This window comes from Eubacterium sp. AF36-5BH, from assembly GCF_003460505.1.
Taxonomy (GTDB): Bacteria; Bacillota; Clostridia; order Lachnospirales; family Lachnospiraceae; genus Eubacterium_G.
The window spans coordinates 1-115,343 of the sequence record NZ_QTVG01000003.1 but is presented as its reverse complement, the minus strand read 5'-3'; the positions used below and the strand labels follow the sequence as shown (position 1 = coordinate 115,343).

General features: G+C 32.9%; 96 protein-coding genes, 3 tRNA genes, 1 other RNA gene and 1 other annotated feature (1 of these 101 running past the window's edge). Of the genes, 83 read left to right on the top strand and 17 right to left on the bottom strand.

From position 1 onward, the window contains the following. The 7 genes from DW006_RS03485 to DW006_RS03455 all read left to right on the top strand — a co-directional run. Positions 1–195: the final stretch of a response regulator transcription factor gene (locus DW006_RS03485; RefSeq protein ID WP_022166209.1), read on the top strand. Its footprint begins 483 nt before the window's first position; 195 of the gene's 678 nt are visible here — the last part of the coding sequence; the start codon falls outside the window, past its left edge; it ends in the stop codon at positions 193–195. Further along, complete coding sequence (locus tag DW006_RS03480) at positions 195–1,691, top strand: HAMP domain-containing sensor histidine kinase (RefSeq protein WP_117999071.1); 1,497 nt, start codon at positions 195–197, stop codon at positions 1,689–1,691. The genes DW006_RS03485 and DW006_RS03480 overlap by 1 nt, the downstream gene beginning before the upstream one ends. Beyond that, the gene (gene hisH, locus DW006_RS03475; protein ID WP_117999070.1) at positions 1,691–2,296 is read left to right on the top strand and encodes an imidazole glycerol phosphate synthase subunit HisH; all 606 of its coding nucleotides are present in this window, start codon (positions 1,691–1,693) and stop codon (positions 2,294–2,296) included. The genes DW006_RS03480 and hisH overlap by 1 nt, the downstream gene beginning before the upstream one ends. A 20-nt stretch (positions 2,297–2,316) precedes the next feature. After that, positions 2,317–3,078 (top strand): imidazole glycerol phosphate synthase subunit HisF, encoded by a 762-nt coding sequence (hisF, locus tag DW006_RS03470; protein WP_117999069.1) that lies wholly within the window; start codon positions 2,317–2,319, stop codon positions 3,076–3,078. Positions 3,079–3,185: 107 nt separating this feature from the next. Beyond that, positions 3,186–4,073 (top strand): diacylglycerol kinase family protein, encoded by an 888-nt coding sequence (locus DW006_RS03465; protein WP_117999068.1) that lies wholly within the window; start codon positions 3,186–3,188, stop codon positions 4,071–4,073. 102 nt (positions 4,074–4,175) lie between these two features. Continuing rightward, entirely contained in the window at positions 4,176–4,850 is a 675-nt protein-coding gene (gene ung / locus DW006_RS03460; protein ID WP_117999067.1) for a uracil-DNA glycosylase, read from the top strand. A 12-nt stretch (positions 4,851–4,862) separates the two neighbouring features. Continuing rightward, a complete protein-coding gene (locus DW006_RS03455; protein WP_117999066.1) occupies positions 4,863–5,153 on the top strand; it encodes a hypothetical protein in 291 nt (96 codons plus the stop codon). A 110-nt stretch (positions 5,154–5,263) separates the two neighbouring features. On the opposite strand, the gene DW006_RS03450 is transcribed toward DW006_RS03455, so the two are convergent. Next, complete coding sequence (locus DW006_RS03450) at positions 5,264–9,511, bottom strand: 2-hydroxyacyl-CoA dehydratase (protein ID WP_117999065.1); 4,248 nt, start codon at positions 9,509–9,511, stop codon at positions 5,264–5,266. A 308-nt stretch (positions 9,512–9,819) separates the two neighbouring features. On the opposite strand from DW006_RS03450, the gene DW006_RS03445 reads away from it, so the two are divergent. The 22 genes from DW006_RS03445 (at position 9,820) to DW006_RS03340 (ending at position 32,333) form a co-directional block, all read left to right on the top strand. Then, complete coding sequence (locus tag DW006_RS03445) at positions 9,820–10,689, top strand: rhomboid family intramembrane serine protease (RefSeq protein WP_117999064.1); 870 nt, start codon at positions 9,820–9,822, stop codon at positions 10,687–10,689. Positions 10,690–10,821: 132 nt separating this feature from the next. Continuing rightward, positions 10,822–12,315 (top strand): 4-alpha-glucanotransferase, encoded by a 1,494-nt coding sequence (gene malQ / locus DW006_RS03440; RefSeq protein ID WP_117999063.1) that lies wholly within the window; start codon positions 10,822–10,824, stop codon positions 12,313–12,315. A 22-nt stretch (positions 12,316–12,337) separates the two neighbouring features. Then, entirely contained in the window at positions 12,338–13,594 is a 1,257-nt protein-coding gene (locus tag DW006_RS03435; protein WP_117999062.1) for a diaminopimelate decarboxylase, read from the top strand. A 91-nt stretch (positions 13,595–13,685) separates the two neighbouring features. Continuing rightward, positions 13,686–15,071, top strand: coding sequence for a hypothetical protein (locus DW006_RS03430; RefSeq protein WP_117999061.1), 1,386 nt, complete (start codon positions 13,686–13,688; stop codon positions 15,069–15,071). 2 nt (positions 15,072–15,073) lie between these two features. Next, positions 15,074–15,391, top strand: a complete 318-nt coding sequence (locus DW006_RS03425) for a hypothetical protein (protein WP_117999060.1) — start codon at positions 15,074–15,076, stop codon at positions 15,389–15,391. Positions 15,392–15,394: 3 nt separating this feature from the next. Continuing rightward, positions 15,395–16,420 carry a DUF2953 domain-containing protein gene (locus DW006_RS03420; RefSeq protein ID WP_117999059.1) on the top strand — a complete coding sequence of 342 codons (1,026 nt, stop codon included), beginning with the start codon at positions 15,395–15,397 and terminating at the stop codon, positions 16,418–16,420. An 18-nt stretch (positions 16,421–16,438) separates the two neighbouring features. Beyond that, on the top strand, positions 16,439–16,795 hold the full coding sequence (locus DW006_RS03415; protein WP_117999058.1) for a GerW family sporulation protein: 357 nt from the start codon (positions 16,439–16,441) through the stop codon (positions 16,793–16,795). A gap of 373 nt (positions 16,796–17,168) precedes the next feature. After that, complete coding sequence (gene metF, locus DW006_RS03410) at positions 17,169–18,041, top strand: methylenetetrahydrofolate reductase [NAD(P)H] (RefSeq protein WP_117999057.1); 873 nt, start codon at positions 17,169–17,171, stop codon at positions 18,039–18,041. An 18-nt stretch (positions 18,042–18,059) separates the two neighbouring features. Next, positions 18,060–18,734, top strand: a complete 675-nt coding sequence (locus DW006_RS03405; RefSeq protein WP_117999056.1) for a methionine synthase — start codon at positions 18,060–18,062, stop codon at positions 18,732–18,734. Between the two features lie 47 nt (positions 18,735–18,781). After that, positions 18,782–21,202, top strand: a complete 2,421-nt coding sequence (locus tag DW006_RS03400) for a homocysteine S-methyltransferase family protein (protein ID WP_117999055.1) — start codon at positions 18,782–18,784, stop codon at positions 21,200–21,202. Between the two features lie 107 nt (positions 21,203–21,309). Beyond that, entirely contained in the window at positions 21,310–21,495 is a 186-nt protein-coding gene (gene rpmB, locus DW006_RS03395; protein WP_022165620.1) for a 50S ribosomal protein L28, read from the top strand. A 130-nt stretch (positions 21,496–21,625) separates the two neighbouring features. After that, positions 21,626–21,985, top strand: coding sequence for an Asp23/Gls24 family envelope stress response protein (locus DW006_RS03390; protein WP_022165619.1), 360 nt, complete (start codon positions 21,626–21,628; stop codon positions 21,983–21,985). A 28-nt stretch (positions 21,986–22,013) separates the two neighbouring features. Next, entirely contained in the window at positions 22,014–23,696 is a 1,683-nt protein-coding gene (locus tag DW006_RS03385; protein WP_117999054.1) for a DAK2 domain-containing protein, read from the top strand. Positions 23,697–23,708: 12 nt separating this feature from the next. Continuing rightward, positions 23,709–24,215 (top strand): DUF6106 family protein, encoded by a 507-nt coding sequence (locus tag DW006_RS03380; protein ID WP_117999053.1) that lies wholly within the window; start codon positions 23,709–23,711, stop codon positions 24,213–24,215. Between the two features lie 161 nt (positions 24,216–24,376). Beyond that, on the top strand, positions 24,377–25,831 hold the full coding sequence (guaB, locus tag DW006_RS03375; protein WP_117999052.1) for an IMP dehydrogenase: 1,455 nt from the start codon (positions 24,377–24,379) through the stop codon (positions 25,829–25,831). A 94-nt stretch (positions 25,832–25,925) separates the two neighbouring features. After that, complete coding sequence (locus tag DW006_RS03370) at positions 25,926–27,110, top strand: FKBP-type peptidyl-prolyl cis-trans isomerase (RefSeq protein ID WP_158561057.1); 1,185 nt, start codon at positions 25,926–25,928, stop codon at positions 27,108–27,110. Between the two features lie 244 nt (positions 27,111–27,354). Next, positions 27,355–27,553: a binding site (T-box leader), on the top strand. Between the two features lie 98 nt (positions 27,554–27,651). Continuing rightward, a complete protein-coding gene (gene thrS / locus DW006_RS03365; RefSeq protein ID WP_117999050.1) occupies positions 27,652–29,616 on the top strand; it encodes a threonine--tRNA ligase in 1,965 nt (654 codons plus the stop codon). Positions 29,617–29,741: 125 nt separating this feature from the next. Next, positions 29,742–30,068 carry a DUF1540 domain-containing protein gene (locus DW006_RS03360; protein WP_022165613.1) on the top strand — a complete coding sequence of 109 codons (327 nt, stop codon included), beginning with the start codon at positions 29,742–29,744 and terminating at the stop codon, positions 30,066–30,068. Positions 30,069–30,454: 386 nt separating this feature from the next. Then, positions 30,455–30,949: a translation initiation factor IF-3 gene (infC, locus tag DW006_RS03355; RefSeq protein WP_117999049.1), complete on the top strand. Its 495-nt coding sequence runs from the start codon at positions 30,455–30,457 to the stop codon at positions 30,947–30,949. Positions 30,950–30,979: 30 nt separating this feature from the next. After that, entirely contained in the window at positions 30,980–31,177 is a 198-nt protein-coding gene (rpmI, locus tag DW006_RS03350) for a 50S ribosomal protein L35 (protein ID WP_022165611.1), read from the top strand. 22 nt (positions 31,178–31,199) lie between these two features. Then, positions 31,200–31,556: a 50S ribosomal protein L20 gene (rplT, locus tag DW006_RS03345; protein ID WP_117999048.1), complete on the top strand. Its 357-nt coding sequence runs from the start codon at positions 31,200–31,202 to the stop codon at positions 31,554–31,556. Positions 31,557–31,754: 198 nt separating this feature from the next. Further along, entirely contained in the window at positions 31,755–32,333 is a 579-nt protein-coding gene (locus tag DW006_RS03340) for a DUF4340 domain-containing protein (RefSeq protein ID WP_117999047.1), read from the top strand. Between the two features lie 33 nt (positions 32,334–32,366). Here the strand turns inward: DW006_RS03340 and DW006_RS03335 are convergent. After that, a tRNA-Leu gene (locus tag DW006_RS03335) sits at positions 32,367–32,452 on the bottom strand. Between the two features lie 153 nt (positions 32,453–32,605). Next, positions 32,606–32,690 (bottom strand) — tRNA-Leu (locus DW006_RS03330). A 246-nt stretch (positions 32,691–32,936) separates the two neighbouring features. Here DW006_RS03330 and DW006_RS03325 point away from each other — a divergent pair. The 5 genes from DW006_RS03325 (at position 32,937) to rnpB (ending at position 38,451) form a co-directional block, all read left to right on the top strand. Next, positions 32,937–33,944: a deoxyguanosinetriphosphate triphosphohydrolase gene (locus DW006_RS03325; protein ID WP_117999046.1), complete on the top strand. Its 1,008-nt coding sequence runs from the start codon at positions 32,937–32,939 to the stop codon at positions 33,942–33,944. A gap of 20 nt (positions 33,945–33,964) precedes the next feature. Further along, positions 33,965–35,725, top strand: a complete 1,761-nt coding sequence (gene dnaG / locus DW006_RS03320) for a DNA primase (RefSeq protein ID WP_022165607.1) — start codon at positions 33,965–33,967, stop codon at positions 35,723–35,725. An 8-nt stretch (positions 35,726–35,733) separates the two neighbouring features. Continuing rightward, positions 35,734–36,414 (top strand): class I SAM-dependent methyltransferase, encoded by a 681-nt coding sequence (locus DW006_RS03315; RefSeq protein ID WP_117999045.1) that lies wholly within the window; start codon positions 35,734–35,736, stop codon positions 36,412–36,414. Next, on the top strand, positions 36,407–38,062 hold the full coding sequence (locus tag DW006_RS03310; RefSeq protein ID WP_117999044.1) for a nucleoside kinase: 1,656 nt from the start codon (positions 36,407–36,409) through the stop codon (positions 38,060–38,062). The genes DW006_RS03315 and DW006_RS03310 overlap by 8 nt, the downstream gene beginning before the upstream one ends. A gap of 45 nt (positions 38,063–38,107) precedes the next feature. Next, an RNA gene (gene rnpB / locus DW006_RS03305) (RNase P RNA component class A) lies at positions 38,108–38,451 on the top strand. 84 nt (positions 38,452–38,535) lie between these two features. On the opposite strand, the gene DW006_RS03300 is transcribed toward rnpB, so the two are convergent. Then, positions 38,536–39,360, bottom strand: coding sequence for a purine-nucleoside phosphorylase (locus DW006_RS03300; RefSeq protein ID WP_243002571.1), 825 nt, complete (start codon positions 39,358–39,360; stop codon positions 38,536–38,538). A gap of 117 nt (positions 39,361–39,477) precedes the next feature. Between DW006_RS03300 and pyrB the strand changes: the two genes are divergently transcribed. The 5 genes from pyrB (at position 39,478) to DW006_RS03275 (ending at position 43,524) form a co-directional block, all read left to right on the top strand. Then, on the top strand, positions 39,478–40,395 hold the full coding sequence (pyrB, locus tag DW006_RS03295) for an aspartate carbamoyltransferase (RefSeq protein ID WP_117999043.1): 918 nt from the start codon (positions 39,478–39,480) through the stop codon (positions 40,393–40,395). Beyond that, complete coding sequence (locus DW006_RS03290) at positions 40,388–40,840, top strand: aspartate carbamoyltransferase regulatory subunit (RefSeq protein ID WP_022165927.1); 453 nt, start codon at positions 40,388–40,390, stop codon at positions 40,838–40,840. Before pyrB ends, DW006_RS03290 begins: the two co-directional genes overlap by 8 nt. Positions 40,841–41,155: 315 nt before the next feature. Beyond that, positions 41,156–42,682 (top strand): leucine-rich repeat protein, encoded by a 1,527-nt coding sequence (locus DW006_RS03285; RefSeq protein WP_158561056.1) that lies wholly within the window; start codon positions 41,156–41,158, stop codon positions 42,680–42,682. A 175-nt stretch (positions 42,683–42,857) separates the two neighbouring features. Further along, complete coding sequence (locus DW006_RS03280; RefSeq protein WP_117999041.1) at positions 42,858–43,157, top strand: zinc ribbon domain-containing protein; 300 nt, start codon at positions 42,858–42,860, stop codon at positions 43,155–43,157. Next, entirely contained in the window at positions 43,147–43,524 is a 378-nt protein-coding gene (locus DW006_RS03275; RefSeq protein ID WP_243002570.1) for a DUF2085 domain-containing protein, read from the top strand. The genes DW006_RS03280 and DW006_RS03275 overlap by 11 nt, the downstream gene beginning before the upstream one ends. A gap of 173 nt (positions 43,525–43,697) precedes the next feature. Here the strand turns inward: DW006_RS03275 and DW006_RS03270 are convergent, their stop codons facing one another. After that, positions 43,698–44,996: a hemolysin family protein gene (locus DW006_RS03270; protein ID WP_117999039.1), complete on the bottom strand. Its 1,299-nt coding sequence runs from the start codon at positions 44,994–44,996 to the stop codon at positions 43,698–43,700. 260 nt (positions 44,997–45,256) lie between these two features. On the opposite strand from DW006_RS03270, the gene DW006_RS03265 reads away from it, so the two are divergent. From DW006_RS03265 to aspS, 11 genes are all read left to right on the top strand, one after another. Beyond that, on the top strand, positions 45,257–45,613 hold the full coding sequence (locus DW006_RS03265; RefSeq protein WP_117999038.1) for a TIGR04086 family membrane protein: 357 nt from the start codon (positions 45,257–45,259) through the stop codon (positions 45,611–45,613). Positions 45,614–45,705: 92 nt separating this feature from the next. After that, positions 45,706–45,846 carry a six-cysteine ranthipeptide SCIFF gene (gene scfA / locus DW006_RS03260; RefSeq protein WP_022165931.1) on the top strand — a complete coding sequence of 47 codons (141 nt, stop codon included), beginning with the start codon at positions 45,706–45,708 and terminating at the stop codon, positions 45,844–45,846. An 81-nt stretch (positions 45,847–45,927) separates the two neighbouring features. Continuing rightward, on the top strand, positions 45,928–47,289 hold the full coding sequence (gene scfB / locus DW006_RS03255; protein WP_117999037.1) for a thioether cross-link-forming SCIFF peptide maturase: 1,362 nt from the start codon (positions 45,928–45,930) through the stop codon (positions 47,287–47,289). A gap of 14 nt (positions 47,290–47,303) precedes the next feature. Then, a complete protein-coding gene (secD, locus tag DW006_RS03250; protein ID WP_243002569.1) occupies positions 47,304–49,535 on the top strand; it encodes a protein translocase subunit SecD in 2,232 nt (743 codons plus the stop codon). 68 nt (positions 49,536–49,603) lie between these two features. Next, positions 49,604–51,358 carry a single-stranded-DNA-specific exonuclease RecJ gene (recJ, locus tag DW006_RS03245; RefSeq protein WP_117999036.1) on the top strand — a complete coding sequence of 585 codons (1,755 nt, stop codon included), beginning with the start codon at positions 49,604–49,606 and terminating at the stop codon, positions 51,356–51,358. A gap of 26 nt (positions 51,359–51,384) precedes the next feature. Further along, positions 51,385–51,909 carry an adenine phosphoribosyltransferase gene (locus DW006_RS03240; RefSeq protein ID WP_117999035.1) on the top strand — a complete coding sequence of 175 codons (525 nt, stop codon included), beginning with the start codon at positions 51,385–51,387 and terminating at the stop codon, positions 51,907–51,909. Between the two features lie 13 nt (positions 51,910–51,922). Continuing rightward, positions 51,923–54,202: a bifunctional (p)ppGpp synthetase/guanosine-3',5'-bis(diphosphate) 3'-pyrophosphohydrolase gene (locus tag DW006_RS03235; RefSeq protein ID WP_117999034.1), complete on the top strand. Its 2,280-nt coding sequence runs from the start codon at positions 51,923–51,925 to the stop codon at positions 54,200–54,202. Positions 54,203–54,462: 260 nt separating this feature from the next. Then, positions 54,463–55,083, top strand: a complete 621-nt coding sequence (locus tag DW006_RS03230; RefSeq protein WP_022165016.1) for an MBL fold metallo-hydrolase — start codon at positions 54,463–54,465, stop codon at positions 55,081–55,083. Beyond that, on the top strand, positions 55,083–56,522 hold the full coding sequence (gene hemZ, locus DW006_RS03225; protein ID WP_117999033.1) for a coproporphyrinogen dehydrogenase HemZ: 1,440 nt from the start codon (positions 55,083–55,085) through the stop codon (positions 56,520–56,522). The genes DW006_RS03230 and hemZ overlap by 1 nt, the downstream gene beginning before the upstream one ends. Positions 56,523–56,598: 76 nt before the next feature. After that, positions 56,599–57,858 (top strand): histidine--tRNA ligase, encoded by a 1,260-nt coding sequence (hisS, locus tag DW006_RS03220; protein ID WP_117999032.1) that lies wholly within the window; start codon positions 56,599–56,601, stop codon positions 57,856–57,858. Positions 57,859–57,869: 11 nt separating this feature from the next. Next, positions 57,870–59,657, top strand: coding sequence for an aspartate--tRNA ligase (aspS, locus tag DW006_RS03215; RefSeq protein ID WP_117999031.1), 1,788 nt, complete (start codon positions 57,870–57,872; stop codon positions 59,655–59,657). Positions 59,658–59,879: 222 nt separating this feature from the next. On the opposite strand, the gene DW006_RS03210 is transcribed toward aspS, so the two are convergent. Then, entirely contained in the window at positions 59,880–60,638 is a 759-nt protein-coding gene (locus tag DW006_RS03210) for a hypothetical protein (protein ID WP_117999030.1), read from the bottom strand. A gap of 170 nt (positions 60,639–60,808) precedes the next feature. Between DW006_RS03210 and DW006_RS03205 the strand changes: the two genes are divergently transcribed. From DW006_RS03205 to DW006_RS03195, 3 genes are all read left to right on the top strand, one after another. After that, on the top strand, positions 60,809–61,723 hold the full coding sequence (locus DW006_RS03205; RefSeq protein WP_117999029.1) for a hypothetical protein: 915 nt from the start codon (positions 60,809–60,811) through the stop codon (positions 61,721–61,723). 140 nt (positions 61,724–61,863) lie between these two features. Further along, a complete protein-coding gene (gene glyA, locus DW006_RS03200; protein ID WP_022165010.1) occupies positions 61,864–63,105 on the top strand; it encodes a serine hydroxymethyltransferase in 1,242 nt (413 codons plus the stop codon). A gap of 120 nt (positions 63,106–63,225) precedes the next feature. Continuing rightward, positions 63,226–63,642: a hypothetical protein gene (locus DW006_RS03195; protein ID WP_117999028.1), complete on the top strand. Its 417-nt coding sequence runs from the start codon at positions 63,226–63,228 to the stop codon at positions 63,640–63,642. A 53-nt stretch (positions 63,643–63,695) separates the two neighbouring features. On the opposite strand, the gene aroC is transcribed toward DW006_RS03195, so the two are convergent. Then, the gene (aroC, locus tag DW006_RS03190; protein ID WP_117999027.1) at positions 63,696–64,793 is read right to left on the bottom strand and encodes a chorismate synthase; all 1,098 of its coding nucleotides are present in this window, start codon (positions 64,791–64,793) and stop codon (positions 63,696–63,698) included. Positions 64,794–64,944: 151 nt separating this feature from the next. Here aroC and tgt point away from each other — a divergent pair, with 151 nt between their 5' ends. The 12 genes from tgt to DW006_RS03130 all read left to right on the top strand — a co-directional run bounded on the left by tgt (position 64,945) and on the right by DW006_RS03130 (position 81,118). After that, positions 64,945–66,081, top strand: a complete 1,137-nt coding sequence (gene tgt, locus DW006_RS03185; RefSeq protein ID WP_117999026.1) for a tRNA guanosine(34) transglycosylase Tgt — start codon at positions 64,945–64,947, stop codon at positions 66,079–66,081. A 42-nt stretch (positions 66,082–66,123) separates the two neighbouring features. Continuing rightward, positions 66,124–66,426, top strand: a complete 303-nt coding sequence (gene yajC / locus DW006_RS03180; RefSeq protein ID WP_117999025.1) for a preprotein translocase subunit YajC — start codon at positions 66,124–66,126, stop codon at positions 66,424–66,426. Between the two features lie 195 nt (positions 66,427–66,621). After that, entirely contained in the window at positions 66,622–69,981 is a 3,360-nt protein-coding gene (locus DW006_RS03175) for a fibro-slime domain-containing protein (RefSeq protein WP_117999024.1), read from the top strand. 199 nt (positions 69,982–70,180) lie between these two features. Then, positions 70,181–71,263: a 3-isopropylmalate dehydrogenase gene (leuB, locus tag DW006_RS03170; protein WP_022165005.1), complete on the top strand. Its 1,083-nt coding sequence runs from the start codon at positions 70,181–70,183 to the stop codon at positions 71,261–71,263. 30 nt (positions 71,264–71,293) lie between these two features. Next, entirely contained in the window at positions 71,294–72,961 is a 1,668-nt protein-coding gene (gene ilvD / locus DW006_RS03165) for a dihydroxy-acid dehydratase (protein ID WP_117999023.1), read from the top strand. 18 nt (positions 72,962–72,979) lie between these two features. Continuing rightward, complete coding sequence (ilvB, locus tag DW006_RS03160; RefSeq protein ID WP_117999022.1) at positions 72,980–74,671, top strand: biosynthetic-type acetolactate synthase large subunit; 1,692 nt, start codon at positions 72,980–72,982, stop codon at positions 74,669–74,671. A gap of 104 nt (positions 74,672–74,775) precedes the next feature. Further along, entirely contained in the window at positions 74,776–75,858 is a 1,083-nt protein-coding gene (gene serC / locus DW006_RS03155) for a 3-phosphoserine/phosphohydroxythreonine transaminase (RefSeq protein WP_117999021.1), read from the top strand. Between the two features lie 85 nt (positions 75,859–75,943). Next, entirely contained in the window at positions 75,944–77,107 is a 1,164-nt protein-coding gene (locus tag DW006_RS03150) for a phosphoglycerate dehydrogenase (RefSeq protein WP_117999020.1), read from the top strand. Between the two features lie 114 nt (positions 77,108–77,221). Further along, the gene (locus DW006_RS03145) at positions 77,222–78,133 is read left to right on the top strand and encodes a mechanosensitive ion channel family protein (protein ID WP_158561055.1); all 912 of its coding nucleotides are present in this window, start codon (positions 77,222–77,224) and stop codon (positions 78,131–78,133) included. A gap of 118 nt (positions 78,134–78,251) precedes the next feature. Next, entirely contained in the window at positions 78,252–78,662 is a 411-nt protein-coding gene (locus DW006_RS03140) for a hypothetical protein (RefSeq protein WP_117999018.1), read from the top strand. Beyond that, entirely contained in the window at positions 78,634–79,806 is a 1,173-nt protein-coding gene (locus tag DW006_RS03135) for a DNA/RNA non-specific endonuclease (RefSeq protein WP_243002568.1), read from the top strand. Before DW006_RS03140 ends, DW006_RS03135 begins: the two co-directional genes overlap by 29 nt. A gap of 34 nt (positions 79,807–79,840) precedes the next feature. Continuing rightward, on the top strand, positions 79,841–81,118 hold the full coding sequence (locus tag DW006_RS03130) for a glutamate-5-semialdehyde dehydrogenase (protein WP_117999017.1): 1,278 nt from the start codon (positions 79,841–79,843) through the stop codon (positions 81,116–81,118). A gap of 316 nt (positions 81,119–81,434) precedes the next feature. Here DW006_RS03130 and argH read toward each other — a convergent pair whose 3' ends face one another. Continuing rightward, complete coding sequence (argH, locus tag DW006_RS03125; protein WP_117999016.1) at positions 81,435–82,808, bottom strand: argininosuccinate lyase; 1,374 nt, start codon at positions 82,806–82,808, stop codon at positions 81,435–81,437. Positions 82,809–83,085: 277 nt separating this feature from the next. On the opposite strand from argH, the gene DW006_RS03120 reads away from it, so the two are divergent. Then, the gene (locus DW006_RS03120; RefSeq protein ID WP_117999015.1) at positions 83,086–84,015 is read left to right on the top strand and encodes a tRNA-dihydrouridine synthase family protein; all 930 of its coding nucleotides are present in this window, start codon (positions 83,086–83,088) and stop codon (positions 84,013–84,015) included. A 288-nt stretch (positions 84,016–84,303) separates the two neighbouring features. On the opposite strand, the gene htpG is transcribed toward DW006_RS03120, so the two are convergent. Both htpG and DW006_RS03110 read right to left on the bottom strand, forming a co-directional pair. Next, complete coding sequence (htpG, locus tag DW006_RS03115; RefSeq protein ID WP_117999014.1) at positions 84,304–86,292, bottom strand: molecular chaperone HtpG; 1,989 nt, start codon at positions 86,290–86,292, stop codon at positions 84,304–84,306. A 219-nt stretch (positions 86,293–86,511) separates the two neighbouring features. Continuing rightward, a complete protein-coding gene (locus DW006_RS03110; protein WP_117999013.1) occupies positions 86,512–86,967 on the bottom strand; it encodes a DUF5721 family protein in 456 nt (151 codons plus the stop codon). 203 nt (positions 86,968–87,170) lie between these two features. Here DW006_RS03110 and DW006_RS03105 point away from each other — a divergent pair. From DW006_RS03105 to DW006_RS03075, 7 genes are all read left to right on the top strand, one after another. After that, positions 87,171–87,243, top strand: a tRNA-Thr gene (locus DW006_RS03105). A gap of 18 nt (positions 87,244–87,261) precedes the next feature. Next, positions 87,262–87,750 (top strand): hypothetical protein, encoded by a 489-nt coding sequence (locus tag DW006_RS03100; protein ID WP_117999012.1) that lies wholly within the window; start codon positions 87,262–87,264, stop codon positions 87,748–87,750. Positions 87,751–87,792: 42 nt separating this feature from the next. Beyond that, positions 87,793–88,887 carry an aspartate-semialdehyde dehydrogenase gene (gene asd, locus DW006_RS03095; RefSeq protein WP_117999011.1) on the top strand — a complete coding sequence of 365 codons (1,095 nt, stop codon included), beginning with the start codon at positions 87,793–87,795 and terminating at the stop codon, positions 88,885–88,887. Positions 88,888–89,418: 531 nt separating this feature from the next. Then, positions 89,419–90,111: an iron-sulfur cluster assembly scaffold protein gene (locus DW006_RS03090; protein ID WP_005359486.1), complete on the top strand. Its 693-nt coding sequence runs from the start codon at positions 89,419–89,421 to the stop codon at positions 90,109–90,111. A 12-nt stretch (positions 90,112–90,123) separates the two neighbouring features. Continuing rightward, positions 90,124–91,134: a GGGtGRT protein gene (locus tag DW006_RS03085; RefSeq protein WP_117999010.1), complete on the top strand. Its 1,011-nt coding sequence runs from the start codon at positions 90,124–90,126 to the stop codon at positions 91,132–91,134. A 182-nt stretch (positions 91,135–91,316) separates the two neighbouring features. Next, positions 91,317–91,508 carry a PF20097 family protein gene (locus tag DW006_RS03080; RefSeq protein WP_117999009.1) on the top strand — a complete coding sequence of 64 codons (192 nt, stop codon included), beginning with the start codon at positions 91,317–91,319 and terminating at the stop codon, positions 91,506–91,508. A 405-nt stretch (positions 91,509–91,913) separates the two neighbouring features. Beyond that, the gene (locus DW006_RS03075; protein WP_117999008.1) at positions 91,914–93,317 is read left to right on the top strand and encodes a leucine-rich repeat domain-containing protein; all 1,404 of its coding nucleotides are present in this window, start codon (positions 91,914–91,916) and stop codon (positions 93,315–93,317) included. A gap of 166 nt (positions 93,318–93,483) precedes the next feature. Here DW006_RS03075 and DW006_RS12240 read toward each other — a convergent pair whose 3' ends face one another. The 3 genes from DW006_RS12240 to DW006_RS12235 are packed head-to-tail and all read right to left on the bottom strand — an operon-like array spanning position 93,484 to position 94,795. Continuing rightward, complete coding sequence (locus DW006_RS12240) at positions 93,484–93,576, bottom strand: hypothetical protein (RefSeq protein WP_243002577.1); 93 nt, start codon at positions 93,574–93,576, stop codon at positions 93,484–93,486. A gap of 24 nt (positions 93,577–93,600) precedes the next feature. Then, positions 93,601–94,560, bottom strand: a complete 960-nt coding sequence (locus tag DW006_RS03070) for a cation:proton antiporter (protein ID WP_243002567.1) — start codon at positions 94,558–94,560, stop codon at positions 93,601–93,603. Continuing rightward, a complete protein-coding gene (locus DW006_RS12235) occupies positions 94,553–94,795 on the bottom strand; it encodes a hypothetical protein (protein ID WP_243002566.1) in 243 nt (80 codons plus the stop codon). The genes DW006_RS03070 and DW006_RS12235 overlap by 8 nt, the downstream gene beginning before the upstream one ends. Before the next feature lie 274 nt (positions 94,796–95,069). Here DW006_RS12235 and DW006_RS03065 point away from each other — a divergent pair, with 274 nt between their 5' ends. Continuing rightward, positions 95,070–97,691, top strand: coding sequence for a TetM/TetW/TetO/TetS family tetracycline resistance ribosomal protection protein (locus DW006_RS03065; RefSeq protein WP_117999007.1), 2,622 nt, complete (start codon positions 95,070–95,072; stop codon positions 97,689–97,691). Between the two features lie 169 nt (positions 97,692–97,860). Here the strand turns inward: DW006_RS03065 and asnB are convergent, their stop codons facing one another. From asnB to DW006_RS03050, 3 genes are read right to left on the bottom strand one after another with little or no spacing between them, the layout of a single operon-like run. After that, positions 97,861–99,711, bottom strand: coding sequence for an asparagine synthase (glutamine-hydrolyzing) (asnB, locus tag DW006_RS03060; RefSeq protein WP_117999006.1), 1,851 nt, complete (start codon positions 99,709–99,711; stop codon positions 97,861–97,863). A 14-nt stretch (positions 99,712–99,725) separates the two neighbouring features. Beyond that, positions 99,726–100,331: a dipicolinate synthase subunit B gene (locus tag DW006_RS03055; RefSeq protein ID WP_117999005.1), complete on the bottom strand. Its 606-nt coding sequence runs from the start codon at positions 100,329–100,331 to the stop codon at positions 99,726–99,728. Then, entirely contained in the window at positions 100,321–101,136 is an 816-nt protein-coding gene (locus DW006_RS03050; RefSeq protein ID WP_158561054.1) for an NAD(P)-dependent oxidoreductase, read from the bottom strand. The genes DW006_RS03055 and DW006_RS03050 overlap by 11 nt, the downstream gene beginning before the upstream one ends. Positions 101,137–101,238: 102 nt before the next feature. Between DW006_RS03050 and DW006_RS03045 the strand changes: the two genes are divergently transcribed. The 3 genes from DW006_RS03045 (at position 101,239) to DW006_RS03035 (ending at position 104,355) form a co-directional block, all read left to right on the top strand. After that, positions 101,239–101,526: a hypothetical protein gene (locus DW006_RS03045; protein WP_117999003.1), complete on the top strand. Its 288-nt coding sequence runs from the start codon at positions 101,239–101,241 to the stop codon at positions 101,524–101,526. Between the two features lie 163 nt (positions 101,527–101,689). After that, positions 101,690–102,400 carry a 3D domain-containing protein gene (locus DW006_RS03040; RefSeq protein WP_117999002.1) on the top strand — a complete coding sequence of 237 codons (711 nt, stop codon included), beginning with the start codon at positions 101,690–101,692 and terminating at the stop codon, positions 102,398–102,400. A gap of 260 nt (positions 102,401–102,660) precedes the next feature. Next, positions 102,661–104,355, top strand: coding sequence for a glutamine--tRNA ligase/YqeY domain fusion protein (locus DW006_RS03035; RefSeq protein WP_117999001.1), 1,695 nt, complete (start codon positions 102,661–102,663; stop codon positions 104,353–104,355). A gap of 219 nt (positions 104,356–104,574) precedes the next feature. Here the strand turns inward: DW006_RS03035 and DW006_RS03030 are convergent, their stop codons facing one another. Continuing rightward, on the bottom strand, positions 104,575–105,294 hold the full coding sequence (locus tag DW006_RS03030) for a hypothetical protein (protein ID WP_117999000.1): 720 nt from the start codon (positions 105,292–105,294) through the stop codon (positions 104,575–104,577). 211 nt (positions 105,295–105,505) lie between these two features. Between DW006_RS03030 and DW006_RS03025 the strand changes: the two genes are divergently transcribed. The 6 genes from DW006_RS03025 (at position 105,506) to DW006_RS03000 (ending at position 115,148) form a co-directional block, all read left to right on the top strand. Further along, positions 105,506–106,384, top strand: a complete 879-nt coding sequence (locus tag DW006_RS03025; protein ID WP_117998999.1) for a DNA glycosylase — start codon at positions 105,506–105,508, stop codon at positions 106,382–106,384. 159 nt (positions 106,385–106,543) lie between these two features. Next, positions 106,544–106,828 carry a co-chaperone GroES gene (locus tag DW006_RS03020; RefSeq protein WP_117998998.1) on the top strand — a complete coding sequence of 95 codons (285 nt, stop codon included), beginning with the start codon at positions 106,544–106,546 and terminating at the stop codon, positions 106,826–106,828. Between the two features lie 21 nt (positions 106,829–106,849). Continuing rightward, positions 106,850–108,472 (top strand): chaperonin GroEL, encoded by a 1,623-nt coding sequence (gene groL / locus DW006_RS03015; RefSeq protein ID WP_117998997.1) that lies wholly within the window; start codon positions 106,850–106,852, stop codon positions 108,470–108,472. 328 nt (positions 108,473–108,800) lie between these two features. Continuing rightward, positions 108,801–111,410, top strand: a complete 2,610-nt coding sequence (locus DW006_RS03010; RefSeq protein ID WP_117998996.1) for a cation-translocating P-type ATPase — start codon at positions 108,801–108,803, stop codon at positions 111,408–111,410. A gap of 134 nt (positions 111,411–111,544) precedes the next feature. Beyond that, positions 111,545–114,214, top strand: a complete 2,670-nt coding sequence (locus DW006_RS03005; RefSeq protein ID WP_117998995.1) for a hypothetical protein — start codon at positions 111,545–111,547, stop codon at positions 114,212–114,214. Positions 114,215–114,464: 250 nt separating this feature from the next. Continuing rightward, on the top strand, positions 114,465–115,148 hold the full coding sequence (locus tag DW006_RS03000; protein ID WP_022164500.1) for a FadR/GntR family transcriptional regulator: 684 nt from the start codon (positions 114,465–114,467) through the stop codon (positions 115,146–115,148). Positions 115,149–115,343: the final 195 nt, after the last annotated feature.

Genomic DNA, 115,343 nt, shown 5'->3' with positions numbered 1-115,343 from the left:
CTTACATACTTTGTTGAAAATGAAGGTATAGCCTTATCAAGAGAAAAAATCTTAAATAATGTTTGGAATTACGATTATTTTGGCGATGCTAGAACAATCGATACTCACGTAAAGAAACTTAGAAGCAAATTAGGCGACTGTGGAAAATACATTCTTACTATTTGGGGAATGGGATACAAGTTCGAGGTAAATTAATGAAAAAATCAATAAGATATAAAATGGCTGCTTTAATAGTTATTATTATGACATTGTCAATGGCATCACTTGTAATATATAGCAGTCTTTTTATGGAGAAATATTATACGAAAACAAAACAGGATTCCATAAAGGAAGTTTATTACAAAATAAAGCAGGTTGTAAAAGAAGACAGTACATTTTCTGATGATTCAAGCACTAAGTCGGTAAATAAGACCTGTGAAAAGGCAGGGGCTACATCTATTGTAGTAGATGACTCTGGTAATGTTGTTTACGACTATGGTGCCGGTAAAATGCTTGAAGACAGATGGCGTGACATTATTTTTGGTCGAAATATTATGCAAAACAAGACACCTACTCTTGTGGAAAAAGGCAATGGGTATAAAATTCATTCCACAGTAGATAAGGAGTCTTCTGATAAATATTATGAATTAACCAGCACTTTGTCTAACGGTTATACAATAATGATTCGAATGTCAGTGGAAAGCTTTAAGGAAAGTATAAGTATTTCTAATAAATTTTATTTAGGTATAGGAGTTGTTGCAATATTAGTGGCAACAATAATTATTTTAATTGTAACCAGCAGATATACTAAACCACTGTTGGAGTTGGCAGATATTTCAAAGAGAATGTCGAATTTGGATTTTGATGTTAAGTACAAGGGGCATCATAATGACGAGTTAGGTGTTCTTGGAAACAGCATGAATGATATGTCGGATAAATTGGAGAAAGCCATTACTGATTTGAAGTCTGCTAATATTGAACTTCAAAAAGATATTGAAAAGAAAAATGAAATAGATGAAATGCGAAAAGAGTTTATCTCAAACGTATCTCATGAATTAAAAACACCAATTGCTTTAATACAGGGTTATGCTGAGGGGCTTCAGGACGGAATTACAGAAGATCCGGAAGATATGAAGTATTATTGTAATGTTATTATTGATGAGGCTTCCAAAATGAATAAGATGGTTAAGAACCTTCTTACGTTAAACCAGTTAGAGTTTGGTGACACACATGTTAATCTGGAAAGATTTGATATTGTATCAGTAATTAAAGGTGTTATTGCTTCCCTTAAGATTAAGTTGGAAGAAAAGGATATTAATGTAACGTTTGATTATAATGAACCTTTATATGTATACGCAGATGAGTTCCAAATTGAGGAAGTAATTACTAATTATTTGAACAATGCAATCAATCATGTTGACGAAAACAAAATAATTAAAGTAGAAATTACTGAAAAAAATGGTATAGTAAGAGTAGCGGTTTTTAACACTGGAAAAAACATTCCGGAAAATGAACTGGAAAATATTTGGATTAAATTCTATAAAGTTGACAAAGCAAGAACAAGAGCCTACGGTGGAAACGGTATTGGACTTTCTATTGTTAAGGCAATAATGGACAGACATAATAAAGAATGTGGTGTTGTAAATAAAGAAAATGGAGTGGAATTTTGGTTCCGGTTAGACTGCAATAATTCAGAGGAGAGACTTGATTAATGATAGCAATTATTGATTATGATGCAGGAAACATTAAGAGTGTTGAAAAGGCATTTCAGTTTTTAGGTCAGGATACTATTTTATCAAGAGACAGAGATGAAATACTTTCAGCAGACAAGGTTGTATTACCGGGAGTTGGTTCTTTTGGTGATGCAATGAAAAAATTAAAAGAATACAATTTAGTGAACACAATATATGATGTTGTGGATAAGAAGATTCCTTTTTTGGGAATATGTCTTGGACTTCAGTTATTGTTTGAAAGTAGTGAGGAGACACCGGGAGTGGCAGGTCTTGGAATTTTACCGGGAGAGATTGTTAAATTCCCTGAAACACCGGGCTTTAAAATTCCACATATTGGCTGGAATTCCCTAGAACTTACAAACAATGGCCGCCTATTTAAAGATATTGACCAGCAGGCGTATGTTTATTTTGTTCATTCTTATTATTTAAAAGCAAGAGAAGAGGAAATAGTAAAGGCAAAAACAAACTACATTACTGATTTTCATTCATCAGTAGAAAAAGACAATGTTTTTGCGTGCCAGTTTCATCCTGAAAAAAGTGGTGATGTTGGCTTGAAGATACTGGACAATTTTGCAAAGATTTAAAGTAAGAATGGAGACAGAATATGCATACAAAGAGAATTATTCCATGTTTGGATATAAATAACAACAGAGTAGTTAAAGGGACTAATTTCGTCAATTTAAGGGATGCCGGAGATCCTGTTGAAGTAGCTAAGGCTTACAACAAAGCAGGGGCAGATGAGCTTGTTTTTTTGGATATAACAGCAACATCTGACCATAGAGCCACTGTTACGGAATTAGTTAGAAAGGTTGCAGAACAGGTATTTATTCCTTTTACAGTTGGTGGAGGAATTAGAACTGTTGATGACTTTAAGGCGCTTTTACGTGAGGGAGCTGACAAGATTTCAATTAATTCATCAGCTATAATGAATCCTAATTTAATAAGTGAAGCAGCGGACAAGTTTGGAAGTCAGTGCGTAGTTGTGGCAATTGATGCAAAGAGACGTGAGGATGGAAGTGGCTGGAACATTTTCAAAAACGGTGGCAGAATCGATATGGGAATTGATGCCGTTGAGTGGGCAATGAAGGCAAATGAACTTGGAGCAGGAGAGATTCTTCTTACAAGTATGGATTGTGACGGCATTAAGCAGGGTTATGACCTTGAATTAACAAGAACAATTGCAGAGAATGTTTCAATTCCTGTAATTGCATCAGGTGGCGCAGGAAAGGAAGAACATTTCTTAGAAGCATTAACAGATGGTAAAGCAGACGCAGCTCTTGCTGCATCATTGTTCCATTATAAGGAATTGGAAATAAGCGATTTAAAGAAATATCTAAACAAAAATGGGGTTTCTGTTAGATTATAACTATACTCAATTAGCTATAATTAAAAAAAAATAGTAATAGTTAAAAAAGAAAATAGTAATAGTTAATCAGACAGAAAAATAGTTAATTACAGAAGAGAGTGATACAAATGAAGTATTATTTTATAATTAATCCTATAAGTGGAAAAATTAACAAACAATTATTAGAAAAGAATATAAGAGAGGCATGTCTTAAAAGACAGGTGCCTTACAAAGTTATGTACACAAAGAAAACAGGTGATGCACAGTATCTGGCAAAAAAAATACCTGATGAGGAATGTGTAGTTTTTTCCGTTGGTGGTGACGGTAATTTAAACGAAGTACTTAACGGAATTGCAAAATCTGAAAACAAGATTCTTGGAAATATTCCAACAGGCAGTGGAAATGATTTTGATAAAACCCTAAAGCAGTATCAAAATGGAATACTGAATATTGACTTAGGAAAAATCAATAACAGATTTTTTATAAATGTGGCGTGTCTTGGACTGGATGCAGATGTGGCAAATAACATATCATTTATAAGAAAGAAAAAATGGATTCCGGTTTCTCAAAGATACAATGCAAGTCTTGTATACTCTTATTTTAAATATAAGTTTAAGGACTTAAAAATAACAATGGGAGAAACTCAGGTAGAAAATTCATGCACAATTCTTGCAGTTGGAAATGGACAGTATTATGGTGGCGGTTTTAGAATCGCACCTCATGCTTTATTGGAAGATGGTATGTTTGACATATATTTTGTTGAAAAATTGCCTAAACCTAAGATTATTCCAATTTTAATTAAACTGTTAAGAGGAAAACACGAAAATTCAGAGTACGTTACAAGATTTTCAGAAAATAAGATTATAATAGATACTGATGAGTTATGTACTTTTAATGTTGATGGAGAAAAAATGACGTCAAATCATTTTGAAATCATTAATATTCCAGGTGGCATAAAAGTATATAACGACAGAAATTTTATTGATGAAATTTTGCAGAAGGAAGAGAAAAAATAGTTTATCAGATAAATGAGTACAAATAATTTATTTTATAAATGATTCGGTTTATAAATGAGTACCAACGGATTGGTATATAAATTAGTACAAGAGGGAGTTTTTATGTCAATGATAACAAATGACTGGCTTGAGCCTTTAAGCAGTGAGTTTAGAAAAGAATATTACAGTCAGTTATACAATTTTGTAAAAGATGAATACAGTAAAACAGTTGTATATCCTCCCGCAGAGGATATTTTCAATGCATTTCATTTTACACCTTTAAAAGATGTAAAAGTTTTATTATTAGGGCAGGATCCTTACCATAATGAACACCAGGCACATGGGTTGTCTTTTTCAGTTCAGCCGGGACAGGATATTCCGCCATCTCTTGTAAATATTTACAAGGAATTACATGATGATTTAGGATGCTATATTCCAAATAACGGTTATTTGAAAAAATGGGCAGACCAGGGAGTTTTATTACTAAACACAGTTTTGACTGTTAGAGCACATCAGGCAAATTCTCATCAGGGACATGGTTGGGAACAGTTTACTGATGCGGTAATTCAGGCAGTTAATGCACAGGACAGACCAATTGTGTATATGTTGTGGGGAGCGCCTGCAAGAAGAAAAAAAGCAATGCTCACTAACCCAAAACATTTGATTTTAGAAGCACCACATCCAAGCCCTTTATCAGCTTACAGAGGTTTTTTAGGATGTAAACATTTCAGCAAGGCAAATGAGTTCTTAAAGGCAAGTGGCGTAGAGCCAATAGATTGGCAAATAGAAAATATATAAAGGAGAGAAGAAATGGCAGTAAATTCAATTGATGCGGAAGACGATCAGTTTGCATATCGTTATGACACACAGTTATTAATCGAAAGAAGAGATAAAGATTTAGATGAGGATGAAATTTCTGATTACATAACAGATAATTTTGAAGGAAACAGTTTAATTGCAGCAGGAGATGAAGATTTAGTAAAAATTCATTTCCATACAAATGAACCTTGGAAAATATTAGAATACTGTAATACTGTTGGTGAAATCTTCGACATTGTTGTGGAAGATATGATTAGACAGGCAAATGGATTGCAGGGGTAGTAATATCTAAATACAAAAAAGAATGTTAAACCTAAATAAAAACCGGTTAATAGTAGATTACAACTATTAACCGGTTTTTTGTTTTACTTTATAATTTTGAAATTATCTAATTATCTATTTTTTTCCTGATTTAGTCGTTTGTTTGCAGTTGCAAGCATTAACTTAATTCGGTTAAGCTGGTTTACTTCGCTGGCACCGGGATCATAGTCAACGGCTACAATATTTGCATCAGGATTCATGGCTCTTAATTTTTTAATTACACCTTTACCTACAATGTGGTTTGGTAAACATGCAAAAGGCTGAGTACAAATAATATTTGGAACGCCATCATGTAGCAAATGAAGCATTTCACCTGTTAAGAACCAACCTTCACCTGTCTGGTTACCTATAGAAACAACTTTTTCAGCCATTTCGCTCATTTCCCATATATCGGAAGTAGGAGTGAAGTGCTTGCTCTCAATAAGTGCCTTTTTGGCTGAATTTCTAAACCATTCAATAGCTTTGATACCTAAATTGTTAATACGAACTGATTTTTTATCAAAACCTAAATTCTCGTATTTAAAAGTAGCATTTCTAAATCCATATAGGAAGAAGTCTACCAAGTCAGGCATTACAGCTTCAGCACCTTCTGACTCTAATAATTCAACTAAGTTATTGTTAGCAGTAGGAGAGAATTTAACAAGAATTTCACCTACAATACCAACTCTAGGTTTCTTAATATCTTTTACAGGAATGACATCAAATTCTTCAACGATTTTTTTCATGTTTTTCTTAAAACGTCTGATACCAAATTTATTATCGGCAAGTTCTTTACATAATTTATATTCCCATTTTTTATGTAAAGCATCAGTTTCGCCTTCGTTTACTTCATAAGGTCTTGTTCTGTAAACAACTCTCATAAATAAGTCACCGTACATTGCAGCTTCAACAGCCTTAATAGCAAACTTTGGTGTAATCTTAAAGCCACTGTTTTTCTCTAAGCCCTGTAGTGAAAGAGAAAGAACAGGAATATGTGACATACCTGCTTTTTCAAGAGCACGTCTAATGAAACCAATGTAGTTAGTTGCACGACAACCGCCACCTGTCTGAGTAATAATAACTGCTGTTTTGTTTAAGTCATATTTACCTGAAAGCAAAGCTTCCATAATCTGACCAACAACAATTAAAGAAGGGTAGCAGGCGTCATTGTTTACATATTTTAAACCTACATCTACGCATGATGGTTTACTGTCCATTACTTCAAAGTTGTAACCACATGAGTTTAAAGCAGCCTGAAGCATTTTGAAATGAATTGGACTCATCTGTGGTGTAAGAATTGTGTATTTATCCTCATACATTTGTTTTGTAAATTCAACCTTGTTAATTGAAGAAGGCTGAATTGTTCTTTCAAAATGATTTTCTGAACGAACTCTAATTGCTGCAAGAAGTGAACGAATACGGATTCTTGCGGCACCTAAGTTATTTACTTCATCAATTTTAAGTACAGTGTAGATTTTTCCTGACTTAGTTAAAATATCACTAACGCAGTCAGTAGTTACAGCATCTAAACCACATCCAAAAGAGTTTAACTGAACAAGATCTAAATCGTCTCTTGTTTTTACATAGTTAGCTGCACGATATAATCTTGAGTGATACATCCACTGGTCAGATACAATCAACGGCCGTTCAACTTCTGCCAAATGAGAAATTGAGTCTTCAGTTAAAACAGCAAGACCGTATGAATTAATCATTTCAGGTATACCATGGTTTATTTCAGGGTCAACATGGTATGGACGGCCTGCAAGAACAATACCACGCTTTCCGTTTTCTTCCATGTATTTAAGAGTTTCTTCACCTTTTTTTGCCATATCGTTTCTTGAGTTAAGAAGTTCTTCCCAAGCTAAGTGAGCGGCTTCCTTAACCTCGCCGGCATTAATTCCAAATTCTTTTCCAAACTCTTCAACAAGTCTTGAAGTAATTGTTTCTTCATTTGTGAGAGCCATGAAAGGATTCATAAACTTCATTGAAGGATCTTCTAATTCTTCAACGTTGTTCTTTATATTTTCTGCATAAGATGTAACAATAGGACAGTTATAATGGTTGTTTGCATCAGGCGTTTCGTTTCTCTCGTATGGTATACAAGGATAGAAAATAAATTTAACACCCTGTTTAATTAACCATGTAATGTGTCCGTGTACAAGTTTTGCAGGATAACATTCCGATTCACTAGGTATTGATTCAATACCCATTTCGTAAAGTTTATGTGATGATTCTGGTGAAAGAACAACACTATAGCCAAGTTTCTTAAAGAATGTAGCCCAGAATGGAAAATTTTCATACATATTAAGAACTCTTGGAATACCTACAATTCCTCTAGGCGCATTGTCAGGTGACAATGGCTCATAATCAAACATTCTTTTAAGTTTATATTCAAAAAGGTTTGGTATGTTATCTTTGTTTTTCTGACCACCAATACCTTTTTCACATCTGTTACCACTTATAAATCTTCTGCCATCAGAGAATTTGTTGATTGTAAGTAAACATGAGTTTGTACAACCTTTGCATCTAGTCATTGAAGTTGTGTATGTAAATTCTTCTAACTGCTTAAGATTCAACATTGTTGTAGGCTCGCCTTTATATCTGTCTCTTGCAATAAGAGCAGCACCGAAAGCACCCATAATACCTGCAATGTCAGGTCTGATTGCGTGGATGTGGGCAACTTTTTCCAAACTTCTTAAAACGGCGTCATTGTAAAATGTACCACCCTGAACAACAATTTTTCTACCAAGGTCTCTGGCATCTGATATTTTAATAACTTTATATAAAGCATTTTTTATAACTGAGTATGCCAAACCGGCAGAAATGTCTGCAACGCTGGCCCCTTCCTTTTGAGCCTGTTTAACATTTGAATTCATAAATACTGTACATCTTGTACCAAGGTCAGTTGGATTAGAAGCGAATAAAGCTTCTTTGGCAAAATCTTCAACAGAATAGTTAAGAGATTTTGCGAAAGTTTCAATAAATGAACCACATCCTGAAGAGCAGGCTTCGTTTAACTGAACACTGTCAACAGAATTGTTTTTAATCTTGATACACTTCATGTCCTGACCACCGATATCAAGAATGCAGTCTACCTGTGGCTCAAAAAATGCAGCCGCATTATAATGGGCAACAGTTTCAACTTCGCCTTCATCTAAAAGAAGGGCATTTTTTATTAAAGCTTCACCATAACCTGTTGAACAGGAACGGACAATGTGAGCGTCTTTTGGAAGCTTTGCGTAAATATCTTTAATTGAATCAATAATTGTTTTTAACGGATTACCGTTGTTTCCACTATAGAAAGAGTAGAGTAATGTACCGTCTTCGCCAACTAAAGCTGCCTTAGTTGTAGTAGAACCTGAGTCAATACCAAGGTAGCAGTTACCACTGTAAGATGCCAAGTCACCTTTTTTAACTTTTGCCTTATTATGTCTTTCAGTAAACTTGTCATAAGCTTCCTGATTCTGGAATAATGGCTCCAGTCTCTTGATTTCCATTGACATTTGCACACCATGAGATAACTGTTCGTATAAGTCATCAATGTCTACTTTAATATTTTCTTTATGATTTAATGCTGCACCTGTAGCGGCAAATAAATGAGAATGTTCCGGTGCAACAACATGTTCGTCGTCTAATTTTAAAGTCCTGATAAATGCATTTTTTAATTCAGGTAAGAAGTGAAGTGGACCACCTAGGAAGGCAACTGTCCCTCTAATTGGTTTACCGCAGGCTAAACCTGAAATAGTCTGATTTACAACAGCCTGAAAAATTGAAGCTGCCAAATCTTCTTTTGTGGCACCTTCGTTAATAAGTGGCTGTATATCTGTTTTCGCAAATACACCACAACGGGCTGCAATAGGATATATTTCCTGATAGTTTTTTGCATATTCATTAAGACCTGAAGCGTCTGTCTGTAAAAGTGAAGCCATCTGGTCAATAAAAGAACCTGTACCACCAGCACAGATACCATTCATTCTTTGTTCGATACCATTTGTAAAATAAATAATTTTGGCATCTTCGCCACCTAATTCGATTGCTACATCAGTTTGTGGTGCATAATCTTCAAGAGCAGTAGATACTGCCACAACTTCCTGTACAAATGGCACTTTCAAATGTTCAGAAAGTGCTAAACCACCTGAACCTGTAATCATAGGACTTAATTCAATTGAACCTAACTGTTTACGTGCCTTATCTAAAAGTAAAGCTAAAGTTTCCTGAATATTTGCATAATGTCTTTCGTAATCTGAAAAAACAAGATTGTTATCTTGGTCAAGTATTGCAATTTTTACAGTAGTAGAACCAATATCAATACCTAAACTATAATTTGCATTCTCGTTCATATTTGCCTCCTAATTACCCTTATTAATACGAGTAACGTATATTAAATATATGTTTTATTACCTATTAAAATGCTTTTGACATAAAAATATCAAAATCGACTTATTATTATATTATAAATAGGAAAAAAAAACAACAGAAAAAGATGTGAAAAAAGTTTGTTTACAAACTAAAAGAAAACGCTGAAGTTGTTTGACAAAGTACCCTGTAGAAATTATACTGTAATATGGTTATTTAGAACAAAGAATGTGACTTATAACCCTCTAGAAATTAGATGGGATTGTTATATTAGGAAAATAAGGAGATTAGAATGTCAGAATTTAATAGAAGAAAACAGAGTTTTTCAATTCCAAATTTACCATTGTATTTAATCATTGCTTATGTAATAGGATATGTTATTCAGTTGACAACTCCTGAACTATATCAGTTTTTACAGTTTAATCCATACGAGATTTTTCAGGGACAGATATGGAGAGTGGTTACATGGATTTTAGTACCACCTGAAAGTTTAGGAATTTTTACTATTATTATGTTATTCCTATATTATTCATTGGGACGTGAACTTGAACATACATGGGGAAGTGAACGCTTCACAAAGTATATTTTTTCAGGAATTATATTTACAGTAATAGCAGGACTTATTTTATATGTAGTTCTTACAGTTATTTATGGAACAGCCATGGGCAGTATATTTGGAGTAATTATTGGTGGCTATGTAAGCACATATTACATTAACATGTCTATATTTTTAGCATACGCTTTTACTTATCCGGAACAGGAATTACTGTTATATTTCATAATTCCAATTAAGATTAAATGGTTTGGATTCCTATATGTAGCATATATTATTTATGACATTATCAGTGCGTTTAGAACAAGTATGAATTTAGGTTTAATAGTGCTTGTGTTAATTGCCGCATCATTACTTAATGTTGTTATATATGTTATTTTAGATAAAAAATCAGGAAGAAGACCTTCCTCAATAAAGAGAAAAGCACAATATAATAAGTCTATTAAAAAAGCAAAGCCTAATGTTTATGCAAATGGTGCAAGACATAAATGTGCTATATGTGGCAGAACAGAATTAGATGATCCTACATTAACATTTAGATATTGCTCAAAATGTTCAGGAAATAAGGAATATTGTCAGGAACATTTATTTACACATGAACATAAATAGGAACTATGGCTTAGAATTTGTATGAAGTGTGATTTCGAGTGTGGCAAATAGAAATTAATGCTACATTGTGTTGAAATGTAACAGAAGGAAATGCAAAAATGAAACGTAAAAAATATTAAAGGAATAAAAAATATGCAGGAACAATTTAGCAGAAGTGCAGGTGTGTTAATGCCTGTTAGTAGTTTACCGGGTCCATACGGAATTGGAACTTTTGGGAAAAAAGCTTATGAGTTTGTAGATAACTTAGTTAAAGCAAGACAGAAATATTGGCAGGTGTTACCTCTTGGACCTACAAGTTTTGGAGACAGCCCTTATGCTTCTTTTTCTGCTTTTGCAGGAAATCCATATTTTATAGATTTAGATATGTTGATAGAAGAAGGACTTTTGACTAAAGAATTTGTTGACAGTAAAAGATGGAATATTGAAGACCAGTATGTTGACTATGGCTTGGTTTATAATTCAAGATTTGAAGTTTTAAGAGTGGCTTATGAGAATAGTAATCATAAGGAATTAAATGAATATAAAGAGTTTTTTACAGAAAATGAATTCTGGCTTGAAGATTATAGTTTGTATAGAGCCTGCAAAGATAAATATGAAGGCAGACCTTGGAGTGAGTGGGATAAGAAAATAAAGTTTAGAGAAGGCGAAACAGTAGGGGCTTTTAAAGAAGAACTAAAGGATGATATGGACTTTTACAAGTTCATACAGTTTAAGTTTAATGAGCAGTGGTGCAAATTAAAAGAATATGCTAATGAAAATGGAATCCTGATTATTGGTGATATACCAATATATGTGGCAATGGATTCTGCTGATGTTTGGCAGAATACAGGCATGTTCCAATTAGATGAAGAATTAAATCCTAAAAAAGTTGCAGGTGTACCCCCTGATGCGTTTTCTGATTTAGGTCAGAGATGGGGCAATCCACTTTATGACTGGGACAAAATGGAAGCTGATGATTTTTCATGGTGGAGAAAACGAATGGAACATTCAGCTAAAATATATGATGTAATAAGAATTGACCATTTTATAGGCACTGTCAAATATTATGCAATTCCTGCAGAAGACAGTGATGCAAGAAACGGTCAGTGGCAAAAAGGACCGGGACTTAAACTTATTAATGCAATTAACGAGTCCATAGGTGACAAACACATTATTGCTGAAGATTTAGGTATAAAAATGCCTGAAGTTGTAGAGGTACTTGAAAAATCAGGTTATCCCGGCATGAAAGTTCTGGAATTTGCTTTTGATGGTAACAGACGTAATGATCATTTGCCATACAATTGGGTGCCTAATACTGTAGCTTATGGTGGTACTCATGACAATGACACATTAGTTGGGTATTTTACAAGCATTGAAAAATGGGAGCTTGGCTACATAAGAGAGTATGTTGAGTGTAGAGAAGGCTCAGTAGAAGATTTAGCTGATAAGATTTTTAAAGTGGCTTATGAAAGTGTTGCCAATTTGGTGATTTTTCAAATACAGGACATTTTAAAGATTGGATATATAGGAAGAATGAATCTTCCATCATCAATGGGGACAAACTGGAGATGGCGAATGTTAGACGGCCAGTTTGGTGCAAAAGAAATTGAAAGACTAAGATATCTTTGTGATATCTATGGTAGATAAATATTTAGGAGGACTGAAAATAATGAATAAGAAACCATTTGTAACAAAAGAACAGGTAGAAGAAATTGTAAAAAAATATCCTACACCATTTCATATTTATGATGAAAAAGGATTTATGGAAAATGCAAGAAAAGTAAATGAAGCTTTTTCATGGAATAAAGGATTTAGAGAATATTTTGCAGTAAAGGCAACTCCAAATCCATTTATTATTAAAAAATTAAAAGAAGCAGGCTGTGGAGTTGACTGCTCATCTGCAACAGAACTTATGATTGCTGATAAGTTAGGCTTTAGAAACGATGAAATCATGTTTTCTTCAAATGAAACACCAGAAGGAGAGTTCAAGTATTGTAATGAATTAGGTGGCATTATTAACTTAGATGACATTACAATGATTGATTACATGGAAAAGGAATGTGGAATACCTGAAACAGTAAGCTGCAGATTTAATCCAGGTGGAATTTTTGAAGTTTGTAACGGAATCATGGATAACCCTGGTGATTCAAAATATGGTATGACAAGAGAACAGATAACTGAAGCCTTCAAGATTTTAAAATCAAAAGGTGTTAAGAATTTTGGTATACATGCATTTTTAGCATCAAACACAGTAACAAACGAATATTATCCAATGCTTGCTAAGACAATTTTCCAGTTGGCTGTTGAACTTGAAAAAGAAACAGGAGCAGACATTAAGTTCATTAATTTATCAGGTGGAGTTGGAATCCCTTATACACCTGATCAGACACCAAATGACATTATGGTTATTGGAGAAGGAGTACACAAAGTTTATGATGAAATTTTAACTCCTGCAGGAATGGGTGATGTGGCAATTTTTACAGAAATGGGAAGATTTATGATGGGACCTTACGGTGCATTAGTAACAAAGGCTGTTCATGAAAAACATATTTACAAAGAATATATTGGGGTTGATGCCTGTGCAGTTAATTTAATGAGACCTGCAATGTACGGTGCATATCATCATATTACAGTTCTTGGCAAAGAAAATGCACCATGCACTGAAACATATGATGTTGTTGGAAGTTTATGCGAAAACAACGATAAGTTCGCTATAGACAGAAAACTTCCTAAGATTGAAATGGGTGATTATTTATATATCCATGATACAGGAGCACATGGTTTTGCAATGGGATATAACTATAACGGAAGATTAAAGTCGGCAGAATTATTGCTTAAAGAAAATGGAGAAGTTGAACTTATAAGAAGAGCAGAAACTCCAAAGGATTATTTTGCTACATTTGATTTTTCTGACATTTTAAAATAAAATATCTATATGAAAATTATAGGAATTACAAATAAAGAATAAAACATAGAGTGCTTGTATTAGGCACTCTATATGTTAAAAGAGAGTGTATATGAAGAAAATAGTTGGAGATTTATTAAAAAATAGAAACATTGAAGAAAGTTTGAAAAAGTATACCGGTGGATTTATGAAAATAAATAACAAGTATGCTTTAATTCGTCTTGCGATGAATTATTACACATATTATGTGTCTGTTTCAGAGGATGGTGGCATGGTAGCTCCCGGTTTTAATGAATATGTTAAAACTATCAATGAAACAATTGAAAAATATGCCAATGGGGCAGAAGATTTTTCAGAAAATATTGCAGAATTAGAGTCAATTAGAAATATTATTATTGAAAAGGTAGCTGATATTACATGTTATGTGGACAAATATAACGTATACGAGCACGCAGTAAACAGAGTGGAGTATAGATTCAGAGAAGAAGATTATCCTAGTGGTTACAGTGATGAAAATTTCACAAGAACAATTATGCAGTTTATTTTAGAAGATGAAGATAACATGATGATTAACAGTAAGATTAAAGATGTTATTGGACAACTTCCGGTAAGACTTACAAAAAAGAAGTTTTTCGAAATGCTCTCTAACGGCTTGTCAATTTACAACGGCGGCACAAAGGAAGCTTTAGACGACTTTTTGTACATGATTAAAACATGCTCCATGCTTGATAAGACGGATACAATGGCAACTAACTATCCCCATTTATATGAAGAATTTGACAATCTGAAAAATGTTAAGTTTAAAGAAATGGATTCTAAGGGATATGATGAGTTTAAGGACAGATTATCGGATATAACCATGTATATAGATGATGAAATGGACAACCTTATGAGAGTTCAGGAAATACTAAATGACCTTTTATTAATTTTATATACTAATGATGAAAAAGAAGAGGACAATGTTGTAAAAGGCTGTGATGAAATAATAAAAAATACCAACTTGTTATTTTTAAATAAATTTTCTTCAAAATCACTTGAGGAAATAGAGGACATGTTTGTTATGCTTGAAGGTGAACAGGAGAAAATATATCCGCATCTTTCAGCTTATGACATAACAGACCAGATAAAAGAAAGTTACGCAGATAAGATTAAACAGTTAGATTTGGTGGAAGAATATAATATTGTATTTAAGCTTCCTAAACTAAACTCTGACAGTATGTTTGTAAAACTTGATAAGGTAGAAAACAACGATGTGGTTGATGAAGCTTATTTAGAAAACCAAAAAGAACAGTTAATAAACGACTACAGAGAATTATTTAAAGATACAGATAAAATGATTACAAGGGCAGTTATGGCGCAGGCTTTAAGTGAACTTCCAATCTTCTTTAATAACATAAGCGAATTGCAGGATTATATATATAATACCTTGTCAATTTGCAACGATAAGGCAGAAAAACTGGCTTGTATAGAAATTATTAACGGAATAATGGCAGGATAATTATGATTTGGTATGAGGATTTATATGTAGGCTATAATCTTTTAGACAAAAAAAGAAAGGTTATAAGAAAAATTAAAAATAGAAAACCAATGTTTGATACATATGTAATCACTCTGCCAAGAAATGATTATGATACATTGGAAATATATCCTTCTAACGTTTTGATTCAAAAATGGTATCATAAGTCTGATATGGTTGTAATTGGAATTGCAAAAGGTAGGGAAGAGGCACTTGACATGATGACACTTATTATAATGGAATGCCTTGAAAAAACAGGAAATGTAAATGTTAAGAAATATATTATGGAGCAAATGAATTAGCCTATGTTACATATTTTTTTATTAATATTAAAAATAATTGGAATACTTTTGCTGGTGATTATTGCACTGGCTTTGTTAATCCTGTTTTATCCTATCGCATATAAGATTCAGGGAAGTAAATCTGACAAAGATTATCAATTATCCATAAAAGCTCACTGGTTACTTCGTTTTGTAAGTTACAAGGGAGTAATCAGCAATGACGGTAATGTATCAAAACTTAGAATATTTTTTGTGCCAATTGATTTTTTGAAAAAAAAGCAAAAAAAAGATAAAAAAGATAAATCTGAGAAAACTGATTTGAAGAAACAGGGTTCACAAAAACAGGATTCATTAAAAGATACTTCTGACAAAAAAGTATTAGAAAGTTGTGAGACTACAGAATTAAAACAACAAAAAACTCAGGGCAATAATAAAAATGATTCTGAAAATACAAATTCTGAAAAAACATTTGAACAGAAAATTTCAGAAGATATCGGAAAAACAGAAGAAACAAATCGCTTAATTGTGAAAAAACAAGAATCAGATAATAAAGAACGAAAAAAAACGCACATTAATATAAACTATATCTTTAATTTTCTGAAAGAAAAAATTAAAGATATAAAAGGTTTTATACTTGGTGCTAGAAAAAATATAAAGAATATTTATTCCAAATTCAAAGAAAAATGCGCGAAGGTAAGAGCCGTAAAGGCATTTATAAACAGTCCAACTACTAAAAAAGCATTTAAGTTTGGAAAAGAAATTATTATAAAAACATTAAGGCATATTTTTCCTAAAAAAATAAAAGGAAATATCGAAATTGGTTTTGAAAGTCCTGATTTAACAGGAAAGACATTAGGCTATATAGCCATGGGCTATTCGGTTTTTAATGTGAATCCTAAAAAAATAAAAATCACACCGGATTTTCAAAATGAAATATTTAATGGAAATGTTAAATTAAGTGGACATATAATGTTAGGTGTTGTTCTTTATTACGGCTTGAGATTTTATTTTAATAAAGAAATTCACCGTATAATTAAAAAAATCGGTTAGTATAAGGAGGCTTTGATTATGGCTGATAATAAGAAAAATTCAGAAGATTTGCTTAAGGCAATGGAAAATTTTATAACAACTAAGTCTGTGGTTGGAGAACCAATTGTAATTGGTGAAACTATAATTTTACCAATGGCAGATGTATCTTTTGGAATGGCACTAGGTACATTTTCAAAAGGCGATAATGGAACAGGCGGTGTTGGCGGTAAGATTACACCAAGTGCTGTTTTAGTTATAAAGGATGGCTCATCAAAACTTATAAGTGTTAAGGATCAGGATGGCTTTGCAAGAATAATTGACATGGTACCTGATATTGTAAACAAGTTTACAAACAAAGAAGATGACACTATTGATGATGAAGATGTAGTTGAATAGGGATTACACAAAATAAAAGGAATAGTAGCAAATAAAATATAATACATGCATATACTGTTAGTAAAACAGGAAGATAAAACAGGAGTTGTATGCATAGGTTATTTGGATTTGCGTTATTTTGGTTTGCAGTGGGAATGATTTTCTCTATGCTTATAGAGAGTACATTCTTTGCGGTATGCATTATTATTACGTGTTTAATAGTTGGATTTAATTTGTTTTGCAAAAATTAATGTGTTAATAAAAGTAATGTATTGAAATATATTGGTATGATATGAAAATTAATATAATTAGAACTAATACAATTGCAGGAATTAAATAAAACTAATATAAATAGATAAGTTAGAAAAATGCAAATAAGGAAAGTGAAAATAAGATGAATATAGCAGATATTTTTAAGAAAAAAACAGTGTTTTCTTTTGAGGTGTTCCCACCTAAGAAAGAAAGTGGAGTAGAAACAGTGTACAATACATTAAGAGAATTAAAGGATTTAAACCCTGATTTTATTAGTGTAACATATGGTGCCGGCGGCTCAGGAATTGCCAAGGCAACAACAGTTGATTTATGTGCAAAAATCAAAAATGAATTGAACACAGAAACAATTGCTCATTTATCATGCTTATATAATTCCAAAGGAGATATTGACAGAATTTTAAATGACTTAAATGAAAAAGGTGTTAAGAATATTTTGGCATTACGTGGTGACGCTAATCCTGATTATGAAGTAAAACATGATTTTAAATACGCATCTGATTTAACAGAATATATTATGTCAAAAAATATGGGCTTTCATGTTTCAGGTGCCTGTTATCCGGAAACACATCAGGAAGCAACAAATATTGTAGAAGATATTAAAAATTTAAAAATCAAAGTAGAAGCAGGTGCAGATCATTTGATTTCTCAGTTATTCTTTGATAACAATGTTTTCTATGATTTTATTGAAAAAGTAAGAGTTGCAGGAATTGATGTTCCTGTTGAAGCAGGAATTATGCCTGTTACAAATAAAAAACAGATTGAAAGAATGGTTTCAATGTGTGGTGCCAGCATACCAGCCAAATTATCTAAGGTTTTACAGAGGTTTGGAGATGATCCGGTTGCAATGCGTGATGCCGGTATATCATACGCTATTGACCAGATTGTTGACCTTGTTGCCAATGGTGTGGACGGTGTTCACATTTATACAATGAACGATCCTTATGTGGCAAAAAGAATTAGTGACAGTGTGACTAATCTTGTAAAGAATAAATAAAAAGGACAAGTTGGTTAAATGAATGGTCAGAGAATTATTGAAATTGACAATGTTAATTTTGGTGAAGCTTTAAGATATTTAGGATATGGAAATAACAAGCCTGATGAACAGACAGAGAAGATGCTTTCAAAATGTGCAAAAGAATTAAAAGCAAACATGGAGGGGAAATTTATATACAAGGTTTTCCCTATTGCTGATGGCATGGTAGAAGGTACTAATTTTGAATTAAAGGGCAATTCAATTAAGAAACATTTAGAAAACTGCGAAAAGGCGGTTTTTATGTGTGCAACCTTATCAGGCGGAGTGGATTCTTTAATTAGAAAAAAGCAGATTGTAAGTATGGCAGAGGCAATGGTTACAGACAGTTTGGCTTCTGCAGTAATTGAACAGGTATGTGACAAGGCAGAAGAAATTATATTAAAAGATTTTAAAGAATACGAGCATACGTGGAGATTTGGCCTGGGATATGGAGATTTTCCACTTGAATTGCAGGGACAGTTTTTGGATATATTGGATGCACCTAAAAGAATCGGTGTGTGTGTAAACAGTAGCATGATGCTTACGCCAACTAAGTCTGTTACATGTGTTATAGGTTTGGGACATAATTTAAAAGTTTCAAGCAAAAAGAATTGTGATTTCTGTAATTTTAAGGATAAATGTCAGTTTAGAAAACAGGGTACTACCTGTAGTTAAATAAAGATTAAAATAACACCCAAGTAAAAACAGGAGATAATCTATAAATGAACAATAAATTATTTGACAAAAATTATGTTGTATTAGATGGAGCAATGGGAACAATGCTTCAGCAAAAAGGAATGGAATTAGGAACTGTTCCAGAAACTTTAAATATAACAAAAAGTGATTGGATTGTAGATATTCATAAGCAATATATAGAGGCGGGAGCAGATGTTGTATATGCTAATACATTTGGTGCCAACCGTTACAAGATGAAAAATACAGGTTACACTGTTGATGAGTTAATAAATGCTGCCATTACTAATGCAAAGGAAGCAGCAAAAGGAACAGATGCAATGGTTGCCTTAGATATGGGACCTATTGGACAACTTTTAGAACCAACAGGAAATCTTTCTTTTGAAGAGGCTTATGATATTTTCAAAGAAGAAGTTGTTGCGGCAAAAGATGCAGATATTATTGTTATTGAAACAATGACTGACTTATTGGAAACAAAGGCAGCGGTTTTAGCTGCAAAAGAAAATTCTAATCTGCCTGTTATTACAACAATGACATTTGAAGAAAATAAACGTACATTTACAGGATGTTCAGTTTCAGCCATGTGTCTTACACTGGAAGGTTTGGGCGTAGATGCAATGGGTGTAAACTGCTCTTTGGGACCAAAAGATTTAATTCCTATTGTTGAGGAAATATCTAAGTGGACAAGTTTACCAATTGTGGTAAAAGCAAATGCCGGCTTGCCTGATCCTGTAACAAACACATACGATGTTGATGCAGACGAGTTCGCATTAATATATAGAGAAATGCTTAAATACGGTGTTAGAACCTTAGGTGGCTGTTGTGGTACAAAGCCTGACTATATTAAAGCAGTTAAGGCTATGCTTGTTGAAGCAGAAAAAGAAGGGGCCTTTAATGATAATAATACAAAGAAACATCTTGCAGTATGTTCTCCAACAAAAACTGTTATAGTGGACCAGCCTCGTATTGTAGGTGAAAGAATTAATCCAACAGGTAAGAAAAGATTTAAACAGGCGCTTATAGAAGATGATATGGATTACATTCTTGGGCAGGCAATAGAACAGGTAGAAGCAGGGGCAGAAATTTTAGATGTAAATGTAGGTTTACCTGAAATTGATGAAAAGAAAATGATGATAAAGACTGTAAAGGCGTTGCAGGGCATTGTTGACGTTCCTTTACAGATTGACTCCACAAAACCTGAAGTAATTGAGGCTGCACTTAGAGTTTATAATGGTAAGCCGATTATTAACTCCGTAAACGGGGAAGATGCAGTTTTAGATACGATTTTACCTGTAGTAGCAAAATACGGAGCTGCAGTTATTGGACTTGCATTGGACGAAAATGGTATACCAGACAGTGCAGAAGGAAGAGTAGCCATTGCTGAAAAAATAATGAATAGAGCAATGTCTTATGGCATCCCAAAAGAAGATATAATTATTGACTGTTTAACTTTAACGGTTTCAGCAGAGCAGAAAGCATGCTTTGAAACTCTTGAAGCCCTTAACATTGTAAAAAATAAATTAGGGTTAAGAACAGTTCTTGGAGTATCGAATATTTCCTTTGGTCTTCCAAACAGAGAAATCATAAATAAATATTTCTTAACAATGGCACTTCACAGCGGACTTGATTTGCCAATTATTAACCCTAATGTATCATCTATGGTTTGGGCTGTTAAGTCGTATAAAGTTCTTGCAAACATTGATAAAAACTCAATGGATTTTATTGAGTATTCAAATACTCATGAACCTGAAACATCTGCCGGTGCAAAGTCAGGAGCTGTTGCTCAGACAGCAACTTCACAGGGAAATAATAACTTAAAGTCTGATGAGGCAAAAGCTATTCTACACGCAATGGAAACAGGAATGAAAAGCGATGGCAGACAATTAACTAAAAAATATCTTGAAACACAGGATTCAATGATAATTATTAATGAAATGCTTATTCCTGCACTTGATGTAATTGGTGATAAGTTTGAGAAGGGAAAGATTTTCCTGCCACAGTTAATTTTAGCTGCTGATGTTGCCAAGGAATGTTTTGAGGAAATAAAAACGTTTATGGCAAATAAGGGGGCAGCATCAGAATCCAAAGGAAAGATTGTTATTGCCACTGTAAAAGGTGATATACATGATATTGGAAAAAATATCGTAAAAGTAATTTTAGAAAACTATGGATTTGATGTTCTTGATTTAGGCAGGGACGTGGATCCTGAAGCAGTTTTGAAAGCTACCGTAGAAAATGATGTTAAATTAGTTGGTCTGTCAGCTTTGATGACAACTACATTGGGTTCTATGGAAGATACTATTAAATTATTACACCACAACAATGTTGATTGTAAGATAATGGTAGGAGGAGCTGTTTTAACAGAAGATTATGCAATGAAAATTGGGGCTGATTATTATGCAAAAGATGCGAAAATGAGCGCCGATATTGCCAAAGAAGTGCTTGGCTAAAGAAAAAATATGCGAAAGTGCTTGCAATTTTTTGAATAGTCTGTTAAGATAGCCTTTGTGTCAGGTCGAAGAAGGTTCGACTTAATTTATACAAGGGAGGTGCTATTATGGCTAAATGTAGTATTTGCGGTAAGGGTGCTCATTTTGGAAACGCAGTGAGTCATTCACATAGAAAGTCTAATAAAATGTGGAAGTCAAACGTAAAGTCTGTTAAAGTTAAGACTGAAGGCGGAGCAAAGAAAATGTACGTTTGCACATCTTGTTTAAAATCAGGAAAAGTAGAAAGAGCATAGTATATGTTATTAGATAAAAAGACGCTGCATTTGGTAGTGTCTTTTTTCTTGTCTTTTTATACCAAAAAGGGTATAATATCCGTAACTGTGTAAGCAAGTATGCAAATACACTTGTAAAGGAGGATAACATATGAAGGGTAAGATGAATACTGACATGGGACAAATATTAATCAGCCAGGAAGTTATTGCAAAGTATGCCGGTGAAACAGCTTATGAATGTTTTGGCATTGTTGGTATGGCTATGGTTAGTGTAAAAGACGGAATTGTTAGATTATTAAAGAGAGACAGCTCTACAAAAGGAATTAATGTTGTTATAGATGAAAATAACGAAATAACAATAGATTTTCATATTATTGTTGCTTATGGTGTTAATATTGCAACAATAGCAGAAAATATTATTTCAAGTGTAAAATATAAAATAGAAGAATTTACAGGAATGACTGTAAAGAAAGTAAATATTTATGTTGAAGGTGTAAGAACAATTGACTAATGTGTCTTATGCTTAGGAGGATAAAGTTTTGGAAATTAATGTAATTGACGCACAGATGCTACAAAAAATGTTTATTGCAGGTGCAAAGAATCTTGAAGCAAAGAAAGAATGGATTAACGAATTAAATGTATTTCCTGTTCCTGATGGAGACACTGGAACTAATATGACACTTACAATAATGTCAGCTGCTAATGAAGTTGGTGCAATTGCTGACCCAACAATGGAAACAGTAGCAAAGGCTATTTCTACAGGTTCTCTTAGAGGAGCAAGAGGAAACTCAGGTGTAATTTTATCACAGCTTTTCAGAGGTTTTACAAGAGAAATCAAGAAATATGATGAAATTAACGTTGAGATTTTATCAAAGGCATGTGTAAGAGCGGTTGAAACAGCATATAAGGCTGTTATGAAACCAAAAGAAGGAACAATTTTAACTGTAGCAAAAGGAATGTCAGACAAAGCTTGTGAGATGCTAGGTCAAAGCGACGATTTAACAGTTGTAATTGACGAAATCATAAAACATGGTGAATATGTTTTAAGTCAGACACCTGAAATGCTACCTGTACTGAAACAGGCAGGAGTGGTTGACTCAGGCGGACAGGGACTTATGGTTGTTTTACAGGGAGCATATGATGCTTTCTTAGGAAAAGAAGTTGATTATACACTTGAGAATGTATCAAAAGCTTCATCAACTTCAGTATCTACAGACGATTTACCAATGGACGAAGCAGATATTAAGTTTGGATATTGTACTGAATTTATTATTAATTTAGACAAGCCAATGGATGATAAAGAAGAGAAATTATTTAAGGATTTCTTAGAGTCAATTGGAGATTCAATTGTTCTTGTAGCAGATGATGAGATTGTAAAGGTTCATGTTCATACAAATCAGCCGGGTGAGGCTTTCACAAGAGCTTTAACATACGGTTCATTATCAAGAATGAAGATTGATAATATGAGAGAAGAACATCATGAAAGACTCATTAAGAATGCTGAAAAGATGGCAGAAAAGCAGAAGCAGGAAGAAGCAGAAGCTAAAAAGAATGAACCTAAGAAAAAATATGGTTTTATTGCGGTATCAGTAGGTGAAGGCTTAGATGAAATATTTAAGGGATTAAATGTTGACTATATTATTTCAGGTGGTCAGACAATGAATCCAAGTACAGAAGATATTTTAAATGCGGTAAATGAAGTTAATGCAGAAAATATTTTTGTTCTTCCAAATAACAAGAACATTATTCTTGCAGCAAATCAGGCAGAAAGTTTAGTTGAAGATAAGAATTTAATTGTAATTCCATCAAAGACAATTCCTCAGGGAATTTCAGCCATGATTGGTTTTGTAGATGACTGTTCACCGGAAGAAAACAAAGAAGCCATGATTGACAGTATGTCATACGTTAAGACAGGCGAAGTAACATACGCTGTAAGAGATACAGTAATTGATGATAAAGAAATTAGAGAAGGCAATATTATGGGTATTGGCGATGAAGGAATGCTTGCAGTTGGCGAAGATATTGTGGCAACAACAGTTGACATGATTAAGGAAATGCAGGATGAGGATTCTGAAATCGTTAGCGTTTACTTTGGTGAAGGCATAACAAAAGAAGATGCTGATGTCCTTGCTTCAAAAATAACAGAAGAACTTCCTGACTTGGAAGTAGAAGTATATCCAGGTGGTCAGCCTGTATATTACTACATTGTTTCTGTAGAATAGAAAGGACAAAGTATGGACGAGATTTTTGTAGAGCAGATTGTAAAAAGAAAAACAGGTATTTCTGTTGTATTAATGCGAGTATTTTCTATTATTGTATTAATAATGGTGTTTCTTTTAATGATTATGCTTAATTTAGGAATTTTAGCTTTTACAATTGAAATACTGCTTATATACGGAGAATACATGTTATGGTGCTATACAAGCATTGAATATGAATATTCTTTGGTAAATGGAGAATTTTCTGTTGATAAGATAATGGGCCAGAGAAAAAGAAAAAATATTGCAAATTATGAAATTAAGGATGCAGAAGTAATTGCACCAATTAATTCAGAGCAGGTTATAAGAGGTTCCATGAATGCAATCGTAAAAGATTATTCAACAGGAAGAAAAAGTGAAGGTGTATATGCCATGATTATTAGTAATAACGATGGAAAAACTAAAGTTGTTATTGAACCTAATGAAAAAGTAATTGATGCACTATATCACTGCAGGCCTAATATTGTTGTAAAAAACGTATAAACATTTAATTTTTATGCGTGCAAAAAATAATAAAAAATGTCAGGAAAAAGAGATATGGTCATTGACGATGTCTCTTTTTTATGTTACTATTTTCGTTAAAATAGCGTGAAGAAATTTGCGCTTTAATTTAATTATACGATAGAATAAGGAGGAAAGAATCAGTGGGTAAAATTATTGGCGAAGGAATTACATTTGATGATGTGCTTTTGGTACCACAGTATTCAGAAGTGACACCTAATATGGTAGATTTATCTACACATTTAACAAAGAAGATCAAATTAAACATTCCTATGATGAGTGCCGGAATGGACACAGTTACAGAACACAGAATGGCAATTGCAATGGCGAGACAAGGTGGAATTGGTATCATTCATAAGAATATGACTATTGAACAGCAGGCAGACGAGGTAGATAAGGTTAAACGTTCTGAAAACGGTGTCATCACTGATCCGTTCTATTTATCTCCGGAACATACACTAAAGGATGCAAATGAATTAATGGCAAAATTCAGAATTTCAGGTGTTCCAATTGTAGTAGGAAAGAAGTTAGTAGGTATTATTACTAACCGTGATCTTAAATTTGAAACAGATGAAACAAAGCTTATTAAGGATTCAATGACAACAGAAGGTCTTATTACAGCAAAGGCCGGAGTAACTCTTGAAGAAGCAAAGGCAATTTTGGCAAAATCAAGAAAAGAAAAATTACCATTAGTAGATGATGATTTTAACTTAGTTGGTTTAATTACAATTAAAGATATTGAAAAGCAGATTAAGTATCCTTTATCAGCAAAAGATGCACAGGGAAGATTACTTTGTGGGGCTGCTGTAGGTATCACTGCAAACGTTATGGATAGAGTTAGAGCTTTAGTTGACGCTAAGGTTGACGTTGTTGTAATTGACTCAGCTCATGGTCATTCAGCAAATATTTTCAAAACATTAAAGATGATTAAATCAGAATTCCCTGATTTACAGGTAATTGCAGGAAACGTTGCAACAGGTGCTGCTACAAGAGATCTTATTGAAGCAGGAGCTGATGCAGTTAAGGTTGGTATCGGACCTGGCTCAATTTGCACAACTCGTGTAGTTGCAGGTATTGGTGTACCACAGGTTACAGCAATTATGGATTGTTATGAAGCAGCTAAGGAATATGGTGTTCCAATTATCGCTGATGGTGGTATTAAGTTCTCAGGTGACATTGTTAAGGCAATCGCTGCAGGTGGTAGCGTTTGTATGATGGGTTCAATGTTTGCAGGTTGTGATGAAGCACCTGGAGACTTTGAAATATTCCAGGGACGTAAATACAAAGTATATAGAGGAATGGGAAGTATCGCTGCTATGGAAAATGGTAGCAAAGACAGATATTTCCAGTCTAATGCAAAGAAACTTGTACCTGAAGGTGTTGAAGGCCGTGTTGCTTATAAGGGAAGTATTGAAGATACAGTATTCCAGCTTATGGGTGGACTTCGTTCAGGTATGGGATATTGTGGTGCAAAGGATGTTGAAACTTTAAAAGAAACAGGTAAGTTTGTTAAGATTTCAGCAGCTTCATTGAAAGAAAGTCATCCACATGACATTCATATTACAAAGGAAGCACCAAACTACACAACAGAAAATTAATAAAAACGTATATTATTTTTTAAATATGTGATAGAATAAAAAAGAATCTTTATAATAAAGATTCTTTTTTATTATGCATAAAGGAGAGAAGACGGTGGAAAACAAGAACGAAAAAAAAGATGAAATTGTTAATAACGAAAATACTACAACAGAAAAGAAAAAAACATTAAAAGTGAAAACAGCAGAAACTGAACAGGTAGAAAAGAAACCTATATCTAAAAGATTGTTGGTACCTGGTATAATTGTTGTTATTCTTATTGTTTTTGCAGTTGTTGTTTATTGGGCAAAGGTTATGAAACCAAAGTCAGATGTGGATAAGGACCTTGGAATAAAAACTGAAGATTACATTTCAGTTGGCGATGTTAAGGGGCTTACATATGAATTAACACAGGACATGTGGGATGAATCTGTATATGAAGATACAGATGAATATGAAGTTGTTAATAGAGCTGCAAAAGAAACTGATCAGGTAGAATATAACAGAGTAGCTTATGTTGACAACAAGAAAGTAGATGATTTGTCAGGAGAAGAGCAGGATATTAATATTTTAAGTTCAAATGAAGGACTTACAAAGACTTTTTCAGACAAACTTACAGGTCATAAGAGTGGCGAAACAGTTACTGTTGAAGTAAAAAATAATAAGGAAGTTAATGATTTTTCGTTAGCAAATAAAGATTATAGCAGTAAAACAGTTGTATTTAAGTTGAAAATTACATCAGTTAATAAGTTGACAAGAAACAAAATTACTGATAAATGGGTAAAAGACAATTATTACGAAGAACGTGGAATTTCAACTGTAAAAGAATACAACGAATGGATTTTGGAATACATCAAAGAAGAAATTATCAAGCCGGAATTATGGCAGAAGGCTTTGAAAAAAGTTAATTTGAAAGCTATTCCATCAAAATTACAGCAGGAAGTAATTGATTCAATGAATGGTGATGCAGAAGCTCAGGCTGAATATGAAAGCCTTTCTCTTGATGAATATAAGAAGAGAGAAGGTTTAGATGACAAGACTATGCAGGAGAATTATAAGACAGAATTAAAGTCTGAATTATTAATGTGGCAACTTGTAAAGGACTTAAAATTAACTGCTAGTAACGACGAAATTGAAGAACAGTACGAGAATTCATACGCAGATGCAAATTTGGATAGTGTAGAAGAGATGAAAAAGCTTTATACTAAAGAGGAAATCAAAGAAGTTGTTTTATTAGATAAAGCACAGAATTACGTTTTCAAAAATGCAAAAATTAAATATTCTTATAAAGTAAGAAAATAATTTTATGTAATATGAAAATCATCGGAAATTCTTAAAATCCAAAGGGTATTGGTAATATATATTGATTTTGGCAGGTGTAAAAGCCTGCCAAAATTAATGTAAAAAAGTCGTGGAAAGAGATTTTCCTATAAAGAAAAAACAAAGAAAAAGATTTTTGAAAATTAATAAAAACTTTTCTTGACAACCTATTAATGAATGTTATAATGAGAAAAGTAAAGGGTATCAAAGTAAGATACTTATACTAAACAAAACGTTGAAGAGGACAGTAGGTTATCCGGAGGGTTACAGAGAGAGATGTCTTGGCTGGAAACATCTTACAGAAAGATAATTGAAGACTACCTTGGAGTGGCTCTAATCAAGCCCGGTGACTCCGTTATAGTCCAAATGAGAGGCTTTTGTTTTGAAAGCAATCAGGGTGGAACCGCGTATAATACGTCCCTGTTTATGGAAACATAAACAGGGACTTTTCTTTTTGAAAAAAATGTTTATGTTTTACGTCAAAACAGAAAGGAGAAATATGGCAAGGCCATAAGTAGGAAACATGAAAATCACATTAAAAGATGGATCAGTAAGAGAATATTCAGAAGCAATGACAGTAAACGATATAGCTTTTGATATTGCAGGAGGATTAGGAAGAGCTGCATGTGCAGGAGAAGTAGATGGAGAAGTTGTAGATTTAAGAACAACTATTGATAAGGACTGTACATTAAATATTTTAACATTTAAAGATGAAGCAGGTAAGGCAGCTTATAGACATACAGCATCACATGTATTAGCAGAAGCTGTTAAAAATCTTTTCCCTGAAGCTAAATTAGCAATTGGACCTTCAATTGATGATGGTTTCTATTATGATTTTGACAGTGAACCATTTTCAAGAGAAGATTTAGATAAAATCGAAAAAGAAATGAAGAAAATTATCAAGTCAGGAGCAAGACTTGAAAGATTTACACTTCCAAGAGAAGATGCAATTAAATATATGGAAGATAGAAATGAACCATACAAGGTAGAGTTAATTAAAGATTTACCTGAAGATTCAACAATTTCATTTTATAGTCAGGGTGAGTTTGTAGACCTTTGTGCAGGACCACATCTTATGAGCACAAAGCCAATTAAAGCGTTTAAACTTACATCGTCATCAATGGCGTATTGGAGAGGTGATTCAGACAATGCAAGACTTCAGAGAATTTATGGAACAGCATTTGACAACAAAGATGCTTTAAATGAATATCTTGAAATGTTAGAAGACCAGAAAAACAGAGATCATAACAAGCTTGGTCGTGAAATGGAATTATTTACAACTGTAGATGTTATTGGTCAGGGATTACCTTTGTTACTTCCAAAGGGTGCAAAGATGATTCAGAAAATGCAGAGATGGATTGAAGACTTAGAGGACAACGAATGGGGTTACATTAGAACAAAGACTCCACTTATGGCTAAGTCAGATTTATATAAGATTTCAGGTCACTGGGATCATTACACAGACGGAATGTTTGTATTAGGTGATAAGGATAATGATAAAGAAGTATTAGCCCTTCGTCCTATGACATGTCCATTCCAGTATTATGTATATAAGGCAAGTCAGAAATCATACAGAGATTTACCATGTAGATATAGTGAAACATCTACATTGTTCAGAAATGAAGATTCAGGTGAAATGCATGGTTTGACTCGTGTACGTCAGTTTACAATTTCAGAAGGACATTTGATTGTACGTCCTGACCAGATGGTAGAAGAGTTTAAGGGATGTCTTGCACTTGCAAAATATTGTTTGGAAATATTGGGTGTTGAGGAAGATGTAACATATCATCTTTCAAAATGGGACCCTGAAAACAAAGAAAAATACATTGGTGATGCAGATGTTTGGAATGAAACAGAACAGGATATTAGAAATATCTTAGACGAACTTGGTATAAACTACACAGAAGACGTTGGAGAAGCAGCTTTCTATGGACCTAAGGTAGATATTAATGCAAAGAATGTATATGGAAAAGAAGATACAATGATTACAATTCAGTGGGATGCTTTATTAGCTGAACAGTTTGATATGTACTATGTAGATCAGAACGGTGAAAAAGTTAGACCATACATTATTCACAGAACATCTATGGGATGTTATGAAAGAACTTTAGCATGGTTAATTGAAAAATATGCAGGTAAGTTCCCAACATGGTTATGCCCTGAACAGGTAAGAGTTCTTCCTATTTCAGAAAAATATGAAGAATATGCTCAGTCAGTAGCAAAGGCATTAAAGGAAAGACATGTAGATGTAACTGTAGATTCACGTTCAGAAAAGATTGGTTACAAGATTCGTGAAGCACGTCTTGATAAACTTCCATACATGTTAGTTGTTGGACAGCATGAAGAAGAAGACGGTACTGTTTCAGTAAGAAGCAGATTTGCAGGCGATGAAGGTGTAAAACCTCTTGATGATTTCATTAATCAGATTTGCAAGGAAATTGATACAAAAGAAATCAGAAAAGAAGAGCACAAAGAAAATCAAAAATAATAAACAAAAATAGAAAAATAATATTTTTGTTAAAAAAAGTATTTAGGCTTTTTGAATAGAAGTAAAAGAAATCTCCATACTATTAATAATCGGTTTTCCGAAAATAAATAGTATGGAGGTTTTTTATGACTGTTTTAAATTGTGATGTTAAAAATTGTTATTTTAACAAAAGTTCAAAATGCTGCAAGGATGGTATACAAATTGGAGGTACAGATGCCACAATTATGGATGCCACATATTGTGAAGATTTTAGAGAAAAAACTAACAGTATGACAAATACAGTTGAGCATTGTAACTGCGGTCCGGAAACAAAAATGGACGTAAAATGCGATGCGGTACATTGCACTTATAATGATAATTGTATGTGTCACGCAAAGGAAATTACAATTGATGGAAATGGTGCAACACACCAGAGCCAGACAGAATGTTGTAGTTTTGAATGTACCTGCTAAGTTAAAAAAATATTTTAAAAAGATTATTTCTATAATGTTTTACCTATAATTTTTTGATAAATAGTGCTATAATCTAGGTCAGGTAAAATAAAAAATATAAATTTTGGAAATTGTAAATTAATTAGAAATATCTAAAAAGTTAGAATTTTCATAAAAGTTGTAATTTTTTTAAAAAGTTGTTGACAATGTTATTCATAAATGATAACATATTGTCTGTTGAGAAAAGAAAGCAGAGTTATCCACTCTCACCCAGACGCAAAGGCGAATCGAGGTTTAATATTAATTTTGAAATTATTTAGTGGATAGTCTGTGCAGATTATCCACTTTTTTGATAGTCTGCTATCATAAAGAATTATTTATGGAGGTGCAATACTATTAGCGAGTTAATGATCAACGGACAGATTAGAGACAGAGAAGTCCGCGTAATTGGAACAGATGGAGAACAGTTGGGAGTTATGTCTGCCAGGGATGCTCAGAAGTTAGCTGACGAAGCAGAACTTGATCTCATCAAAATTGCTCCAAAGGCGAAACCTCCTGTATGCAAAATCATGGACTATGGTAAGTTCAGATATGAGCAACAGAAGAGAGAAAAAGAAGCAAAAAAGAAACAGCATGTTGTTGAAACTAAGGAAATCAGACTTTCACCAAACGTTGAAATGAATGATTTAAAGACTAAGGCAAACAATGCTAGAAAATTTATCACAAAAGGTGATAAGGTCAAAGTAACTTTACGCTTTAGAGGAAGAGAAATGGCTCATATAAGTAGTAGTGCACATGTTTTAGACGACTTTGCAAAGATGCTTGAGGATATTGCTCAGGTAAGCAAGGCGGCAAAACTTGAAGGCAGAAACATGACAATGTTTTTAGAAAAAAAGCGTTAAGCTTTTAACATATTTAAGGAGGAATTAATCATGCCAAAAATTAAGACAAACAGAGCAGCTGCAAAACGTTTTAAAAAGACAGGAACAGGAAAGCTTAAAAGAAATAAAGCTTACAAATCACATATCTTAACAAAGAAGACAGCTAAGAGAAAGAGAAATCTTAGAAAAGCAACAACAACTGATGCTACAAATGTAAAGAATATGAAGAAGATTTTACCTTATTTATAATCTGAAGTAGGAGGAAGAAGAAATGGCAAGAATTAAAGGCGGAATGAACGCTAAAAAGAAACATAATAGAGTATTAAAGCTAGCTAAAGGTTATAGAGGAGCTAGATCAAAACAGTACAGAGTAGCTAAGCAGTCTGTTATGAGAGCATTAACAAGCTCATACGCAGGTAGAAAGCAGAGAAAGAGACAGTTCAGACAGTTATGGATTGCAAGAATCAATGCTGCAGCTAGAATCAATGGTCTTTCATACAGCAAGTTCATGTATGGACTTAAGCTTGCTGGAGTTGAAATGAACAGAAAAATGTTAGCTGAAATGGCTGTTAATGATGCAGAAGGATTTGCAAAATTAGTAGATGTAGCTAAAGAAAAATTAGCATAAGTTTTATTATTCTTATAAAAAGAAGACCGAAAGGTCTTCTTTTTGTGTAATAAAAAATTACTTCAGAATTTCTTATTACACAAAAAACGTTCCACTATGGATGCATGCTTGCACGAATGGAAAAATGTTGCTCCCCATATTTTGAACACAGAATATTCCAATTATTAACACAAAAGAACAATACAATAACATTATTGATTGAAACGAAACTTCAGCGGCAGCTTTATAGCAATTATAGTTGTTATTACGATTTTTGTTAATTTACTTGCCGGAGTTGTTACATCTAATGAAGCCTGGGCAAGTATTGATATGACATCAATATCTTTATATACATTATCAGATGACACAATTAAAATGGTTAAGAAAGACGAAGCAAGTATCATTAAGAAGTATTTAAATAATGGTGGAAAATGGACCATAGAAAGTGATTCATCAGTAAATGTAAGCAGAAGTACAATAAACTCTGAAATGCTATCAAAATTAGTGGAAATTGATGCTTCTGATAAAATAAGCAGTCCAAGTGATATAAAGGATTATGGCTTTATCAAAAAGAACGAAGAAATTACAGGAAGTACAAATAACATTACTGTAACAGATTCAAATGGTAAAAACTACGAAATTCATTTTGGAAGTGTCAATCCGTATGATTCAACGCTTTATTATATGATGGTTAAGGGAGACGATAATGTGTATACTGTATCTTCTGATTTAATAGAAGCATTTAGTAAAACAGTGGATGACATTGAAGAAACAACGAAAGCCACAGCTAAAAAATAGCTGTGGCTTTTTGAGTAATAACAACTCTTATTATGCAGCTAGTGGGACTTGAACCCACACCCAAGGTAATATGGACATGAACCTGAATCATGCGCGTATGCCAATTCCGCCATAGCTGCCAAGCATATTAGTGTTTGATTCATATAAATATTTACTACATTTTAGAGAAAATATCAAGAGTAAATATTTATAAAAGCAAGTACAAATATGTTAATATACTTAAAAATAAACAAAAAAAATACCTTGACAACTCAAGGTAACAAAAAATAAAATGCGGAAGATGGGACTTGAACCCACACGATCGCATTGATCACAAGATCCTTAGTCTTGCTCGTCTGCCAGTTCCGACACTTCCGCATACGTTTCAAACGCAAGACATATAATACCATGTGTTTTTAAGTGTGTCAACAATTTTTTACAAAAAAGATGAAAAAAATGAGAAAAAGATTTTATTAAGGCTTTGAAGCAGCTCTTTTATAAAGTGTGTTTTTGTTGTATAATTACTATTAATTAGGGAATTTTTTGGGAAGCAGGCTTATAACGGAAATTTAATGATTCAAATTAAGTATTGTTTAAGGATGGCACATTTTTCGGAGGTATATTATGAATATCAGAGAGAAAAATGAAAAAATGGAAATGGAATATTTAAGTATTTACGCAGCGAAGAGCTGTGAGAGTATGGGTAGGGACAGAGAAGAGGCTCAATGTGACATAAGAACTGTCTATCAAAGAGATAGGGACAGAATTATACATTGTAAGGCTTTTAGAAGACTGAAACACAAAACACAGGTTTTTCTGGCACCAATGGGAGATCATTATAGAACAAGATTAACCCACACATTGGAAGTTTCTCAGATTGCAAGAACTATTTCAAAGTCCTTAGATTTAAATGAGGATTTAACTGAAGCAATTGCTTTGGGACATGATTTGGGTCATACACCATTTGGTCATGCAGGAGAGAGAACTTTAAATAAAGTTTGTTCATTAGGTTTTGCACATGCAAAGCAAAGTATCAGAGTGGTTGAAGTTTTAGAAAATAATGGTTTAGGACTTAATCTTACAAAAGAAGTTCGTGATGGAATACTTAATCACAGAACGTCAGGTACTCCACATACTTTAGAAGGCAAAGTTGTAAGACTGTCAGATAAGATTGCCTATATTAATCACGACATAGATGATGCCATAAGAGGCAAAATCATAACTGAAAATGATATTCCTAAGGCTTATACAGAGATTTTAGGAAAGTCTACAAAAGAACGATTAAACACTTTAGTTCACGATATAGTGAAAAATAGTTATAATAAGCCGGATATATTAATGTCCCAAGAGATAGAGGAAGCAATGATGGGGCTTAGACAATACATGTTTGAGAGTGTATATACCAATCCGGTTGCAAAAATAGAAGAAATAAAAGTAAAAGAAATGTTAAAACAACTATTTTATTATTACTTAGACAATATAGAATATTTACCACCTGAATATAAATACCTTATTAATGAAAAAGGTGAGAACAAAGAGCAGGTGGTGTGTGATTACATAGCAGGAATGAGTGACCAGTATTCTGTTGCTGCTTTTAAGAAAATATTTATTCCAAAGTCTTGGGAACTTTAAAATAGCTTACGGAGGAAAAATTGTTTTATTCAGAAGATATTATAGAGCAGGTAAGAACTGAAAATGATATAGTAGAAGTAATAGGTGATTATGTAAAATTACAAAAAAAGGGAAGCTCATATTTTGGACTTTGCCCTTTTCATAACGAAAAATCACCTTCTTTTTCTGTGTCTCCTAATAAACAGATGTATTATTGTTTTGGATGTGGTGAAGGTGGAAATGTAATATCTTTTTTGATGAAATATGAAAATTACACCTTTATTGAGGCAATGGAAGTTTTGGCTAACAGAGCCGGAGTTGAACTTCCGAAGATGGAATACTCAAAAGAGCAGAGAAGAGAAAAAGATTTAAAAACAAAAATAATAGAAATTAACACAGAAGCAGCCAAGTATTTTCACTATCTTTTAAAATCAGACAGAGGAAAACTTGCATATAATTACTTAAAGGGACGTCAGTTATCAGATGAGATTATTGTCAAATTTGGCTTAGGCTATTCTGATAAATACAGTAACAATCTCTATATGTATTTAAAGAAAAAAGGCTATAATGATAATGAATTACGTGAAACAGGCTTGTTTACTTACGATGAAAAAAGAGGTGTTACAGACAAGTTTTGGAATCGTGTAATGTTTCCGATTATGGATGCAAATAACAGGGTTATTGCTTTTGGTGGAAGAGTTATGGGAGATGCAAAGCCAAAATACTTAAATTCTCCGGAAACCAAAGTTTTTGATAAGAGCAGAAACCTTTATGGACTAAATGTTGCCAGGTCTTCCAGAAAAGATTATTTCTTAATTTGTGAAGGCTACATGGATGTTATTAGTTTACATCAGGCAGGTTTTAACAATGCAGTTGCAGCCCTTGGAACAGCTTTTACACAAAGACATGCAACTTTAATAAAAAGATACGTCAAGGAAGTTGTTTTAACTTTTGACAGTGACGAGGCAGGTATTAAGGCAGCATTAAGAGCAATTCCTTATTTAAGGGATGCAGGGCTTGCAATAAAAGTTCTTAACATGAAACCCTACAAAGATCCTGATGAGTTTATAAAGGCATTAGGCAGGGATGCTTACGAAGAAAGAATTAAGAATGCAACTAATTTCTTTATATTCCAGGTTGAGCAGGAACAGAAGAAATACAATTTAAATGATCCACAGGAAAAAACAGCTTTCCACAAGCAGGTAGCTGAAATGCTGTTGGAATTTAAAGACGAAATAGAAAGAGACAATTATTTAGATTCTGTTTGTTCTATTTTCAAAATTCCAAAAGAAGGTTTGTCTAAATTAGTTAAAAAGATTGGTCTTACTTATGTTGGAAAAGAAGAAAAAGTTGAAAAGGAGCCTGCAGTTTCAAAGCAGACAAAGAAAGAAGATGCATCAATAAGTGCTCAAAGAATTTTGCTGGCATATTTACTTGATAAAAATAATTGGTTTATGAAAGTGGCTCAGGTTATCTCGCCAAAAGATTTTGTAGACCCTTTTTACAATAAGGTGGCATCACTGTTTTGGGAACAGATGGAGAGCGGCCAGGGAAAACCTGCACAGATAATGAATTATTTTGAAGATGAAGAAGAACATAAGAAGGTTGCCCAGTTATTTGTTTCTCCAATTAGGGCTAATTTAAGCCTTGATGAGCAGGAGAGAGCAATTAATGATGCTGTTCATAAAATAAAAAAAGAAAGTCTTGATTACAGGGCAAGAAACGCTACAGATATTTCTGACCTTCAGAATATTATAAAAGAACAAAGTATGTTACAAAAAATACACATTACATTAAGTTAGGAAAATATATGTTATCAAAAAGATTACAGACAGTAGCCGGTATGGTTACAAAAGGAAATATAATTGCAGATATAGGCACAGACCATGGGTATGTGCCTATTTATCTGGTGGAAGAAAACATAACAGATAAGGCGTATGCCATGGACATCAATCAGGGACCTTTAGACATTGCAAACAAACATATTAAGGAAAAAGGTCTCGAGGGAAAAATAATAACAATTCTTTCAAATGGCATGGAAAAGCTAAAGGACAATATGATTGATACCGCAGTCATAGCCGGTATGGGTGGCGATTTGATTGTATCAATACTTGAAAATGGAAAGAGCATAAAAGGAATAAAAGAATTAGTCCTATCTCCCCATAAAAGAGTCGATTTGGTAAGAAAATATCTGTTAGAAAATAACTGGCAGATTGTTGATGAAGCCATGGTATTTGATGTTGGAAAATATTATACGGTAATAAAAGCTCTGAAATGTGATAAAACAGAAAATGATTATTCAAAAGTTCAATTAGAATATGGCAAATTACTTTTGGAAAATAGAAATCCTGTTTTAAAAGAATATTTGGAAAAAGAGTATAAAAAGTTTTCTAAAATTGCAGAAAATATGAAAAAAGAAAAAAGTGATAATTTGCACAAGGTTGAGGAAATTTTAGAAATGAATCAGGAAGGTAGAAAATATTATGATTGATGTGGAAATTTCAAATGTTGTATACGAATATGAAGACGGAACCACTTTGTACGAAATAGCAAAGGATTTTGGTGACTATTATGAAAATGACATTATACTTGCAGTGTGCAATGGAAAACTTTGTGAATTGTCAAAAGTTTTAATTGATAACTGCAAGGTATCTTTTATTACAACAGCAAATCATATTGGTATGGAATGTTATAGAAGAAGCATGGTTTTTATGATGATAAAAGCCTTTTACAAAATAGCAGACCATAGTGCCTTTGATGATATTTCGGTAGAGTATTCTGTCAGCAAAGGCTATTACTGTAAAATAAATGGTGGCATACAGATTAACAACGAGTTTTTAAGAAAATTAAAAACTGAAATGGATAGTCTGGCTAAACGTGACATGCTTATAACAAAAGAGGTTATGTCAACAGGCAGAGCCATCAGTAAGTTTAAAAGATACAGAATGAAGGATAAGGTTAATTTGTTTAAATACAGAAGAGCTTCATCTGTAAAAATTTACAAAATGGAAGGTTTTGAGGATTATTTTTACGGTTATATGGCATATTCTACAGGTATTCTTAAATATTATAAATTAATCCCATATAACGAAGGTTTTGTACTTCAAATGCCGGTAAAAGAATCTCCAAAACATGTGCCAGAGTTTACACCTCAAAACAAAGTTGTCAAAGCTTTAGAGGAATCAGAAAAGTGGGCGGAAAAGTTAGGTGTTTCAACAATAGGAGAAATTAACGACAAAATAGTAGATGGTTCAATTAACGATATTATGATGATGCAGGAAGCTTTACAGGAAAAGAAAATTGCAGATATCGCATCAGATATTGCGTCAAGGGAAGAAGCTAAGGTTGTGCTAATTGCAGGCCCTTCATCTTCAGGCAAAACTTCTTTTGCTCATAGACTTGCAATACAGCTTATGGCGCAGGGACTTCAGGCACAAATAATATCTACAGATAACTATTTTGTAAACAGAGAAGAGTCTCCAAAGGATGAAAATGGTGAACTTAATTTTGAAGCTTTAGAAGCTGTTGATATTGAGTTATTTAATGACCATATAACTAAGCTTGCAAATGGTGAGACAGTAGAGATGCCCGAGTTTAATTTTGTAACAGGAAAGAGAGAGTTTAACGGAAAGACAATAACTCTCACAGACGATTCGGTTTTAATAATTGAGGGCATACACTGTTTAAATGACAAGTTATCTTACAGTATTCCTGAAGAGAAAAAATACAGAATAGGAGTTAGCGCATTAACACCTATAAATGTTGATGAACATAATAGAATTTCATCTTCTGATTTAAGATTACTTAGAAGAATTGTAAGAGACAGCAGAACAAGAAATATATCAGCTAAAACATCTATTGAAAGATGGAACAAGGTAAGACTAGGAGAGGAAAAATATATTTTTCCATTTCAGGATAGTGCCGATGCAATATTTAATTCTGCAATGGTTTATGAATTATCAGTGTTAAAAGTTTTTGCAGAACCTAAATTGTTTGGCGTACCAAAAGATACAGAGGAATATTTAGAGGCAAAGAGACTTCTTAAGTTCTTAGATTATATTTTGGGAATACCAAAAGAAAATGTTCCAAGTAATTCAATATTAAGTGAATTTGTTGGAGGAAGTGTATTTCCTGTTTAGATAAGTATTGAATTAATTTTTAAAGTATGATAATTTAGATAATTGTGAGTAAGGTAGATAATCGCTGCTGCTATTGCCGAAAGGACGCAGGAGAGGAAAGTCCGGGCTTCGCAGGGCAGGATGCCGGCTAACGGCCGGTGGAGGTGACTCCCAGGAAAGTGCAACAGAAATTAAACCGCCAGCAATGGTAAGGATGAAATGGTAGTGTAAGAGACTACCGCTTTAATGGTAACATTAAAGGTCAGTGTAAACCCCATCCGAAGCAAGACCGAGCAGAAAGTATTGGTTGCCCGCCAGCTTTCGGGTAGGTTGCTTGAGCTAAGTGGCAACATTTAGCCTAGATAGATGATTATCCAAGACATAACCCGGCTTACAGCCTTACTCATTTTTATTTGGATATTATTTCAATTATTTATAGAGTATATTATTCAACTTATTATATTTTTTATATTTAATAAGTTTTTGTTTTATTGTTAATCTAATTTTTTTATGAAATCAAACAAAAGTCTGCAGAAATTGTTAGCGGATTTTGAAGCTATTTCAATTACCTCATGGTCAGAAAGTTTATTATCAGAAAGACCGGCAGCTTTGTTGGTGATACAACTTAACCCACAAATTTTTAATCCACAATGACTTCCACATATTGCCTCCATTGAGGTGCTCATACCCACAGCATCAGCTCCAAGAAGTTTGTACATTTTTATTTCTGCAGGAGTTTCGTAGTTTGGCCCCTGAGTTTGAAGATAAACTCCTTCTTTTATAGGAATATTAAGATTAGCTGCACATTCCTTAAGGAGATTTCTTAAGTCAGTGTCGTATATGTTTGAACAGTCTGGAAAACGAGGTCCTAATTCGTCAATGTTATATCCACGTAATGGAGAAGGTACAAATGAAGAAATCTGGTCTTCTATAACCATAAAATCCCCTGGTTCAAAATTCTCATTTATTCCACCGGCAGCATTTGTAATAACAAGTGTTTTTGCCCCTAGAAGTTTCATTATACGAACAGGCATAATAACCTGCTTAGGAGTATAACCTTCGTAGTAGTGTAATCTCCCATCTGCAATAATTACATTTTTGTTCTCTATAGTTCCTATAATAAAACGCCCTTTATGCATTTGGTTAGTGCAGGTAGGAAAATCAGGTAAAGAAGAGTAGGAAATCTCAGCATCTATATTAACCATATTTACAAAAGAATTAAGACCTGAACCTAATATAATTGCTATGTCTGGTACTAGGGAAGTCTGTTCCTTAATAATGTTGGTATAAGTTTCTAATATGTCTAAATCATTCATCATAATATCCTCCATAAAAAGTGCAAAAAAATGTCTAAAAATATTGTGTATAACCTTGAATATTCATTGTCTATAATGTATCATCTTAATAGCGAAAAATAAATAGTTTTGGAGGGTGAAATGAGACATTTAATTAATCCTCTGGATTTTTCAGTAGAAGAAATAGACAAGTTATTAAGTCTTGCCAATGACATTGAGAAAAACCCAGAAAAGTACAAAGAAGCATGTAAAGGTAAAAAGTTAGCAACATTGTTCTATGAACCAAGTACAAGAACACGTTTAAGTTTTGAAGCGGCAATGCTTAATTTAGGCGGTAGCGTTCTTGGATTCTCAGAAGCAACATCAAGTTCAGCTTCAAAAGGCGAAAGCGTGGCAGACACAATTAGAATTATTTCATGCTATGCAGATATTGCAGCAATGAGACATCCAAAGGAAGGAGCAGCTTTAGTAGCAGCAAACAATTCTTCAATACCTGTAATTAATGCAGGGGATGGTGGACATCAGCATCCAACACAGACATTAACTGATTTATTAACAATTAAGTCTTTAAAGGGAAGGTTAGACAACATTACTATTGGATTGTGTGGTGACTTGAAATTTGGTAGAACAGTACATTCATTAATTAACGCATTATTAAGATATGACAATGTGAAGTTTGTTCTTATTTCTCCACCGGAATTAAAAGTACCAAAATACATCATTGAGAGAATTGAGGCAGCTGGAGCAGAATATAAGGAAGTTACCAAGTTAGAAGATGTTATTGGCGAGTTAGATTTACTATATATGACAAGAGTACAAAGAGAAAGATTTTTTAACGAAGAAGATTATATTAGATTAAAAGATAGCTTTGTGCTGGATAAGAAGAAAATGAAAATGGCAAAAGAAGACATGCTTGTACTTCATCCATTGCCTAGAGTAAATGAAATTTCTGTTGAAGTGGACAAGGATCCTAGAGCAGTATATTTTAAACAGGCACAATATGGAGTGTATGTAAGAATGGCGCTTATTTTAACATTATTGGAGGTAAAGGATGCTTAACATTGATTCAATAAACAACGGTTTTGTATTAGACCACATTCAGGCAGGAAGAGCAATGGCAATTTGTCATTATTTGAATTTAGATGAGTTAGATTGTCAGGTGGCAATTATAAAAAATGCCCGCAGTGGAAAAATGGGCAGAAAAGACATTATCAAGGTTGAAGGTTCATTAGATGACATTGTTGATTTTGACGTATTAGGATTTGTAGACCATAACATTACAATTGATATTATCAAGGATGGAAAGCTAGTTGAAAAAAGAGAAGTTAAGCTTCCTGAAAAAATCGTAAATGTTTTACATTGCAAGAACCCAAGATGCATCACATCAATTGAGCAGGAACTTGATGACGTATTTATTTTAACAGACAAGAAGAATGGTCTCTATAGTTGCCAGTATTGTGAAGAGCAGCAGGGTAAGTTATGGGAGAATATTAAAAGTAAATAGAATTTAATATAAACTATTTCAAGAAGAAATCACCGTTTCTGACGGTGATTTCTTTTTTTAGAGAAAAAAGTGTCGTTCATTACAAAAAAAGTACCGTTTATCGCAGAAGTGAAAAAACAGGTGAAAGTATGTTATAATATTTATGAAAAAAAATTAATTAAGTGTTATTTTATACTGATATAATTTATTGTGACAGTTGCTTATAAAATAAATTGGGATTGAGGATAAAAATACTAAAATTATAAAATGACATTGTGTTTATTAAGCATTAATGCAATGAATATAAGTATAAAAAGCAAAGCAGGAGGTAAGAATATGAAGACAAAATTAAATTCAAAAATTTTAATTAGTGCGTTATTATCTTTTTCAATGATAGTAATGTTGCTATCAGGAGTTAGGGCTACAGAGAATGAAACCTTAACATCATCAAATTGGGAGTATGGAGTAAATGGCGAAAATGTATACATAATGAAGTACACAGGCACAGAAGAAGATGTGGTTGTACCAGCAGTAATCGATGGAAAGAAAGTTGTATCCATTGGAGAAGATACATTTACAGACTGCAAAACATTAAAGAATATTACACTATCTGAGAATATAAAAAATATTGAAAGCAATTCAAGGGAAGCATTTCCTTGTTTTAATGGATGCGACAACTTGGAAAATATTATTGTTGATGACAATAACAGTGAATTTTCCAGCGAAGATGGAGTTTTATATAGCAAAAACAAAGAAGTGATTTTTTTGTATCCAAGAGGTAAAAACGTAGCAGAATTTGTTATACCTGAACATGTAAAATATTTAGGCAGAAAAGCGTTTGGTCAATGCGAAAATTTGAAAAAGGTAAGCATTGCTAATAGTATTAAAGATTTAAGTGATGGAGTCTTTGAAGGCTGTAGTAGCCTTGAAAGCATTAATATACCTGAAAGCCTTGAAAGCATTGGTGTAGGTGCCTTTAGTGGCTGTAAAAGTTTGAAGGAAATTGTAATTCCTAATGGAACAAAAAGTATAGGCATATATGCATTTTCTAATTGTAAAAGCCTTAAAGAAATAGCAATTCCATCAACTGTTGAATCCCTTGCAGAAATAAATGACGGAAATATGGTTGAAGGAATTAATGGCAAAAATGCAAGTGTTAGTTCTTGTTTTGCAGGCTGCACATCTTTGGAAAAGATAACATTAGACAGTAAAAATAAAAAATATGCCAGTGAAAATGGTATGCTTTTTAATAAGGACAAAACACATCTTTTATGCTATCCAGCTGCAATGCAAGGCATAGAAGTTATAGTAAAAACAGGTGTTAAAACAATTGCAAAAAATACTTTTTGCGAAAATAAAAACATACAACGAATAAAATTCCCAATAACTGTTACAAAAGTTGAAGATGGAGCAGTTAATAATTGCAGTAATTTAGAAAAAGTTACTTTTTGCGGAAATAAACCAAATGATTTAGGCAAATTTGTTTTAGGTAAAGATGATGTTGTAATATGGTATTCCAACAAATACAAAAATAGTTGGAGCAACTATAATTTATACAAAAAGCAAGAGTACATTGAGCCACGTAGAACATGCATTGGTATGCCTACACCTGTTCGTTCTGTAAAAAAAATAAAACTTAACAAAAAGAAATTAGTATTAAAGAAGGGCAAAAAATATAAACTTAAATATACTATTACACCTAGCAAGGCTACAAATAAAAAGGTGACATGGAAAACTACAAATAAAAAAATCGCAAAAGTGTCAAAGGGAAAAGTAAAGGCACTAAAAAAAGGAAAATGCTACATTGTGGTAAGAACAAAAGACGGTGGGAAAAAAGCCAAGTGCAAAGTAATAGTTAAATAAACTGTTTGTAGCGATTTACATAGTATATTATACTAAGACTTTTATTTATAAAAATATTTATTACATTGTTTGTAAAAATGTAATAAAAAATGACAAAAAGTTTAAAATGTATTGCCACTAAAATAATATGTTGATATACTAAATGAGAAAATTATGAAATACGGAGGATGAAGAAATGTATTGCAAAAATTGTGGAAAAGAAATTGATGATTTGGCAGTTGTATGTCCTAATTGTGGAGTGGCAACAGGTAATAATCAGCCGGCTTCTGATGATACAGGAAGCATAGGATGGGGATTGTTAGGATGTTGTATTCCAATTGTAGGATTGATTTTGTTTTTGGTATGGAGAGATACTAAGCCTAAAAATTCAAAAGCAGCAGGAATCGGAGCATTAGTTAGTGTTTGCGTTTCAGTATTATGGTACGTATTAATGATTGTTGTTGGAGTTGGAGCAGGAGTAGCTTTTGGCGTATAAAATGAAACAGTGGTTTTATAAATGGCTACCAATTATTTTTGGCTGTCATAGACGTTCAGATCGTTCTTTTTTCTATAAAGGAAAACAGTTTCCAATATGCGCAAGATGTACAGGTGAACTTACTGGTATGATATGTGCAATATTTGGATGTTATTTTCTAATAAATATTCATATATGTGTTTGGGTTGCACTTTTATGCCCACTAATAATTGACGGCGTTATTCAGGCAAAAACAAAATACGAAAGTACAAATACAAGACGTGTAATAACAGGTTTTTTGTTTGGAATAGCATTAATGATGATATTTATTGTTTCAACAAAATATTGCCTAATGATAGGATTTGAATACGGCAGAAAATTAAGATAAAAGAATGAGGTGTTTTGAAAGTTTCAAGATACTATAAAAAGAAAAAAGGAATTGGCAATCGCCAATTCTTTTTTTGTGTAATGATAGTCTATTATTGCATAAAAGGGTACCATTATATTTGTTCAAATAGAAAAAAATATAATGGTACCCTTCAAGAAGCAAATGTTTATTGTTTATTCCTCATTTTCCGTATCGTATTCAGTTGTTTCGTCTTCTTTAGGAGTGACAACAACCTTTACTAAGTCAATTCGTTTTTCGTCCATTTTTATAACTGTTAATTTGCAATTGTCAATTACAACACTGTCACCCTTATTAGGAAGACGGTCAAGATGTTCAATAATAAGACCACCTAATGATTCATAATCTTCTGAATCAATTTCAGTGCCTAACTGGTCGTTAAAATCATCAAGATTAATAGAACCTTCAACAATATATTCGTTTTCGCCAACAGGTCTGATAACCTGTTCCTCAGCTTCGTCAAATTCATCATGTATATCGCCGATAATTTCTTCAACAATATCTTCTAAAGTAATAAGACCTTCAGTCTGACCGTATTCATCTAAAACAATACACATGCCCGGTTCTTTATTTCTCATTTCCATAAGAAGGTCATTTAATTCTTCTTTTTCGTGAGTGAAGTATGGCTCGCGCATAATCTTTGTTATATCAAAATTGTTTGGGTTTACACCCATTAACATCATATCTTTAATATTTATAATGCCGATTACGTTATCTGAATCTTCCTTGTAAACAGGCATTCTTGTGAATTTGTCTTTTCTAATGACGTTTAATAAATCATTATAGGTAATATCTAAAGGAACCATTGTAATGTCAACTTTTGGTATCATAATATCTTTAGCACATGTATCACCAAAATCGAAAACGTTGTTAATCATATCCATTTCGTCTTCTTCAATTATGCCTTCCTCCTGACTGACACCAACTAAAGTTCTAAGTTCATCCTCAGTAATTGATTTAGAATTTAAATTAACATTAACCCTAAAAAGTTTTAAGAATAAACTTGAGAATAAATTTAAAACAAAAATAATAGGTGTAAGTACAACCATAAAGAAATTAATTGGTTTAGCATAAGCTAGCGCAATTGATTCTGCATGAATTGATGCAACTGTCTTAGGAATAATTTCTCCGAAAATAATAATTACAAGTGTAAGAATACCAACGCCAATACTAACAATCCAACTTACGTTAAAAACACTTTGCATAAAAATTGTTGTTAAAGAAGAAGCGGCAATATTTACAATATTATTTCCAATTAAAATTGTACTAAGCATTTTTCTTGAATTACCTAAAATCTTATCAAGAATAATGGCCTGTTTGTTGCCTTCCTCCACAAGCATTCTAAGTCTTACCTTGTTAGTAGTGGTAAGAGCTGTTTCGGCTGAAGAAAAAAACGCCGAGAATAATAATAAAATAAGTAATACGCATAGCAGAGCTATGTCACTGGGTCCCATAACTTTCTCCTTATAAATTAATAATATTTCAAGTCCCTGACTTGTTAAGGAAGATTTTACATAATGAACCTGTTAAAGTCAAGAATTGTAATAAATTATATTGCCCACAAATATAATTTATTATAAAAATATTTGGGGAGGAGAATACCTAAATTCTGATTACGGTCTTTCAATGTCAATACCATTATTAAAAAAGTACAGGTAGAATAAGGCATTTTGACACTGTAATAAAATAAAGAAAAAATGAAAAAAGGAGTAAAATGGGCAAAATTATTTTATCTTTTTTAAAAGACTTACTTTTAGAAATGATTGTAAGTTTTGTGCTAATAGTAGCAGTTGCATTTATTGTTTTAAAAATCTCACCAGCCTATAGCACCATACAAATTTTAATTCTTGCTACATATGTCATAGCTACCTTTGCAGGCGGTTATGTAATAGGAAAAGTTATGGATAAAGGGAAGTTTATGTGGGGAGCCATATCAGGTCTCATATATGCTGTTGTCATAGTTTTAGTTTCGATAATAGTGAACGGTCAAATTAATAGTGAAACAATAGAAATTATAAAATTATTACTGGCATCTGTAGGGGGTGGAACCATCGGAGGAATGGTTAGTTAAAAAAACGTTTGAAAAAAACGTTTTATGTGTTATAATACCATAAGAATTATGCGTAAGTATCTTTTTACGCAAATAAGTATTGGAGGAAAACCATGAAACATATCAAAACATTAAATCAGAAAACATTAAAGGACACAATGAAAAAAGGCGGTTGTGGTGAATGTCAGACATCATGTCAGTCAGCTTGCAAGACATCATGTACAGTAGGAAACCAGACTTGCGAAAACAAATAATTTAATATTGATTAATTTACACTATAACAGAGTTGAGCACTCAACTCTGTTATAGTGCGTTAAAAAGGGAGGAAAATTACAGTGATTCATCAATATAAAAGCAATGGGTACAACATTGTATTAGATGTCAACAGTGGAGCGGTTCATGTTGTTGATGATGTTACATACGATGTTATAGAATTGTTTGAAAAACTTGATGCTGAAGCTATAATTTCAAAACTTAGCTCAAAGTACAAAGAAGAAGAGATAAGAGAAGTTATTGACGAAGTTGAACAGTTGAAGAAAGATGGACAGTTGTTTACTGAGGATATATATCAGCCTTTCGTAGAAAAGTTTAAGGAAACACGTCAGACAGTAGTTAAGGCTCTATGTTTACATATAGCTCATGATTGTAACTTAGCATGCAAGTATTGTTTTGCAGAAGAAGGTGAATACCATGGCCGTAGAGAATTAATGAGTTTTGAAGTGGGTAAGAAAGCTTTAGACTTTTTAGTTGCAAATTCAGGAAACAGAGTTAATCTGGAAGTTGACTTTTTTGGTGGCGAACCATTAATGAACTGGGATGTTGTAAAGCAGTTAGTTGAATACGGTCGTTCACTTGAAGAACCAAATAATAAGAAATTCAGATTTACATTAACTACAAATGGTGTTTTATTAAATGACGAGATAATGGAATATCTTAATAAAGAAATGTCAAATGTAGTTTTAAGTTTAGATGGTAGAAAAGAAGTAAATGACAGAATGAGACCTTTTAGAACAGGTAAGGGTAGTTATGACCTTATTGTTCCAAAGTTTCAGAAACTTGCAGATAGCCGAAATCAGACAAACTATTATGTAAGAGGTACATTTACAAGAGATAATTTAGATTTTTCTGAAGATGTGAAGCATTTTGCAGACTTAGGATTTAAACAAATGTCTATTGAACCGGTTGTTGGACCGGAGGAAGATCCATACTCTATAAGAGAAGAAGATTTACCTAAAATTATGGAAGAGTACGATAAATTAGCTCTTGAATATATTAAGAGGGAAAAAGAAGGTAATGGCTTTAACTTTTTCCATTTTATGATTGATTTAAATCAGGGACCATGTGTTTATAAGAGATTATCAGGATGTGGTTCAGGTACGGAATACTTAGCAGTTACACCTTGGGGAGATTTTTATCCATGTCATCAGTTTGTTGGCAATGAAGATTTCTTAATGGGGAATGTAAATGACGGAATCGTTAGAAACGATATAGTTGAAACATTTGGTGATTGCAACGTATATTCAAAAGAAAAGTGCAAAAACTGTTTTTCAAAATTTTATTGTAGTGGTGGATGTGCAGCAAACTCATACAATTTCCACGGTACAATAAATGATGCCTATGACATAGGTTGTGAAATGCAGAAAAAAAGAGTGGAATGCTCAATAATGATAAAGGCAGCTTTAGCGGATGCTGACTAAGAAAGAGGTAAAAGATGAAAATTAAGATGAACAAAACAAAGGGAATAATAGCATTTATTATTTCTCTTGCCGTACTTGCTTTTGCAGGTTACGTTATTATGTTTGGTATAGGGGATCGTGGCCAGGCAAAATACATTACTCAGGGTCTTGACTTAAAGGGTGGTGTAAGTATTACATATCAGGTAGCAGAATCTGATAAAAGTAATTTAACAGCAGATACTTTAGAAAAAACAAGAGCAAAACTTGAAAAGAGAATTGCTGCATTTAGTACAGAAGCAACAGCATATAAGGCTGGTGAAGACAGAATTACTGTTGAAATTCCAGGTGCATACGATGCTGATGAAGTATTAAATGAATTAGGAAAACCGGGTATTTTATATTTCTGTACAGCGGCAAAGAGTGGGTACACACCAACAAAGGCTGAATTAAAGAATAAGAAATACATTAAGGTAGATAAGAGTTATTATCAGGTATGGTTAACAGGTGATACAGTAGCCAGTGCTGAAGGACAGGCTACAACAAACGATAAAGGTGTAAATGAAAACATCGTAAATTTACAGTTCAACTCAGAAGGAACAAAGGCTTTTGGTGAAATGACAAGTTCTCATGTTGGCGAACAGTCATTTATCATTTATGATGATGAAGTTTTAAGTGCTCCAAAAATTCAGGCTGTCATTACAGGTGGACAGGCACAGATTACAGGTGATTTCACATTAAAAGAAGCTCAGACACTTGCTACAAACATCGGTATTGGTTCTTTGGAAGTACAGCTTGATGAATTAAGCCATAGCGTTCAGAGTGCTAACTTAGGTAGTGATGCTTTATCAAAGAGTATTCAGGCAGGTATTGTTGGTTTTATTATAATTATTTTATTCTTATTATTGGTATATAGAATTCCAGGTTTAGCTGCAGGCTTGGCTTTAATATCATACATTGAGTTAATGCTTTTAGCACTTAACGGATTTGACTTAACACTTACATTACCTGGTATTGCAGGTATTATTCTTAATATTGGTATGGCAGTTGATGCTAACGTAATTATTTATGCACGTATTAGAGAGGAAATTGCCGCAGGTAAGAATGTTAAGAGTGCTATTGGAATAGGATTTAAGAAAGCAACATCAGCAATCGTTGACGGTAACGTTACAACATTTATTGCTGCATTAGTATTATGGATTAAGGGTTCAGGTACAGTTCAGGGATTTGCAACAACTCTTATGATTGGTATTTTTATCCAGTTATTTACATCTCTTGTAATTTCAAGAGGTCTTGTATGGATGCTTTACTACATGGGATTCCAGAAGCCTGTATTCTACGGTAAAGAAAGAGTTAAGAAAACAATTAAATTTGTTGAAAAGAGAGCTGTATGGTTTGTTATATCAATTGCTGTTATAGTAATAGGAATTGGCGGAATTATCTTTAACACTGCTAAGGGTAATGGCCCATTTGACTTTAGCATTGAATTTAAGGGTGGTACATCAATTCAGGTACAGTTTGATAAAGACTATACAATTGATGAATTTAATAAAGAAGTAAAACCTGCAATTGCAGATTTACTTTCAACAAATGACATACAGGCTCAGAAGGATACAAATAATAAGGGATTATTCACAATCAAGACAAAGAAACTTGAAGGTGAACAAATGGATAAATTTAAAGATTTATTAATTAGCAAATATCAGGCTAAGGATGACAAGCAGAACTTTAATGATACAGAAATTTCAGATACAATCAGTTCTGAAATGAAAACAGATGCTGTTGTTGCAACAGTTATAGCAACAATTTGTATGTTAATTTATATTTGGTTCAGATTTAAGAATGTACATTTTGCTTTAGCAGCTGTTATAGCTTTATTACATGACGTACTTATTGTTGTAGGCTTCTACGGCTTATCAAGAGTAACAGTAGGAACAACATTTATTGCATGTTTGCTTACAATTGTAGGTTACTCAATTAACGCTACAATCGTAATCTTCGATAGAATTAGAGAAAACAAGGCTATAATGAAACGTGAAGATACAATGATTGATATTATTAATCAGAGTATTACACAAACACTTACAAGAAGTATTTATACTTCACTTACAACATTTATAATGGTATTTATGATTTTTGTAATGGGTGTATCATCTATTAGAGAATTTACATTACCATTAATGGTAGGTATTGTAGCTGGTGCTTACTCATCAGTATTTGTTACTGGTTCTTTATGGTACATTATGAAAGGTAAGAAATACGATAAATAATTAAGATTTTATTGAGCGGTATCATCTATTGATGGTGCCGCTTTTCTTCTTTAAAATGGTGATTAACTATGAATGAAAAGTGGTTTTTACAAACAAAAAAAGCAGATTTTAATGGTATTGCAAAAAAATATAATATTAGTCCTATTACTGCAAGATTAATGAGAAACAGGGACGTTGTCTCAGAAAAGGAAATAGAGCAATATCTTAACGGAACTATAAATGAAATAAGTTCTCCATGGTTGTTTAAGGACATGGACAAGGCAGTTAATATTTTGAGTATAAAAATAAATAATGAAAGTAAAATCAGAATTATATGCGACTATGATGTTGATGGTATATGTTCCGGCTATATTTTACATACCTGTTTGAAGTATTTAGGCGCTGATGTGGATGTGGTTGTACCACATAGAATTGAAGATGGCTATGGAATTAATGAAAGATTAATACAACAGGCATACGACCAGGGTGTTGATACTATTGTTACATGTGATAATGGTATTGCTGCCATAAAACAAATAGAATATGCAAAAGAATTGGGAATGACTGTTGTTGTAACAGACCATCATGAAGTTGTTTTTGAAGAAAATAATGGTAAAAAAGAATATATTTTACCAATGGCAGATGCAATAGTTAATCATAAGCAAAAAGATTGTCAATATCCTTTTAAAGAATTATGTGGAGCGATGGTGGCATTTCAGTTTATGCGTGCCCTATTTGAAAATATGCATGTAAGCGAAAGATTTATATTAAAATTATTACCTTATGGTGCTATGGCAACTGTATGCGATGTGGTAGAATTAAAGGGAGAAAACAGAATAATTGTTAAGGAAGGTCTGGAAGCTTTAAAAACAAGTAATGATATAGGAATTAATGCTTTAATTAATCAGTGTAAGTTGAATAAAAAAAATCTTGATTCCTATCATTTTGGCTTTGTGCTTGGACCATGTTTAAATGCCAGTGGCAGACTTGACACTGCTAAAAAAGCAATGGATTTGCTTGAATGTGAAGATGAAAAACACGCAGAAGTTTTAGCCGGGGCTTTGAAAAAATTAAATGATGAAAGAAAAGATTTAACAGAAAAAGGAACTAAAGAAGCTATTGAAAAAGCAGAACAATTAGATGATTCAGTTTTGGTTATATATTTGGAACATTGCCATGAAAGTATTGCTGGAATTATTGCAGGTCGTGTAAGGGAAAAATATAATAAACCAACCATTGTTTTAACAGATGCTGTAGAAGGCGTAAAGGGTTCTGGACGTTCCATTGAAGAATATGACATGTATGCTGAGCTTACTAAGGTAAAAGAATTATTTACTAAATTTGGTGGCCATAAAATGGCTGCAGGTGTGTCCCTTCCAAAAGAAAATATAGATATTTTACGAAAAAAACTAAATGAAAATTGTAATTTAACTCAAGAAGATTTATATTTAAAGGTATGGATTGATATGCAACTCCCCCTTGAATATGTTACAATGAATATGATACAGGAGTTAAGTATTATCAAACCATTTGGTAAAGGTAATGAAAAGCCAATATTTGCTGAAAAGCATTTAAAAATAAATAAATTACAAATATTGGGTAAGAATGGTAACGTATTGAAACTTACCATTACAAATAGCAGTTCATATACAATGACTGCAATGATTTTTAGCCGTGTTATTGATTTTATGGAATTTTTGAAAAATAAATTCGGTCAGGAAGAAATTAACAAGGCTTTAGTAGGGGAGAAAAACAACATTGAGATAATGGCTACATATTACCCGACAATAAACGAATTTAACGGTAATAGCCAAATACAAATCGTAATTGACAGATTTTGCTAAAAGCATTCATAAGGAGGACAAGAAGAATGAATGAAGTAGAAAAATATATTAGAAGTATACCGGATTTCCCTGAACCTGGAATTATCTTTAGAGATATTACAACAGTAACACAGGATCCAAAGGGATTAAAGATTGCTATAGATTCAATGTTGGACAAGATTAAAGATATAGATTTTGACGTAATTGTTGGTTTAGAGGCAAGAGGTTTTATATTTGGAATGCCTTTAGCTTACTTACTTGGAAAATCATTTGTATTAGTTAGAAAAAAAGGTAAATTACCATGTGAGACAATTTCAGAAAGCTATGATTTAGAATATGGAAAAGCTGAAATTGAGATGCATATAGATTCAATTAAACCCGGTCAGAAAGTTATTTTAGTCGATGACTTAATTGCCACAGGTGGTACAATTGAAGCAGCTATTAAGTTAGTTGAAAAATTAGGAGGAGAAGTTGTAGATAACCTGTTTTTAGTTGAACTTGCAGGACTTAAAGGAAGAGAAAAACTTTCAAAATATAGAGTAGATGCAGTAGTAACATACGATGGAAAATAAAAAGGATTGAGATATGACAGATTTAAACAAAAACATTAAAATTGAAAATCATGGAGTAATCCCAAAAGAAGAAGAACAGGCAACTCCTGAAGAATTATATGCAAGATTAATTGAAAAAATAAAGCATTATCATCCATCAGCAGACGATTTAAGGATGATTGATAAGGCATATAATTTTGCAAAAAAATCACATGGAGACCAGAAAAGAAAGTCAGGAGAACCATACATTATTCATCCAATTCATACAGCTTTAATATTAGCTGATTTAGAGTTGGATAAAGAATCAATTATGGCAGGTCTTCTTCACGATGTAATGGAAGATACGGCCGCAACCCGTGAAATAATGATTAAGGAATTTGGCGAAGAAGTAACAGACCTGGTTGATGGCGTAACAAAACTTACTAAATTAGATTACGATGTTGATAAGGTGGAAGAGCAGGCAGAAAACTTGCGTAAAATGTTTTTGGCAATGGCAAAGGACATTCGAGTTATATTGATTAAGCTTGCGGATAGATTACATAACATGCGTACGCTTATGTATATGACACCTGAAAAACAGAAAGAAAAGTCAAAAGAGACAATGGACATTTATGCACCAATTGCTGACAGACTAGGTATTTCTAAAATTAAGATTGAATTAGATGACTTAGCTTTAAGATATTTAGAGCCTGAAAAATACAAAGAATTAGTTGACGGTGTTCATGAAAGATTAGAACATCGTGAAGAGTTTATGAGTAACTTAATTGCTGAGGTGGCAGGCTATATTGAAAAGGCAGGTATTAAAGCAACAATAGATGGTCGTGTAAAGCATTATTTTAGTATTTACAAGAAAATGACTATGCAACACAAGACTTTGGATCAGATTTATGATGTTTTTGCAGTAAGAATTATTGTTGACAGTGTAATGGAATGTTATGGGGCGTTAGGTATAATACACGAGAAATACACTCCTGTGCCGGGAAGATTCAAAGACTATATTGCAATGCCAAAGCAGAATATGTATCAGTCACTTCATACAACATTAATTGGACCAAATGGGCAACCATTTGAAATTCAGATTAGAACATACGAAATGCATAAAACTGCTGAATATGGTATCGCAGCTCATTGGAAGTATAAGGAAAATATTACAGGTGACGGCGATAATGAAGAGCAGAAAATTGCCTGGTTAAGACAGATTCTCGAATGGCAGAGAGACATGTCAGATAACCATGAATTTATTAATCTTTTAAAAGATGATTTGAACATGTTCTCTGAAAGAGTGTACTGTTTCACACCAAATGGTGATGTAAAGAATTTACCAAGCGGTTCTACACCAATTGATTTTGCATACAGTATTCATAGTGCAGTAGGTAATAAGATGGTTGGTGCAAGAGTTAATGGCAAGATGGTTAATATCGACTACAAGCTCCAAAACGGTGACAGAGTGGAAATTATTACATCTAATAACTCTACAGGTCCAAGTAGAGACTGGTTGAAGGTTGTTCAGAGCACACAGGCAAAAAATAAAATTAATGTTTGGTTTAAACAGCAAAATAAAGAAGAAAATATAGTAAAAGGTAAAGAACTTATTGAAAAATATTGCAAGGCAAAGAATATTAATTTATCAGAAATATTAAAGCCTGCATATATGGAAAAAGTTCGGTTGAAATACAGTTACAAAGAGTGGGATTCTCTTATTGCTTCAATTGGTCATGGTGGCTTAAAAGAAGGTCAGATTGTAAATAAACTTCTTGATGAATACGAGAAGGAACACAAGGTTGAAATAACAGACGATGATGTATTAAAAGACACAAACAATAATAAGGCAAATGTTCCAAGAAAAAGTAATTCTAAGAGCGGTATTATTGTTGAAGGTATGGATGACGTAGCAGTTAGATTTTCTAAATGTTGTAGTCCTGTACCGGGTGATGAAATTGTGGGCTTTGTAACAAGAGGACGTGGTGTTTCGATTCATAGAACAGACTGTATCAATATTATGAATCTTCCTGATATTGAAAGAGGTAGATTAATTGAGGCAAGCTGGGCTGCTGACGAAGGCAAGCAGGACGGCAAATATATGACAGAAATTGTTATTTATGCAAACAACAGAGTCGGTATTTTGACAGACTTGTCAAGAATATTTACAGAAAGAAATATTGATGTAAACAGCATCAATAGTAGAACAAGCAAGTCTGACATTGCCACAATTACAATGACATTTGCAATACAGGGTACAGAAGAATTAAACAGTTTAATTGCAAAAATTCGAACAATTGACAGTATCATTGATATTGAGCGAACAAGCAGTTAAACGTTGTAATTGACATTTTGTAATGTGAAAAAATGAAGACAATTGTTATGTTATGGAAATTAATTTCTTCACTGTGGCAACTGACAAAATTAGAAGAAAGTGCTCTAACGCCGTGGGTTCATCAAGGCAGCGTAGTCGGCTTGATAGAACCGCTACGAGCGTTTGGCAGCGGGAGCGTGCTTTCGTTAATTTGTCAGGTGGCACAGTGGGTATAGTGTAGTGGATAACAATTGTCTTCCATTTTTGAAAAGGAGAAATAGATGGGAAATATCAAAATTAGAAGCGTATTAGTTAGTGAATGTTATACTAACTGTTATTTATGTATGAACACAGATACAAAAGAGGGATTTATTGTTGATCCCGGTGATGATGCTTTAAAAATCAGTGTTAATGTTAGTAACATAGAAATGATTCCAAAAGCAATTTTGCTTACACATGGTCATGCAGACCACATTAGTGCTGTAACGGAATTAAAGGAAAAATACAATATTCCCGTATATGCTTCTGAAGAAGAAGACAGGCTTTTAGTAGATACAAGAGCAAATTTATCATCAATGTTTGGAAATCCTGTAAGCATTTGTGCAGACAAATATTTAAGAGATGGTGATAAGTTTACTATTGCAGATAAGGAAATTAAGTTTATTTTAACGCCTGGTCATACGCAGGGAAGTGGTTGTTATTATATAGCAGAAGATGAAGTTTTGTTTAGTGGTGACACACTTTTCCATCAGAGCAGAGGTAGAACAGATTTTCCAGGGGGAAGTGAAGCGGCAATTATCAGATCAATTAAAGAAAAATTGTTAGTGCTTCCAGGCGAAACAACTGTTTATCCGGGACATATGGATATGACAACTATAGATAACGAAAAGGTATATTATTAATGATAGACATTCAGATAGAACCTAAACAATTTGAATATGATATTCAGTCAATGGTGCAGGCTTTTTATGTGGGACAGCCTTTTAAAATTAATGAAGATTTAGAGGAGTCATACAGAACACTAAAAGTGATTTTTCAGGAAGAAAAAATTACTGCATCATTGTACGATGAGGCCAAGAAGCTTTTTGAAGACGAAATTTGTTGTGACTTTCAGGATAGAAGGGAGACAAAAAACGCTCTTAAAAAGCTTTTGTACTGTTTAATGAGAAAAGATATAGGACAGGACCTGCCTTGGGGTAATTTAACAGGTATCAGACCGGCAAAAATTCCGGGTATGTTAAAAGAACAGGGACTTTCAGATGAAGCAATAAGAAAAGAAATGAAAGAAACATATTTTATTTCTGATAACAAGTTGGACCTGGCAATGGATGTTTCAAACATGGAACATAAGGTACTTTCAAATGTTAATTACAAGGGCAATTATAGTTTATATGTGGGTATACCATTTTGCCCAACAACTTGTCTTTATTGTTCATTTACATCCTATCCTTTAAACAGATATAAGGAAAAAGTAGATGCTTATGTGGATTCAGTTATTAAGGAATTGAGATTCCTAGGTAAGCAATTACAGGATAAAGAACTTAATTCAGTATATATTGGTGGTGGTACGCCAACCACACTTGAACCTGCGCAGTTAGACAGATTAGTAAATGCATTAAAAGATAATTTTGATTTCAGTAATGTAAAGGAGTTTACTGTTGAAGCAGGCAGACCGGACAGCATTACAAGAGATAAATTAATGACTTTAAAAAAACAAAATGTTTCAAGAATTTCCATTAATCCACAGACAATGAATCAGGAAACTCTAGACATTATAGGTAGAAAACATTCAGTCAAACAGGTAATACAGGCTTTTAATTTGGCAAGAGATTGTGGCATGGATAACATAAATATGGATTTTATAATCGGTCTACCAAATGAAACAGAGGACATGGTTAAATATTCAATGGAACAGGCTTTGAAGCTGGCACCAGATGGTATTACAGTACATTCCCTGGCATTAAAACGTGGTTCAAGACTTAACATGAACAGACAAAAATATTCAGATTTAAATTTTGATAACAATACAAAGTTAATGGATATTACAAAAGAATATGCTTATGAAATGGGTATGAAGCCATACTATTTGTACAGACAAAAAAATATGGCAGGTAATCAGGAAAATGTAGGTTATTCATTGCCCGGTAAAGAAGGAATTTACAACATACTTATGATGGGAGACTATCAGAATGTATGGGCATGTGGAGCAGGAGCAGTTACAAAACTACTTTCTTCTGACAGAAAAAGTGCCACTAGAATTGATACATTGAAAAATGTAGACCAGTATATTGACAGAATTGACGAAATGATTGACAGAAAAAGAAGTTATTTTGTAAATTAATAAAAGATACAACACTTGTGTTCTTTTCTATTTAATAGTAAAATATACAAGTTAGAAAAATATAAGGAGCAAAAACATGGCTTTAAGTAAGAAACCGGTTACAGGAATGAAGGATATTCTTCCTGAAGAAATGAAAATAAGAAATTATGTACAGAATGTAATTAAGGAAACTTATAATGCATTTGGATTTACTCAGATTGAGACACCTTGCGTGGAACACATTACAAACCTGACAAGCAAACAGGGTGGAGAAAACGAAAAGTTAATTTTTAAGATTTTAAAAAGAGGAGAAAAGTTAAACTTAGAAACAGCTACGGAAGAAATGGATGTAGTTGATAATGGTTTAAGATATGACTTAACAGTTCCTCTTGTTAGATATTATTCAAAAAATGCCAACGATTTACCATCACCATTTAAGGCATTACAGATGGGAAATGTTTGGCGTGCAGACAGACCACAAAGGGGAAGATATCGCCAGTTTATGCAGTGCGATATTGATATATTAGGTGATCCAAGTAACTTAGCTGAAATTGAACTTATTTTAGCAACAACAACTACACTTGGAAAGTTAGGATTTAAGAATTTCCAGATTAGAATTAATGAAAGAAGAATTTTAAAGGCAATGGCTTCATACAGTGGTTTCCCTGAAGAGTCATTTGACAGCGTTTTCATTATTCTTGATAAGATGGACAAGATTGGTTTAGAAGGCGTTAAGGAAGAATTAATTAAATACGATTTCGCCCCTGAATCAGTTGAAAAATATATACAGTTATTTGAAAAGATTGAAAATCAGGCAGATCCTATTGGATACCTAGCAGATAAGCTTGGAGATTTCATGGGTGATGATGTAAAACAGTGGATGGATGAAATTATAGACAGTGTTAAGGCTACAAAGTCATCTGATTTTGAAATTGTATTTGATCCAACATTGGTTAGAGGTATGTCATATTATACAGGAACAATTTTTGAAATAGCAATTCCTGAATTTGGCGGAAGCTGCGGTGGCGGTGGTCGTTATGACAAGATGGTTGGTAAGTTCACAGGTCATGATGTACCGGCATGTGGTTTTTCAATTGGATTTGAAAGAATTGTTTTATTATTAATGGAACAGGGCTTCAAAATCCCTGAAGATTATGACAAGGTTGTATACCTTATTGAAAAAGGTGTTGAAGGCGACAGACTTTGTGAAGTTATTGCACAAGCACAGGAAGAAAGAAAAACAGGTACACAGGTTCTTGTAACAAGAATGAACAAGAATAAAAAATTCCAAAAAGAGCAGTTAAAGACACAGGGCTTTGAGAACTTTAAGGAATTTTATAAAAATCCGTTAAAATAGGAGGAAAAGTTATGGCAGAGTCAATGCAGGGACTTCACAGAAGTCACAGATGTACAGAAGTAAGTAATAAAAATATTGGTGAAACAGTTACAGTTATGGGCTGGGTTCAGAAAAGAAGAAATTTAGGAAGTCTTATTTTTATTGATTTAAGAGATAGATCAGGAATTCTTCAGTTAGTATTTGACGAAAATGATAGAGAAGTTTTTGAAAAAGCTAAAAATCTTAGAAGTGAGTTCGTAATTGCAGTAGAAGGTGTAGTTAGAAAGCGTGGCGGCGCAATTAACGAAGATTTAGCAACAGGTGATATTGAAGTTACAGTTAATACACTTCGCATTTTATCAGAATCTGATACACCACCATTTCCTGTTGAAGAAAATATTAACACAAGAGAAGAATTAAGATTACAGTACAGATATCTTGATTTAAGAAGACCATCATTACAGAAAAATATTAAGTTGCGTAGTGATGTTACAACTTTTATTAGAAAGTTCATGCAGGGTGAAGGTTTCCTTGAAATCGAAACACCAACTTTGTGTAAAAGCACTCCTGAGGGAGCTAGAGACTATTTAGTGCCAAGTAGAGTACATCCGGGAGAGTTCTATGCACTTCCACAGTCTCCACAGCTTTACAAGCAGTTACTAATGTGCTCAGGATTTGACAGATATATGCAGATTGCAAGATGCTACAGAGACGAGGATTTAAGAGCCGACAGACAGCCTGAATTTACACAGGTTGATATGGAATTATCATTTGTTGACATTGATGATGTTATTGATGTAAATGAAAGATTATTACAGGCTATGTTTAAGGAAATTTTAGGCGTGGATATCCCACTTCCAATGCCAAGAATGACATGGCAGGAAGCTATGGACAGATTTGGTTCGGATAAGCCTGATACACGTTTTGGCATGGAATTAATTGACGTTACAAAAGTAGTTGAAGGTTGTGGCTTTGGCGTATTTACAGGTGCTATTGAAAACGGTGGTACTGTTAGAGGTATTAACGTTAAAGGTCAGGGACATATGCCAAGAAAGAAGATTGACAAGTTAGTTGACCATGCAAAAGGAAATGGAGCAAAAGGTCTTGCTTATCTTTGCATTAACGAAGATGGTACTTATAAGTCGTCATTTGCAAAATTCATGACAGAAGAAGAATTAGATAATTTAGTAAAAGCAATGGAAGGTGAACCTGGAGATTTACTTTTGTTTGCAGCTGACAAGAACAAGATTGTATGGAACGTATTAGGCGCACTTCGTTTAGAACTTGCACAGCAACTTGAATTAATTCCGGAAGATAAATGGAATTTCTTATGGGTTGTAGAGTTCCCACAGTTTGAATGGTCAGATGAACAGAACAGATATCTTGCAATGCATCATCCATTTACAATGCCTATGGAAGAAGATTTACAGTATCTTGATACAGACTTAGGAAAGGTTAGAGCTAAGGCTTACGATATTGTGTTAAACGGTACAGAACTTGGTGGTGGTAGTGTTAGAATCCATCAGGAAGACATTCAGGAAAGAATGTTTAAGGCATTAGGCTTCACAAATGAGGAAGCTCATGAACAGTTTGGCTTCTTACTTGATGCATTTAAGTATGGTGTTCCACCACACGCAGGACTTGCTTACGGACTTGACAGATTAGTTATGCACATGGCAAAAGAAGATAACATTAGAGAAGTAATTGCTTTCCCTAAGGTAAAAGATGCTTCATGTTTAATGACTAATGCACCAAGCCCTGTTGATTCAAAACAGTTAGAAGAATTAGCAATTGACATTGTTAAGCCGGAAGAAGAATAATTGTGGAAGATTATTACAAAGAGCAGTAATGTTTTAATAATCGAAATCAATTCTAGATTTAGCAGATAGAAATTATATAGCTAAAATATATAGAATACCGATAGTTTTCCTAGGCGCATATTAAATATGTGCTAAAGAGAATTATCGGTATTTTTTGGAATAATAATTTAATTCGAAATTTCTTAGTATATGAATGAGGTCCCGCTATGTATGCACATTTTATTACATATAGCGAAATTTTCTAAGCTCATCCTGAAGCTTGCCGGCATATTCAGCAAGCTCATTATACTGTTTCACTATATTTTCCTGAGTTTCTTTCAAATTTTGAATTGCGTTTTCTTTTTCTGACAAAAGATTTTGCACATCAATTAAGCAGTTGCTTTTTTCTGATATAACTGATTTTAAATAATTAATGTTTTCAGTTAAAGTATTGATTTTTTCTTTGTCCTTATGAGAAGTGTCGGTACTTACTAATTTTTCCTCAGGACTTAAGTAGTAATAACTGTCATTTAGAACAATACCTATTTTTTTATTAGCCTTAAAAACATCGAAGCCCTTGTTGGTGGAAACATTACGTTTTATGAGACAACTTTTTTTAGGACAACTTGATAATATATAATAAATTTCATACTTATTATTACTTTTATTGTGATTACAGTAGAAAATATAAAGCTCGTTTTGGCACATTAAAGGTGAAATATTTACTATTTCCATTTGATGTGAAGAGTCCCCTAGGGGGATAGACAAAAATTCCGTAAATCTGTCCCTGTTTAAAACCGCAAGTTTCATTTTATTATCTGTAGAAATATAATACACATATTGCTTATTACAGGAAAAAACGTCAAAATCTCTTCCAACATCATTAAATAAAAGTCCTCTTGGAATAATTTTCCCTCTTGCCGCAGTATACATATAAACTTTTTCGTTTTCTATGTACAAAATAATTGGTTGTCCGTTTTCAAATGCTAAAATTTTATACAATGAATTACTCCTTTTTTGAAATATTAGTATGGTTAAAGGTTAGTACACAGATGTAATTAAAATACAGGTGAATCCCGTTATTGTATATATATTTATTAGCTTTGTTTTTTAGAACAATAAAAAATGAAACGCATAAAATATATAGAGAAAGACTAAAAAAGGAGATAAACATGGAAAAAGAAAAATGTTGTTGTGAGCACAAATGTGGATGCCGCAGAGATGTTTGTAATGATGCTATTTGTGGAATGCCTGAATTTCTATCAATATACGCACCGGTTGTGTATGATGAAGTGGGAGTGAATGTTTGTAGGGAAGTAACTGTTCCGGCAGATGTATTAGCTAATTTCCCAACTACAGAATGTGTTTCCGTTGATGTAATAAATATTGACTTAGCAGACACAGATGATGCAGTATCTACAATAGATGACTCATTGAGACCAAATTGTTTCAAAATTACCTTAACTAATATTTCAGTTACTTTAAAAATCAAATTATACGACAAGTGCCATAAATATTTAGGTTCAACTACAATTACAGTAAATTATTTACCAGGTAGCACAACAAGTACGGATTACGATTATTATAGCGAAAAAACAAATCCTTCAAATGTAACCTTTGAGTTGTTTGCACCTTACGGTGTTGGCATAAACGAGGGTGGAGATTATTATTTCAACATTGTTGGTATGTATGAGGATAATAATACTGTAGTAAATGGAGTAAACTTAAGCGGAACAGCTAAAGCTATGAACTTTGATGAAGTGACAGGTGTATTTTCAGCAGGACTTTCTTTATTTGTCAGAACTCTATACTACGAAGTATATGAAATCCCCTATATTGGCAAGTCAAAACCTGTAAAGGTAAATTTAAGAGACAATTCAGAAAACGCATGCATTAAATTCGTTGAAAGTGGACTTTTGTCAAAAGAAATAAAACCATTAGAACTTGCACCACCAAAATGTGAGGGCAGACTAAAGAAAGAAAAAGAGAAATGCTGTTATAATGACTGTAAATTACAAATCAAGAATCCATGTGATGAAAAAAGACCAAAAAAAGATTTTGTAGATGAAGAAGACGAAAAAGATTAAGAAAATAGTTATTTTTTTAACAAATTACTACAAATTCCAAAAAAATAATTTAAAAATACACTGTATTATGGTAAAGTAATATAAGATTAAAGTTGCATCGGAAGATGCAGCCGGTCTTAAGGACATTAGGAGGTAGATATATGTTTTCATTTGATGAAGTAAAAAATGCAGATGCGGAAATTTATGCTGCAATGGCAGACGAAATGGGAAGACAGCGTTCTCATCTTGAACTTATTGCATCTGAGAATTTAGTAAGTAAAGGCGTTATGGCTGCTATGGGTAGTCATCTTACAAATAAGTATGCAGAAGGATATCCTGGAAAAAGATATTATGGTGGATGTGAATATGTAGACGTTGTAGAACAGTTAGCAATTGACAGAGCAAAGGAATTGTTTGGATGTACATACGCAAATGTTCAGCCACATTCAGGAGCACAGGCAAACTTAGCTGTATTTTTTGCTTTAGTTAAACCGGGAGATACAGTAATGGGAATGAGTCTTGATGCAGGTGGACATTTAACACATGGTTCAAAGGTTAATATTTCAGGAACATATTTTAACATTGTATCTTATGGTGTAAATGAAGACGGTTATATAGATTATGATCAGGTAAGAAAAATAGCTGTTGAAAACAAGCCAAAATTAATTGTAGCAGGTGCAAGTGCTTATGCAAGAAAGATTGACTTTAAGAAGTTTAGAGAAATTGCTGACGAAGTTGGTGCATATCTTATGGTAGATATGGCACATATCGCAGGTCTTGTAGCAGGTGGACAGCATATGAGTCCAATTCCATACGCACATGTTACAACAACTACAACACATAAAACATTAAGAGGACCTAGAGGTGGTCTTATTCTTTCAAGTGAAGAATTTGCCTTAGAACACAAATTAAACAAAGCAGTATTCCCTGGAATTCAGGGTGGTCCATTAATGCATGTTATAGCAGGAAAGGCTGTATGTTTTAAAGAAGCATTATCAGATGATTTTAAGGCATACGCAAAGAACATTGTGGATAACGCACAGGCTTTAGCAAAAGGACTTACAGACAGAGGATTTGATCTTGTATCAGGTGGTACAGATAATCATCTTATGTTAGTAGATTTAAGAAGCAAAAATATAACAGGTAAAGAATTTGAAATTGCACTTGATGCAGCAAATATTACATGTAACAAAAATGCAATTCCAAATGATCCACAGAAACCTGGTATTACAAGCGGTGTAAGAATTGGTACACCTGCCGTAACAACAAGAGGATTAAACACAGAAGACATGGATGTTATTGCTGAATGCATGGCAATGATAGCAGAAGATCCACAGGGTAATTGTGAAGCTGTAAAAGCAAAAGTAAAGGGATTAACAGACAAATATCCTTTATATGAATAAAAAGTCTGGTCAAAACCTAAGAAGGTAAAAATCAAATAAATTGTGAAAAGGAAACTGTGAAGAAATTCTTTGCAGTTTCTTTTGTGTATAGATATTAATTAGTTGGAAATAATTAACTATATGAAGAAAAATATATTTTATAATTTTTTAAAATGTGGAATTATTGGTTGGTGCATGGAAGTTGTTTTCACATCGATTCATAGCTTCAGAAAAAAAGATTACCGACTAATGGGGCATACATCTATATGGATGTTTCCAATTTATGGCATGGCATCAATAATTAAGCCCATCAGTTTTGAATTGAAAAAACATCATGTAAAAAGAACCGAGCGTGGGCTACTGTATACACTCGGGATATTTAGTGCAGAATTTATAAGTGGCTGTATGTTAAAAAAAGCGTTTAAGTGTCCTTGGGATTATAGCAAGTGTAAATATAATATTAAAGGAGTAATTAGACTTGATTATGCACCAATATGGTTTATAGTTGGTCTATTTTATGAAAATGTATTAAATAAAGAGTCAAAAAATAAGAGATAGTAAAACTAAGTTAACTATCTCTTAAATATTTTAAATTGAAGTATTTGTAAAATTTACTTATAAAAATCAACAATCTTGTCAATTCTAGCTGTCATATTAGTAAATAGCATATCCACTAAAGTAACAGCAACCATGGATTCTACAACGACTACAGCTCTAGGTACAATAATAGGATCATGACGACCTTTTATGTTGATGCTTATGTTTTCACCGGCTTTGTTAATTGTATCCTGACTTCTTGCAATAGAAGGGGTAGGTTTAACTGCTGCGCGTAAAACAATTTGTGAACCATCGCTCATACCACCAAGAATACCACCTGCATGGTTTGAAGTTTTTTCTATAGTGTCATTTTCAATTTTAAAACCATCATTATCTGTTGAACCTGTTAGTTCTGTAACTTTAAAACCGTCACCGAACTCAATACCTTTAATGGCACCAATTGACATAACAGCTTTTGCAAGATTTGCATCTAATTTGTCAAATACAGTTTCTCCAACACCTGCAGGCATGCCATCAACTAAACATTCAATTATGCCACCAACAGAATCCATTTCTTTCATTTTTTCTTTTAATAATTCGGCAGCTTTTGTTGCGGCATCATTATCAGGCATGTACATTGGATTATTTGGAATTTCATCTTTTTTGAATTTACTATAGTCAATTTCCACATTACCAATAGATTTTGAATATGTTGTAATTTCGATGCCAAGAGATTCAAGAATCTTTGATGCAATAGCTCCGGCAGCTACTCGACCGATAGTTTCTCTTCCTGAAGAACGGCCACCGCCTCTGTAATCTCTAAAACCATATTTTTCGTCAAAAGTAAAATCCGCATGCCCTGGTCTGTAGTATGAAGCAATGTCAGTATAGTCCGCTGAATGATGATCTTTGTTTTTTACAACCATGGAAACAGGGGTACCGGTAGTTTTTCCGTCAAATACTCCTGATAAAATTTCAACCTTGTCATCTTCATTACGCTGTGTAGTGAATTTTGACTGACCCGGTTTTCTTCTATTTAAAAACTTCTGAATATCCTCTTCACATAAATTAATACCTGCAGGGCATCCATCTACAACAACCCCCAAAGCTTTGCCATGAGATTCGCCCCAGGTACTGATTTTAAATATATTTCCATATGTTGAACCAGCCATAATAGCCTCCCTTTTGTTAAATTCTTGTCCAATTATAACAAGGAAATAAAATAATATCAAATTAATATAAGTAAAATAATAAAATATATTCTTGCTTTAAATTGTCATAAATAATATAATTAATAAAGTTTGTAAAAAAATGAGGTTAATTATGTTTAAAGTATTAGCAAAAGATGGCAATGCCAAAAGAGGAGAATTTACAACAGTTCATGGCACTATTCAGACACCGGTGTTTATGAATGTTGGAACAGCGGCAGCTATTAAAGGAGCGGTAGCCGCAGAAGATTTATATCAGATAAAAACACAGGTTGAATTATCAAACACATATCATTTACATGTAAGACCGGGAGATTTGGTTGTAAAGAAAATGGGTGGAATTCATAAATTTATGAATTGGAACAAACCTATTCTTACAGATTCAGGTGGATTTCAGGTATTTTCACTTGCAGGTCTTAGAAGTATTAAAGAAGAAGGCGTACATTTTAGATCTCATATAGATGGCCGTAAGATTTTTATGGGACCTGAAGAGAGTATGCAGATTCAGTCAAACTTAGCATCAACAATAGCAATGGCCTTTGATGAATGTCCATCAAGTGTGGCATCAAGAGAATATATGCAGAATTCTGTTGACAGAACAACAAGATGGCTTAAAAGATGTAAAGTAGAAATGGACAGACTTAACACTTTAGAAGATACAATTAACAAAAATCAAATGTTATTTGGTATTAATCAGGGTGGAATCTACGATGATATTCGTATTGAACATGCTAAACAGATTTCAGAATTAGACTTGGACGGTTATGCAATTGGTGGACTTGCAGTAGGTGAAACGCATGAAGAAATGTATAGAATTATCGAAAGTGTTGAACCACATCTTCCAAAGGACAAGCCAATTTATTTAATGGGTGTTGGTACACCTTCAAATATTTTGGAAGCAGTGGAAAGAGGTGTAGATTTCTTTGACTGTGTATATCCTGCAAGAAACGGTCGTCATGGTCATGTTTACACAAATAAGGGTAAGTTAAATTTATTTAATGCAAAATATGAAACAGATCCATCACCTATTGAAGAAGGCTGTCAGTGTCCTGCATGTAAATATCACAGCAGAGCGTACATAAGACATTTGTTAAAGGCAAAAGAAATGCTTGGTATGCGTTTATGTGTATTGCATAATTTGTATTTTTATAATACAATGATGGAGGAAATCAGATATGCCATAGAGGCAGGAAATTTTGCAGAATATAAAGCAAAAAAACTGGAAGGTTTCAAAGAAAATGACAAAAAATAGATACATCTTTGTATCAAAAACATATTATGAGGAGGATTTATAATGAATTTATTAGCAGCAGCTAGTGCAGGCGAAAGCTGGGTTATCATAGTAGTATATGTAGTAATCATTATTGGATTTATGTATTTCTTAGCTATTAAGCCACAGAAGAAGCAGGAAAAGAAACAGAAGGCATTAATGGAAAGCGTAGAAATTGGAGATAGTATTCTTACAACAAGTGGTTTCTATGGAATGGTTATTGATGTAACTGAAGATACTGTTATTGTAGAATTTGGTGGAAACAAGAACTGCCGTATTCCAATGCAGAAGACAGCAATTGTTGATATTGAAAAAGCAAACGCTTAATAAACATTTTGTATAGATGTTGAGTATTTTAAAGACCTTTGGTGGTAGTGATGCCACTGAAGGTCTTTTCTATTTAAGAAAATAAGCTAAATTAATATAAATAATTGGAATAAATTGTAAACCTTGTGTATATAATGGATAAGGTGAGGGCATTACGGGAGATGCTTTCGCAAAAAGTTGGAAACAGGGGGAAGTATGAAAAAGAAAACTATTTCATTAGGACTTGTTGTGGTTATGATTATAACTACAGTATTGTCAGGGGTTGTATCGAAAGATAAAAATGTTTCTGCTGCGCAGGCTCCAAAAACACTTAAGATGCCTATAATAATTTATGATCATTTGTCAGATAATCTGTTATTTGAATATGATTTAAACAATCAGTTTTCAAATAACTTGAGTTTGGAAAATATTACAGAATTGTTAGAACAAGATGCAGGCAAGGGGCTGGTGGAAGATACTCTGGGTGAAAACGGAAGACCGGTTTATAAACAAAAGGTAGTCGAAAAAGTTGCAAGTCTTGTAAAAAGTTATATGGAGAATACTTATTATTCAAACGGAACGGATTTATACAAAAAAATATATACTCAAATAACTAAGAAACAAAACAAGAAAACAGTGGCAACCTTAGGGGACTACAACAGCACAAAGGCAAAGTTTGACAAAGGTGCAGGAGTGGATGATATCAAATCATGTATGGATTATGCATACTACAGACTTAACAATTTCTGGTGCGAAACAAATAATCAGGTATCAAAGAAAACCAATGCATATTCAACATTACAGCTTGACCTGATTAATAATCTTTACAGATTTAGCAATGATTACGAAATAAACTATGATCCTGAAAACAAATTAATATCTCAAAATTCTAATAATCTTTTAAGTCAGGAAGTTGGATTTTATCCATTAGACAAAAATGTTCTCAAAAATCACAGTGATTTAACTGCTCCATTTGGAACAGAAATGTACAATAAGTATGATAAGAAAAATCACAATTATCATTTCTCAATGAAAGCAAAATGTCAGTTTTTATATAAAAAATCAGATAATCTTAAATTTAAATTTAGTGGAGATGATGATGTGTACTTATTTATTGACAATAAGTTAGCCTTAGACATTGGTGGTGCACATTTAAAAAGGTCAGAAGTTCTAAATGTAAACGAGGTTGCTAAAAAACTAGGTTTAATAGATGGAGAAGTTTATTCTTTTGATTTCTTTTATATGGAAAGACATACAACAGACAGCAACATAATGATTGAAACTAATATGATTTTAGAACAGGCAGATGCAAAAACTGAAGTTGTATACAAAAATAACGGAAAAACATTAACGCAGTATGATAGTCTTAATGTTGGAGAAAATATAGACGTTGAATATATTCTTACAGCAGGTAACGATAAAATGGGGAACATGAAGTTTGTTGATGATACATTGGGAGTGACAATCGGAAAAGATACATTATCTCTTAATGGAAAGGATTTAAATGTTTCTGATAAAATCAAGGTGGAAGTAAAAGACAAAAACGGAAATGTTAAGGACAGCTTTTTTATTGATAAACAGGATTTAACTGATAATAAAAAAGTAAAAGAATTTCTAGATAAATTTAACGGTGTAAAGTTAAATAAGGAGGATAAAATTACCGTTTCGGGTATTTCAAAAAAAATAAATTATGATTCAGTTGCTCAGTCTAATTTAAATGTTGAAATTACTGCTGATTTGAAAAAATACACAGATAATGGAACCATTGAAGAAACACCAACTGACATACCGGTTACACCTTCTACAAATATTGTGATTCCAAGAAATGAAATAGCTGCAGATTTTGATTTAAAATTTGTAGACAGTAATGGAAAAGCATTTGAAGGAAACTTAAAACGTGGCACAAAAGTTTTTGAAGAATATAATGTAACTGCAAAATCAGACAACATGAAAGACATGACTATTGTAGATAAAAACGGATTTAAAATCACAAAGGAAGGTTTAATTATACCTGAAGGATATTTTGTTGAGGACAGTTTAACATTTTCTTTGGTAGACAAAAACAATAAAGAAATAGATAAAGTTTCAATTTCAAAAGCTGATTTGAAAAATGGAAATGCATCAGCTGTTTTTGAAAAACTTTATGGAAATAATCAGTGGATTATGAATAATGGGGATTCAATTGTAATTTCAGGTATGTATAAGGAAATGGATAATAGTGGAGTTGAGGCAGATGCAACGGCAACTTTAAGTGGTCCGATTCCAAACTACGATAAAAACAATAACAAACTTAGTGTGGAATGGAAAAAGGTAACTTTAAAAGACAGAGACCAGCTCTCTCCGTTAAAATTGCTTAATGTTAAATTCATTGCTGACAAACATGGTATCGTTAGGGGAGATGTGAATCAGGAAGTTGAATATGAAAGTAGTGTATCATCAGTTCCTACGCCAATTTCTGATAAAGGCTATGAATTCTTAGGCTGGGAGAAAACAGTTTCACAAGGCGTGTCTATATCTGAAAATCCTTCCAGTGAAATTATTTTGGAGGATACACTTTTTACAGCAAAATTTGGTCCTTTATCATACAACTATATTGTAAAATATGTTGATGAAGAAGGAAATCCGTTGTTGCCTGAAAAGCATGCTGATAAAAAGAAATACGGTGAGCCTGTAGTAGAAATGGCAGAAGAAATAGAAGGTTATGCTGTAGACAGTAATAAGAAAGAAATTACTATTGATGTTGAAAACAATGAAATAGTATTTGTTTATAAGAAAAAAATCTATAATGTAAAATTTACAACAGATGGCAATGGAGTTATTGATGGCAAAAAAGACTATAAAGTTAAATACGATGAAACAGTAGAGAAAACTCCAAATGAAATCGCAAATGAAGGTTATACTTTTAACGGCTGGACTAAAAAAACAAAAAATGAAGAAATAGCAGTTGAGGATCCTTCAAAGGAACACATTAAGGAGGACACAGTTTTTATAGCACATTATGTAATTAATGAATATGACTATACAGTCAGATATGTAGATGAAAATGGAAACTCATTAATTAATGATGTTACAAAAAAGGCAAAATACAAAACAGATGTTACAGAAGAACCTGTAGAAATTGAAGGTTACGAAAAATCTGACAAAGCAAAAACAATTAAAATTAAGACTAAAGATAATTTGATTATATTTGTATACAAACAAAAAGAAATAGAAACACCACCTGAGACAACAACAGAGGAACCAACAACGGAACAGCCAACAACAGAAGAAACTATAACGGAAGAGGCTACAACAGAAGAGCCAACAACGGAAGAACAGACGACAGAAAATGCAGATGAAGAAACTACAAGTGAAAATAAGATTACTAAATATGTGGATTATCAGATAAAGAAAAATAATTACACTTCAGATGGAAATGGATATAAGGCACCTTCAAGTTATGTATCTACAAGTACAATATCTCCAAAGACAGGATATGAATCAACATGGAAAGGAATTGTTGCAGGAATAGCTATGTCTGCTGTTGCAGGGGCTGCAGGAGTATTTGGAGTGATTAAGAAAAAGAAATATAATTAAATATAATGTTTAAAATAACTGTCACAGTAATCGTAAAAATTATTGTGACAGTTTTCTTATGTTAAATATAATCAAGAAATACATTATATATGTATGGTTGAAATATGACGGATTTTAAGGTATAATTTTACGAGTTAATATGGCACGGTATATCTTTAATAGCATATTAATTTAAACTAGATAGAAAGAAGGAATTACAATGAATTTTAACGTTGCAGTTATTCCCGGTGACGGAATTGGCCCTGAAATCGTAGCAGAGGCAAGAAAAGTGCTTGACGTCGTCGGTAATAAATTTGGACACAGCTTTAACTACACAGAAGTGGACATGGGCGGTATTTCCATTGATAAACATGGCGTTCCACTTACTGATGAGGCACTTGAAACAGCAAAGTCAAATGATGCTGTGTTATTAGGAGCCGTAGGAGGTGTAGTTGGTAAAGACAGTTGGTATGAATTACCACCTAATCTTAGACCGGAAGCTGGACTTCTTGCAATTAGAAAAGGATTAAATCTTTTTGCAAATCTCAGACCTGCATATCTTTACAAGGAGTTAAAGGATGCATGTCCACTTAAAGAATCAGTGGCAGATGCTGGATTTGACATGATTATTGTAAGAGAGTTAACAGGTGGCCTTTACTTTGGAGAAAGAAAGACAGAGGAAGTTAACGGAGTCCTTACAGCAACAGATACATTAACATATAATGAAAACGAAATTAGAAGAATTGCAATTAAGGCATTTGAAATAGCAATGAAGAGACGTAAGAGCGTAATCAGCGTTGACAAGTCAAATGTTTTAGACAGTTCAAGATTATGGGACAAGGTTGTAAATGAAGTAGCAAAGGATTATCCTGAAGTTACTCTTACACATATGCTTGTTGATAATTGCGCAATGCAGCTTGTAAAAGATCCTGCACAGTTTGACGTTGTAGTAACTGAAAATATGTTTGGTGATATTTTATCAGATGAAGCAAGTATGGTAACAGGTTCAATTGGTATGCTTTCATCAGCATCTCTTAGAGAAGATAAGTTTGGTATGTATGAACCAAGTCATGGTGCAGCTCCTGATATTGCAGGACAGAATAAGGCAAATCCAATTGCTACAATTTTATCAGCAGCCATGATGCTTAGATATTCATTTGATTTAGATAAAGAGGCTGATGCTGTAGAAGCAGCAGTTCAGAAGGTTCTAGAGGATAACATTCGTACAATTGATATTATGTCAGAAGGAATGACATTAGTTGGTTGTAAGGAAATGGGTGATGAAATAGCAAAACGTATATAATACATATTTATATTGACGGAGGTTATTATTATGAAGAGTGACGCAGTAAAAACAGGTATACAGCAGGCACCTCATAGATCATTATTTAATGCTCTTGGGATGACTGAAGAAGAACTTGCAAAACCATTAGTTGGTATTGTTTGTTCATATAATGAAATTGTTCCGGGACACATGAACCTGGACAAGATTGCACAGGCAGTAAAGATGGGTGTAGCCATGGCAGGTGGTACACCAATTATGTTCCCGGCCATTGCAGTATGTGATGGTATCGCAATGGGACATGAAGGAATGAAATATTCATTAGTAACAAGAGATTTAATAGCAGATTCAACAGAATGTATGGCTTTGGCACATCAGTTTGATGCTTTAGTTATGATTCCAAACTGCGATAAGAATGTACCAGGACTTTTAATGGCAGCAGCAAGAGTTAACGTGCCAACTGTTTTCGTATCAGGTGGTCCAATGCTTGCAGGTCACGTACATGGTAGAAAGAGAAGTTTATCATCAATGTTTGAAGCTGTTGGTGCAAATGCAGCAGGTAAGATGACATTAGATGATGTTAGAGAATTTGAAGAAAAGGTTTGTCCAACATGTGGTTCATGTTCAGGTATGTATACAGCTAACTCAATGAACTGTTTAACAGAAGCATTAGGTATGGGACTTAAAGGAAATGGTACAATCCCGGCTGTTTACTCTGAAAGAATTAAGCTTGCAAAACATGCAGGTATGGCTGTAATGGATTTATACAGAAAGAACATAAGACCAAGAGATATTATGACAAAAGATGCAATTCTTAATGCATTAACAGTTGACATGGCACTTGGTTGTTCAACAAACAGTATGCTTCATTTACCAGCTATTGCACATGAAGTTGGATTTGATTTTGATATTTCATTTGCAAATGAAATTAGTGAAAAGACACCTAACTTATGTCATTTAGCACCGGCAGGTCCTACATACATGGAAGATTTAAATGAAGCCGGCGGTGTATATGCAGTAATGAATGAGTTAAGTGAACTTGGCTTATTAAATGAAGACTGTATGACAGTAACAGGAAAGACTATTGGTGAGAACATTAAGGGTTGTGTAAACAGAAATCCTGAAGTTATCAGACCAACAGATAACCCATATAGTAAGACAGGTGGTCTTGCAGTGCTTAAAGGAAATCTTGCACCTGACGGTTCAGTTGTAAAGCGTTCAGCAGTAGCAGAATCAATGATGGTACATGAAGGTCCTGCAAGAGTATTTGACTGTGAAGAAGATGCTATTGCAGCAATTAAGGGTGGAAAGATTGTTCCCGGTGATGTTGTTGTAATTAGATATGAAGGACCAAAGGGTGGCCCTGGTATGAGAGAAATGCTTAACCCTACATCAGCAATTGCAGGTATGGGACTTGGCGAAACAGTAGCCCTTATAACAGATGGTAGATTCTCAGGTGCTTCAAGAGGAGCTTCAATTGGTCATGTATCTCCTGAAGCTGCAGTAGGTGGACCTATTGCTTTAGTTGAAGAAGGCGATATTATTAAGATTAACATTCCTGAAATGACATTACACATTGATGTGTCAGATGAAGAAATGGCTAAGAGAAAAGAAGCTTGGAAACCTAGAACACCAAAGGTTACAACAGGTTATTTAGCAAGATACGCTTCAATGGTTACATCAGGTAACAGAGGAGCTATATTAGAAACAAATAAATAAGGGAAAGAGGGAAACGCTATGATATTAAACGGTTCACAAATAGTTATTGAATGTTTAAAAGAACAGGGTGTTGACACAGTATTCGGATACCCGGGAGGAACAATTTTAAATATTTATGATGAATTATACAAGAATTCAGACGATATTACACATATCCTTGTTTCACATGAACAGGGAGCTGCTCATGCAGCTGACGGATATGCACGTTCAACAGGAAAAGTTGGAGTTTGTATGGCAACATCAGGACCTGGAGCAACAAATCTTGTTACAGGTATTGCCACAGCATATATGGATTCAGTACCACTTGTTGCAATTACAGCCAACGTTGCAAAGTCAGGTTTAGGAAAAGATTCATTCCAGGAAATTGATATTGTTGGAGCTACAATGCCTATTACAAAACATAATTTTATTGTAAAAGAAATCGAAAATTTAGCCCCAACACTTAGAAAGGCTTTCAAGATTGCAAAAAGTGGCAGACCTGGTCCTGTTTTAGTAGATATTACAAAGGACGTTACAGCTAATAAGATTGAATTTACAAGTAAAGAACCTGAAGAAATTAAGAGATATTCAGACAGTATTACAGAAGATGACCTTAATACTGTTGCAGATATGATTAAGGCATCAGAAAAGCCATTTATCTTAGTTGGTGGTGGTGCTGTTATTTCAGAAGCGGACAAGGAAGTAAGAGAGTTTGCAGAATTAGTTGATGCACCGGTATGTGATTCACTTATGGGTAAAGGTGCTTTTGATGGTACAAACAAGAGATACACAGGTATGATTGGTATGCATGGTACAAAGGCATCAAACTTCGGTGTTACAGAATCAGATTTACTTATTGTATTAGGTGCAAGATTTAGTGACAGAGTTATCGGTAATGCAAAAGAATTTGCAAAGAATGCAAACATTGTACATATTGATGTTGATCCATCAGAAATTAATAAAAACATCAAGGCTGACGCAAGCATTATTGGTGATATTAAAGAAGTATTATTAAGACTTAATAAGAAAGTTGAAAAGAAAGACAACAGTCAGTGGATGGCTCATATTGAAGAATTAAAGAAGCAGTATCCATTAGACTTAGATAAGTCAAAATTAACAGGTCCTGCAGTAATTGATTCACTTTACAATATTACAAACGGTGATGCAATTGTAACAACAGACGTAGGACAGCATCAGATGTGGGCTGCACAGTTCTATAAATATAAGAAATCAAGACAGCTTATTACATCAGGTGGACTTGGAACAATGGGATATGGTGTTGGAGCTTGTATCGGTGCCAAGATGGGCAACAAAGATAAGATTTGCGTAAATATCGCAGGTGATGGTTGCTTTAGAATGAACATGAATGAAATTGCAACTGCAACAAGATACAATATACCAATTATTCAGATTGTAATTAACAACCATGTACTTGGTATGGTTAGACAGTGGCAGACATTGTTCTATGGAAAGAGATATTCAAACACTGTATTAAATGATGCAGTTGATTTTGTTAAAATCGCTGAAGGTATGGGAGCAAAAGCATATAGAGTTACAACTGTAGAAGAATTTGAAGCAGCTCTTAAAGACGCAATTGAAATGAATATCCCTTGCGTAATTGATGCTCAGATTGATCAGGACGACAAGGTATTTCCAATGGTTCCTGCTAATACAGCTATTAGTGAAGCTTTCTCAGAAGAAGATTTAGCAGAATTAGGATATGATTGTTAATATTGCCAGTTAATTACTGACTTTAATTATAATGTTATAGTGGTTAATTTATGATAATGAATTAGCCCCAAAAAGATAGAAGATATATGGAGGTATGATTAGAAATGGCTAGAGTATATAATTTCTCAGCAGGTCCGGCAGTGTTACCGGAAGAAGTATTAAAAGAAGCAGCGGAAGAGATGCTTGATTATAGAGGAACAGGGATGAGCGTAATGGAAATGAGCCATCGTTCAAAAGCTTTCCAACAGATTATTGATGAAGCAGAACAGGATATTAGAGATTTAATGAACATTCCTGATAATTACAAGGTATTATTCCTTCAGGGTGGAGCTTCACAGCAGTTTGCAGCTGTACCAATGAACTTAAAGAAGAATGGAAAAGCTGCCTACATTATTACAGGACAGTGGGCAAAGAAAGCTGCTCAGGAAGCAGAAAAGTATGTTGATGTACAGAGAGTTGCATCATCAGCAGATAAGACTTTCTCTTATATTCCAGATTGCAGTGATTTAGATATTGATGATGATGTTGATTATGTATACATTTGTGAAAACAATACAATTTATGGTACAAAATATCATACATTACCAAATACAAAAGGACATACTTTAGTTGCTGACGTATCTTCATGTTTCCTATCAGAACCAGTTGACGTAGAAAAATACGGAGTAATTTACGGTGGTGTTCAGAAGAATGTTGGTCCTGCAGGTGTTGTAATTGCTATCGTTAGAGAAGATTTAATTCCTGAAGAAGTTGACAGCACAGTACCAACAATGCTTGCATGGAAAACACAGGCAGATGCAGGTTCACTTTACAATACACCTCCATGCTATGGAATTTATATTTGTGGAAAAGTATTTAAGTGGATTAAGAAGATGGGTGGACTCGATGCAATGAAGAAGCACAATGAAGAAAAAGCTAAGATTCTTTATGACTTCTTAGATAACAGCAAGTTGTTTAAGGGAACTGTTGTAAAAGAAGACAGATCACTTATGAACGTACCGTTCGTTACAGGTGATGAAGAATTAGATGCAAAATTTGTTGCAGAAGCTAAGGCTGCCGGTCTTGAAAACTTAAAAGGACATAGAACAGTTGGTGGTATGAGAGCAAGTATTTACAATGCTATGCCAATTGAAGGTGTTAAGGCCTTAGTAGAATTTATGGAAAAATTCGAAAAGGAAAACGCTTAATTTACGTTTAATAAGAGTTATTACAAATAATTTAAAATATTTAAAATAATATCTTATTAAAAACATTTATGGAGGTACATAAAAAATGACAAAAGTAAATTGCTTAAATCCTATTTCAAAATTAGGACTTAACAAATTAAATGATAACTATGAAATCGTAGATGATTTTAATGAGGCAGATGTGGCACTTGTAAGAAGTGCTGCAATGCATGACTTAGATTTACCAGCAAGCTTATTAGCAGTAGCAAGAGCCGGTGCAGGTGTAAATAATATTCCCCTTGATAAGTGCGCTGAAAATGGTGTTGTTGTATTTAACACACCTGGTGCAAATGCAAATGGTGTTAAAGAATTAGTAATGTGTGGTTTACTTCTTGGTTCAAGAGACATCATCGGTGGAAACAGATGGGTTGTTGACAACAAGGAAAATGCAAATATTAGCAAAGATATGGAAAAGGCTAAGAAGAACTTTGCAGGAAACGAAATCAAGGGAAAGAAACTTGGTATTATCGGTTTAGGAGCAATTGGTAGATTAGTTGCAAATACAGCCGTATCAATGGGAATGGAAGTGTATGGTACAGATCCATATCTTTCAGTAGAAGGAGCTTTAAGCTTAAAGAGAGCCGTTAATGTAGTTAAGACAAGAGAAGAAATCTTCAAGGAATGTGATTACATTACAGTTCACACACCACTTTTAGATGATACAAAGGAAATGATTAACAAAGATACAATTGCCATGATGAAAGATGGTGTTGTAATCTTAAACTTTGCAAGAGATTTATTAGTTTGTGATGATGATATTGTTGAAGCACTTAGCAGCGGAAAGGTTAAGAGATATGTAACTGATTTCCCTAATCCAAAGTTAGCTAACGTAGATGGTGTTATTGCTACACCTCATCTTGGAGCTTCAACAGCAGAATCAGAAGATAACTGTGCAATTATGGCAGTAGAAGAAATCGTTGATTTTGTTGAAAACGGAAATATTAAAAATTCAGTAAACTATCCTGCAGCAACATTAGGTGTATGTGATAAGGCAAGTCGTGTTACAGTTTGTCATAAGAACATACCAAACATGATTGGACAGCTTTCATCAACAATTGCTGCTGAAGGAGTGAACGTTGCAGACATGGTAGATAAGTCAAAGGGTGATTTTGCTTACGCAATCATTGATTTAGACCATAGTGCAACAGATACTTTAATTGAAAAATTAAATGCTGTAGATGGCGTAATTAAGGTTAGAGTAGTAAAGTAGAACTAATCAATTAGGTTATATACTAAAAAAGAGACTATTGATTAGAATAGTCTCTTTTTTATAATTAAGGTTATAGGAAAATTTGAGTGAAATAATCTGAAAATGGAGAGTAATATGAACTTTTTTTTAGCAACAGATATTGGAGAAGAAATAAGTGAAAAAGTAAGTGAGAATAGCACTGAAAAAGTTTCAGAGCTTTCAAAGTTATTTGATGGATTCTCATCTAAAATGATAAGTTTAGGAATAAATATTATAAATGCTGTAATAATCTTTATTATTGGAAAAATAATTATAAAATTATTGCGTAAACTTTCTAAAAAAATTATCGGCAGAACAAGTGCAGACGAAGCAGTAGTAAAATTTGTCGATTCAATAATTAAAATAACAGGATATTTTATTGTATTCATTGTAATTTGTTCAGAACTTGGAATTGAGACAACATCATTTATAACAGTATTAGGTAGTGCCGGTGTTGCAATTGGTTTGGCATTGCAGGGTAGCTTATCAAATTTTGCAGGTGGTGTTTTATTACTTCTTACAAGACCTTTTAAAGTGGGAGACTATGTTGTAATTGAAGGTCATGAAGGTATAGTAAAAAAGGTGGATATTATTTATACAACAATTGTGAAGTTTGATAATACCATAATTAAATGCCCAAATGGCGACGTGGCAAAAAAAGTGATTATAAATTACTCAAATGAAAACGGAAAACGTGTTGATGTTAAGTTTTCAGTTCATTATGACAGCGACATAAATAAAGCAAAAAAAATAGTTATGGATGTTATAAGAAATTGTAAATATGTTGATAAAGAACGAGAAAACAATGTAGTTGTAATGAAACTTGCTGACAGTGGTATAGATATGGAAACAAGAGCATGGGTAAAACCCGATGATTACTGGGATGCATATTTTTATTTAATAGAAAATATAAAAGCTGAGCTTGAAAAGAATAATATAGAAATTCCATATAATCAGTTAGAAGTTCATATAAATAATAAAAATGACAATAATGCTGACAATATGTAAGTTTTGTAAATAGTAAATTAGATTGAATAATGATATAACATAAAGAATTTAAACTGAAAAATTATTCAAAATATAGTTAGTAGGGATAATTTAAAACTAGGATAAGGGGTGGATTTATATGATAGCAATAGTATGTTTAGATGAAAATAACGGTATGTTCTTTAATGAAAGAAGACAGAGTAAGGACAGATATGTTATTAGAGACATTGTGCACATGGTAGAAAATAACACATTATATATTAACGAATATTCAAAGGAATTATTTAAAAATACACCGGCAAACATTCAGATTTCTGAAGATTATTTTAATCAGGTGTCAGACAATGAGTATTGTTTTATTGAAAATCAAATTGTTGATATTTTGAAGGCAAAAAAAGTTGTTGTATACAGATGGGATAAAGTTTATCCGGCTGACTACAAGCTGCCATTAAGACAATATAAGCTTGTTAGTACATTGGAGTTTCAGGGATATTCTCATGATAAGATTGTAAAAGAGGTATATGAGAGAAATGAAACAATCAAAAAGTAAATTAAAAAAGATTCTAATTACACTGTTTATATGTTTTGTTGTTGTGGGGGCTGTTCATGAAACAGACCCAAATTACAATGATAAAGCAGAAACAACAGTAGCTACAACAAAACAGACAACAAAATTTGTAGCAAAGAATATTGAAAATGTTAGTACCCAAAATACAAAAGCAAAAAATAAAACAAACAATAGTAGCAAAAGTAAGAATAAAAGTAGCAAAAGCAAAAGTAGTAAGAATAAAACATCATCTAATAAAAAGAGTATAACTGTCAAAAAGACCAGCTATAAAAATATAAATGTAAAAAGTCTCAAATTTAAAGGCAAGGCTTACACAGTTATAAATAACAACAAACCATATTTTACCAAGGAGGAAATAACAAAAAAATCCTTTGAGTCATATTCTTCATTAGATTATCTTGGTAGATGTGGCGTGGCAGTTGCTTCAGTTGGTAGAGATATTATGCCCACACAGAAGCGTGGTGCAATTGGTTCTGTAAGACCTACAGGTTGGCATACAATAAAATATTCTTTTGTTGACGGAAAATATTTGTATAACAGATGTCATTTAATTGGCTATCAATTAACAGGTGAAAATGCCAACGAAAGAAATCTGATTACGGGAACAAGATATTTGAATGTTGATGGTATGTTACCTTTTGAAAATATGGTAGCCGATTATGTGAAGGAAACAAACAACCACGTAATGTATAGAGTGACACCTATATTTAGCGGTTCTGAAATTGTTGCACGTGGTGTCTTGATGGAAGGTTACTCTGTTGAGGATTCAGGTGCAGGCATTGAATTTAATGTGTATTGTTACAATGCACAGCCTGGAGTAAGTATCACTTACAAAACAGGTGATAGCAAATCAACAGGTAAATATGCTAACACAGAAGACAATGAAAATAATAAGAAATATTCAAATAATATCGGAAATAAAAATTCAGGTACATCAGGTTCAAAGAAATCCACATCAAGCAGTGGAAAAGTTGAATATGTTTTAAATATGAATACTCACAAATTCCATTTACCATCATGTAGCAGTGTTAAGCGAATGAGTGAGTCAAATAAGGGTATATATACAGGTACAAGAGAAGATGTTATAAATCAGGGCTATGATCCATGTAAAATATGTAATCCTTAAATATAATGCATTTATTGCAAGTTAGGAGTTGAGAATGAATATAAAGGAAGAGGCAAAGGCAGTCAAATTGGCTTCACCTAAAATGGCAGGAACAAGTGAAGAAGCCAGAAATAAGGCGTTGCTGGAAGTAGTAAAACAATTAAAGGCAAGACGACAGGAAATTTTTGAAGCAAACGCAATGGACTTAAAACAGGCTGAAATTGATAAGGTTGCAGCACCTATTATTAAGCGACTAAAGTTTGATGAAACAAAATTAAGAGATGTAATTGCAGGCATTGAAGACTTAGTTAAACTGGAAGATCCTTTGTTTAAACAGGATATGCACAGACAGTTAGATGAGGGCTTGACTCTTTATAGAGAAACCTGTCCTATAGGTGTAATTGGCGTTATTTTTGAGGCGAGACCTGATGCCTTAATACAGATTTCATCCCTTTGCATAAAAAGTGGAAACTGCGTTATTTTAAAGGGTGGTAGTGAAACAATGAACAGCAACAGAGTGTTGTTTAACATAATTTACGAGGCTGTTATAAAGTCAGGTATGCCTGAAAACTGCATGCTTCAGTTAGAAGCAAGATCAGAAATTACAGACCTTTTAACATGCAACGAATCTGTAGATTTGCTTATTCCTAGAGGTTCTAATGCTTTTGTGCAGTATATTATGAATAATACAAAAATTCCTGTAATGGGACATGCAGATGGAATTTGTCATATTTATGTAGATAAAGAGGCAGATTTTAAGAAAGCCATTCCAATTATAATAGATGCGAAAACTCAGTATGTTTCAGCGTGCAATTCTGTAGAAACATTATTGATTCACAAAGATATAGTTGACGAATTTGTACCAAAGCTTTATGAAGCATTAAAAGAAAACAATGTTGAATTACGAGGCACAGAAGAAATCGTCAAATTAACAGGTTGCAATCAGGGAACAGAAGAAGACAACAGAAAAGAATACTTGGATTACATAGTATCAGCAAAGGTTATCAATTCATTAGATGAAGCCATTGAACATATTAATTATTTTGGCTCCCATCACACAGACTGTATCATTACAGAAAACAGTGAAACTGCAAATGAATTTATGAGATACGTGGATTCTGCCGGAGTTTATCAGAACTGTTCAACAAGATTTGCTGATGGTTATAGATATGGATTTGGTGCTGAAGTTGGAATTAGCACAAGTAAAATTCATGCAAGAGGTCCTGTTGGATTGGAAGGTCTTGTAAGTTACAAGTACAAATTATTTGGAAATGGAAATGTTGTTGATGATTATGCAAAAGGAAAGAAACAGTTCCATTTTAAAGACTTATAAGATATAGCAGGAATTCCATAAAAAATAATTTGAAAATGCATAAGAGAAATTCTAAAAGCAATAAGCTTATAAATAACATAATAAAAAGGTTGTTTAAACTTTTAGGTGAACTGTTTTTTACAGTTATCACTTTGTTTAAACAACCTTTTTTATAACCTTTTTAAAAACTTATATAAAAATCATTATTAATAGTTTTAACTTAAAAGTTATAGTTATAAGTTGTAAGTATAACTTTTAGAGTGTGTTTATTTGTAATTTTTTTTTATGCTCAGATTCATAATAATATAATGTGTTATTATAAATTTTAGCATGAATATTATTTGCTTAAATATTCCTTGTAAATTTTAATGACTTTTTCCATGGCTTCAGGTCCCGGAGCACCGATAGTCATTCGCTTATTAACGCATGTTTCTAAGCTAATAGCTTCATATATATCGTCTTCAAATACAGGGCTGATTGCCTTATATTCTTCCAAAGTCATATCATCAAGGGCGATGCCTTTTTCTTCACAGAATAAAACTAACTGACCAACAATACCATGAGCATCTCTAAATGGTACCCCATGATTTACAAGATAGTCAGCAGCATCTGTAGCATTAGTAAAGCCATGCTTTGTGCTTGCTTCCATAACATCTTTGTTAAATGTCATTGTGTCAATCATTCCTGTAAATAAAAGAATACATCCTTTTACAGTATCAATAGCATCAAATGTAAGTTCCTTATCTTCCTGCATATCTTTGTTGTAAGCAAGTGGTAGACCTTTCATGGTTGTAAGAATTGATGTTAAGGCACCGTAAACACGACCTGTCTTACCTCTGATTAATTCTGCAATGTCAGGGTTCTTTTTCTGTGGCATAATACTTGAACCTGTGCTGTAAGAATCATCAATATTTACAAATCTATATTCGTTTGAATTCCAAATGCAGATTTCTTCGCAGAAACGGCTTAAATGCATCATTACTGTAGATAAAGCACTTAATAATTCAATAATGTAATCTCTGTCAGATACGGAATCCATACTGTTAAGAGTAGGGCCTGCAAAGTCAAGAAGACTGGCAGTATATTCTCTGTCTAAAGGATAAGTAGTACCGGCTAAAGCACCTGAACCTAAAGGACAGTAGTTCATTCTATCGTAAATATCATCAAGTCTGTCTCTGTCTCTTTTAAACATTTCAAAGTAAGCTCCAAAATGATGAGCCAAAGTAATAGGCTGAGCTTTCTGCAAATGTGTAAAACCAGGCATAAATGTATTTGTGTTTGCGTCAATAACTTTTAAAAGTGAAGAGAGAAGGTCTTTTAACAACTGGTTAATTTCAACAACTTCATCTCTTGTATAAAGTTTCATATCAAGTGCAACCTGATCATTACGGCTACGTCCTGTATGAAGTTTCTTGCCGGCATCTCCAATTCTTTCGATTAAGTTTGCCTCAACAAAACTGTGAATATCTTCGCTTTCCTTTGTGAAAACAAGATTTCCATTATCTATATCATTCTTGATACCTTCTAATCCTTTAATAATCTGGTTCATTTCATCCTCAGAAATTATATTTTGTTTTCCAAGCATCTTAACATGGGCAATACTTCCACGAATGTCCTGTGCATAGAATTTCTGATCAAAAGAAAGAGACTCGTTAAAATTGTGAACTAACTGATTCTCTTCTTTAGTAAAACGACCACCCCATAATTTCATATGTATACCTCGCTTATTTCTCTTATTTTTAGTAGCTAATATCATAAAGATATATTAAGCTACAACTATAAAAGTATATCATTTTGAATGTTGTTTTTCAAATATTCTTTTTTATTAGTGGATGTTAGTTATGTTTTATATTAATGGGTGTTAGTAGGTACTTTTTATAATTGTTAAATTGTCCTTTAAAATTGAATAAATAATGGCAGTGTACTTTGGAAAAAACTTTTGTTATACTAGAGCAGGCTAAAGATAAAAAGTAAAAATGGAGATAGATATGAAATTATATTTTGCACCGATAGATGGAGTGACAGGTCGTATATATAGAAATGCATTTACAAAGTTTTTTGTCTCACCGGACAAATATTTTGCACCTTTTATTTCTCCCTGTCATAATCCAAAATTAAAAGGAAAAGAAATTCGTGAGTTACTTCCCGAAAACAATGAAAATATTAATCTTGTCCCACAAATTATGGCAAATAATCCTGAATATTTTATAAAAGGGGCAAAGCAGCTTCAGGAAATGGGCTATAACGAAGTTAACTTAAATGCCGGCTGTCCCTCAGGGACGGTTGTGCCAAAAGGAAGAGGAGCAGGCTTCTTAAAAGACACACATTTAATGGAAAAGTTTTTTGATGAAGTTTTTATCAAGCTTGATATGAAAATTTCTGTAAAAACAAGAATTGGAATCTTTGATGAAAGTGAATTTCCTGAGATAATGGAAGTGTACAATAAGTTTCCTTTTGAGGAAGTAATTGTGCATCCAAGGACCAGAGTTCAGCTTTATAACGGACTTCCCAACATGGAGAGTTTTGATTATGCCTACAAAGTAAGCAAAAATAAATTATGTTACAACGGAAATGTATTTTCGGTGGAAGATTATAATGATATTGTATCAAATTATGATGTTGATTCTGTAATGTTAGGAAGAGGGTTGTTGAGAAATCCAAATCTTGTTAATGAAATCAAAGGTGGAGAGAAGATTTCCAAAGAAACTTTACGCCAGTTTCACGATAAGTTGTACGGGGATTTTGCTGCGGAAATGAGTGCTGACAAACATCTGTTAAATAAGATGATTGAAATGTGGAACTATTTGTCCTATGCAACAACAGACCCACATAAAACAGCCAAAATGATAAGAAAGTCTCAAAGTACATTTAAATACGAGAAGGCAGTAGAACAGATTTTTAATGAGTATGTGGTATAGAATATAAAAAACGATTAATTAAAAATAATATTGGATTTCTATATTTGTTAAAGAACCGTAAATGCAATAGAAATCAAAAAATAAAGATTTAATAGTATAGACATAATAAAAAATCCATTACTTAACAAATGGAAGTAATGGATTTTTTGTTGTATAAATTAATATATAAATTTTATTTAGCTAAAATTATTCGACTCAAATTATTTGATATAAATTTTATTCAGCCCAAATTATTCGACTCAAATTATTTGGTATAAATTTTATTCATCCCAAATTATCTGACTCAAATTATTTAGTTAAAATCTTAAGAATTTTATTGCTACGTTCAATAAATGCTGTCATGCTGTCAGGATTTAATGGAGTATGACTGATTAAAGCTAAATCATAAAGCTGCTTGCAAATAAGTTCAGTGTTCTCACCTTCAGGATTTGCAACAATGTATTTAACTAAATCGTTGTTAGCGTTAAGAGTTAATGTTTCTCCGGCACCGCCAAACATTGAAGGATCCATACCTGCCATACCATACATTTTCATCATATCCTGCATACGACGTGTTTCTTCAGAAACAGTAATCATTGAAGAAATATTTTCGTCTTTTAATTTCTGAACCTTAATAGTAATATCACGTCCAAGTGCTTTCTTGAATGCATCAGTAAGCTTGTCTGTTAAATCTTTTGACTCATCTTCGCTTAATTCTTCTGTGAAAGAATCATTAAGTTCATCATCAATACGTTTAAACTTAACACCTTCATTTTTGGCTTCAAGCTGTGAAATGAAAGGCTGGTCGATGTTGTCTTTTAAAATAATAGCATCAATACCCTGATCCTTAAACATATTTACATACTGGCTTTGCTGTACAGGATCATTTGTGTAGAAAATAGTGTTTTCGTGTTTTTCCTTATTTTCTTCTAAAGCTTCTTTAAATGTAAGATATTTATTGTCTAAATTCTTAAAGAGAACATAGTCTGACATTTTATCGCAGAACTTTTCATCTTTTAAGCAACCAAACTTGATGAATGGGCTAATATCATCCCAATATTTCTCGTAGTTTTCTTTGTCTGTCTTACACATGCCTGATAATTTATCAGCAACCTTTTTAGTAATGTAATCAGAAATCTTTTTAACAAAACCATCATTCTGAAGAGCAGAACGTGATACATTTAAAGGTAAATCAGGACAATCAATAACACCCTTTAATAACATAAGGAATTCAGGTATAACTTCCTTGATGTTATCGGCAATAAATACCTGATTGTTATATAATTTAATTGTTCCTTCGATTGATTCGTATTCTGTATTAATTTTAGGGAAGTAAAGAATACCTTTTAAGTTAAATGGATAATCCATATTTAAATGAATCCAGAATAAAGGTTCCTTATAGTCCATAAATACTTTATGATAAAAAGCTTTGTATTCTTCATCTGAACATTCATTAGGATGTTTAGTCCAAAGAGGAGTAGTGTCACTAATGCTTACAGGACGTTTTAATACTTTGGCTTTTTTCTTTTCAGGCTCAACTTCAACAGTTTCCTTTGTGCCGTCTTCGTTTTCTTTTTCTTCAGTTTTTGCAGGTTCTACAATATGTTCAACAACAGTATCTTTGTCTGTAACTTCTTCCTCTAAAATTGTTTCGTATTCAGGTTCCTTAGTTGGATCTGATAAGAAAATTTCTATAGGCATAAATGAGCAGTATTTATTTAAAACTTCTTCAGCTCGATATAAGTTACAGAACTCAACGCTGTCTTCATTTAAATAAAGAGTAATTTCTGTACCTCTTGTAGTTTTGTCTGAATCAGACATTGTAAAGTCCATGCCGTCTTCACAATCCCAAAGAACAGCCTTAGCACCATCTTTGTATGATAAAGTGTTAATTGTTACTCTGTCAGCAACCATAAAGGCAGAGTAGAAACCTAAACCAAAATGACCGATAATCTGGTCTTCAGATGTTTTATCTTTGTACTGCTCTAAAAAGGCTTCAGCACCTGAAAAAGCAATCTGGTTAATGTATTCGTCAACTTCATCTTCAGTCATACCGATACCATTATCAATGAATGTAAGAGTTTTTAGTTCAGGGTTTGCTAATACCTGTATTTTGAATTCTTCATCGCTAGGGACGTTAGCTTCGCCAATCATGTCTAACTTCTTTAATTTAGTGATAGCATCACATCCATTAGAAACCAATTCTCTAAAGAAAATATCGTGGTCTGAATATAACCATTTCTTTATAATTGGAAAAATATTTTCGCTGTTAATTGATAAACTTCCGTTTTTTGCCATAACAAAATCACTCCTTTAAATTAATTATTTTAAAATAAGTAGTCTTAAAATAATAAAACTACTGTAGAAAATTAAATTTTGTATTTATACATTGATTTTTTATCAACAAAATTAATTTTAACGCACAAAAAACAAAAGTCAATAAAAAATTAGCACTCTACAGAGAAGAGTGCTAAAAATTTACTATTTGTTCATATTTTAATAAAAAATCATTAAAACTTATAGTAAATCACAGTTAAAATGTTCGCTAAGGAAGTTGCTGATAGTCTTATCCCAATATTTATCAAGGGTTTTGTCCATGGTGAAAGTGTTAATTGAAGTTCCTGTTATAATATGTAGGGAGTTGTCTTCGAACATAACATGTATGTATAGCCCACCAATTTCACTTTCAGATATAGCCATCTGGGATTTCATTAAAATATCAGAATATTTAGTTTTGGATAATGCAAAAACAAGTTTCATCTTGCTGGGAACTTTGTGTCCTTTTATCATTTCGAAGAATATGTGCTTAATGTCCCTCCAATATACAAATTCATCAGGAATTGCTTCCAGCTCATCAGCATTGTAAAACTTTTGATTAATACGTCCGTTAATTGCAAAAGTATTAGACGTATCAACTTCGCCTTCGCAAAGTAAAAAACTGTCAAAAGCATTGCCAATTAATAGTTTTTGCATAAAATTATTTATATCATTTATTTTTAAACTTATCATAATGTATATTATAACAAAGTAAATTTATATGTTCAATGAATAATAGTTAGTAATTGCTAATTGCAATAATGTTTATTTTAGATTATAATAAATGACAGTTTTGATGTGAATTAACTACATTATATAAATATAGTTGAATGATACATTTATTGATTTATTATCAATATGCTTCTGTAGCTCAGTTGGTAGAGCAATTGCCTCGTAAGCAATGGGTCACGCGTTCGAGTCGCGCCAGAAGCTTTGAAAAGGAGAAACTTCATGAAAGATGGTGTAAAAATATTCGGATTAAGGTCTGCAAAGGCGTATAAAATGATTCCGGCACTTTTGTATTATGCTGCCATGGCTTATTTTATTGGCGCATCTATTGTAGGAGAATTACTTCATTATAAGTTTGAAACAATAGATTATATATTAATGATTGAAAAATATCTGTTCTTTGCAATTTTATTTTTTAGTCCGTTGCTTTTTTTATCAGACTTTAAATATCGAGAAAAGTTGCCTTTTTTTAAGAAGCATACATTTGGTTCTTCTTTGTCAGGAATGATAATTGTATGGATGTTTTGTTACTTTATGGCTCAGGTGTGCATTATGAATATGTCCGATACATGGGTACAAAGTAGAGATGTATATACTAAGCAGATACAACTTGAAAGAGAAGAAAATATAAAAAAGAATAAGGCGAAAGAGTCAGTTACTGAAACGGTTACCGTTGTAGAAACTACCATTTCGGCACAGTCCGATAATTAATTAGTTAACAATTTATTTTAATTATATAGAGAGGATAGAAAAATGATTAAATTAGACAAAAAGTTAAAAGTAGGCGTACTTGGAGCAACAGGTATGGTAGGACAGAGATTTATTACTTTATTAGATAACCATCCATGGTTTGAAGTTGTTACATTAGCAGCTAGTCCACGTTCTGCTGGAAAAACTTATGAAGAAGCAGTTGGTGACAGATGGAAAATGACTGTTCCAATGCCTGAAAAAGTTAAGAAAATGATTGTACACAATGTAAATGAAGTTGAAGCAGTTGCTGAAACTGTTGATTTTGTTTTCAGTGCAGTTGATATGACAAAGGAAGAAATTAAGAAAATAGAAGAAGATTACGCAAAAACTGAAACACCTGTTGTTTCAAATAACAGCGCACACAGATGGACACCTGATGTTCCTATGGTTGTTCCTGAAATTAACCCTGAACATTATGAAGTAATTGAGTCACAGAAGAAGAGACTTGGAACAAAGAAAGGCTTCGTTGCAGTAAAACCTAACTGTTCAATTCAGAGTTATGCTCCTGTACTTACAGCTTGGAAGAAATTTGAACCAACAGAAGTTGTTGCAACAACATACCAGGCAATTTCAGGTGCAGGAAAGACATTTAAAGACTGGCCTGAAATGGTAGGAAATATTATTCCTTTTATTGGTGGTGAAGAAGAAAAGTCAGAACAGGAACCACTTAGACTTTGGGGTAAAGTTGAAAACGGAGAAATCGTTAAGGCTACATCACCTGTTATTACAACACAGTGCATCAGAGTACCTGTTTTAGATGGACATACAGCAGCTGTATTTGTTAAGTTTGCTAAGAAGCCAACTAAGGAACAGCTTATTGAAGCATTAGAAAACTTCAGTGGCGAACCACAGAAATTAGAACTTCCAAGTGCTCCAAAGCAGTTTATCCAGTACTTAGAAGAAGATAACAGACCACAGGTTTCATTAGATGTTAATTTTGAAAACGGTATGGGCGTATCTGTAGGACGTTTAAGAGAAGATACAGTATATGACTACAAGTTTGTAGGCTTATCACATAATACTCTTAGAGGCGCTGCAGGTGGAGCTGTTTTATCAGCAGAGCTTTTAGTTGCAAAAGGATATATTGAAGCAAAATAATATAGATTCTTAGAAAATCATTTAAGAGAAATATGAAAGATAGAAGTATTTTGGTATGAGATAAATATATCAGAATGCTTCTATTTTTTTATGTATAATTAATTGTGAGTTTAATATAGAAGGGTGAATTTTTAAATTCACATTACGATTTTCGTCAAAATAACTGAAAATTAAATCCTTCTAATACAGCAAACAAAGGAATTACATGGAAATCAGAGCATTCTCAATGAATGGAAAGACAAAAGTGTATGGTGCATATTCTTCAGCAAAGAAAGTTAAAATTAAATAATAAAATATAATTTTTACAAAAACTATGGACTGTCGGTTAAATTGTCGGCAGTTCGTAGTTCTTGTATTTTTTTTGTTAAATTTAAATTAAAGTATGGACTATTTTGTTATTTTATGAGAGAATAAAAACAAGTGTGGGTAATACTATCAACCCACAGGGCAAGCAGAAGTAATTCTAATATTACAACTGCAATAACATGGAAATATTCCATAGTTTATATTTCGAAAGGAGTATTTATTCAAATGATTTATTCAAAAGAAGTTGAAATGATGTGCCCAGTAGCTAAGGGTGCAAAGCATGAACCTGCTCCAATTCCAGAAGAAGGAAAATGGGTTCACTCAAAAGAAATCAAAGATATTTCAGGTTTTACACATGGTGTTGGCTGGTGTGCTCCACAGCAGGGTGCTTGTAAGCTTACATTAAATGTTAAAGAAGGTATCATTGAAGAAGCATTAATCGAAACAATTGGATGTTCAGGTATGACACATTCAGCAGCTATGGCAGCTGAAATCCTTCAGGGAAAGACAATTCTTGAAGCTTTAAACACTGACTTAGTATGTGATGCTATCAACACAGCTATGAGAGAATTATTCTTACAGATTGTTTATGGTAGAACGCAGAGTGCTTTCTCAGATGATGGTTTAGTAGTAGGTGCCGGACTTGAAGATTTAGGAAAAGGTCTTCGTTCACAGGTTGGTACAATGTACGCTACAAAGGCAAAAGGTGTTAGATACCTTGAAATGGCAGAAGGTTATGTTACAGGTATCGCTCTTGATGCTGATAATGAAGTTATTGGTTACCAGTTTGTTAGCTTAGGAAAGATGACAGACTTTATCAAAAATGGTGATGATCCTACAACAGCTTGGGAAAAGGCAAAAGGTCAGTATGGTCGTGTTGATGACGCTGTTAAGATTATCGACCCAAGAAAGGAATAGGAGGTAACAACAATGGCATTATTTGAATCATATGAAAGAAGAATTGATCAGATTAATTCTGTTTTAAATAGTTATGGTATTGCTTCTATTGAAGAAGCTGAAAAGATTACAAAGGACGCTGGGCTTAATGTATATGATATGATTAAGGGAATTCAGCCAATTTGTTTTGAAAATGCATGCTGGGCTTACACTGTAGGTGCTGCAATTGCTATTAAGAAAGGTTGTAGAAGGGCTGCTGACGCTGCTGCTGCAATTGGTGAAGGTCTTCAGGCTTTCTGTATTCCAGGTTCTGTTGCTGACCACAGAAAAGTAGGTTTAGGACATGGTAACCTTGGAAAGATGTTACTTGAAGAAGAAACAGAATGTTTTGCTTTCCTTGCAGGACACGAATCATTCGCTGCTGCTGAAGGTGCTATCGGTATCGCTGAAAAGGCTAACAAGGTTCGTAAGAAACCTTTAAGAGTTATCTTAAACGGTCTTGGAAAAGATGCAGCTCAGATTATTTCAAGAATCAACGGTTTCACATATGTTGAAACAAAGTATGATTATAAAGAAGCAAAATTAAACATCGTATACGAAAAGGCTTACTCAGATGGTCTTCGTGCAACAGTTAAGTGCTACGGTGCTGATGATGTTCAGGAAGGTGTTGCAATCATGCATCACGAAAACGTTGGTGTATCTATTACAGGTAACTCAACTAACCCTACAAGATTCCAGCATCCAGTTGCAGGTACATACAAGAAAGAATGTATCGAACAGGGTAAGAAGTACTTCTCAGTAGCATCAGGTGGTGGTACAGGACGTACACTTCATCCAGATAACATGGCTGCAGGTCCTGCTTCATATGGTATGACAGATACATTAGGACGTATGCACTCAGATGCACAGTTCGCAGGTTCATCATCAGTACCAGCTCACGTAGAAATGATGGGCTTAATCGGTGCTGGAAACAACCCAATGGTTGGTATGACAGTTGCTGTTGCAGTTAGTGTACAGCAGGCTGCTGATGAAGGTAAGTTTTAGTTAGAATAGTCCATAAATAAAGGGTTTCTAGCAAATCAACATAAATAATGTTTATTATTAGAGGTATCTTCGGATACCTCTTTTTTTGTTATCTTTTACAAGTGGTAAAATGATGCTATAATTACTAATAAACATTTTAAAAGATGAAACTAGATACTATTTAAATACAAGGAGTAAAAAAAATGAAATGTCCTTATTGTAATTCAAAAATGGAGAAAGGTGAAATAAATCAAGACAGATATCCTTTGAAATGGAAATCTGAAAATCGTAGTGTGAAAAGTGTAAAACTTACCAGTTTACTAACAAAAACATATGTTGAAGCATATATGTGTAGAGAGTGTAACAAGATTATAATTGATATTAATGAAAATTAATATATAATCCGACAATGTTAAATGAACAAGGTGATAATATTATTTTTTTTCTATGAAGAATATAAAAGAATGAAATCTAGAATTGAACTTTAGGAAATTCTTGCAGAAGCCGAGAATGACGTAAATAATAAAAGAACAGCACCAATAGCTGAAACATTTGATGATTTAAGACAGATGTTGCAGAAAAGTAAAAGCATCTAGCTATTGTTAGATGCTTTTTGAGTATACTTTAATATTTGTTAAATTATACAGATTTTTTTTACAATTTGTAATTCATATCCCAATGTAAGAACCCCTATAAAATTCTGAAACCTCTATAAAAATGACACTTTACACCTATAATAGCAATTTACTATCATAATAAACAGGGCATTATGCTATTAATAAAAAACGGAGGGAAGTAAAATGGTTAAGCTAAAGAAACTATGTGCTATTGTTTTGGTGATTGTTTTGGCATTTTCTGTTACACCTGACAGTGTTTTTGCAGCAAAAAAAGCAAAAATTAGCAAAACAAAGGCAACAATTTATGTTGGCAAAACAATTAAATTGAAAGTGAAAAATAATAAGAAAAAGGTTAAGTGGTCAACATCAAACAAGAAAGTAGCAAAGGTAAGTAAAAAAGGTAAAGTAAAAGGAATTAAGGCAGGAAAAGCAACAATTACCGCTAAAGTTGGTAAGAAAGCTTATAAGTGCAAAATCACAGTAAAGAAAAAGACAAACAAAAAATCTAATATCAAGAAGCCTGTTATTAAGCCAGCAGAGTCTGAGACTACAGTTGAACCTACAACAAAATCGGAGCAGACTACAACAACAGTTCCGGAAACAACAACTTCTGAACCTACAACAAAACCGGAACAGCCTACAATTGATGAGGCAAAGCTTAATGAAAAAGATAAAAACGCTTTAAAGAATATAATTGATAATATCAAATCAAATGGTGTAGATGTTAGCGACAATATGGGTGATAGTGATTACACATGGGATGAAAGTGGCAATCTGGTTGGTATAGATTGGACAGACAAAGAGTTAAAGGGCACATTAGATTTATCAGGTTTAGATTCCCTTAAAGACGTTAATTGTAACAATAATCAGTTGACAGATATTAAGGTTTCAGGAAATGCAAGTTTAGAAGAACTATCTTGTGATTCTAACAAATTAGAAAAATTAGATGTTTCAAACAATGAAAATTTAAAAGAGTTATCCTGTTCAAATAATGAAATTACAGATTTGAAAATTTCAGGAAACAAGAATTTATCAAAATTAAGCTGTGGTGACAACAAAATAGAAACTCTTGATATTACTGACAGTGAGAATTTAACAGAGTTTTATTGTTATAATAACCAGATTACAACCCTTAACATAGGTAATCTTGTGAAATTAACTCATTTGTATTGTAACAATAATAAATTGGCAGCGTTGGATATTTCAAATAATAAGCAGTTAGAGTACATTGATTTAGGCAATAATAATTTAACAGTTTTAGATGTTACAAACAATGAAAAATTGACAAAGTTAGTCTGCTACAATAATCAGTTAAATCAAATTGATTTGTCAAAGAATGGAGAGTTGGCAATGCTTGTTATAAATGACAATCAATTAACTAATTTACATTTGAGCAATAATAGTAATTTAACAGAGGTTTATTGTTACAACAACCAGCTGACAAATATTAATGTTTCAAATAGCAAGGACTTAACAACTTTATATTGTAATAACAATAAATTAAGCTCAATTGATGTAACTAACAATACTAAATTAGAAATTTTTAAATATGATGAAGGTGTAGACATTATTGGATACACTAAATAATTACATAATTTAAGATACAGCAAATAATTGCATAATTTTAGATACACTAAATAATTATATAATATAAATAGTAAAAGCCGATGACAGTATGTGTACCGACCCCCAAAAGTTAGACCTAAAAATCTAACGATTGGAGGTCGGTACAGTATGAATCGGCTTTTGTTATTTATTTAAATAATACAATTTTATCTCCGGGAAGAAGCATGGTTTCACCGTCAGGAATTAAATTTTCGCTGCCACGTTTAATTAGAGCAATCAAAACATTATTAGGTAGATTCAATGTTTAAATTTTTTTATTACTCCATTTATTAGAATTCGTAATTAATATTTCCATTAGATTCTCATTGCCTGATGGTTCGTAAGATGGCACGCTTAGTATAACGCTATCCTGTACACAGATTACAGTATCTCCATTTGGAACAATAGTATCGCCGGCACGTTTTATCATTATAGCCAAAGAATTGGTTGGCATATGTACATCACTTATTTTTTTGCCAATCCAATTATGACCTTCAGGAATAAAAAATCTCATTAAGGTAATGGAAGACTCTTCCTGATAGTCGTTGAAGGTTTTTCTTACATCTTCCCTGTTGTCCACCATATTTAGTTTATTTGCTACCAAAGGAAGCAAGCTTCCCTGAATTGACACAGAAAAGAGAGCAACCATGAAAACTATATGAAAAATATCAAAAGATATATCCCGACTATTCGCAACAACCATTATTGAGAATACAATGGAAGCTGCACCTCTTAAACCGGCAAAGGAAATTAACATACACTGATTTAACTTACATTTAAAAGGTTTTAAAACTGCAAAAACTGCTATAGGTCTGGCAATTAAAGTAATAAAAAGTGCTATTAAAAGAGCAGGAATAACTATTTGTGGGAAATTATGTGGGAATGACAGTAGCCCTAACAAAAAGAAAATAAGTATTTGAGCTAGACCTGTTATACCATCAAAAAAGTGTATGAGGATTTTTTTGTTTTCGATTTTTGCATTTCCTAAAATAATTCCAAGTAAATAGACACTTAAAAATCCGTTGCCGTTTACCAATAGAGATATGCCTAATGTAAAAGCAATAATACTTATAATAAATACAGCATAGAAATTTTTTGAGACAAAATTAGTTTTTGACAAAATATATATGGCAAATATAGAAGTGCCAACACCAATTAAAATACCAAAAATAAGTTGTGAAAATAATAAACTTGGAATTTTAGATAATCCATTAGAATTAAGCAAAGTTATGCCTATTGTTAAAACCACCGTAAAACATTATAAAACTAAGAGCCACTGTACAAATCCCTTCAACTACAGTGTAATTAGAAAACTGAATTTTAAATAACCCATCGCAACCAAACAACATTCCTATTCCCATAAAAAGAATAAGTGCCGGTAAGCCAAAACACCCTGAAAATTTATCTGCTAAAATACATAGAAATAGAATTATGGCTACAAAAATAATGTAAATTGTCAAATTATCTCCCCCTTATATTTTTTAGTTTTCAATATACTATCATAAATTTTACATTTAAAGTTTCTATTGGGAAATTTGTTAAATAAATTAAGTCAATGCAAAACTAAACAAAGTAAAAATATGCAAAAAACAAAGTTTTTATGCTAAAATGTTATAGGAAAATATCAGAAAATACTGAAATATTAAAAAATACTGAAATATAAAAAAGTAAATAAGAATCATATAGAAAAATAGCACAAATAATTATATGAAAAATAAAACGAGGAATTAATACATGAAAAAAATTACAATTGGAATTGTGGCTCACGTAGATGGTGGAAAAACAACATTGTCGGAGGCACTTTTATATACAACAGGAAAAATCCGCAAGCTTGGAAGAGTAGACCATAAGGACGCGTATCTTGATACATTTCAAATGGAACGTGACAGAGGGATTACTATTTTTTCTAAGCAGGCAGTTATGGAATACAAAGACATGAGACTGGTTCTCCTTGATACACCGGGGCATGTGGACTTTTCAGCGGAAATGGAGAGAACTTTATCTGTTCTTGATTATGCAGTTTTAGTTGTTAGTGGAAGCGAGGGTGTTCAGGGACATACTGAAACCTTATGGAAATTATTGGACAAGTATCAAGTGCCTACCTTTATTTTTGTAAACAAGATGGACATGCCAAATGTAAGTGGAGATTTTCTTTTGCACGAGTTAAAAGATAAATTTGGAGATGAAATTGTAAGATTTCCAATAGGTGTGGGAACATACGAAGACATAGCAATGTGCAATGAAGATTTGCTGGAAGATTACATGAATGGAGTGGAATTTACAGACAATACTATATCTGAGCTTGTTTGTAACAGAGAGTTGTTTCCATGCTATTTTGGCTCGGCCCTGCAACTTGACGGTATAGAGCAGTTGATGGAAGGCTTATATAGTTACACTTATGAGCCTATATATAATGAAAGCTTTGGGGCAAAAATTTATAAAATAACCAAAGACAACAATAATAACAGACTTACCCACATGAAGATAACAGGTGGTAGTTTAAAGGTAAAGGATCTTTTGACAGGGCAAAACGGTGCAAAAGAGTGGAGTGAAAAAGTAAATGAAATTCGTGTTTACTCAGGAGAAAAATATGACGCAATAGGAGAGGCTTTACCGGGTGATATTGTTGCCGTTACAGGTCTTAATGAAACATATCAGGGAGAGGGATTAGGCTTTGAACATGAGTTTATTGAACCAAGTCTTATACCCGTATTGGCTTATAAAATAATAGTACCAAGTGGAATAAACATTAATCAGGTTTATAAACAGCTTAAGGAAATTGAGGAAGAAGAGCCAACTTTAAAAATCACTTGGAATGAAGAAAAACAGGAATTAACAGCTAATGTAATGGGAGCAATTCAAATAGAGGTTCTGAAAAATATAGTAAAAGAGCGTTTCGACTTAGACATAGAATTTGGTGCCGGCAGTATTTTGTATAAAGAAACAATTATGGAAGCTGTAGAGGGAATTGGTCATTTTGAACCACTGAAGCATTATGCAGAAGTACATCTTCTATTAGAGCCGGGACTTCCAGGTAGTGGTTTAGCCTTTAACACAGCCGTAAGTGAAAATTTATTAAGTAAAAACTGGCAAAGATTAATTCTTACACATTTACAGGAAAAGAATCATAGAGGTGTTTTAACAGGTTCACCAATAACAGATATTTCCATTACTTTAATAGGTGGAAAAGCTCATTTAAAACACACAGAAGGTGGCGATTTCAGACAGGCAACTTACAGGGCTGTGAGACAGGGCTTAAAGAAGGCAAAATCAGTTTTGTTAGAACCATATTATGATTTTGTTTTAACAGTTCCACAGGAGAATGTAGGTAAAGCCATGACTGATATTAGCAATATGGAAGGCAACGTAAATCCCCCTGAAACCAAGGGAGATAAGTGTATTCTTACAGGTTATGGACCGGTATCTACAATGTGGAACTATATAAATGATGTAAATGAATATACTCATGGTTTAGGTTCTTTAACATTGAAATTTAAAGGTTATGCACCATGTCATAATGCAGATGAAGCAATTGAAAACATAGGCTATGATAGTGAAAGTGACTTGGCAAATCCTACAGGTTCAGTCTTTTGTGCCCATGGTGCAGGTTTTAATGTGCCTTGGAATGAAGTTGAAAATTACATGCACGTAAAATCTTCAATTAACTTAAATGACGTTTTAGATGAAAGTAATCAGGTAGAAGATAACGTCAAAGTAAATGTTACACACAGGAAAAAGTCAGATTCCTATGCAACTGATAAGGAATTAGAGGCTATTTTCGAGAAAACTTTTGGGCCGATTAAACGTAAAAAATATTCAGAAACCAAAGTTAAAACATACAATAAACATACAAAAAAATATAAGGGCAAGGAAAATAATAATTTGCCTGAATGTGTTTTGGTTGACGGCTATAATATTATTTTTGCATGGGATGAACTGAAAAATATTGCCTCGAAAAACATAGATGGTGCCAGAGACAGACTCCTTGATATTATGTCAAACTATCAGGGCTATAAGGATAATACGGTTATTGTTGTATTTGACGCATATAATGTGAACAGACACAAGGAAACAGTTTATAAACATAATAATGTTTATGTTATCTTTACAAAAGCTGCTGAAACTGCAGATATGTATATTGCGAAAACTACCCATAAAATGGCTAATAAATACAGGGTTACAGTTGCAACTTCTGATGCCTTAGAACAGTTAATTATTATGGGGCATGGCGCCCTTAGAATGTCAGCTATGAATTTTAAGGAAGAAGTAGACTTGGTAAATAAGAAGATTTCTGAGAGCATTAATAAAGAATCAAAGTTAGACAATTATTTGCTGAAAGACATTAATATTGATTAAGTAAAGTTATAGTGATTAAGTAAAGTTTGACAAAAGAGATAAATCACCGATTTTGGATTGATTTATCTCTTTATATTTTAATAAGAAAAGACTTTAGAATTTCTTATTAAAAAGTTCAACTAGGAACGCATGCTCCCACGAAATGAAAATAGTTACGCGGCAACATGCATTACGGCTGCATACTATATTTTCGTAACCAGTAGCCAATTTGTAGAACGTAAGCAAGCATCTGTGGACCTGCCATTAACTGACCGTACCAAGGTTTGCCGTAGTCCTTTGGACTTTTAATGAAAGAAGAAAGCTTTTCTTTGTCAATAATATCACGAAGAGCTGAATTAGAATCAAACTCCTCCATTACCATTTGCCCTAAGAGTTTTTCGTAATTAGGATCATAGGTTTTAGGGTAAGGTGTTTTTTTCCTGTAAAGAATTTCGTTAGGTAGATATTTTTTTCCACATTCTACTAACAGACTTTTAGGCTGATTTTTGTAACATTTATATTCCCATGGAACATTGAATACATATTCAAGTATTCGGTAATCAGCAAAAGGAACTCTTGCCTCAAGACCTGAATACATGCTACATCTGTCCATTCGGTTAAGAAGTGTCATCATAAACCATTTAATATTAAGCCAAGTTACCTTTCGTCTTAAAGTTTCTGTTTCGTTTTCTTCTTCTAAAAATTCACATTCATTTACTGAATTTTGGTAGGCGGTTGCCACATATTCATCAATATTAAGCTCATTTATAAAATCATCTTTAAATAAAAAAGTTCGTGCAGACAAATCGTATGACCATGGGAAAGAATTTTGCTCAAGCATTTCTTTACGGTGAAACCAGGGATAGCCACCAAATATTTCGTCAGCACATTCACCGGTTAAGGTAACTTTACATTCTCTGGAAACAAGATTACAAAAATATAACATGGAAGATTCCACATCAGCCATACAAGGCATATCTCTGGCATCAACTGCTTTAAAAAGACATTCTATCTGATTCTTATTATTACATTCTAAATAGTGGTGTTTACTGTGAAGATAGTCCTTCATAATATCCACATAAGGTCTGTCTCTTGTTGTTTGGAAAGAATTTGCCTTGAAATTAATGTTGTTGTCTACAAAATCAAATGAGTAAGTAGCAAGGCTTTTTTCACCAAGATGTTTACTTACAATAGAAGAAACTAAGCTGGAGTCCAAGCCACCTGACAAAAAAGTACAAATAGGTATATCAGAAACCATTTGATTTTTTATACTGTCTTCTATTAAAAAGTTTGTATGCATAACAGTGGCATTGTAGTCATCCTTATGGATTTTGCTTCTAAGTTTCCAGTAACAATAATCTTCAAGAATAATCTTTTTATCTGGTGTTAAATTTATGGTTAAATAATGTCCTGATAATACCTCATGTATATTTTCAAAAACACCATTGCCCGGAGTATGAGCCGGACCTAAACCGATAATCTCACACCAACTGCTTTTATTTAAACGGGGTGTGATACCATAGGCGAAAATCCCTTTTATTTCTGATGAAAAAACAAACTGAGAACCGTCAAAATAATAGAATAATGGCTTAACACCAACATGATCTCTTACAATGGTTAGTTTATTGTTTTCATATATTGCAAAGGCGAAAATGCCGTTTAATTCTTTGAAAATCTTGGGCCCAAATACAAGATAGCAGTAAAGAATTATTTCGGTATCGCTAGTTGTTCTTAAGTCAATGTCATAAGCAGCCAGTTTATTTTTTAATTGATCAGTGTTATAGATTTCTCCGTTATAAGCTATGGTTGCACGTTTTCCGTTATATTTTCTCGTCATAGGCTGGGCACCACCTTTAATATCACGAATGGATAAACGGGTATGAGCCAAACCGCAAAAACCTTCCATAAATATTTCATCATCATTAGGACCTCTATGTTTGATGGAGTCCCTCATGTTTTTTAGCTTACCTGTGAGAAGCTTGTAAGAATAGTCTTTAAAAACATTATGCTTTAGTTGATAAAAACCAGCAATACCGCACATATAATTCTCCCTTTTTATAAAATAGTAACATGTGGACTTTTGATAACAGGCTGGATTTGGCGTCCAATTAATGCCTTTTCAATTGTGTCTTCAATTAAGTCCACATGCGCAATCATTGAATTTGGTTTCTTTATATAATCATCCTGGCCAAAAGGCACAAAATAAATATTTTTCGTATTTAATAATATTCCTATGTTTTTCAAATTCATACCAAGAGCATCGTTAGTGCTTAAGAAAATAACTAAAGGTCTGTTGTTTCTAAGATGTGCTTTAGCTGCCATTAAAACCGGTGTATCGCTAATACCGTTTGCAAGTTTTGATAGTGTATTACCGGTACAAGGGGCAATTACAAGTATATCAAGCATTGATTTTGGTCCGATTGGTTCGGCAGCGGGGATGGTTGTAATTGGTTCTTTATTGCTGATTTCTTTTGCAAGTTTAAGAAAATCCTTTGATTTTCCAAAGCGGGTGTCTGTAGTTGAAGCGTTATCAGAAAAAATTGTAAAAATATTGGCTTTAGTGTCGGCAAGCCTTCTAAGTTCTTCAAAAACTTTTTTGTAAGTGCAGTAAGAACCGGTAATACCTATACCAATGTTTTTACCAACAAAGTTATGACTCATTTATCTCAGTCCTTTCTAAATATGAAATAATGCTTTTTGCAATTAATTCCCCGGCATTCTTTGACGCTGTAACACCTGGAATGCCAGGGCATGTAATTAAAGATAAATGATTTTTACATGCTAAATCTTTATTAAACCCAAAAGGCTGAGAAGAAACATCGAAAAGAACGGTGTTTTTTGAAAGTAAAGAGTAATGTTTATCTGAAAGTATAGGCTGTGGAACTGTATTTATTATTATGTCAAATTTATTTAGATGTGTATCAAAATCCTCTAATTGTACAGTTTTAAAACCATTAGCCCTAGCACCAATTAAGTGAATTTCCGTATGGTCATAAAAGGTGACTTTGCCACCTAAGGCATTTAATTTTTTGCCAATATTTGTACCACAGTTACCGTAACCTAGAACAAGAATTTCGGAATTCTCAATGGCAAAATCAGTATTTTTTATGATATGCATTATTAGTCCTTCAGCCGTTAAAATAGCATTTTTCCAAACTATATCATCTAATTGAAGTGTGTCTACGAATTTGATGCTGGTTATTTTTTTACAGGCTGTAGGAATATTTCCACCAAAAACAATTTGGTTCGGTTTTAAAAGTGATAAAAATGTTCTTAGTGGAAAGCTGGAGTAAAAGTCACAGTTAATGAATTTTTTGTTTTTGCAAAAAGGAGTAGAACATACAAGTATATCATCGTTATTAAAATCCATTGTACTTTTTAAATAGGCGTTATAGCCATGAGTTTTAAGGTAATTTAAAATATACTTTTGACGTTTGTCACCGGATAAAACAGCAATAGGTTTCATATTCACCTCCATGGTATAAACTATGCAGATTAAAAAATAAAGTGAAAAAAATATAAAAATGTTGTATTATAAAGCAAAGAAAATTGATAATGGAGATAAATTATGGACGAGAAGATTGAACAGTGGAAGAAAGAATTTGAACTAAAGGATTTGAAACTTGTAGGTTACCGAGGTGGTTTTCCTATGATTGAATTCGAAAAAAACAAGTTAAAAAAGGACAATAAAAGGGAAATAGATAAAATTGTCAGAAGGGCAGAAATGTCAGCTGGTATGGAATTGGGAGTAGGTCTTAACTTTAGAAAAACAGCTTTTGTAATAATTAATGAAAATACGGTTGTTGTATGTGGTTATGAGACAATTATTCAGAGAATTTTAGAAAATATATTATAAAATCCATATTTACAAAATGTAATAAATAAAGTACAAAAAACGTCAAAAAAGTTAAAAAGAGAAAAGAGTTTGTAATAAAAATGTAATATTTTATTGACAAACTGTAACAAATGCTGTAATATACTCCTTGCGCAACCAAATTGCGCAGAAAAGGAGTTATATTATGAACAGAGTAAAAGTTGTTACTTGTACAGCACTTATAATATTTAGTTTGGCAATTGTAGCAATACAGGCACCGACATTAACAGGTAATAAAAGTGATAAGCAGGCAAATAACCATACTGAAGTAATTACACAGAACGAAGAGGGGAAAGTTGTTAAAGAATTAAATGAAAACTCAAAACTTTCTGCAAATTTCTTAAACACACAAGAAACAAAACTATTTTTAAATACACAGGAAACAGAAAAGGTTATTATTTCACCAAATACAGGTGTTAGCAAACAGACAGCTACTAAAGCACAGGCGAAGAAAGCTAAAAAGGCTAAAAAACTTAAAGCAAAGAGAGCTAAGGCTAATAGATTAAAAGCTAAGAAGGCTAAGAAGCTTAAAGCAAAGAAAAAGGTAACAAAGAAGAAAACAAAATTAAGAAGTTTAGGTACTTTTAAAATTACAGGTTACTGCCCATGTTCATCATGTTGCGGTAAGAGCAATGGTATTACTGCATCAGGTAAGAGAGCAACAGCAGGCAGAACAATTGCCGCTGATACATCAAAGTTACCAATGGGAACAAAGGTAGTTATTAACGGTCATACTTACACTGTTGAAGATGTAGGTGGTGGAGTAAGAGGGAATCATATTGATATGTTCTTCAGCTCACATTCAGCTGCATTACAGTGGGGCGTTAGATACGTAGAAGTATTTGTTGCAAGATAGAACACTAAATATATAATTATAAAAAGTTTATTTTTACATTGAATACATAATTAACTGTTGAGTGAGTATTTTCTCAAATTTCGGTTAAATTAGTAAACAAGGTGAAGATAAACTTTTTATTATGCACAGCCCATTTATTCTTGAAAACATATTGTATTTAGTGTATAATTTTCTACACTATGGGTTAAAAACAATTATATTCTAATTAATTACATATTTTATTAAATGGATATGATGAAGTAATAATACTGGAGGCAAAAATGGATAAGGAACACATTAATACAGAAAATAATGAAAAAGTTGAGTCAAGAAACTTCATTGAAATGATTATTGACAAAGATTTAGAAGAAGGAAGATTCGACCATGTTCAGACAAGATTTCCACCTGAACCAAATGGATATCTTCATATAGGACATGCTAAATCAATATTATTAAATTACGGATTAGCAAAAGAATATAACGGAAAGTTTAATATGAGATTTGATGACACAAACCCTACAAAAGAGAAGGAAGAGTTTGTTGAATCAATATTAAAAGATATAAAGTGGTTAGGTGCAGATTGGGAAGACAGACTATTTTTTGCGTCAAATTATTTTGAACAAATGTATGAAGCTGCAGTTAAGCTTATAAAAAAAGGCAAGGCTTATGTTTGTGATTTGTCACCTGAAGAAATTAGAGAATACAGAGGTACTTTAACAGAACCCGGTAAGGACAGCCCTTACAGAGACAGAACTGTCGAAGAGAATCTTGAACTGTTTGAAAACATGAAGAACGGTGTATATAAAGATGGTGAAAAAGTATTAAGAGCCAAAATTGACATGGCAAGCCCTAATATTAATATGAGAGATCCTATTATTTATAGGGTTGCTCACATGACACACCATAACACAGGAGATAAATGGTGCATTTATCCTATGTATGATTTTGCTCATCCAATTGAAGATGCAATCGAAGGGGTTACTCATTCAATTTGTACATTGGAATTCGAAGACCATAGACCATTATATGACTGGGTAGTAAGAGAATTAGAGTATCCAAATCCACCTAGACAGATTGAGTTTGCTAAGTTATATGTTACAAATGTTGTAACAGGTAAGAGATATATTAAACAGTTAGTTGAAGATGGAATTGTTGACGGTTGGGATGATCCAAGACTTGTTTCTATTGCAGCTTTGCGTAGAAGAGGTTTTACACCTGAATCAATTAAGATGTTTGTTGAATTATGTGGTATTTCAAAGAGTAACAGCTCAGTTGACTATGCAATGTTAGAATACTGCATCAGAGAAGATTTAAAAGCTAAGAAACCAAGATTAATGGCTGTTTTAGATCCAATTAAAGTTATAATTGACAACTATCCTGAAGATCAGGTTGAATGGTTTGACGTTGCAAATAATGTTGAATGTCCTGAACTTGGAACAAGAAAAGTACCATTCTGTAAGGAAATTTATATTGACCGCGATGATTTTATGGAAGAGCCACCTAAGAAATATTTTAGATTATTCCCTGGTAATGAAGTAAGATTAATGAATGCTTACTTTGTTAAATGTGTGGATTACAAGAAGGATGAGAACGGTAAGGTAACAGAAATACATGTAACTTACGATCCTGAAACAAGAAGTGGCAGTGGATTTACAGGTAGAAAAGTAAAAGGAACTATCCATTGGGTTTCAGCACGTCATGGTGTTAAGTCAGAAGTACGTCTTTATGAAAACATTGTTGATGAAGAAAAAGGTAAGTTAAATGAAGATGGAACTCTTAACTTAAATCCTAACTCAAAGACAGTATTAACAGATTGTTATGTTGAACCAAACATTGCAGATGTTAAGCCTGAAGATAAATTCCAGTTTGTAAGACAGGGATATTTCTGTGCAGATTTAAAAGACTATACAGCTGAGCATCCTGTATTTAACAGAATTGTATCACTTAAGAGCTCATTTAAGTTGCCAAAGAAATAGAATGGAATTGGTATTAAGATTAATATAAAAAGAATATAAATTAAAAAGAAGTTTTTATTAAGATAGATATTTGGAAAGCAAAAATCGTATATCAATAAAGACTTCTTTTTGTGTAATAGGAAAGGTTCCAAACTTTATATAAAAGTCTGAAACCTTAAAAAGTATCAAAAATAAAAAGAAAAAGCAGGTGAATCTAAAAACAAATTTTCTAATTATGTTTTATAGATCATTTAATTCATCTGTAAGCAAATCATCATCTAAATCATCGCCATCAGAATCTTCTTCATATAAGTCGCCCTGTTCTTTTGAGTCAACTGTAACATCATCTTCAGTAACGAAATCGTCTTCTGTTACATCCTGATCAGTAAAGGCATCTTCCAAATCGTCTTCATCAAAAAGATTATCATCAATATCGTTGAGATGTGATGAAGAAGTAGAAGTCATCTTGTCGATTGTATTGTTAATTGTATCTGTTACTTTAGTTGCAACATTGCTAATCTTTTCTTTTGTAGCATCGATTTTATCTTCGCCAACTTTGCTTACAGCCATTTCGCGAAAATCTTTTGCCTTTTCACTTGCAATGTCAGCAGCTTCGTAAGCTTTTTCCTTTACCTGACTAGCTTTATCTTTAATAATATTAACATTGTCTTCTCCAAGCTTTTCAGATACGGTATCCTTAATCTTTTCAGAAGTGTCAATAATCTTATCTGCTGCACTATCAGCAAAATTCTTAACTTTTCGTTTGTTAATTGTAATTATAACCTTAGTAGAATCTCCGTTGTCATCAGTTGCAACATCAAATGCTTTTGAATCGTCAAAATCTTCAAAAATATCTTCGTCAATATCTTTTTCTTCCTTGCGTTTCTTCACATATAATGCACCACCAACAGCGGCTCCGGTAACTGCTGCTGTTCCAAATAATTTTTTTAAAAATCCCATATCTAAACCTCCAATTATTATTCTAAATATATTTGTATTAGTCGTTACAAATTTTCTTTAATTATAATACGAAACTGCTATAAAATAAAGTAAGAATATATATTTAGTATAAGCTTTTTTTCATGATATATTAATTGGCAAATGATTCTATTGAATCTGATAATTAAAAATGTTAGGCTAGTGTTATTATGAAATACAATAGGAGAAAAAAATGAGAATATACCAGCAAAAAAATAATACAATTATAGAGGGAATAAATGATTTTAATTTGGAACAGACTTTAGAATGTGGTCAGTGTTTTAGATTTTATAAGCAAAATGATAATGAATATGTAGTTGTTGCCTATGAGAAATTAATACATGTAAAACAGGAAGATGATAATTTGATTTTCTTCAATAATTCTATAGAAGAAGTCGAAAATATTTGGATTCATTATTTTGATTTAAAACGTGATTATGGAAAAATTAAAAATTTTTTATTGCGAAATGACAAAAAACTGGAACCTGCAATAAAGGAAAAATATGGCGTTAGAATTTTAAATCAACAGTTTCATGAAATGCTTATATCTTTTATTATTTCCCAAAATAAACAAATCCCCCATATTAAACAGCTTGTAAAAAAAATTAGCGAAAAATATGGAAATTATCTGGGTACTATAAACAATGAAAAATATTATTCATTCCCATCACCAAAGGTTCTTGGAACAATAACGGAAGAAAGATTTAGAGAAATGAAAACAGGTTTCAGGGCACCATATTTGGCTGATGCAGTGGAAAAACTTAGTAGTGGCTATTTATGTGAGAAAACTTTTAAGAATTTAAATGAAGAGCAGGCACGAAAAAAACTAATAGAAATTAAAGGTGTTGGTGAAAAGGTCGCCAATTGTGTAATGCTTTTCTCACTTGGCTACAGAGATGCTTTTCCAATTGATGTATGGATAAAAAGAATTATGGAGTCAGTTTATTTCAATGGTGAAGATACATCTAAGGAAAGGATTGCTGAATTTGCCAGAGAAAAATACGGAGAATACGGTGGCTATGCCCAACAATATTTATTCTGTTTTGGCAGAGATAACAAGGTAGGAAAATAAAAATGTAACAGTTTTGTTAATTTTTTATTATTTGGGTTGCATTTAATAAGAAAAGTGATAATATATGTATTAGTGATTAGCACTCATAATTAAAGAGTGCTAACAAAATATAAAAAAGCAGGTCTAGAACCTATGAATATAACATATGGAGGTAACAAAATGAAATTAGTACCATTAGCAGACAGAGTAGTATTAAAACAGTCTACTCCTGAAGAAAAAACAAAGTCAGGAATTATTTTAACAAGTCAGACACAGGAAAAACCACAGCAGGCAGAAGTTGTTGCAGTTGGTCCCGGTGGATTAGTTGATGGAAAAGAAGTAACAATGCATGTTAAAGTTGGGGATGTTGTTATCTTTTCAAAATATGCAGGCAATGAAGTTAAATTAGATGATGAAGAATACATTATTGTAAAACAGTCAGACATACTTGCAATAGTTGAATAATTTTTATAGGAGGCATTTATTATGGCAAAGGAAATTAAATATGGAGCAGAAGCAAGAAAGGCTCTTGAAGCAGGTGTAAATCAGTTAGCAGATACAGTAAAGGTAACACTTGGACCAAAAGGAAGAAACGTAGTTTTAGATAAATCATTTGGGGCACCACTTATTACAAACGATGGTGTAACAATTGCAAAAGAAGTTGAATTAGAAGATGCTTTTGAAAATATGGGAGCACAGATTGTAAAAGAAGTTGCAACAAAGACAAATGATGTTGCAGGTGATGGTACAACAACAGCTACAGTTTTAGCACAGGCAATGATTAACGCAGGTATGAAGAATTTAGCTGCAGGTGCTAACCCAATTATTCTTAGAAAAGGAATGAAGAAAGCTACAAATTGTGCAGTTGAAGCAATCGCTGACATGAGCAGTGTTGTAACAGGAAAAGAACAGATTGCAAAGGTTGCTGCAATTTCAGCAGGTGACGAAGAAGTTGGTAACATGGTTGCAGATGCAATGGAAAAAGTTTCAAACGACGGTGTTATTACAATTGAAGAGTCAAAGACAATGAAAACTGAACTTGATTTAGTTGAAGGTATGCAGTTTGACAGAGGATATATTTCAGCTTACATGGCAACAGATATGGAAAAGATGGAAGCAACATTAGAAGATCCTTATATTTTAATTACAGATAAGAAGATTTCTAACATTCAGGAAATCCTTCCTGTACTTGAACAGATTGTACAGTCTGGTGCAAAACTTTTAATTATTGCTGAAGATGTTGAAGGTGAAGCTCTTACAACACTTATCGTAAACAAGTTACGTGGTACATTTAATGTAGTAGCTGTTAAGGCACCTGGATATGGTGACAGACGTAAGGAAATGTTAAAAGATATTGCTATTTTAACAGGTGGTCAGGTTATTTCAGATGAACTTGGTTTATCTCTTGCAGAAACTAAAATTGAAGATTTAGGTAGAGCAAAATCTGTTAAGGTAACAAAAGAAAATACAATTATTGTTGATGGCCTTGGAGCATCAGAAGAAATCGAAGGAAGAGTTGGTCAGATTAAGGCTCAGCTTGAAGAAACAACATCGGATTTCGATAAAGAGAAATTACAGGAAAGACTTGCAAAATTAGCCGGTGGTGTTGCAGTAATAAGAGTAGGTGCTGCTACAGAACCAGAAATGCAGGAAAACAAGTTAAGAATGGAAGATGCTTTAAACGCAACAAGAGCAGCTGTAGAAGAAGGAATTATTGCAGGTGGCGGATCTGCTTATATCCACGCTTCAAAGAAAGTAGCAGAATTAGTTGATTCACTTGAAGGTGATGAAAAGACAGGAGCTTCAATTATTCTTAAGGCTCTTGAAGCGCCATTATTTACAATTTCAAAGAATGCAGGACTTGAAGGTTCAGTTATTGTAAATAAAGTAAGAGAATCTGAACCAGGAATAGGTTTTGATGCACTTAACGGAAAATACGTTAAGATGGTTGATGCCGGAATCCTTGATCCTGCTAAGGTTACAAGAAGCGCTTTACAGAACGCAACAAGTGTGGCAAGTACATTACTTACAACAGAATCCGTTGTTGCAAACATAAAAGAAGATGTTCCTGCTATGCCAGCTAACCCTGGTATGGGAATGGGCATGTAATTTGTGAAATTTGCCCCTGAAAATTTTAGGTCTGGAATTTTTATTAGAAATTGTACTAGTATTTTCGATTGCAGTGTGATATAATAATCAAAAATTATAAACCTTTACAACAAAAGGGGAGTAGTTGCATGTTTTACATGTTCTGGTTTTCGTCAGTACGTTCATAATTGAACCGGAGACCAGAGAACTAACAAGATTTAGTTGAACGAGACTTTTTGTGCATTATTTTTGATGCACAAAAATCTCGTTCTTTTTTATTTACAATGAATTCCAAGGGAATTCATTGTAAATAAAAAAGAAAAATGCAAATATTAGCAAGGAGGTTCCCATGGAAAATTATAAAAAAACAAAACAACAGCTAAAAGAACAATTTGGAACTCTAAATGGTCTAACATCAAAAGAAGCAGAAGAAAAATTAAACTCTTTCGGAGAAAATATTTTAGAACAAACAGAAAAGAAAACATTTTTTCAAATATTTTTCGACCAGTTTAAAGATTTACTTGTTATTATTCTGATTATTTCGGCGCTTATTTCATTAGCATCGGGTAATGTGGAAAGCACTATTGTAATTTTGGTAGTAATAATTTTAAATGCAATTTTAGGTACTGTTCAATATTTTAAAGCTGAGAAATCTCTTGATGCCTTACGAGAATTATCATCACCTGTGTCTAAAGTAATTAGAAATGGTGCGAAAATGGAAATTCCATCAAAAAAGATTGTGCCTGGTGATATTTTAATATTGGAAGCAGGAGATATGGTGCCTGCTGATGGCAGAATAATAGAGAATTATTCTTTACAGGTAAATGAAAGTTCTCTTACAGGCGAATCTTTAAATGTGGATAAGGCAGATATAGTTTTACAGGATGAAACTCCACTTGCAGATAGAGTGAACATGGTGTATTCAGGAACATTGGTAACTTATGGTAGGGCAAAAGTTATTGTCACAAATACAGCCATGGACACAGAAATTGGTAACATTGCTTCCCTTATGAATGACACCAAAAATAAGAAAACGCCTTTACAGATAAGCATGGATAATTTTAGCAAAAAACTAGCACTTGTAATTATGGGAATATGTGGTTTTGTTTTACTTCTTAGTTTAATTAGAGGGCAGGCATTACTTGACTCGCTTATGTTTGCTGTAGCACTTGCAGTAGCAGCGATTCCAGAGGCACTAACATCTATTATTACAATTGTTCAGGCAATGGGAACAAGCAGAATGGCAAAAGAAAATGCAATAATAAAGGATTTAAAAGCTGTTGAAAGTTTAGGTTGCGTGTCTGTTATCTGTTCAGATAAAACAGGTACTTTAACACAGAATAAAATGACAGTAGAAGATATTTATGTAAATAATAAAATCCTAAAACCTGAAAATTGTTCCTGTGATAATTTAACAGAAAGATTTTTAATTTATAATGCAATACTTAACAATGACTCAGAAATTTCAACTGAAAAAAATATTGGTGATCCAACAGAAACCTGTTTATTAGAAATGGTTGAAAGAGCTAATGTTTTAAAAAATGAAACTTATGTAAATCTTAGAAAAAAATTTCTAAGAGAAGAAGAAAATCCTTTTGACTCTACAAGAAAAATAATGAGTTCTCAGTATGAGATTGATAATAAAAAGATTGTTTTTACAAAAGGTGCTGTAGATGTTTTGATTAATAAAATTAAAAGTATAAGTTTGAATGGTGAAGTAAGAGAAATAAAAGATTCAGACATAAAAAATATAATGGAAACTAATTATAATTTTTCAAAAAATGGTTACAGAGTTTTAGCTTTTGGATATAAAGAAATTTACAAGGAAGAGAACTTAAGTTTTGAGAATGAAGAAGATTTTGTATTTTTAGGTTTGATTTCAATGATGGATCCACCAAGAACAGAATCAAAGGAAGCTGTAAAGCATGCAAAAGAAGCCGGCATACAACCAATAATGATTACCGGTGACCATAAAGAAACAGCAAGAGCCATTGCAGAGAAAATCGGTATTTATAATGAAAATGATTTGGTTATGACAGGGGAAGAACTTGACAGAATTAATGACAAAGAACTAAATGATAAAATCAAAAAAGTATCAGTATATGCAAGGGTATCACCTGAAAATAAAATCAGAATTGTTGACGCTTGGCAAAGACAGGGGAATATTGTGGCAATGACAGGTGACGGTGTAAATGACGCACCTGCGTTAAAAAAAGCAGATATCGGAATTGCAATGGGAATTACCGGCACTGAAGTTTCAAAAGATGCATCATCAATGATTCTTGCAGATGATAACTTTGCCACAATTATCAAAGCTGTTTCTAATGGTAGAAGTGTTTATAGAAATATTATTAATTCAATATTGTTCCTTTTGTCAGGAAACTTAGCTGCAATTATTGTTGTATTAATATGTTCATTGCTTAATTTAGATGTACCATTTAAGCCGGTTCATTTATTGTTTATTAATTTGTTGACAGATTCCCTACCGGCATTGGCAATTGGTATGGAAAAAGTAGATGAATCATTATTAAAAAGTAAACCAAGAAATCCTAAAAAGGGAATTTTTACGCAGAAATTTACAAAGGAACTTTTACTTTATGGTTGTTTAATTTCTATAGTAACTTTTGCTGGCTTTTTAATGGGGGATAGGACTTCGTCGTTAAAGGCAAGTACAATGGCATTTGCAGTATTAACATTGGCAAGATTATTTCATGGGTTTAACTGTAGAAGTGATTTATCAATTGTAAAAATAAAATTAGGAACAAATAAATGGATTATTGGAGCATTTGCAATAGGTGTAATTTTACTACTGGGAGTTTTAACTATTCCGCCATTAAAGACAATGTTTATGATTGAAAATTTAGATATAATGGAATTAGTGAAGATTTTAGCTTTAGCGTTTTTACCAACTTTAATAATCCAAATTAAAAAGAGTATATGTGATCTTTTTCGAAAATAGATAAAAATTTTTGGTGATTTTTAATAATATAAAAAACATTATTTGTACACATTGTTTAAAAACGTTTTTTTGTTTGGAATAGTAAAACTATTATGATAAAATTACATTAAATTTTGGAAAAAGGAGCGAAGAGAATGAACACAATTAAGAAAAATGTAATTTCGTTTGTTTTAGTTATGGCATTAGTATTAACAAGTGTAACGGTTATGCCGGTTAGCGGAGCAACTAATGTTACAACTATTTCAAATTTGAAATTTGCAAAAAATGATGACGGTTCATGTACAATTACATGGAACAAATTAGATGGTGGTTCTTATAATATTTACAAGGCAAGCAGTAGATTTGCCAAATATGAAAAAGTAGGAACATCTTCTGATTCAAGTTACAATGACAAAGATTATAATGGTGAATATTACAAGGTTTCATTTGTAAAAGATGGAAAAGAATATACTTTGTCTAATCCAACATCTTATGAAATTGAGACGTTTGGATATAACACAGCAATATTTGAGGACACTGATAATACAACAGAAGTTCAAAAATATATTGATAACGTTTATAAGACAACAGAGGCAGGTCAGTTTATCTCTGACAGATATGCAATGATGTTTGCACCTGGAACATACAGCGACAATCTTAATGTTAATGTAGGTTTTTACACACAGGTTGCAGGTATGGGAATATCACCCAAAGATACAACTTTAGGCAACATTACATGTAAAGCTGAATGGATGAAGGGCAAGAAATATGATGGTTCAGTTAATTACAATGCTTTATGTAATTTCTGGAGATCTGTTGAAAACTTAACAACTACAAATCAGACAACAATGTGGGCTGTTTCTCAGGCAACATCAATGAGAAGAATGAATATTAAAGGCAATTTAAACTTACATCATGAAGGTGGATATGCCAGTGGTGGTTTTCTTGCAGATTCAAAAATCGCAGGTAGAAAGTACACATATAAAGACCGTAAAACAGGAAAAGATGTAGTTGCAGAAGCTGGTGTAGCAGGTGGATCACAGCAGCAATGGTTATCAAGAAACGTTGAAATGAACAAGTGGGATGGAAGCGTTTGGAACTATGTTTTCGTTGGTTGTGAAGTTAAGCCATTACTTGGTACAAACGCAGAAGTTAAAAACGGTCCTGATGGTGAATGGCCATATTTAGCTTACACAAAAGTTACAAAGACTCCGGAAGTTCAGGAAAAACCATTCTTAACTGTTGACAAAAACGGTGAATATAGAGTATTTGTTCCTGAGTTACGCAAGGATGCAACAGGTGTTTCATGGGATGGAGATGAAATCAAAGGTGAAACAATTAGCTTAGATAAATTTTATGTTGCAAAACCTGGTGATACAGCAGCAAAAATTAATGCTGAAATTAAAGACGGAAAGAATTTAATTTTAACACCTGGTATTTATGAAATCAGTGAACCTATTACAATTACAAATGAAAATACAGTTGTATTAGGTCTTGGTTATGCAACTCTCAAACCAACTAAAGGAAATCAGTGTATGACTATTGCTGACGTTAAAGGCGTTAAGGTTGCAGGTGTTTTATTTGATGCAGGAAGAAATAAATCAAGTACTTTATTAACAGTTGGTACAGAAAAGAATACTAATGATAATTCTGATAATCCAATTTGCTTAATTGATACTTTCTATAGAGTTGGTGGAGCTGACAGCACACCAGGTAAAACAACAAATTGTGTTGTAATTAACAGCAATAATGTTATCGGTGATAACTTCTGGATTTGGAGAGCTGACCATGGTGCAGGCGTAGCGTGGGACAAGAATACTGCAGATACAGGTGTAATCTTCAATGGTGATAACATTACAACTTATGGATTAATGGTTGAGCATTTCCAGAAATACCAGACTGTATGGAATGGTAACGGCGGAAAATGTTATATGTATCAAAGTGAATTACCATACGATATTACAAGCCAGAGTGTATGGAATGCACCTGGTACATACGGATATGCAGATTACAAGGTAAATAGCAATGTAACAAGCCATGAAGGCTATGGTATTGGTATTTACTCATGTTATCAGAAAGCACAGTGTTACTTGAAGTCAGCTGTTGAATGTCCAAATACTGCAAATGTTAAATTTACAAATGTTTGTACATATAGTTTAGTCGGTAATGGCGGTATTGATTACGCTATTAACAAAGCAGGCTACGGAGTTTATGGAAGTGGTAACATGTGTAAGGTTTTATCTTATGTAAATGGAAAAGCACAGTTAGATAAAACTTATGAAAAAGCAAGAAAAGGAATCTATGAGAACCATATTCAGATTTCAGGAGATTTTGATTATGATTCAAATATGCAAAGAGTTTATACAAAAACTTACACAGGAAAGAATATTACTCCTAAGGTTGTAGTAACTGTTGATGGCTTGAAGTTAAGAAACGGTGTTGATTATACTGTTAAATACACTAACAACAAAAATATTGGTAATGGAAAAATTACTATTACAGGTATAAATGCATACAGAGAGTCTACAACATTTACATTAAAGATCAGACCAGCTAAAGCAAAAGTAGCAAAGAAAAAAATTACTAAGAAAAAAGCTACATTAAAGCTATCAAAGGTTCTTGGGGCAACAGGTTATGAAGTTTCATACTCAACAAAGAGTAACTTCAAGAAGAAGAATACTGTTACAAAGAAAACAAAGAAATTAAAAGTAACAGTTAAGAGAACAAAGAAAATGCCTAAGGGTTATATAAGAGTTCGTGCTTACAAGAAAGTTGGTAAGAAGTATTACTACGGTAAGTATAGTAAGAAAATTAGAGTTAAATAATAAATTGTGAATAATAAAAAATATATATTCAGTGCTTGATTACCAATTCAATAACAGGTTATAGTTTAGTTAAACTGAAGGATTGAAAGGAAATCATAGCTAAATAATTCACAGTAAATAATAAAAGTGTCAGTCAGATATTTTAGATGGAAAATTCGTTTAAAATAGACGACTGATACTTTTTTATTAGCCAAAGTTAAAACAGTGTGCTATAATCGACTTTAAAAGCAACATATTAGAGGTGATATAAATGGCAAAGAGCAAAAGACTATCAGATGACATTGCTGATGTGATTTTGTCTATGATAACAGTAGAAAAGAAATATAATCCAGGTGATAAGTTGCCAAATGAAATGGAATTATCTGAGCAGTTAGGCGTAAGCAGAATCACATTAAGGGAAGCCATTAGAATTTTAGTAACAGCAAATGTTTTAGAAATAAAAAGAGGAAAAGGAACATTTGTTAAAGAAGATTTTAAGCAATATACATTTAAAGGCTTGGAAGTAGGTTCAACAGCGAAGGTAGGTTTAAATGATTTATATGAAATGCGTTTGATTTTCGAACCTGAAGTAGCATATTATGCAACATTAAGAGCAACAGAAAAAGAGATTGAAAGAATACTGTCTATTTCTGAAAAAATTGAAAAGCTTATTAGAAAAGGCATCGATTATGAAGAAGAAGAAAAGGCATTCCATTGCTCCATAGCAAAAGCTACACATAATGAATTTATAAATCAACTGGAGCCTGTCTTACAACAGTCAATCCAAAAAGGTGTTTATATTTATGAACATGAAAATTTGGAAATGGAAGAAATTTTGTCTGATCATAAATTAATAACAGATTTTATGAAAAACAGAAATCCTGAGGGTGCAAAAAACGCAATGAAGGTTCATATTATTCATGCAATAGAGCGTTTGGGATTAGACAATAAATAAATAAATAAATTGGGGAAATTTTAAAGAGAGCAGACAACGTTATTGACATAAGACAACTAAAGGAATATAATACCAACATAGACAAAGATAAATAGGAGGTTTTATTATTATGTCAGAAGCAAGAATTTTTTATCAGGAAGATTGCAATTTATCATTATTAGATGGAAAGAAGATTGCAATCATCGGTTATGGTAG

Bases quoted from the DNA above. Each gene is read 5' to 3' on its own strand.
- DW006_RS03480 (WP_117999071.1), top strand. From the start codon at position 195: ATGAAAAAATCAATAAGATATAAAATGGCTGCTTTAATAGTTATTATT.
- hisH (WP_117999070.1), top strand. From the start codon at position 1,691: ATGATAGCAATTATTGATTATGATGCAGGAAACATTAAGAGTGTTGAA.
- hisF (WP_117999069.1), top strand. From the start codon at position 2,317: ATGCATACAAAGAGAATTATTCCATGTTTGGATATAAATAACAACAGA.
- DW006_RS03465 (WP_117999068.1), top strand. From the start codon at position 3,186: ATGAAGTATTATTTTATAATTAATCCTATAAGTGGAAAAATTAACAAA.
- ung (WP_117999067.1), top strand. From the start codon at position 4,176: ATGTCAATGATAACAAATGACTGGCTTGAGCCTTTAAGCAGTGAGTTT.
- DW006_RS03455 (WP_117999066.1), top strand. From the start codon at position 4,863: ATGGCAGTAAATTCAATTGATGCGGAAGACGATCAGTTTGCATATCGT.
- DW006_RS03450 (WP_117999065.1), bottom strand. From the start codon at position 9,511: ATGAACGAGAATGCAAATTATAGTTTAGGTATTGATATTGGTTCTACT.
- DW006_RS03445 (WP_117999064.1), top strand. From the start codon at position 9,820: ATGTCAGAATTTAATAGAAGAAAACAGAGTTTTTCAATTCCAAATTTA.
- malQ (WP_117999063.1), top strand. From the start codon at position 10,822: ATGCAGGAACAATTTAGCAGAAGTGCAGGTGTGTTAATGCCTGTTAGT.
- DW006_RS03435 (WP_117999062.1), top strand. From the start codon at position 12,338: ATGAATAAGAAACCATTTGTAACAAAAGAACAGGTAGAAGAAATTGTA.
- DW006_RS03430 (WP_117999061.1), top strand. From the start codon at position 13,686: ATGAAGAAAATAGTTGGAGATTTATTAAAAAATAGAAACATTGAAGAA.
- DW006_RS03425 (WP_117999060.1), top strand. From the start codon at position 15,074: ATGATTTGGTATGAGGATTTATATGTAGGCTATAATCTTTTAGACAAA.
- DW006_RS03420 (WP_117999059.1), top strand. From the start codon at position 15,395: ATGTTACATATTTTTTTATTAATATTAAAAATAATTGGAATACTTTTG.
- DW006_RS03415 (WP_117999058.1), top strand. From the start codon at position 16,439: ATGGCTGATAATAAGAAAAATTCAGAAGATTTGCTTAAGGCAATGGAA.
- metF (WP_117999057.1), top strand. From the start codon at position 17,169: ATGAATATAGCAGATATTTTTAAGAAAAAAACAGTGTTTTCTTTTGAG.
- DW006_RS03405 (WP_117999056.1), top strand. From the start codon at position 18,060: ATGAATGGTCAGAGAATTATTGAAATTGACAATGTTAATTTTGGTGAA.
- DW006_RS03400 (WP_117999055.1), top strand. From the start codon at position 18,782: ATGAACAATAAATTATTTGACAAAAATTATGTTGTATTAGATGGAGCA.
- rpmB (WP_022165620.1), top strand. From the start codon at position 21,310: ATGGCTAAATGTAGTATTTGCGGTAAGGGTGCTCATTTTGGAAACGCA.
- DW006_RS03390 (WP_022165619.1), top strand. From the start codon at position 21,626: ATGAAGGGTAAGATGAATACTGACATGGGACAAATATTAATCAGCCAG.
- DW006_RS03380 (WP_117999053.1), top strand. From the start codon at position 23,709: ATGGACGAGATTTTTGTAGAGCAGATTGTAAAAAGAAAAACAGGTATT.
- thrS (WP_117999050.1), top strand. From the start codon at position 27,652: ATGAAAATCACATTAAAAGATGGATCAGTAAGAGAATATTCAGAAGCA.
- DW006_RS03360 (WP_022165613.1), top strand. From the start codon at position 29,742: ATGACTGTTTTAAATTGTGATGTTAAAAATTGTTATTTTAACAAAAGT.
- infC (WP_117999049.1), top strand. From the start codon at position 30,455: ATGATCAACGGACAGATTAGAGACAGAGAAGTCCGCGTAATTGGAACA.
- rpmI (WP_022165611.1), top strand. From the start codon at position 30,980: ATGCCAAAAATTAAGACAAACAGAGCAGCTGCAAAACGTTTTAAAAAG.
- rplT (WP_117999048.1), top strand. From the start codon at position 31,200: ATGGCAAGAATTAAAGGCGGAATGAACGCTAAAAAGAAACATAATAGA.
- DW006_RS03325 (WP_117999046.1), top strand. From the start codon at position 32,937: ATGAATATCAGAGAGAAAAATGAAAAAATGGAAATGGAATATTTAAGT.
- DW006_RS03315 (WP_117999045.1), top strand. From the start codon at position 35,734: ATGTTATCAAAAAGATTACAGACAGTAGCCGGTATGGTTACAAAAGGA.
- DW006_RS03310 (WP_117999044.1), top strand. From the start codon at position 36,407: ATGATTGATGTGGAAATTTCAAATGTTGTATACGAATATGAAGACGGA.
- DW006_RS03300 (WP_243002571.1), bottom strand. From the start codon at position 39,360: ATGATGAATGATTTAGACATATTAGAAACTTATACCAACATTATTAAG.
- pyrB (WP_117999043.1), top strand. From the start codon at position 39,478: ATGAGACATTTAATTAATCCTCTGGATTTTTCAGTAGAAGAAATAGAC.
- DW006_RS03290 (WP_022165927.1), top strand. From the start codon at position 40,388: ATGCTTAACATTGATTCAATAAACAACGGTTTTGTATTAGACCACATT.
- DW006_RS03285 (WP_158561056.1), top strand. From the start codon at position 41,156: ATGAAGACAAAATTAAATTCAAAAATTTTAATTAGTGCGTTATTATCT.
- DW006_RS03280 (WP_117999041.1), top strand. From the start codon at position 42,858: ATGTATTGCAAAAATTGTGGAAAAGAAATTGATGATTTGGCAGTTGTA.
- DW006_RS03270 (WP_117999039.1), bottom strand. From the start codon at position 44,996: ATGGGACCCAGTGACATAGCTCTGCTATGCGTATTACTTATTTTATTA.
- DW006_RS03265 (WP_117999038.1), top strand. From the start codon at position 45,257: ATGGGCAAAATTATTTTATCTTTTTTAAAAGACTTACTTTTAGAAATG.
- scfA (WP_022165931.1), top strand. From the start codon at position 45,706: ATGAAACATATCAAAACATTAAATCAGAAAACATTAAAGGACACAATG.
- secD (WP_243002569.1), top strand. From the start codon at position 47,304: ATGAAAATTAAGATGAACAAAACAAAGGGAATAATAGCATTTATTATT.
- recJ (WP_117999036.1), top strand. From the start codon at position 49,604: ATGAATGAAAAGTGGTTTTTACAAACAAAAAAAGCAGATTTTAATGGT.
- DW006_RS03240 (WP_117999035.1), top strand. From the start codon at position 51,385: ATGAATGAAGTAGAAAAATATATTAGAAGTATACCGGATTTCCCTGAA.
- DW006_RS03235 (WP_117999034.1), top strand. From the start codon at position 51,923: ATGACAGATTTAAACAAAAACATTAAAATTGAAAATCATGGAGTAATC.
- DW006_RS03230 (WP_022165016.1), top strand. From the start codon at position 54,463: ATGGGAAATATCAAAATTAGAAGCGTATTAGTTAGTGAATGTTATACT.
- hemZ (WP_117999033.1), top strand. From the start codon at position 55,083: ATGATAGACATTCAGATAGAACCTAAACAATTTGAATATGATATTCAG.
- hisS (WP_117999032.1), top strand. From the start codon at position 56,599: ATGGCTTTAAGTAAGAAACCGGTTACAGGAATGAAGGATATTCTTCCT.
- aspS (WP_117999031.1), top strand. From the start codon at position 57,870: ATGGCAGAGTCAATGCAGGGACTTCACAGAAGTCACAGATGTACAGAA.
- DW006_RS03205 (WP_117999029.1), top strand. From the start codon at position 60,809: ATGGAAAAAGAAAAATGTTGTTGTGAGCACAAATGTGGATGCCGCAGA.
- glyA (WP_022165010.1), top strand. From the start codon at position 61,864: ATGTTTTCATTTGATGAAGTAAAAAATGCAGATGCGGAAATTTATGCT.
- DW006_RS03195 (WP_117999028.1), top strand. From the start codon at position 63,226: ATGAAGAAAAATATATTTTATAATTTTTTAAAATGTGGAATTATTGGT.
- aroC (WP_117999027.1), bottom strand. From the start codon at position 64,793: ATGGCTGGTTCAACATATGGAAATATATTTAAAATCAGTACCTGGGGC.
- tgt (WP_117999026.1), top strand. From the start codon at position 64,945: ATGTTTAAAGTATTAGCAAAAGATGGCAATGCCAAAAGAGGAGAATTT.
- yajC (WP_117999025.1), top strand. From the start codon at position 66,124: ATGAATTTATTAGCAGCAGCTAGTGCAGGCGAAAGCTGGGTTATCATA.
- DW006_RS03175 (WP_117999024.1), top strand. From the start codon at position 66,622: ATGAAAAAGAAAACTATTTCATTAGGACTTGTTGTGGTTATGATTATA.
- leuB (WP_022165005.1), top strand. From the start codon at position 70,181: ATGAATTTTAACGTTGCAGTTATTCCCGGTGACGGAATTGGCCCTGAA.
- ilvD (WP_117999023.1), top strand. From the start codon at position 71,294: ATGAAGAGTGACGCAGTAAAAACAGGTATACAGCAGGCACCTCATAGA.
- ilvB (WP_117999022.1), top strand. From the start codon at position 72,980: ATGATATTAAACGGTTCACAAATAGTTATTGAATGTTTAAAAGAACAG.
- serC (WP_117999021.1), top strand. From the start codon at position 74,776: ATGGCTAGAGTATATAATTTCTCAGCAGGTCCGGCAGTGTTACCGGAA.
- DW006_RS03150 (WP_117999020.1), top strand. From the start codon at position 75,944: ATGACAAAAGTAAATTGCTTAAATCCTATTTCAAAATTAGGACTTAAC.
- DW006_RS03145 (WP_158561055.1), top strand. From the start codon at position 77,222: ATGAACTTTTTTTTAGCAACAGATATTGGAGAAGAAATAAGTGAAAAA.
- DW006_RS03140 (WP_117999018.1), top strand. From the start codon at position 78,252: ATGATAGCAATAGTATGTTTAGATGAAAATAACGGTATGTTCTTTAAT.
- DW006_RS03135 (WP_243002568.1), top strand. From the start codon at position 78,634: ATGAGAGAAATGAAACAATCAAAAAGTAAATTAAAAAAGATTCTAATT.
- DW006_RS03130 (WP_117999017.1), top strand. From the start codon at position 79,841: ATGAATATAAAGGAAGAGGCAAAGGCAGTCAAATTGGCTTCACCTAAA.
- argH (WP_117999016.1), bottom strand. From the start codon at position 82,808: ATGAAATTATGGGGTGGTCGTTTTACTAAAGAAGAGAATCAGTTAGTT.
- DW006_RS03120 (WP_117999015.1), top strand. From the start codon at position 83,086: ATGAAATTATATTTTGCACCGATAGATGGAGTGACAGGTCGTATATAT.
- htpG (WP_117999014.1), bottom strand. From the start codon at position 86,292: ATGGCAAAAAACGGAAGTTTATCAATTAACAGCGAAAATATTTTTCCA.
- DW006_RS03110 (WP_117999013.1), bottom strand. From the start codon at position 86,967: ATGCAAAAACTATTAATTGGCAATGCTTTTGACAGTTTTTTACTTTGC.
- DW006_RS03100 (WP_117999012.1), top strand. From the start codon at position 87,262: ATGAAAGATGGTGTAAAAATATTCGGATTAAGGTCTGCAAAGGCGTAT.
- asd (WP_117999011.1), top strand. From the start codon at position 87,793: ATGATTAAATTAGACAAAAAGTTAAAAGTAGGCGTACTTGGAGCAACA.
- DW006_RS03090 (WP_005359486.1), top strand. From the start codon at position 89,419: ATGATTTATTCAAAAGAAGTTGAAATGATGTGCCCAGTAGCTAAGGGT.
- DW006_RS03085 (WP_117999010.1), top strand. From the start codon at position 90,124: ATGGCATTATTTGAATCATATGAAAGAAGAATTGATCAGATTAATTCT.
- DW006_RS03080 (WP_117999009.1), top strand. From the start codon at position 91,317: ATGAAATGTCCTTATTGTAATTCAAAAATGGAGAAAGGTGAAATAAAT.
- DW006_RS03075 (WP_117999008.1), top strand. From the start codon at position 91,914: ATGGTTAAGCTAAAGAAACTATGTGCTATTGTTTTGGTGATTGTTTTG.
- DW006_RS03065 (WP_117999007.1), top strand. From the start codon at position 95,070: ATGAAAAAAATTACAATTGGAATTGTGGCTCACGTAGATGGTGGAAAA.
- asnB (WP_117999006.1), bottom strand. From the start codon at position 99,711: ATGTGCGGTATTGCTGGTTTTTATCAACTAAAGCATAATGTTTTTAAA.
- DW006_RS03055 (WP_117999005.1), bottom strand. From the start codon at position 100,331: ATGAGTCATAACTTTGTTGGTAAAAACATTGGTATAGGTATTACCGGT.
- DW006_RS03050 (WP_158561054.1), bottom strand. From the start codon at position 101,136: ATGAAACCTATTGCTGTTTTATCCGGTGACAAACGTCAAAAGTATATT.
- DW006_RS03045 (WP_117999003.1), top strand. From the start codon at position 101,239: ATGGACGAGAAGATTGAACAGTGGAAGAAAGAATTTGAACTAAAGGAT.
- DW006_RS03040 (WP_117999002.1), top strand. From the start codon at position 101,690: ATGAACAGAGTAAAAGTTGTTACTTGTACAGCACTTATAATATTTAGT.
- DW006_RS03035 (WP_117999001.1), top strand. From the start codon at position 102,661: ATGGATAAGGAACACATTAATACAGAAAATAATGAAAAAGTTGAGTCA.
- DW006_RS03030 (WP_117999000.1), bottom strand. From the start codon at position 105,294: ATGGGATTTTTAAAAAAATTATTTGGAACAGCAGCAGTTACCGGAGCC.
- DW006_RS03025 (WP_117998999.1), top strand. From the start codon at position 105,506: ATGAGAATATACCAGCAAAAAAATAATACAATTATAGAGGGAATAAAT.
- DW006_RS03020 (WP_117998998.1), top strand. From the start codon at position 106,544: ATGAAATTAGTACCATTAGCAGACAGAGTAGTATTAAAACAGTCTACT.
- groL (WP_117998997.1), top strand. From the start codon at position 106,850: ATGGCAAAGGAAATTAAATATGGAGCAGAAGCAAGAAAGGCTCTTGAA.
- DW006_RS03010 (WP_117998996.1), top strand. From the start codon at position 108,801: ATGGAAAATTATAAAAAAACAAAACAACAGCTAAAAGAACAATTTGGA.
- DW006_RS03005 (WP_117998995.1), top strand. From the start codon at position 111,545: ATGAACACAATTAAGAAAAATGTAATTTCGTTTGTTTTAGTTATGGCA.
- DW006_RS03000 (WP_022164500.1), top strand. From the start codon at position 114,465: ATGGCAAAGAGCAAAAGACTATCAGATGACATTGCTGATGTGATTTTG.